Origin of the sequence: Streptomyces sp. NPDC048258, from assembly GCF_043201995.1 — a bacterium.
Lineage (GTDB): Bacteria > Actinomycetota > Actinomycetes > Streptomycetales > Streptomycetaceae > Streptomyces.
In genome coordinates, this window is the sequence record NZ_JBICZH010000005.1 from 202334 (window position 1) to 315041 (window position 112708).

Here is a 112708-nt window from a genome sequence, read left to right on the forward strand (position 1 = left end):
GGGGGGGGGGGGGCGGGGGGGGGGGGGGGGGGGGGGGGGCCGGGCCCCGCGGGGGGGGGGGGGGGCCCCCCCCCCCCGGGCGCCCGCCCCCCCCCCCGGCGGGGGGGGGGGGGGGGCCCCGGGCCCCCCCCCCGCCCCTCCGGGCACGGCGGCTACTGCTTGTGGGCCGCCCAGGCGTGCTGGATGACCAGGTCCGCCTTCAGCTCGGTCAGCTGGACGGCGACCGCCGACGGGGCGGTGCCGCCGCGGCCGTTGCGCGAGGCCAGGGCGCCCTTGACGTTCAGGACGGTCCGGACCTCGGGGGTCAGGTGCTCCGAGATCTTCGTGAACTGCTCGTCCGTCAGCTCGTCGAGCTCGATCCCGAGCACCTCGCAGACCTTGACGCACTCGCCGGCCACCTCGTGTGCCACCCGGAACGGCACGCCCTGCTTGACCAGCCACTCCGCGATGTCGGTGGCGAGCGAGAAGCCCGCCGGAGCCAGCTCCTCCATCCGCTCGCGGTTGACCGTGAGGGTGGCCATCATCCCGGTGAAGGCCGGCAGCAGGACCTCAAGGGTGTCGCAGGAGTCGAAGACCGGCTCCTTGTCCTCCTGGAGGTCCCGGTTGTACGCCAGCGGCAGCGCCTTGAGGGTGGCCAGCAGGCCGGTCAGGTTGCCGATGAGACGGCCCGACTTGCCGCGCGCCAGCTCCGCGATGTCCGGGTTCTTCTTCTGCGGCATGATCGACGACCCGGTCGAGAAGGCGTCGTGCAGCGTCACGAAGGAGAACTCCTTCGTGTTCCAGATGATGATCTCCTCCGCGATCCGGGAGAGGTTGATCCCGATCATCGCGGTGATGAAGGCGAACTCGGCGACGAAGTCGCGCGAGGCCGTGCCGTCGATCGAGTTGCCGACCGAGCCCCGCTCGAAGCCCAGGTCGGCGGCGACCGCCTCCGGGTCCAGGCCCAGCGAGGAGCCGGCCAGCGCGCCCGAGCCGTACGGGGACACCGCGGTCCGGGTGTCCCACTGCCGCAGCCGCTCCGCGTCCCGGGACAGGGACTGCACGTGGGCCAGTACGTGGTGCGCGAAGAGCACCGGCTGCGCGTGCTGGAGGTGGGTCCGGCCGGGCATCGCCACGTCCGCGTGGCTCTCGGCGAGGCCGACCAGCGCGTCCTGGAGGTCCGCGATCAGGCCGCCGACGATCCGGGCGTGGTCGCGCAGGTACATCCGGAAGAGCGTGGCCACCTGGTCGTTGCGGGACCGGCCGGCCCGCAGCTTGCCGCCGAGGTCGGCGCCGAGCCGCTCCAGCAGGCCGCGTTCCAGGGCGGTGTGCACGTCCTCGTCGGCGATGGTGCCGGTGAAGGAGCCGTCGGCCACATCGGCTTCGAGCTGGTCGAGGCCGGCAACCATGCGCTCCAGCTCTTCGGCGGTGAGCAGCCCGGCCTTGTGCAGCACGCGGGCGTGGGCGCGGGAGCCCGCGATGTCGTACGGCGCGAGGCGCCAGTCGAAGTGGACCGACGCGGACAGCTTCGCGAGGGCCTCGGCCGGGCCGTCGGCGAAGCGCCCGCCCCAGAGCCGGACGTCACCGTTGTTGCTGCTCACAGCTACTGCTCCTCAAGACTGCATGGCTTCGGGTGTGCAACGGCCTCCCCGCCGCGGAGGTAACGGGGAGGCCGTCCGTTCTACTGCGTGTCGTTACTGCGCGTTGGTACTGCGCTGTACGGCTCAGCCGAGGTCGCGGCGGGCCGCGATCTTCGAGGAGAGACCGAAGATCTCGATGAAGCCCTGGGCCTTGGACTGGTCGAAGGTGTCGCCCGAGTCGTAGGTCGCCAGGTTGAAGTCGTACAGCGACTCGGCCGACTTCCGGCCGGTGACGACGGCGCGGCCGCCGTGCAGGGTCATCCGGATGTCACCGGTGACGTGCTGGTTGGCCTCGTTGATGAAGCCGTCCAGCGCCCGCTTCAGCGGGGAGAACCACAGGCCGTCGTAGACCAGCTCGCCCCAGCGCTGCTCGACCTGCCGCTTGTAGCGGGCCAGCTCGCGCTCGACGGTGACGTTCTCCAGCTCCTGGTGGGCGGTGATCAGCGCGATCGCGCCCGGGGCCTCGTACACCTCACGGGACTTGATGCCGACGAGGCGGTCCTCGACGATGTCGATCCGGCCGATGCCCTGGGCTCCGGCGCGCTCGTTGAGCTGCTGGATGGCCTGGAGCACGGTGACGGGCCTGCCGTCGATGGCGACCGGGACGCCGGCCTCGAAGGAGATGACGACCTCGTCGGCCTCGCGCGGGACGGCCGGGTTCGAGGTGTACTCGTAGATGTCCTCGATCGGCGCGTTCCAGATGTCCTCCAGGAAGCCCGTCTCGACGGCGCGCCCGAAGACGTTCTGGTCGATGGAGTACGGGGACTTCTTGGTCGTCGCGATCGGCAGGTCGGCCTTCTCGGCGAAGGCGATCGCCTTGTCCCGGGTCATGGCGTAGTCGCGGACCGGGGCGATGCACGTGAGGTCGGGGCCGAGGGCGGCGATGCCGGCCTCGAAGCGGACCTGGTCGTTGCCCTTGCCGGTGCAGCCGTGGGCGACGATCGAGGCGTTGTGCTTCTTCGCGGCGGCGACCAGGTGCTTGACGATCGCCGGCCGGGAGAGCGCCGAGACCAGCGGGTAGCGGTCCATGTAGAGGGCGTTCGCCTTGATCGCCGGGAGGCAGTACTCGTCGGCGAACTCGTCCTTGGCGTCCGCGACCTCGGCCTCGACGGCACCGCAGGCGAGGGCGCGCTTGCGGATGACGTCCAGGTCCTCGCCGCCCTGACCGACGTCCACGGCGACCGCGATGACCTCGGCGCCCGTCTCCTCGGCGATCCAGCCGATGGCGACGGAGGTGTCCAGGCCGCCTGAATAGGCGAGTACGACGCGCTCGGCCACGGGCTTCTCCTTACGGTGCAATCAACGACAGGCATAACTATGCACTGCTCCGTATGTTTCGTCAATCAACCCTCGCCGTGCGGCCTGACCAGCGGAAATATCGGAGGCGTGACGGCCACGCGGTTGCCTACCCTCAGCGGTAAGGACAACAGGGGGTGGCCGCATGAGCGCGAGGCGGGAACGGGCGATATGGGCGGGGCGCGAGATCGCCGAGCGCCTGCTGGACGGCGGGGATCCCGGTCACACACCGGTGCCGCTCCCCGAGGGCGTGGCGGACACGTGGATCGCCTTCGACCAGGGGGTGCGCGATATCCATCGCTGGCGGTACGGAACCGCGTACGACGGCCGGCACGTGGAAGGCCTGCACGTGGTGGCGCTGTGCCACCCCGACGGCCATGTCCGCGAGGGCGCGCTCCGGGCGCCGGACCCGGTGCCCGAACTCGTCGCGATCCGCTGCACCGACTGGGTTCCGGCCGTACGGGAACAGGCCCGGCGCGTGCTGCACGCGGCACTGACCGCCGACCCCGCGGGCACCCTGCGCCGGCTGACGCCGCTCCTCCTGCGGCTGGGCCGCCGCGAGCACGGCGCCTGGGCCCTGGCGCTGCTCCCCGAGGCGATGCGCGGCCGGCCCGTGCAAGCCGAGCTGCGTGAGAGCGCGGACCTGCCGACCCGGCGGTTCGCCGCGCGGGTAGCACTGGAGAGCGGGCAGTTCGGCGTACGGGAACTCGCCCGGCAGGCCGCCGCCGAGCTGGATCCGCCGACCGCCCGGATGTGGGCGGACGCCGCGCTCGCCGCCATGGCCGTCGACGGGCCGGACGACCGGGCGGTCGACTCCCTGCTCGGCGCCCACATCCCGATGGTCCGCGCCAGCGGGGTCACCGCCCTGCGCGGGGCCGGCCGGGCCGCCGAGGCCGGGGAGTACCTCACCGACTGCTCCGGGCTGGTCCGGGCCTGTGCCCGCTGGCTGGTCCGCCAGGACGGCGGCGACCCATACGCCCGCTGCCGCGAGCTGGTCGCCGACCCGGGCCGGGTGACCCCGTACGCGGTCACCGGCTTCGCCGAGTGCGCCCGCCGCGAGGACGGGCCGCTGCTGCGCGCCCTGCTGGGGCACCCCGCCGGCGCGGTGCGGGCGGCCGCCGTCGCCGGGCTGCGGCTGTTGGACGCGGACGACGAGCAGCTGTTGCGATCGCTGCTCGACGACCCGTGGCCGGGAGTGGCCCGCGAGGTCTCCCGGAGCCTGCGCGCCACAGCGGGGCCGCTGCCCGCCGACTGGCTGACCGCGCGCGTCGCCCCCGACCGGCCGACCCACACCCGCCGGGCCGCGTTCCACCTGCTGAGGGCCCAGGGCGGCGTCGCCGCGCTGCGGGCCGCGCTCAGCCTGCTGGACGTACGGGATCCCGGTCTGCGCGAGCTCGCCGAGGGCACCGTACGGGCGTGGGAGTGGCAGCGCACTCTGCTGGCGAGGCAGGCGGAGGCGGCCGAGCTGGGCGCCCTGCTGGAGCGGTCCGCGTACCTCTTCGACGACTACCAACTGGCCCTGCGCTACGACCGGCTGGGTCTCGGGACATGAAAGGCGCGGCCCGGGCCGGCCGTCCGGGCCGATAATCGGCGCATGGGAAAGCAATTCGAACGCATAGACGGCCGGCTGCGCACGTTCATCGAGGAGCAGCCGGTCTTCTTCACCGCCACCGCCCCGCTCGCGGGTGACGGCCACGTCAACCTGTCCCCCAAGGGCCGCGCCGGGACCCTCGTCGTCATCGACGACCGGACGCTCGCGTACCTCGACTTCGGCGGCAGCGGCGCCGAGACCATCGCCCACGTCCGCGAGAACGGCCGGATCACCCTGATGTGGTGCGCGTTCTCCGGTCCGCCGAACATCGTGCGCATCCACGGCGAGGGCGAGGCGGTCTTCCGCGACGACCCCCGCTGGGGTGAGCTGATCGCGCTGTTCGGCGAGGCCGACGGGCCGTCCGCCCGGGCGGTCATCGTCGTGCGAGCCCGCCGGATCGCCGATGTGTGCGGGTACGCCGTCCCCTTGATGGAGTACCAGGGCGAGCGCACCCTCCACGCGGAGTACTTCGGCCGCAAGACGGACGAGGAGTTCGCGGAGTACTGCGAGAAGAAGGACTTCATCGGGTCGAGCCTCGACGGCCTGCCTGCGCTGCCGCTGCCCCTTCCGCCCCGTACCGTCTGACATGTGCTGCGTACCGCTCTCGTCACGGGCTCACTGATCGTCACCACCCTGCTTCCGCCCGGCCCGTACGGGTCCGCGCCGCTGCCTGCCCGTCTCACCGAGACGGGCGGCGGCAGCCAGCTGATCACCGCCGTCGCGCCCGCACCCGGATCCACGACGGGACGGGTGACCTGGTGGGACCGGCGGGCGGGGCGCTGGTTCGAGGCCGGCAGCGCCGAGGCGCGATTCGGCGCGAACGGCCTGACCGAGGGCGCGACCCGCACCCAGGGCACCAGCACGACGCCGGCGGGCCTGTACGAGCTCCCGTACGCCTTCGGGATCCGCCGCGCACCGGCCGGGACGGAGTACCGCTACCGGCGGGTGACGGACCGTTCGTGGTGGTGCCAGGACAACGCGTCCGCCAGCTACAACCGCTGGGTGGAGCCGCTGCCGGCGGACTGCGCGCCGGGCGAGGCGGAGCACCTGGTGACGTACGAGAAGCAGTACGCGCACGCGCTGCTCATCGGCTTCAACTACGAGCGGCCGGTACGCGGCCGGGGCGCGGGCATCTTCCTGCACGTCAACGGCAAGGGTGCCACGGCGGGTTGTGTGTCCGTGCCGGAGCGGGCCATGCGCGCGATCCTGCGCTGGGCCAACCCCCGCCGCAGGCCGCACATCGCGATCGGCACGGAGTCCGGGGCGCTGGCCGTCACCCGCTACTAGCCTCGGCTTGCAGTACGACGACCAGGAGGGTGAGGCATCCCAGCAACGGCCGGTCCTTCTCCTTCGGCATCCGGGTCACCGGGGGCAGCAGGGCGAACCGGTCGTACCAGAAGGCGAGGCTGCGCTCGCCGTACTCGGTGTCGTGGCGGTCGATCCAGCGGAACGACCCCGGCGTGTCCCGGTAGCGGCGCACCGCGTCGAGCAGGGCGGCGGGCAGCGGGTGCGCGGGCGTCCGGGCCCGGTCCGGGCCCTCTTCCGTCGGACGGACCAGGCCCTCGGCGTCCATGCGGACGTACCCGCCCAGAAGCAGTTCGGCGGCCGCCGCCTCGGTCCCCTCCCGCAGGATCATGGCCGCGAAGTACGGGTCGAGGTCGAGCCCGGCCACCCGGGCCGTGATCTCCCGGCCCAGCCGGGTCCGGCGCCGTCGGCGCAGGCCGATGCCCGCGTACACGGCGGCGGCCACGGTGCACGCCCAGACGGCGAGGACGAGTGGGAACACGCCCCGAGGCTACGTCCGCGGGCACCGGCTCCGACATCGGATTTCCGGCGCCCGCGTACCTGGGGGGGGAGGGCTGGAGCGGCTCAGCTCTCCTTCTGGGCCAGGCGCAGCAGATGGTCCGCCAGGGCCTGGCCGCCCGCCGGGTCGCGGCTGATCAGCATCAGGGTGTCGTCGCCCGCGATCGTGCCCAGGATCTCCCGGAGTTCGGCCTGGTCGATCGCGGAGGCGAGGAACTGGGCCGCCCCCGGCGGGGTGCGCAGGACGACGAGGTTCGCGGAAGCCTCCGCCGAGATCAGCAGCTCCCCGGAGAGGCGCCGCATGCGCTCCTCCTTCGCGGACTCGCCGAGCGGGGCCTGCGGGGTGCGGAAGCCGCCCTCGCTGGGCACCGCGTAGATCAGCTCGCCGCCGGTGTTGCGGATCTTCACCGCGCCCAGCTCGTCGAGGTCGCGGGAGAGCGTCGCCTGGGTGACGCTCAGCCCGTCGTCGGCGAGCAGCTTGGCCAGCTGGCTCTGGGAGCGGACCGGCTGCCGGTTGAGGATGTCCACGATCCGGCGGTGGCGGGCGGTGCGGGTCTGCGGGACGGCCTGGCCTCCCCCGTGCTCGTTCTCCTGCGCCTGACTCATCGTCGTCTCATTCTCCGGATCCGTCCCCGTTGGCTGCGTCGAGGATGCCGGGCAGGTCCCGGAGGAACGCGTCCGCCTCGGCCTCGGAGAGGACGTACGGGGGCATGAGCCGTACGACGTCGGGGGCGGGCGCGTTGACCAGGTAGCCGGCGTCCTGAGCCGCCTGCTGCACCTGGGGTGCGAGGGGCTCGGTCAGCACGATACCCAGCAGAAGGCCCGCACCACGGACGTGGGAGACCAGCGGATGCCCGGAAGACTCGATTCCGGAGCGCAGCCGCTCGCCGCGCGCCTTGACCTGGTCGAGCAGGCCCTCGGTGGCGATGGTGTCGATGACGGCGAGGCCCGCGGCGCAGGCGACCGGGTTCCCGCCGAAGGTGGTGCCGTGCTGGCCGGGCTGGAGCAGGTCCGCGGCCGGGCCGAAGGCGGCGACGGCGCCGATGGGCAGACCGCCGCCCAGCCCCTTGGCGAGGGTGACGAGGTCGGGTTCGACGCCCTCGTGGGCCTGGTGCTCGAACCACTGGCCGCACCGGCCGATGCCGGTCTGCACCTCGTCGAGGACGAGGAGGGTGCCGGTGGCGCGGGTGATCTCGCGGGCGGACGTCAGGTATCCGGCGGGCGGCACGACGACACCGTTCTCGCCCTGGATCGGCTCGATGACGACGAGCGCGGTCTCCTCGGTGACGGCGGCGCGCAGGGCCTCGACGTCGCCGTAGGGGACGTGCGTGACGTCACCGGGCAGCGGCCGGAAGGGGTCCTGCTTCTTCGGCTGGCCGGTGAGCGCGAGGGCGCCCATGGTCCGGCCGTGGAAGCCGCCCGTGGTGGCGACCATGTGGGTCCGGCCGGTCAGCCGGCCGATCTTGAAGGCGGCTTCCACCGCCTCGGCGCCGGAGTTGCAGAAGAAGACCTTGCCGGGGCGGCCGAAGAGCTGGAGCAGCCGCTCGCCGAGCGCGAGGACGGGCTCGGAGGCGTAGAGGTTGGAGACGTGGCCCAGGGTCGAGATCTGGCCGGTCACGGCCGCGACGATCGCCGGGTGGGCGTGGCCGAGGGCGTTGACCGCGATGCCGCCGACGAAGTCGGTGTACTGCTTGCCGTCCGCGTCCCAGACCTGGGCGCCCTCGCCGCGTACGAGGGCCAGCGACGGGGTGCCGTAGTTGTCGGTCAGCGCGGCCTGCCAGCGGGCGCCGTACCCCTGATTGCCGGTCTTCTGATCGCCGGTCACTGTGCTCCCCCTTGCTGCTCGTCGGGCACGACCATCGTGCCGATTCCCTCGTCGGTGAAGATTTCCAGCAGGATCGAGTGCTGGACCCGTCCGTCGATCACCCGGGCGGTACTGACGCCGCCGCGGACGGCGTGCAGGCAGCCCTGCATCTTGGGCACCATGCCGCTGGACAGCTCGGGCAGCAGCTTCTCCAGCTCGCTGACGGTGAGCCGGCTGATGACCTCGTCGCTGTTGGGCCAGTCCGCGTAGAGGCCCTCGACGTCGGTGAGGACCATCAGCGTCTCGGCGCCGAGCGCGGCGGCCAGCGCCGCGGCCGCCGTGTCGGCGTTCACGTTGTACACGTGGTGGTCGTCGGCGCTGCGCGCGATGGAGGAGATGACCGGGATCCGGCCGTCGGCCAGCAGCGCCTCGATCGCACCGGTGTCGATGGCGGTGATCTCGCCGACCCGCCCGATGTCGACGAGCTCGCCGTCGATCTCCGGGCTGTGCTTGGTGGCGGTGATGGTGTGGGCGTCCTCGCCGGTCAGGCCGACGGCGAGCGGTCCGTGCTGGTTGAGGAGCCCGACCAGCTCACGCTGGACCTGGCCCGCCAGGACCATCCGTACGACGTCCATGGCCTCCGGGGTCGTCACGCGCAGACCGGCCTTGAACTCGCTGACCAGGCCCTGCTTGTCGAGCTGGGCGTTGATCTGGGGGCCGCCGCCGTGCACCACGACGGGCTTGAGGCCCGCCTGGCGCAGGAAGACCACGTCCTGGGCGAAGGCGGCCTTGAGGTCTTCGTCGATCATGGCGTTGCCGCCGAACTTGATGACGACGACCTTGCCGTTGTGCCGGGTGAGCCAGGGCAGGGCTTCGATGAGGATCTCTGCCTTTGGGAGAGCCGTGTGCTTGCGGGTTGAGGGGGTTCCCTCATGTGAGTGATTGACGCTCATCCACGTATTCCTAGAGGCTTTGACCAGCCGCCGGGCGGGCGGTGTTGGCCTGCGGAGGCGATGTCAGACCGGCTCGGACACGTCCGATGCGGCAGTCGCCGATGAAACAGGAAGCCTCACCGGCGACGGTGAGACTCGCCGTGAGCGAGCACGTCAAGAGCTGTACGCGCTGTTCTCGTGGACGTACTCGGCCGTGAGGTCGTTGGCCCAAATGGTCGCTGCAGCACTTCCGGTCGCGAGGTCCGCAGTAATGCGGACCTCGCGGTCCTTCATCGAAACGAGGTCGCGGTCCTCGCCGACCGAGCCGTTCCTGCAGACCCAGACGTCGTTGATGGCGACGTTGAGCCGGTCCGGGTCGAAGGCGGCCCTGGTGGTGCCGATGGCGGAGAGCACCCGGCCCCAGTTCGGGTCCTCGCCGTGGATGGCGCACTTGAGCAGGTTGTTCCGGGCGATGGACCGGCCGACCTCGACCGCGTCGTCCTCGCTGGCCGCGCCGATCACCTCGATGCGGATGTCCTTGCTGGCGCCCTCGGCGTCGCCGATCAGCTGGCGGGCCAGGTCGTCGCAGACGGTGCGTACGGCCTCGGCGAACTCCTCGTACGCGGGCACCTCGCCGGAGGCGCCGGACGCCAGCAGCAGCACCGTGTCGTTGGTGGACATGCAGCCGTCGGAGTCGACCCGGTCGAAGGTGGTGCGGGTGGCGGAGCGCAGGGCCCGGTCGAGGGTGGCGCTGTCCAGGTCGGCGTCGGTGGTGAGGACGACGAGCATCGTGGCCAGGCCGGGGGCGAGCATGCCCGCGCCCTTGGCCATGCCGCCGACGGTCCAGCCTCCCTGGGAGAGGGTGGCCGTCTTGTGCACGGTGTCGGTGGTCTTGATGGCGACGGCCGCGTCTTCGCCGCCGTCCTCTGACAGGGCGGCCACGGCGGTCTCGATGCCGGGGAGCAGCTTGTCCATGGGGAGCAGGACGCCGATCAGGCCGGTGGACGCGACGGCGATCTCGCCGGCGTTGAAGTCCTGGCCGAGACCCTGCCGGTTCAAGGCGTCCGCCGCCTTCTCGGCGGTGGCGTGGGTGTCCTGGAAGCCCTTGGGGCCGGTGCAGGCGTTGGCGCCGCCGGAGTTCAGGACGACCGCGCTGACCGTGGCGCCGCGCAGGACCTGCTCGGACCAGTGCACGGGCGCGGCCTTGACGCGGTTGGAGGTGAAGACGCCCGCGGCGGCCAGCCGCGGCCCGTTGTTGACCACCAGGGCGAGGTCCGGGTTGCCGTTCGCCTTGATCCCGGCGGCGATGCCGGCCGCGGTGAATCCCTGTGCTGCCGTGACGCTCACGGTGCCACTCCGATCGTGGAAAGCCCCAGGCTCTCGTGGAGCCCGAGGGCGATGTTCATGCTCTGTACCGCGCCGCCGGCGGTGCCCTTGGTCAGGTTGTCGATGGCGCTGATGGCGATGATCCGCTGTGCGGACTCGTCATGGGCGACCTGGAGGTGAACGGCGTTGGATCCGTGGACGGACTTGGTGGACGGCCACCGGCCCTCGGGCAGCAGCTGCACGAAGGGCTCGTCGGCGTACGCCTTCTCGTAGGCGGCGCGCAGGGACTCGGCGGTGGTGCCGGGGAGGGCCTTGGCGGAGCAGGTGGCGAGGATGCCCCGGGCCATGGGTACGAGGGTCGGTGTGAACGACACGCTCACCTTGGTGCCCGCGAGCGGGGACAGGTTCTGCACCATCTCGGGCGTGTGCCGGTGGCCGCCGCCCACTCCGTACGGGGTGACGCTGCCCATGACCTCGGCGCCGAGCAGGTGCGTCTTGAGCGCCTTGCCCGCGCCCGAGGTGCCGGTGGCGGCGACGATCACGGCCTCGGGCTCGGCGAGCTGGGCCTGGTAGGCCGGGAAGAGCGCGAGGGAGACGGCGGTGGGGAAGCAGCCGGGGACGGCGATGCGCTTGGTCCCCTCCAGCGCGGCCCGCCCGCCGGGCAGCTCGGGGAGCCCGTACGGCCAGGTCCCGGCGTGCGGGGCGCCGTAGAACGCGTCCCAGTCGGCCGAATCCTTGAGCCGGTGGTCGGCGCCCATGTCGACGACGAGGACGTCGTCGCCGAGCTGGGCGGCGACGGCGGCGGACTGGCCGTGCGGGAGCGCGAGGAACACGACATCGTGGCCGGCGAGGACCGCGGGGCTGGTCTCCTCCAGGGTCCGCCCGGCGAGCGGCACGAGGTGCGGCTGCAGGGAGCCGAAGAGCTGCCCGGCGTTGGAGTTGCCGGTCAGCGCGCCGATCTCCACCTCGGGGTGCGCGAGCAGCAGGCGCAGGACTTCACCGCCCGCGTATCCACTCGCTCCGGCCACCGCTACACGTACCACCATCGGACCCTCCTCATCGATGGCATGACTATACGTACCGACGCACGTTTATGCAAAGCTCGGAGGCCGGGCCGATCGCTCCCGTGTGACTGTGCAGCCGATCTGGCGGCTGAGCATCTGACCTGGCGGGTCTGATCAGCTCGGATGGCGGGCAGGGTAGCGGCCCCCGTCGCTCCACTGCGCGGTCTTCACGTGCAGCCACGCCAGTGAGAGATGGCTCCGCTGTGCCGGAGCGCGCGAAAAGGTACCCAGCGCGACTGGGCTCACGGCCCCGGTACGGCACCGATCTGCTGCATCACCCCGAGGAGGTCGGGCTGCCCCCGTTCGCCGACGATCCGGCCGTCGGCCAGATAGTAGAAGTTCATGGCCTGCACCGAAATCTTGTTGCCGGTCGCCGGGATCCCGAAGAATTCACCGTCGTGGGTTCCCCGCATGGTGAACCGCGCGGCGACCGTGTCGCCTTCGGTGACCGTCTCCTCCAGCGTCCACTGGACGTCCGGGAAGGCGCTGCGCATCATCCCGAGGACTTCCATGTACCCCTCGGGCCCCCGCAGCGGTTCCGGGTGGCTGGGTGCGTGGAACACCGCGTCCGGAGAAATGACCTCGCGAGCGAGACCCTCGTCGCCCGTGTTGATGAACTCGACGAAGCGGTTCATCACTGACTCGCTGGACTGCGCCGGCATCTTGCTGTGCCTCTCCAAAGACGATGGGTGGACACCTGGGACCTTAACATCGAATCGATGTTTACATCGATTCGATGTAGGCGTGCGAGGATGGACCCATGCTCGAACTCGCGATACTCGGCTTCCTCGCCGAGGGACCCCTGCCCGGACACGAGCTGCGCCGCCGCGTCTCACAGCTGACCGGCTACACGCGGCCGGTCAGCGACGGCAGCCTGTATCCGGCGATCAATCGTCTGACCAAGGCGAGCTTGATCGAGCGGCGCGCCGACCCGGCCGCGGGGGCGGCCCGGTACGTGCTCAGCCTGACCCCGGCCGGACGGGCCGACATGCTTCAGCGCCTGCGCAAGCCCGCCGACCACGAGATCACCGACTTCACCCGGTTCTACATCGTCCTGACATTCCTCTCCCACCTGCCCGACGTGGCCGAACAGCACGCAGTGCTGCGCAGACGGCTGGAGTTCCTGGAAGAACCGGCGAGCTTCTTCTACGACAACGACCGGCCCCTGCGTGCCGAAGAGATCGCCGACCCCTACCGGCGCGGCATGCTGCTCACCGCCCGCGCCACCAGCCGCGCCGAACGGACCTGGCTGCGCGAGACCCTCGGGGAGGAACCGCCCGCATTCGACACCGGATGCAACGACAGCGATCCGCATGCGCCCGCCGCTCCCGCGAGCTGAATGTCCACGGAGGTTTCTCCATGCTTGCTTCCTGGTACGACGACCAGGGACCCGCCGCCGATGTCCTGCACGTCGGCGAACTCCCTGATCCCATCCCCGGCCCCCGCGAGGTCCGCGTCCGCGTCACCGTCTCGGGCGTCAACCCCGGCGACACCAAGAAGCGGCGCGGCTGGCTCGGCTCGTCCATGCCCTACCCGCGAGTGATCCCGCACAGCGACGCCGCCGGAGTCATCGACACCGTGGGCGCCGGAGTCGACGCCCGCCGCGTCGGGCAACGAGTCTGGGTGTACGGGGCCCAGTCCTACCGCCCCTTCGGCACGGCCGCCCAGTACACCGTCGTCCCTGCGGATCTGGCCGTCCCGCTACCCGACCACCTCAGCGACGAGCTGGGCGCGAGCCTCGGCATCCCCGGTATCACCGCCCACCGCACCGTCTTCGCCGACGGCCCGGTCGATGGCCAGCTGGTCCTGGTCCACGGAGTTCTCGGCGGCGTCGGCTCACTGGCCGCCCAGCTCGCCCACTGGGCTGGCGCCACCGTGATCGCCACCGTCCGCCGAACCACGGACCTCGACCACGTCGACCCGGCCGTCGTCGCCCACGCCGTCGCCCTGGACACCGGCGACGCCGCAGCGGCCATCCGCTCGTACGCGCCGCGGGGCGTCGACCGCATCGTCGAGGTCGCGCTGTCCGAGAACGCCGACCTCGACAACGCCGTCGCCGCCAACGAGGCCGTCATCGCCGCCTACGCCACCCGCGCGGACCGCACCGAGATCCCCTTCTGGCCCCTGCTGTTCAACAACGTCACCCTGCGGCTGCTCGGCAGCGACGACTTCCCTGCCGAGGCCAAGCGTCAGGCCGCCCGCGACCTCACCTCCGCAGCCGCCGTCGGCGCCCTCACCGTCGACGTCCGCGACCGCTACCCGCTGGACGACATCGCCAAGGCCCACGACCACGTCGACGCCGGCGGTGGCCACGGCCGCATCCTGCTCACCATCCCGTAGAAACGACCGGGTTCGCTGTCAACGCGGTTGCGCACTGGCATGGCGCCACAGACACCACCCTCATGTCCCACATCGCAATGGTCGTCGGCGACAACAGCGGTGACGGGACCACCGGTCAGCAGGCCATCGATGACTGTCTTCAACGAGAACGGACACACGGCCGGCTACAACGCCCTGACCGGCAAAATCTGCCTGCCCAGCTCCGCCAGGTCATGTGCTCAGTCCGCCAGATCGGCTGCTCAGTCTCACCCGGACATGACTGAGCGCTCCGGTCGGCCCGCTCGGCCAACTGGAGCGCTCGGTCGCATCGGAACTAGCCGAGCGGGTGGCGGACCCAGACGTTCGGCTCCACGTAGACCGCGTAGCCCTGTTCCGGGTCGCAGTGGACCGGGGCGAGGGCGCCCGGGACGTGGACCGGGCCGGGCGTGTCGAAGGGCAGGCCCGTCCACTCGCGCCACTGCGCGAGGGAGCCGGTGATCGTCATCGAGAGCGGGGCCACCGAGTCGACGGCGCCGCCCGCGCGGACGTGGACGCGCAGCCAGGGGTCGTGCGGGAGGCCGTCCGCGCGGGTGCGGTACGCGTACTCGTGGATCGAGGTGTCCGGCTCGGCCGGCTTTCCGCTGGGCCGGACCGGGGCGACCGCCTCGGCGAAGCCGCGGGCGCGGGCGTTGTCCCGCATCGCGGCCAGCATCAGGCCGGACAGGCCCTCGCCCTGCCGGTCGGTGGCGACGCTGATCTCGATCGCGCTCACCGTGTCGGGCTCGATCCCGCGCCGCAGGTCGGAGAAGGCCCACATCAGGATCCGGTCCCAGCCCTGCGCCGGCAGCACCCCGTCGCGGCCCGGCGCGTGCTGCGCGAAGGGCACACTGAAGCCCCGGGCGACCACCGCGTCGCCGTCCGTGGCGATCAGGACGTACTCCGGGAACTCCGCCACCATCCGCGGATACAGCAGCCAGGCCAGCGCGTCGTGCTGGGCGAACTCGGGCCACGAGTCCTTCATGTCCCAGAGCCGGGCCGCCAGTTCGGGCCGCTCCGCGAGCGTGGTGATCACTATTCCGGTCATCGTCGCAGGCTAAGAGGGGGCCGGGCGGGTCTCAACCGATTTACACCGGGGCCTGCAGGGAGAGGTGCCACCGCCCCGACCAGCCTGTCAGGGTGATCGTGGAGAGCGGCCGCACGTCCACGTTCCAGTAGGTCAGCGGCGGCGCCTGCAGCGCGTACACCAGGGCGGCCCGGACCACGGAGGGCTCCGCCACCGCCACGATCTCGCCCCCGTCGTCGGCGGGCCGGGTGTCCAGCCAGCCGCCGATCCGGGAGATGAAGGCGAGCAGTGACTCCCCGCCGTGCGGGGCGGCGCGCGGGTCGGTGAGCCAGAGGTCCACCGCCCCCGGTTCGTGGGCGGTCACCTCGGCGAGGGTCAGCCCCCGCCAGCGGCCCATGTCGCACTCGCGCAGCGCGGGCTGGGCGAGCGGCGCGTACCCGAGGGCCTCGCCGGTGGCCCGGCTGCGCGGGGTTGGCGAGCAGTAGCGCAGCTCGGCCGCGCCCAGCGGTACGAGGCCCCGGGCGGCGCACTCGACCGACCGCCAGCCGGGGCCGTCCAGCGGCCGGTCGTCGTCGAAGCGCTCGGCGAGCAGCGAGGAACTGCGGGCTGCGGCGACGAGCGAAACCCGAACATGCATGCGGCGATGGTGAGCCGCGCGCCGCACGGGGTCAAGCGTCTGGACGGAGGCCGCCCGCGGACCCGCCCGCCGTGCCGTTCGCGGACCCGCCCGCCGGCCCGCCCTTCAGCCGCCGGACCGCTTCCACCAGTTCACCGGGGCCCGAAACCCCGGCGAAGCTCAACCGTACGTACGGACCCGGCGGTTCGGCGCAGAAGTACGGGCGGCCGGGCGCGACCGCGACCCCGGCGCGCAGGGCCGCCGCCGTGAAGCCGGCGTCGTCCTCCCCGCCGGCCGGGCGTACCCACAGCTGGTAGCCGCCGGAGGGCAGGTGCGGGAGTTCCAGCCCGGGCAGCTCCCGCCGCAGGGCCCCCGCGAGCACGTCCCGCCGGTGGCGGAGTTCGGCGGCCACGGTCCGCAGGTGGCGCGGCCAGGCGGGTGCGCCGACCAGTTCCAGGGCGGCTTCCTGGAGCGGCCGGGGCACGAAGAAGCTGTCCACGACCTGGATGGCGCGCAGCCGGTCCACCACCGGCCCCCGGGCGGCGAGGGCGCCGACCCGCAGGCTGGGCGAGGTGGCCTTGGTCAGGGACCGGACGTGCACCACCACCCCGTCCGCGTCCTCGGCGGCCAGTGTCGCGGGCAGCGGCCCGGCGTCCTCGTGGGCCAGGGCGCGGGCGTAGTCGTCCTCGACCACGAAGGCCCCGGCGGCCCGGGCGATCCGCAGCACCTCGGCCCGCCGCCCGGGAGCCAGCACCGTCCCGGTCGGGTTCTGGAACAGCGGCTGGCATACGAAGACCCGTGCCCCGGTCGCTTCGAAGGCGGCGGCGAGCAGCTCCGGCCGGACCCCGTCGGCGTCCACCGGGACCGGCACGGGCCGGCAGCCGGAGGCGCGGGCGATGGCCAGCAGCCCGGGGTAGGTCGGGGACTCCACCAGGATCGGCGCGCCGGGAGGGGCGAGCGCCCGCAGGGCGGTGGACAGCGCGCTCTGCCCGCCCGCGGTGACCAGCACGTCGGCGGCCCCGACGGATCCGCCGATCTCCCGGGCGAACCAGTCGCGCAGCTCGGGCAGCCCCTCGACGGGCGGCCTCCCCCACGCCCCGGGCCGGCGCCCGGCCCGGGCCAGCGCGGCGGCCATGGCCCGCTCGGGCTGGAGGGAGGGGTGCAGGTAGCCGCTGTTGAGCTCGATCACCCCGGCCGGCTGCGCGGCCAGCGTCGTCAGCACCCCGGTGGCGTCCACGGAACGCGGAACGACCTCCCCGGCCCCTTCCGCGCTGAGGGCGACCTCCTGCCAGGAGGTGTCCCCGGGCGCGGGGGCCGACGTACGCGGCCGGGCGCGGAAGACCCCGGCGCCGGGCCGGGTGACGACCAGGCCCTCGGCGGCGAGCTGGGCGAGGGCCCGGGAGACGGTGACGGGGCTGACCCGGTAGCGCTCGACCAGGGCCCGGCTCGACGGGAGCTTTCCACCCACCGAGTAGCGGTTGAGTTCGGACCTCAGGGAGTCGGCCAATTCCGCCACACTGCTACGCTCGTACATGACAGCACAGAATAGCGCTACCGCGCCGGTGACGATAGCGGTCGAGAGTCCCGGGGGCTGCCACACGTCCGGGCACACGTCCGAGGGCCACACGCCCAAGGGCCACACGTCCAAGGGCTCCACGCCGGCGAGCAGCGCGTCCGGCCGCCGCGGTACCGCCCTCGCCCTGCTCGGCGTGATCGCCTTCTCCCTGACCTTCCCCTCCACCGCCTGGGGGCTGGAGAGCTTCGGACCCTGGTCGCTGGTGGCCCTGCGCAGCGCCCTCGCGGCCGTCATCGCCGGCGCCTTCCTGCTGGCGTGCCGGGTCCCGCTGCCCGCGCGCGAGCACTGGGCGGGGCTGGCCGTCGTCGCCGCCGGGGTGGTCGTCGGCTTCCCCCTGCTCACCACCCTCGCGCTGACGACCTCCACGACCTCCCACGCCGCCGTGGTCGTCGGACTGCTGCCGCTGACCACGGCCGCCCTGTCCGCGTTGCGCACCGGGGCCCGGCCCTCCCGCCGCTTCTGGGCCGCGGCCCTGGCCGGGGCCGCCGTGGTCCTCGGCTTCACCGTGGCGCAGAGCGGCGGTTCGCTCTCGGCCGGCGACGCCTACCTGTTCGGCGCCCTGCTGGTGTGCGCCGCCGGGTACACCGAGGGCGGCCGCCTCGCCCGTACGCTGCCCGGCTGGCAGGTGATCGGCTGGGCGCTGGTGCTGTGCCTGCCGCTCAGCCTCGCCGGCTCCGTGCTGGGGCTCGCGTACGAGCCGGTGCACCTCACCGGCCACGGGGTGGCCGGCCTGGTGTGGGCGGCGGCCGGATCCACCTTCCTCGGCCTGTACGTCTGGTACCGGGGCATGGCCGAGATCGGCGCGCCGCGGGCCAGCCAGCTCCAGCTCGCCCAGCCGCTGCTGACCCTGGTCTGGTCGGTGGCGCTGCTCGGCGAGCGGCTGTCGCCCGCCGCCCCGGTGGCCGCCTGCGCGGTCCTGGTCTGCATCGCCGTGACCCAACGGGTCAAATAGGGCGGGAACGACCTAAACTGCTAGCACCGGATCGGACCGCCACCGAGGAGGTCAGTTATGCGCGCGACCGAGGGCGACCAGCTGGTGCAGCACGGCAGGATCGTCGGACAGCACGACAAGGTGGGCGAGATCACCCAGGTCCTGGGCGAAAACGGGACTCCCCCGTACCGGGTCCGCTTCCAGGACGGCCACGAGGCCCTGATGGCTCCCGGACCCGACTGCACGGTCCGCCACCCCGCAGAGCCCGAGCACTGAACGAACAGGTGACGAGCACGAACGAGCACTGAGTCAGTGCGGGGGCGCCGCCCAGCCGTAGTGGTCGGCGACCACCCGGGCCATCGCTCCGTTGGGGTCCGCGGCCACCTGCTTCGCCGAGAAGTAGGCGTGGCCGCGGACCTCCGGGTACCCGCGGGCGAACCGCAGGTGCTTCGACAGCTCCGCCGGGTCGCGCCATGCCGCGGTGGGGCTGTCCGCGTCGCAGCGGTACAGCGCCTCCCCCACGTACAGCTGCACCTTCGTGCCCGCGACCGTCCGCGCCCACCAGGGGACGATGTCGGCGTAGTCGGCGGTCGGGTGCCCGATCTGCCAGTAGGCCTGCGGCACGATGTAGTCGATCCAGCCCTCGGTGACCCACTTGCGGGTGTCCGCGTACAGGTCGTCGTACGTCCCGAGGCCCGCCCGTGTGGCCGAACCGAGCGGGTCGCGGTTGGAGTTGCGCCAGACCGCGAAGGGGCTGACGCCGAAGCGGACCGCGGGCCGGAGCTTCCGCAGCCGCGCGGACATCTCGCTGACCAGGGTGTCGGTGTTGTGGCGGCGCCAGTCGGCGCGGGAGCGGAAGGCCCCGCCGTGTTCCTCGTAGGCCTCGTCGTCGTCGAACACCTCCCCCTCGACCGGGTACGGGTAGAAGTAGTCGTCCCAGTGCACCCCGTCCACGGGATAGCGGGTGACGGCGTCGAGCATGGCCTCCTGGACGAAGAGCCGCACCTCGGGCAGACCGGGGTTGTAGAAGAGCTTGCCGCCGTACTCGACGGTCCAGTCGGGATGGAGCCGGGCCGGGTGCTCGGGTGCCAGCAGGTCGAGGTCGGTGTGGTTGGCCACGCGGTACGGGTTGAACCAGGCGTGCAGTTCCAGCCCGCGGGCGTGCGCTTCGGTGACGGCCGTGCCCAGCGGGTCCCAGCCCGGATCCACCCCCTGCTCCCCCGTCAGCCACTGCGACCACGGCTCCAGCGGCGAGGGCCACAGCGCGTCGGCCGCCGGCCGGACCTGGAGGATCACGGCGTTGAGCCGGCGCTTCACGGCCGTGTCCAGGAGGCCGAGCAGCTCCGCCCGCTGTGTCCGGGCCGACAGCCCGCTCCGGGAGGGCCAGTCCACATTCGCTACGGAGGCGATCCACATCCCCCGGAACTCCGCGGCCGGCGCTTCGCGGGCCCGCGCGGGCGCCGCCGCCCACGCGAGCCCCGCCCGGTCCGATGCCGCCGAGGCCAGCGCCCCGGCGGCCCCTGCCAGCAGCCCCCGCCGCCCGATGTGCGCCATGTGACGACTCCATTCCGTTGCGTGACATTGCTCTGCGTCCGCCCAGCATGCCCGCCCCGGCCCGCCACCGGGGGCAAGGTCGGGGGTAACGTCGGGGGGCGTGGCGGGCGCCGGAACGCAGTTACCACTGTCAGGCCCGGGGGACCCGCGATGGATGAGCAGCGAAAGGCACGAAGTGACGGACCTCTCTACCCTCCCGACCGACATCACACGGGTCGGCGTAGTGGGCTGCGGCCAGATGGGCGCGGGCATCGCGGAGGTGTGCGCCCGCAGCGGTCTTGAGGTGAAGGTCGCCGAGACCACGGGCGAGGCCCTGGAGATCGGGCGCACCCGGCTGCACAACTCCCTGACGAAGGCCGCCGAACGCGGCAAGATCAGCGAGGAGGAGCGGGACGCCACCCTGGCCCGCCTCACCTTCACCACCGACCTCGGCGAGTTCGCCGACCGCGACCTCGTCATCGAGGCCGTCGTCGAGAACGAGCAGGTCAAGACGGAGATCTTCCAGGTCCTCGACCAGGTGATCACCCGCCCGGACGCGATCCTGGCCTCCAACACCTCCTCGATCCCGCTGGTCAAGCTGGCCGTCGCGACCTCGCGGCCCGACCAGGTCATCGGCATCCACTTCTTCAACCCGGCCCCGGTGCAGCAGCTCGTGGAGCTGATCCCGGCGCTGACCACGAGCGACGAGACCATCAAGCGGGCCGAGGCCCTGGTCGGGAAGGTGCTGGGCAAGCACGCGATCCGCGCCCAGGACCGGTCCGGCTTCGTGGTCAACGCGCTCCTCATCCCGTACCTGCTGTCCGCGATCCGGATGTTCGAGTCGGGCATCGCGAGCCGCGAGGACATCGACAACGGCATGGAGCTGGGCTGCGCCCACCCGATGGGGCCGCTGAAGCTGGCGGACCTGATCGGCCTGGACACGGTGGCCTCGGTGGCCGACTCGATGTACGCCGAGTTCAAGGAGCCGCTGTACGCCGCTCCCCCGCTGCTCCAGCGGATGGTCGACGCGGGCCGCCTGGGCCGCAAGACGGGCGCGGGCTTCTACCCGTACGGCTGAGTCCCAGGGCTGGGTCCCGCGCCTCGGCCCTACGGCCGGCCCAGCCTGAGGTGATGCAGGAGCAGCAGCCCGGCCGCCATGTTGGCGGCCGGGATCTCCCCGCGCGCGATCATGTCCGGCACGAGTGCGAGTGGGACCCATGCGCGGCGTGAGGACTCGAAATCGTCCTCGGGATGGCCGATGTACGTGGCCCCGTCCGCCCAGTAGAGGTGGTGGCGGGCGTCGGTCAGCCCGTTGGACGGCTCGACGGTCATCAGGTGGTGGAGCGGCCCGGGGCGCCAGCCCGACTCCTCCTCCATCTCCCTCGCGGCCGCGGTCAGGGCGGACTCACCGTCCTCGACCACCCCGGCGGGCAGCTCCCACCCCCAGCTGTCGGTGATGAAGCGGTGCCGCCACAGCAGCAGCACCTCATTGGCCTCGTTGACGGCCGTGGCGACGGCGACCGGGCGCAGCCGGATCACGAAGTGGTCCAGGTGCCGGCCGTCGGGGAGTTCCACATCGGCGAGATTCACGTCGAACCAGCGGTTCTTGTACACGGTCTGCTCACTCAGGTTCGTCCACTGCACGGTTGTGCCACCTTCCGTTCGGATTGGTGGCAACATGGCAGCAGTTGAAACCGTCACAGGGGAACGCGCAGCGCCCCGTCGATGAGCTGTGCGGTCTCCTCCGCGCCCGAACAACCGCTGGTCAGCAGCTGTTCGCGGACCGCCCGCAACCGGTCGCGCAGCCGCAGCGACTCCATCCCCTTGGCCCGCTCGGCCATTTCGGCCGCGGCCGCCACCGCCCGGTCCGCCTCTCCCTGGCGCAGCTGGATCTCGCACAGCATCGCCAGCCGGTGCACCCGGCCGCGGTCGTGCGCGGGGGTGCCCACGGCGGCGGTCGCCTGCTCGTGCGCGGCGGCGAGGTCCCCCAGACCGAGCAGCGCCTCGGCGACCTGGACGTTGACGAGCCCCGGCTGTACGTAGCCGGTCTCGTCCGGTTCGGTGCCCGGCCTGATCCGCTCGGCCGCCGCCTCGGCGTGCCGGATGCAGGCCAACGCGGCGCGGGTGTCACCGAGTTGGGCGTAGGCCTTGGCCTGCATGGCGTACAGGTCGGCGGCCAGCGCCGGGGTGGTGTGCCGGCCGGCGGCGCGCAGCGCGGCCTCGGCGAAGGCCACGGCCTGGCGGTACTCGCGCAGGTGCAGGGACTGGTTGACGATCAGCGCGATGACGTACGCCCCGAGGCCGCGGTCCCCGCTCGCCTTGGCCAGCCGCAGCGCCTGGTGGAAGTAGCGCTGGGCGAGCCCGTGGGCGTCCGAGTCGTACGCGCAGATCCCAGCCACCGCCACGAGGGACCCGGTGGCCCGGTGCAGCCGCCGGCCGAGGGCGTCGGGGTAGCTGCCGCGCAGCATGGGCGCGGTCTCGGTGCCGAGGAAGCGGACGATGCGGTCCCGGGTGGCCACCCCGCCGGCCCGGCGGTACATCAGCTCGTAGTGCGCGCGGGCGGCCCTCAGGATCTCGATGTGCTCGGGCCCGATCCGGTCCGGTCCCTCTCGGGAGACGTCGGCGTCCTCGGGCGGGTTCTCCCACTCCCAGACCGGAATGACCGCGGGGGTTCCGGTGACCGCCCCGGCGGTGAGCAGCTGGGGCCGGGCCTGCCCGTCGGAACGCCACAGGGCCGCGGCCCGGTCCACGAAGCCGCTGAGCGGAGAGGCGTGCGCGGAGGCGGTCCCGCCCGGCACGCCGAGCCCGATGTCGTCCAGCCCGACGGGCCGCCGCAGCCGGCCGCCGAGCACCTCGCAGATCAGGTCGGGGACCTGGCCGCGGGGCCGCTGGCCCTTCAACCACCGGGCGACGGCGGTGTGTTCGTAGCGCAGGGCGAGTCCGCGGGTGCGGCCTGCCTGGTTCACGTACGCGGCGAGTCCGGCGTGGGACATTCCCGCCTCGGCGAGGAGGGCGTCGAGCAGGACATTGGGCTGCATGGGCCGCTCCAAGGGCTCGTCGGTCTCAGGCTAGTGGGTGCGCGGTTCACACGGGGTGTGAACCAAGTACGCGCATAAATGCGATGCGCACTCTGCCGCGCGGGCCCTGGGGGGCGCTTCACTTAAGGGCCTCGCCAAGAGGCAGCCCGGGTCGTCGGCTCCCCCTCGTACAGTGCGACGACCCGTCACCGCGCCGCCCGTCCTGCTGTCTGCCCGACACTCCACGGCAGGCGGGCGGCGTCCCGGTTCCGCCGGCGCCCGGTTGGTCGCCGGACCCGGCGGAACCGGCCCCTACGCCCGTCGGCGTGCACGCCCGCAACCAGCCGCGCGGACGCGCCGCCCCGCTGCGCGGGACCGTTCCTGGGGCTCCGCCCCAGACCCTCCCCCAGACTCCGTCCGGGGGGACCCCCACGCCTCAAACGCCGGCGGGGCTGGTTCTGGCTGATGCCGTCCGCCCGTACAGCCCAGCTGGGCAATCTCGGCCTCGCCGGCGTTTGAGGCGCGGGGTCTGGGGCGGAGCCCCGGCTGCGCGGAGCGCAGTCACCCGAAGGGATGAGGGGCGCATCCGGTGGTCCGGATGCGCCCCTCAAACAGGCCTTGCAGGCGGGCGCTACGCGCCCCGGAGCACCGCCCCGGTCCGCTCGCCCGCCAGGGCCACGGCCGCGTCACGGGCCGCCGTGGACTCCTCCGCCGTCAGCGTGCGGTCCGCCGCGCGGAAGCGCAGCGCGTACGCCAGGGACTTCTTGCCCTCACCGACCTGCTCACCGGTGAACACGTCGAACAGCCGCAGCGATTCGAGGAGTTCACCCGCACCCTTGCGCAGCGCCGCCTCGACGGAAGCCGCCGGAACCGACGCGTCGACGATCAGCGCGACGTCCTGGGTCGCCACCGGGAAGGAGGAGATCCGGGGCGCCTGGAGGGCCTCGCCACCGGCCGCCGCGAGGCGGTCCAGGTCGAGCTCCATCGCGCTGGTGCGGGCCGGCAGGCCCATCGCCTTGACGACGCGCGGGTGCAGCTCACCGGCGTGGCCGATGACCGTCTCCACCCCGTCCAGGGTGACGACCAGCTCGGCGCAGCGGCCCGGGTGCCAGGGACCGTACTGGCCCTGACGGACGACGAGCTCGGCGCCGGCCTCGACGGCCAGCGAGCGCGCGGCCTGGACCGCGTCCGCCCAGTCGGCCGGGCGGCCCTTGCCCCACCAGCCGGCCTGCTCGCGCGCACCGGCCAGCACGACCGCGGCGTACCGCGGCTGCGCGGGCAGGGCCGCGTTCAGGGTGGCGATCTCCTCGTCCGTGGGACGCCGGTCGACGGGCAGCCGTACGGCCACACCCGGCTGCGCGGCGGCCCGGAAGACCGAACCGGTCTCGAAGAGCGCGAGGTCGTGGCTGCCCCGGCTGTCGTTGCGGCGCAGCGCGCCCAGCAGACCCGGCAGCAGCGTGGTGCGCAGCGCCGGCTCCTCGTCGGAGATCGGGTTGACCAGCTTGACGACCTGGCGGGTGGCGTCGTGCGCCGGCAGCTGGAGCTGGTCGAAGACGCCCTCACCGATGAACGGGTAGCTGAGCGCCTCGACGTAGCCCGCGCCGGCCAGCGCGCGGCCGACCCGGCGGTGCAGCTGCTGCCGCGCGGTCAGACCGCGGCCGGAGGGCACCTGCGGAAGGGTCGACGGGAGGTTCCCGTAGCCCTCCAGCCGGATGACCTCTTCGGCGAGGTCGTTGGGCTCGGCGAGGTCGGGCCGCCACGAGGGGACGGTGATGACGAGCTCGTCCTGGCCGTAGACGTCGCAGCCGATCTCCTGGAGGCGGCGTACGACGGTCTCGCGGCCGTAGTCCATGCCCGCGACCCGGTCCGGGTGGTCCGCGCTCATCGCGATGGTGCGCGGGGCGCCCGGCGCGAGGAACTCGGTGACGCCCGCCTCGGCGGTGCCGCCCGCGAGGAGCACGAGCAGGTCGACGGTCCGCTGCGCGGCCGCGGCGGCGGCCAGCGGGTCGACGCCCCGCTCGAAGCGCTTGGAGGCCTCCGAGGAGAGCTTCAGGCGGCGGGCGGTGCGCGAGATCGACACGGAGTCGAAGTGCGCGGCCTCGATGACGACATCCCTGGTCCCCGTGACCTGGCCGGTCTCGGGGTCCGTGACGGGGTCGGCGATCTCGGTGTCGGCGCCGCCCATGACACCGGCGAGCCCGATCGGCCCGCTGTTGTCGGTGATCACCAGGTCCTCGGCGTCGAGCGTGCGCTTGACCCCGTCGAGGGTGGTGAACTTCTCGCCCTGCTCGGCCCGGCGGACGCCGATGGCGCCTTCGATCCGCGAGCGGTCGTAGGCGTGCAGCGGCTGGCCGAGCTCCAGCATCACGTAGTTGGTGATGTCGACGGCGAGCGAGATCGGGCGCATGCCGGCCTTCTGGAGGCGGCGGGTGAGCCAGATCGGGGAGCGCGCGTCGGGGTCGAGTCCGGTCACCGTGCGGGCGGTGAAGCGGTCGCAGCCGGCCGGGTCGTCGACCTTGACCGGGTAGCCGTACGAGTTCGGCACCGGGACGTCGAGCAGCGCCGGGTCGCGCAGCGGCAGGCCGTACGCGGTGGCCGCCTCGCGGGCGACACCGCGCATGGACATGCAGTAGCCGCGGTCCGGGGTGATGTCGATGTCGAGGACCTCGTCGACGAGCTGGAGCAGCTCGATCGCGTCGGTGCCGACCTCGTACTCGGGCGGCAGCACGATGATGCCGTGCGTGCCGTCGTCGCCCATGCCCAGCTCGTCGCGGGAGCAGATCATGCCGTGCGAGGTACGGCCGTAGGTCTTGCGCGAGGCGATCGCGAAGTCGCCGGGCAGCACCGCGCCGGGCAGGACCACGACGACCTTGTCGCCGACGGAGAAGTTCCGGGCGCCGCAGACGATCTCCTGCGGCTCGCCGGTGCCGTTGGCCTGGCCGACGTCGACCGTGCAGAAACGGATCGGCTTGCGGAAGCCCTCGAGCTCCTCGATGGTCAGCACCTGGCCGACGACGAGCGGGCCCTTGAGCCCGCCGCCGAGCTGCTCGACGGTCTCGACCTCAAGGCCGGCGTCGACGAGCTTGTGGGCCACGTCACGACCGGTTTCGCCCGCGGGGAGGTCGACGTACTCCCGCAGCCAGGAAAGCGGGACGCGCATCAGATCTCACTCCCGAACGGCCGGGTGAAGCGAACGTCACCCTCGACCATGTCTCGCATGTCTTCAACGTTGTGACGGAACATCAGCATCCGCTCGATGCCGAACCCGAAGGCGAACCCGCTGTACTTCTCCGGGTCCACACCGCAGGCGACGAGCACCTTGGGGTTGACCATGCCGCAGCCGCCGAGCTCGATCCAGCCCTCGCTGGAGCAGGTACGGCACGGGCGGTCGGGGTTGCCCACCGACTCGCCGCGGCACACGTAGCACTGCATGTCCATCTCGGCGGACGGCTCGGTGAAGGGGAAGAAGTGCGGGCGCAGGCGCGTGGTCGTGCCCTCGCCGAAGAGCTCCTGGACCATGTGGTCCATGGTGCCCTTGAGGTCGGCCATGGTCAGGCCCTCGTCCACGGCGAGCAGCTCGACCTGGTGGAAGACCGGGGTGTGCGTCGCGTCGAGCTCGTCGGTGCGGTACACCCGGCCCGGGCAGACGATGTAGACGGGGGGCTTGCGCTCCAGCAGCGAGCGCGCCTGCACCGGGGAGGTGTGGGTGCGCAGCACGACACCGGACTCGTCGCCCTCGGTGCCTTCCGGCCCCCGGACGAAGAAGGTGTCCTGCATCTGGCGCGCCGGGTGGTCGGGCGTGAAGTTGAGGGCGTCGAAGTTGAACCACTCCGCCTCCACCTCGGGCCCCTCGGCGACCTCGTACCCCATGCCCACGAAGATGTCCGCGATGCGGTCCATCAGCGTGGTCAGGGGGTGCCGGGCGCCGGCGGGAACACGGTCGTAGGGCAGCGTGACGTCCACGGCCTCCTCGACCAGCACCCGCTCGTCCCGCTCGGCTTCGAGCTCGACCGTGCGGGCCCCGAAGGCCTTGTTCACGGCGCCGCGGGCCTGGCCCACGCGCTTGCCCGCCTCGGCCTTGGCCTGGGGGGGCAGCGCGCCGATCTCGCGGTTGGCGAGCGCCAGGGGCGAGCGGTCGCCCATGTGCGCGGTCTTCGCCTCACGCAGCGCGTCGAGGTCGCCGGCGGACGCGAAGGCGGCGAGCGCCTCGTCCCGCATGCGCTCGATCTCTTCCGGTTTCAGTGCCTCGACCTCGACAGGGTCGTACGACTTGTTCGGTGCCGACATCTCTTCCCGTACTTCCGATGGCTGGCTGGTGGATCCCCGCGCGGCGCGCTCGACCGACACGCTCGCCACGAGGACACAAAGGTGCCAAAGGACGAGTCTAAAGGTCGCTGGGGGTGAAGGAGGCCCGTGGGCCGCCTGGCGAGACGCTCCGCAGTGCTACTGCGTGAGGTACGCCGGGGCGCTCACGGGCAGGATAAATCGGAACTCGGCGCCGCCGCCGGGGCCGCGGCCGACCGTGATGGTGCCGCCGTGCGCCTCCACGATGCCCTTGACGATGTAAAGGCCCAGGCCGGTGCCGCCGCGCTTGCTCCCCCGCCAGAAGCGGGTGAAGACGCGGCCCATCGACTCCTCGGGGATCCCGGGGCCTTCGTCGGTCACGGTGACGGCGGTTCCCTTCTCGTGCGGCGATACGTCGATGGTGACCGTTCCCTCGCCGTGGCGCACCGCATTTTCGAGGAGGTTGCCGAGGATCTGGTCGATCTTGTCCGGATCGGCCCACAGGTCGGGGAGCGGGCGGCCGACCCGTACGAGGAACCGCTCGGGGGCCTGTCCGTTCGCGGTGAGCGCCTGGACGTGGCGGCCGACGGCGGTGGCGATGTCGACGGGCTGGCGCCGCACCTCCAGGCGGCCGGAGTCGATGCGGGAGATGTCGAGGAGCTCGGCGATGAGGCGGGTGACGCGGTTGGCGTCGGCGTCGACGGTCTCCAGCATCAGCCGCTTCTGGTCGTCGGTGAACCGCTCCCACTTGGCGAGCAGGGTCGCGGTGAACCCCTTGACGGAGGTCAGCGGGGAGCGCAGCTCGTGGGCGACGGTGGCGATCAGCTCGGCGTGGCTGCGCTCGGTGCGGCGGCGGGCCTCGGTGCCGCGCAGGGTGATGACGAGGCGCCGCAGCGGACCGGTGGGGTGGGTGCGGACGTACCGGGCGGAGACCAGCACCTCGCGCCCGCCGGGGAGCAGGAGGTTCCGCTCGGGCTGCCCGCGGCGGGTGGCGAGGCCGCCGTACGGGTCGGTCAGGGCCCACCAGCGGCGGCCTTCGAGGTCCTCCAGCGGCAGCGCGGCGTCGATGCGGACGCCGAGCGCCTGGTCCGGCGCCAGTGCGGTGATCCGTGCGGCGGCGGAGTTGAAGCAGATCACGCGCCCGGTGGCGTCGGCGACGACGAGCCCGTCGGGCAGGTCGTCGGGGTCGATCCCGAAGCCGGGCCCGTCGCCGGGGGTGTCTCCGCCCGGGACCGCGCCGCGGGCCGTCGGCAGGGCGCGGCCGGCCGGGGCCTGGGCCTGCGGCGGGACGCCGCTGAGGGCGTCGCTCACCGGCGGGGCCTCTCGGCCGCCGGTTCCGGCCGGGGCCGCCGTGACGGCCCCCGGTGAGCTGTTCGTACCGACGGTCATGTCCCCGTACCCCACATCTCCGAGTAGCGCAGTGGGCCCCCGGGCCGCCACATTACTAGCTGGGGGTCACGGAGCGGCACCCTCCGGGCGCCCGCTGTGCACGCGCGGAGGCGTACAGGCACACGGCGGCCGCCGTCGCGAGGTTCAGGCTCTCCGCCTTGCCGTGGATCGGGACCCGTACGACGGCGTCCGCCAGGGCCCGGGTCTCCTCCGGCAGACCCCAGGCCTCGTTGCCGAAGACCCAGGCCGAGGGGCCGCCCATGGTGCCCGCGTCCAGCTCGGCGTCGAGGTCGTCCTCGCCCGCCCCGTCGGCCGCGAGGATCCGTACGCCGGCCGCCCGCAGGCCCTCGACGGCCTGCTCGACGGGTACGCCGACCGCGACCGGGAGGTGAAAGAGGGAGCCCACGGAGGCCCGTACGGACTTGGGGTTGTAGAGGTCCACGGAGGCGTCGGTCAGTACCACCGCGTCCGCGCCGGCGGCGTCCGCGCAGCGCAGCACCGTACCGGCGTTGCCGGGGTCGCGGACGTGCGCGAGGACGGCGACGAGCTTCGGCCGGGCCGCCAGGATGTCCTCGAAGGGCGAGTCCAGGAAGTGGCAGACGCCGACGAGGCCCTGCGGCGTGACGGTCTGGGAGACCTCGGCGAGCACTTCGTCGGAGGCGTAGTGCACGCGGGCGCCCGCGTGCAGGGCGGCGTCGACGATCTCGGAGTAGCGCTCGGCGGCCTCGACGGTCGCGAACAGCTCGATCAGGGTCGACGCACCCCCGGTCCCGCGGTGCTCGACGGCCTCGCGGACCGCCTGCGGGCCCTCGGCGATGAACCGGCGCTCCTTGGTGCGGAAGTTCCGCCGCGCCAGTCGCCTGGCGGCGGCCACCCGCGGGGATCGGGGGGAGATCAGCTCGGCGGGGGTGCGCATGGTCTCAGGGTTCTCTCTCGGGTTCCGGCGCGCGGCTCCGGACGGCCGCGGGCGGGCGATCGCCGGGCGGGGCGGAGCGCGCGGGGCGCGGGGCGCGGGGGACGCGGGTTCGCGGGTGGGGCGTCGCGGGGTGCCCCTACGGTGCGGGGCGAACGCACACGGACCCGCAGGCAATCGCCTGCGGGTCCGTGGGTGCCGACTGCTTCAAGCCGCCGGCAAAGCCTTACGCAGCAGCCTTGGGGGCGTTGACGTCGGCCGGGAGGGCCTTCTGCGCGACCTCGACCAGCGCGGCGAACGCGTTGGCGTCGTTGACGGCCAGCTCGGCGAGGATCTTGCGGTCCACCTCGATGTTGGCGGCCTTCAGACCCTGGATGAGGCGGTTGTACGTCATGCCGTTCTGGCGGGCAGCGGCGTTGATGCGCTGGATCCACAGCTGACGGAAGTCGCCCTTGCGCTTCTTGCGGTCGTTGAAGTTGTAGACCAGCGAGTGGGTGACCTGCTCCTTGGCCTTGCGGTACAGGCGCGAACGCTGACCGCGGTAGCCGGAGGCCGCCTCGAGGATTGCCCGGCGCTTCTTGTGGGCGTTTACTGCCCGCTTGACGCGTGCCACTTTTTAACTCCTTGTAGCGGGGCCGTGGGTGTCTTCACACGACCCGAATTCGATGGGGTCCCGGTCTTGACGTCACCGCTCCCGGCAGGGGGAGCGGAGGACGTCACTTGCCGAGAAGCTTCTTGATCTTCGCGGCGTCGCCGGGGGCCATCTCCGCGGTGCCGGTCAGGCGGCGGGTGACACGGGACGACTTGTGCTCGAGCAGGTGGCGCTTGCCGGCGCGCTCACGGAGCACCTTGCCGGAGCCGGTGATCTTGAAGCGCTTCTTGGAACCGCTGTGCGTCTTGTTCTTCGGCATAGCGCCGTTATCTCCTCGTCGGTGGCGCTCCCACCGGTCCAGTACCGGACCGGCTCGTGGGAGCGTCATGTTGTTTCGGTGATCCGAGACGGGCTGCCCCGGAATCAGGCCTCGGTGTTCGGCTCCTGGGCGGGCGCCTCGTCGGCGACAGCCTCGGTGACCTCGTCCTCGGCGACCTCGGCGGCCTCCGCCTCGACGGTCTCCGCGGAAGGAGCCTCGTCGTCGGCGAGGGCGACACCCTGGCGCTCGGCCTTGCGGGCGGCCTGCGCCTCGCGGGCTTCGGCCATCGCCTCGGTCTTCTTCTTGTGCGGACCGAGAACCATGATCATGTTTCGGCCGTCCTGCTTCGGGTTCGACTCGATGAACCCGAGGTCCTCGACGTCCGAAGCGAGACGCTGCAGCAGTCGGTAGCCGAGTTCCGGCCGGGACTGCTCGCGACCACGGAACATGATCGTGATCTTGACCTTGTCGCCCTGCTTGAGGAACCGAACGACGTGACCCTTCTTGGTGTCATAGTCGTGCGGGTCGATCTTCGGCCGGAGCTTCATTTCCTTGATGACCGTGTGCGCCTGGTTCTTGCGCGCCTCACGGGCCTTCATGGCCGACTCGTACTTGAACTTGCCGTAGTCCATGAGCTTGCAGACCGGCGGGCGTGCGGACGCCGCGACCTCGACCAGGTCGAGGTCGTACTCCTGCGCGAGCTCAAGCGCCTTGGCAAGCGGCACGATGCCGACCTGCTCGCCGCTGGGACCGACGAGTCGTACCTCGGGAACGCGAATCCGGTCGTTGATGCGGGGCTCGGTGCTGATGGATCCTCCTCGGTAGCACCACACGGCTGCCTGGCAGACAGCCGCTGACGTGTATTTCCGTCAGACCGACCGCAGCGGGGAGAATGAAAAAGCCCCGCCGGGCACAGGCAGGGGCTCCATAACAACCGGAGCACCGCCGCATGCGAACCGCGGGGCGCAGACTCGGGCAGCTTTCCATCGTCCGTACGGAACGATGGATGCCGCCTGACCGGTGACCCGCCTCCCCGGAGGGTGGTCGGGTGGGAGAACGGAGCCTCCACTTGTGGGCCGGGGACATAAGTCTCCGGCCGGTCGTGACCCAATATAGCATTCCGCGCCGGAGCCGCTCACCCGGTACTCCGGTCGGGGGCGCCCCCCGACCGGCTTATCGTGTGGAGCATGACTGACGCGACCTCCCCCGCCGACCCCACTGCCGACGGCTCCCCCGACTACGACGCCATGACCCGCGACATCGCGGACGTCCCCGCCGTCGAGGTGATCACCACGGTCGCCGTGCACCTGCTGAGCGCTGCGGCGGTCAACCTGGGCCTGGACAAGCCGGATTCCGAGCACAAGGACCTCGACGAGGCCCGCAAGCTGATCACGGCCCTGGCCGGCCTGGTCACCGCGAGCGCCACCGAGATCAGCTCCTTCCACGCCGCCCCGCTGCGGGACGGCCTCAAGTCGCTCCAGCTGGCCTTCCGCGAGGCCTCGATCGTCCCGGACGAGCCGGGCCAGGGGCCGGGCGAGAAGTTCACGGGCCCGGTCTTCGGCTGAGCCACAGGGCACCGCGCACCGCGCACCGCGGAAAGGGTGGTACCGGGAGGGTTCCCGGTACCACCCTTCGTCGTTCCGTCCCGTTCAGCGGGTGAACAACGCCTCGCCGGGCGGGGCCTGGGCGTCCGACGGCAGCAGCGCCAGGTCCAGCCCCCGCACCAAGCGGGCCCGCAGGGTCTCGTCCGCCGCCAGGGCCGCGGCGACCCGCCGGGCCGCCGCGTGTGCCTGGCCGTCGTCGGCCGGCACGATCGCGAGGGTGCCGTCGGAGTCCGCGGAGCCCGGGCCCAGGTAGGCACGGAGCACGACCTCCTCCGCCGCCACGGCGGCCCGTACGGCCTCCCGTACGGCGGGGTCGGCCAGCGGGCCCGCGTCCGTGCGGCCCTCGGCCAGCGCGAGCAGCGCGGAGCCGGTCAGCTGGTAGGTGACCGGGCCGGCCAGGTCCAGGACCAGGGTGTCGGCCTTCTCGTGCGCGACCGCCGCCAGGGCCTGGTGCAGCGGGACCGCCACCGGCCGGGCGGCCGGGTCCCAGAGCGCGAGCGAGGCGGTCGAGGTGAAGGCGGGCAGCGCCCGCCGGTCGCCCGCCCGCAGCGTCGGGACGGCCATGTCGCTGGTCTTCTCGCGCTTGAGGCCCGTCTCGGGGTCGGTCTCCACCTCGCCGAGGACGGCGACGACAGGGACCAGCAGGCGGGCGTCCTTCAGGGCCGCCAGCACCTGCGGCTCGTTCGCCCGGTCCTCGGCCCACGCGGCCAGGGCCGCGCTCAGCCGGGGGTCGGCCGCGCCGTCGTCGTCGGAGAAGCCCGGGTCGGGAATGTTCTTGTTCGCCATGTTCGCCACAGTTACCCGACCCTACTGTGCCGCGCGGGGAGGCCGGCCCCGGGTGCCCCGCCGCGGGCGCCGGGACAGTACGGCGGCCAGCGCGAGCAGCGCCACCCCGGCGGCCGCGGCTTCCGGGGCGCCCAGCCGGGCGTCCCGCTCGGCCGGGCGGGCCGGGGCCGGGCCGGGGCCGAAGTACGGTCCCGGCGCCGCGGCGGGCGCGGGGACCGGCGCCTCCGGCCGCATCGCCTCCGCGACCTGGAGGGCGGCGACGGGGTCCACCATCCCGTGGCCGCGGGCGTCGTCGCGGCCGCCGGACGGGCTGTCGGAGGCGGTGTCCTCCAGCAGCTTCTTGATCTGGGCCGGGGAGAGGTCCGGGTGGGCGGCCTTGACGAGGGCCGCGGCGCCGGAGACGAAGGCGGCCGCGGCGCTGGTGCCCCAGCCCTCGTAGTACGAGCGGTCGGGGTCGGCGATGACGACGTCGACGCCGGGGGCGCTGACGGTGGCGTACCAGTTGCGGGTCGAGAACTTGGCCTTCCTGCCGCGGCGGTCGACGGCCGTGACGGCGATGACCCCGGGGTAGGCGGCCGGGTAGGAGACGCGGTCGCCGCTCTCGCCGCCGTTGCCCGCGGAGGCGACGACGATCACTCCCTTGGCGAGGGCGTACTGGACGGCCTCGTCCTCCCCCGCCTCGTGGTGGGCGGAGTCGCTGTCGTCGCCCAGGGACAGGTTGATCACGTCGGCGCCGTTGTCGGCGGCCCAGCGGATGCCTTCGGCGAGGGCGCCGCCCTTGCTGTCGCGGGCCTGGGCGCGGCCCGGGTCGCCCTCCTCCAGGATCACCCGGACCGGGAGGATCTTGGCCTGCGGGGCGATGCCGAGGACGCCCTGGCCGTGGCCGGCGCCGTGGCCGTGCCCGGCGATGATGCTCGCCATGGCGGTGCCGTGGCGGGCCCAGGAGCGGTCGCCGCGGCCGGCGCCCATGCCGATGAGGTCGGTGCCGCCGAGGACCTGGCCGGCGAGGTCGGGGTGGGAGTCGTCCACGCCGGTGTCGAGGACGGCGACGGTGACGCCGTCACCGCGGGTGGTGCCCCAGGCCTCTTCGGCGCGCAGGGCCAGGAGGCCCCACTGGCGGTCGCGGACGGCGTCGGCGGTGGCAGGGGAGGCGGTGGCCGCCGTGAAGGCGGCGGCGAGGGCCAGGGCGGCGGCGGCCCGGGAGGTGCCGCGGCGCCGGGCCCGTCGGGGCGTCATCGGGCCTCCGGGGCGGGGGTGGCGGGTGGCGCGGCGAGGGCGGCCACGCCGTCGCCGATGCGGTCGGCGACCGCCTTGGCCTCGTGGCCGAGGCCCGCCTGGGCCACGGCTCCCGTGGCGTCCTTCCGCATCACGTCCTCCGCGGGGCGGGGCGCGTCCAGGAGGCGGCCGTCGGCGAAGGCGGAGACGGTGTAGACGACGGCGGGGGCCTCGTCGAGCACGGACGCGGTCCAGGCGGCGCGCTGGGTGTCGGCGAATCCGTACGCGGGCGGGGCGGACAGCCGGCCGGTCAGGGCGTTCATCGCGGGGGCGTCGGCGGGCGTGAAGACCATGCCGACGGTGACCAGGGAGCTGCGGGTGGCGTCGGTGTAGGTGGCGCGCAGTACGCGGGTGCAGCCGGCGGCGGCCAGCAGGCGCTGCCAGTCGGGGGCGAGAGCGGCGGGGCAGTCGGCGTCCGGGGCGAGCGCGATGCGGGTCCAGGTGCGGTTCGACCCGCCGGGGCCGGCCGAGGGGCCGGCGAGGACGGGCGGGAAGAGGGCGTCCACGGGGGCGGACCGCCAGAGCGACTCGGCCTTGCGGTAGGCGGCGTCGGCGGGCAAGGGGCGGTGCGCGGCGCGGTGTTCGATCCAGGCGTCGGCTCCGGCGCCGCCGAGGAGGCCGATGCCGAGAAGGGCGCAGAGCGCGGTGGCGAGGACCCGTCCGGGGTGGCGGCGGGGCGGTGCGGGCGGGGGCGGCGGGGTGGGGGCCGGGGGCGGATCGGGCTCGCCCAGGACCGCGGTCCGCGGTGTCGACGTGGTCATCCGGCGGCTCCGCCCCCCGTTCCGTACGGCTGCCTGCCCGTACTCTACGGGGTCCCTGGGCGGGGGCTCGGCGGTGTCCGGGGCCGCGGCTCCGCGCGGGCGGGGGGCGGGGCTTCGCGGGGACCGGGGCCGGAACCCCTACCCATCGGTAGAAGGGTCTGGCAAGCTCCCGCCATGAACTCCGCCGCCGCCGAACGCGCCCGGTACGACCGGGCGACCGCGCACCTGGACGCGCCGCTGGCCATCGTGGATCTCGACGCGTTCGACGCCAACGCCGACGACCTCGTGCGCCGGGCCGGCGGGAAGCCGGTGCGTGTCGCCAGCAAGTCCGTCCGGTGCCGTGCGCTCCTCGAACGGGTCCTGGCCCGGCCCGGGTTCGCCGGGATCATGTCGTACACGCTGGCCGAGTCGCTGTGGCTGGCCCGGTCCGGGTTCGAGGACGTGCTGCTCGCCTATCCGTCCGCCGACCGGGCCGCGTTCGCCGAGCTGGCGGCCGATCCCAAGCTGGCCGCCGCGGTCACCGTCATGGTGGACGACCTCGCGCAGCTGGACCTCGTCGAGCGGTCGCGGGACGGAGGCGCGGAGGAGATCAGGGTCTGTCTGGAGCTGGACACCGCCCTGCACCTGCTGGGCGGGAGGGTACGGGTCGGGGCGCGGAGGTCGCCTCTGCGGGAGCCGGATCAGCTGGCCGAGCTGGCCCGTGCGGTCGGTGCCCGGCCCGGTTTCCGGGTGGTCGGGCTGATGGCGTACGAGGGGCACGTCGCCGGGGTCGGGGACGCGCTGGCGGGCCGGCCGCTGCGGTCCCGGGCCATCCGGCTCATGCAGAGCGCGGCCCGCAAGGAGCTGGCGGCACGGCGGGCCGCGGTGGTGCGGGCCGTGCGTGCGGTGGTGCCCGACCTGGAGTTCGTCAACGGGGGCGGGACCGGCAGCGTGCAGCAGACGGCCGCGGAGGACGCGGTGACGGAGATCGCGGCCGGGTCGGGTCTGTACGTGCCCCGGCTGTTCGACAACTACACCTCGTTCAGCGGACGTCCGGCCGCCCTCTTCGCGCAGCCGGTCGTGCGTCGGCCCGGGGTGGGTGTGGTGACCGTACTGGGCGGCGGTTATCCCGCCTCCGGCGCGGCGGGCGCGGACCGGCTGCCGGTCCCGTACCTGCCCGAGGGCCTGCGCTACGACCCGCAGGAGGGCGCCGGCGAGGTGCAGACCCCGCTGCTCGGCAGCCCGGCCGACGATCTGCTGATCGGCGACCGGGTGTGGTTCCGTCACGCGAAGGCGGGCGAACTGTGCGAGCGGTTCGACACCTTGCACCTCGTCGAGGGCGACCGGGTCACGGCCGGCGTCCCGACGTACCGGGGCGAGGGCCGCACGTTCCTCTAGCCGCACGTTCCTCTAGTACACCGAGTCCGTCTGGTCCGGGATGACGCTCGTGTCACCCCGGAGGACCGGGCCCTTGGTGCCGTCGTGGTCGACGTAGCCCGTCGTGGAACACGGGTAGGGGCCGGTCTTCTGCTGCTTCGGCTCGATGAACATCGGGTTCACGATCCACCGGCCGTCGCTGTTGTCGTACGCCCGGCACATCAGCTCGTTCTTGTTGCGGTTGACGACGAGGCGCAGGGCGGTCGCGTCGCGCAGGAACGAGATGTCCGTGTCGGAGTCGCCCGCGGCGAACACCTGGCGGCGGGCGGCCGGCTGGACCTTCTCGGCGGCCGCGCCGCGCACGCCGAAGATCTCCTTGTTGATCCAGCAGCGCTTGCCGTCGATGTACGTGATCATCGTGTCGGCGCCGTCCTCGACGGATCCGCAGCCCTGCAGGTGGGGAGTGAACTTCCCGCCGTACGTGGTGGTGTTGCGGATGCCGATGACGTGCCGCGCGTCGATGCCCGCGCCCTCGGCCCACACCTCGACGACCGGCTGCGGCGAGGCCGAGCTGATCCAGACGTCGAAGCCGGCCTTCCGGAGGGCGGCGATCAGGTCCTTCTGCTGGTCGTAGTAGCGGACCCAGCCGGTGGCGGCGGTGCTGCCGACCTGCTGCGTGGTGCCGATGGGCGCGGCGAGGTTCTCGGTGCGGGCAGCGGCGGCGAAGCCGCGGAGCTCGCGGGCGGTCCAGCCCTGCATGAGCTGGGGGAGCCAGGCGTAGGCGGGTTCGGTCGTACGGCGGTCCCAGCCGGCGAAGGCGGCGGCGCCGGCCGTGGTCGCGGCGGTGCCGTAGACGGCGTTGATCTCGTCGGCGCAGCCGGTGCCTTCCGGGGTCCCGGTCGGCAGGGGGGCGCCGGGTCGGGCGAGGCTGCCGCAGGCGTCGGCCAGCGTCGCGGCGGCGGCCGGGGTGAGGTGGCGGCTGGTGGTGGACCAGTCCCCGCGGGCGGGCTGGCGGATCTTGCCGTTGCGCAGCAGCCAGAACATCGTGGCGTCGCCGACGTCGTTCTTGACGACGGTGTTGTCCCAGTCGAAGACGGCGACGGGCTTGGTGCGGCTGGGCCGGTACGGGTTGCAGCTGCCGTACCGGTCGATGAGCTCCTGGAGGCGGGCCTGGTTGTCCCCGTACCAGCCGGCCCCGACGGCCGGCCGGGGGCAGGTGCTCTGGCCCGCGTGGGCCGGCGGCGCCGACAGGAGCCCGGAGCCGGTGACCGCTATGAGGGCGAGGGGGGCCGCCCACTTTCTCTGCATGCTGCTCCTCGGGGTGATCGGAAAAGGGACAGCCGGGCACCTTGCGGCGCCCGGCTGGCATGGCTGTGGACGGGGGAGGCGGAGGGCCTACAGGGGGGTGACGTAGGCGCCCGAGATGCCGCCGTCGACGAGGAAGTCGGTGGCGTTGATGAAGGAGGAGTCGTCGCTCGCGAGGAAGGCGACGGCCGCGGCGATCTCGGTGGGCTCGGCGAAGCGGCCCAGCGGGATGTGCACGAGGCGGCGGGCGGCGCGCTCCGGGTCCTTGGCGAAGAGCTCCTGGAGGAGCGGGGTGTTGACCGGTCCCGGGCACAGGGCGTTGACGCGGATGCCCTCGCGGGCGAACTGGACGCCGAGTTCGCGGGACATGGCCAGGACGCCGCCCTTGGAGGCGGTGTAGGAGATCTGCGAGGTGGCGGCGCCCATGATGGCCACGAACGAGGCGGTGTTGATGATCGAGCCGCGGCCCTGGCGCTGCATGTAGGGGAGGGCGGCCTTGCAGCACAGGTAGACGGAGGTGAGGTTGACGTCCTGGACGCGGCGCCAGGCGTCGAGCTCGGTGGTGAGGATCGAGTCGTCGTCCGGCGGCGAGATGCCGGCGTTGTTGAAGGCGATGTCGACGGAGCCGTAGGTGTCGAAGGCCGTCTTGAAGAGGGCGTCGACCTCTTCCTTGTCGGTGACGTCGACCTTCACGAAGGTGCCGCCGACCTCCTCGGCGGCGGCCTTGCCGGCCGTCTCGTCGATGTCGGCGCAGACGACGTTGGCGCCCTCGGAGGCGAGCCGGCGCGCGGCGGCGAGACCGATGCCGCTGCCGGCTCCGGTGATGACGGCGGTGCGGCCGACCAGTCGGCGGCAGATGATCTCTTCAATGGACATGTGCTTCAGGCCTCCGTGCTGATGAAGACGTTCTTGGTCTCGGTGAAAGCGGTGAGGGCGTCGGGTCCGAGCTCGCGGCCGAGGCCGGACTGCTTGTAGCCGCCGAAGGGGGTCCAGTAGCGGACGCTGCTGTGGGAGTTGACGGACAGGTTGCCGGCGGCGACGGCACGCGAGACGCGCAGCGCGCGGCCGATGTCGCGGGTCCAGAGGGAGCCGGAGAGGCCGTACTCGGTCGCGTTGGCCAGGCGTACGGCGTCCTCCTCGTCCTCGAAGGGCAGGACGACGGCGACCGGGCCGAAGACCTCCTCGGCCGCCACGGACGCGGTGGGGGCGACGTCCGTGACGAGGGTCGGCGGGTACCAGAAGCCGGGTCCTTCGGGGGCGGTGCCGCGGATCGCGGTGAGGTCGTCGGTGACGTAGGACCGTACGCGCTCCAGCTGCGGCCGGGAGATCAGCGGCCCCATCTGCGTCTTCTCGTCGGACGGGTCTCCGACCAGCACCGATTCGATGCCGGGGGCGACCAGCTCCAGGAAGCGGTCGTACACGGAGCGCTGTACGAGGATCCGGGTGCGGGCGCAGCAGTCCTGGCCGGTGTTGTCGAGGAAGGCCATGGGGGCGGCGGCCGCGGCGGCTTCGATGTCCGCGTCGGCGAAGACGATGTTGGGGCTCTTGCCGCCGAGTTCGAGGGTGACGCGCTTCACCCGGTCGGCGCACTTCGCCATGATCTGTTTGCCGACGCGGGTGGAGCCGGTGAAGACGATCTTCGCGACGCCGGGGTGCTCGACGAGCGCGTCGCCCGCGACCGCCCCGTGGCCGGGGAGCACCTGGAAGAGGTGCTCGGGGATCCCGGCTTCGAGGGCGAGTTCGGCGAGGCGCAGCGCGGTCAGCGGGGTGGTTTCGGCGGGCTTGAGGATGACGGCGTTGCCGGCGGCGAGGGCCGGGGCCAGTCCCCAGGCGGCGATCGGCATGGGGAAGTTCCACGGGGCGATCACGCCGATGACGCCGAGGGGTTCGAGGAAGGTGACGTCGATGCCGCCGGCGACGGGGATCTGGCGGCCGGAGAGCCGTTCCACTCCCCCGGCGGCGAATTCGAGCAGGTCGCGTACGTTGCCCGCCTCCCAGCGGGCGTTGCCGATGGTGTGTCCGGCTTCGCGGACCTCCAGCTGGGCCAGTTCCTCGACGTGCCCGTCGACGACCGCGGCGAAGCGGCGCAGCAGCCGGGCGCGGTCGGCGGGGGCGGCCGCCGCCCAGCCGCGCTGGGCAGCGGCGGCTCGGGCGACGGCGGCGTCGACATCGTCCCGTGTGGCGGCCGGGACGATGGCGACGGTTTCCTCGGTGGCCGGATTCAGCACTCTCAATTCGAGTGGGGCCAGCACATCGGACACGTGGTGCCTCTCAGACGTTCGGTAGGGGCTTACAGGCGTTCGAAGGAGCGGCGCAGCTCCCAGTCCGTTACGGCGGAGTCGTACGCGTCGAGTTCGACGCGGGCCATGTTCCGGTAGTGGGCGACCACTTCGGGGCCGAACGCGGCCTTGGCGATCTCGCTGTTCTCCCAGAGTTCCGCGGCCTCGCGCAGGGTCGCGGGGACGTGCGCGTAGTCGGCGGTGTACGCGTTCCCGGCGCACGCCTCCGGCAGTTCCAGGCGGTTCTCGATGCCGTAGAGCCCGGCCGCGACCAGGCCGGCGACGGCGAGGTACGGGTTGACGTCACCGCCGGGGAGGCGGTTCTCGAAGCGCATGGAGCGGCCGTGGCCGACGACTCGGAGTGCGCAGGTCCGGTTGTCCACGCCCCAGGCGACGGCGGTCGGTGCGAAGGATCCCGGCCGGAAACGCTTGTACGAATTGATGTTCGGGGCGTAGAGAAGGGAGAAGTCGCGCAGTGCGGCCAGCTGGCCGGCCAGGAAGTGTCGCATCACCGGTGACATTCCGCCTGGTCCGTCACCGGCCATCGCGTTGCGTCCGTCGGTGTCGTTGAGCGAGAGGTGGATGTGACAGGAGTTGCCCTCGCGCTCGTCGAACTTGGCCATGAAGGTGAGCGAGACGCCCTCCTGCGCGGCGATCTCCTTGGCCCCGGTCTTGTAGACGGAGTGCTGGTCGCAGGTGGTGAGCGCCTCGTCGTAGCGGAAGGCGATCTCGTGCTGGCCGAGGTTGCACTCGCCCTTCGCCGACTCGACGATCAGGCCCGCGGCCTGCATCTCGTTGCGGATGCGGCGCAGCAGGGGTTCGACGCGCCCGGTCCCGAGGACGGAGTAGTCGATGTTGTACTGGTTGGCGGGGATCAGGCCGCGGTAGTTGGCGTTCCAGGCCTGCTCGTAGGTGTCCTGGAAGACCATGAACTCCAGCTCGGTGCCGACCATCGCGGTGTAGCCGTGCTCGGCGAGGCGCTCCAGCTGGCGGCGCAGGATCTGCCGGGGCGCCGCGACGACGGGCGAGCCGTCGTTCCAGGCGAGGTCGGCGAGGAGGAAGGCGCTGCCGGGGTTCCAGGGGACGCGGCGCAGGGTGGCGAGGTCGGGGTGCATGGCGAAGTCGCCGTAGCCCCGGTCCCAGGAGGACATCTCGTATCCGTCGACGGTGTTCATGTCGGTGTCGACGGCGAGGAGGTAGTTGCAGCCCTCGGTGCCGTGCGCGAGGACCTCGTCGAGGAAGAACTGTGCGGCGAACCGCTTGCCCTGGAGGCGTCCCTGCATGTCGGGGAAGGCCAGGACGACTGTGTCGATCTCACCGCTTGCGACCAGGGAGCGGAGCTCCTCGGGCGCGAGCGGGGGCTTGCGGTCTACCACTGGAATCTCTCCTTCGGTGAGCCGAGTGGGCCTAAGGTATTGAATAGAACCATTGCTTGGGAAGGGGAGGAGCCGAGATGACCGACACGGCGAGCGAGGGCGGCGCGATCGCGCGGCTGAATCCCGTACTGCGGCAGGTGCGGGCGGGCAACGGTTTCGAGGAGGCGCTCGAACAGATCCTCCAGGTGGTCCGGCTGGGCCTGGTGCCGGGCGGCGAACGGCTTCCGCCCGAGCGCGAGTTGGCCGAGCGGATGGGGATCAGCCGGGTCACCCTGCGCGAGGTGCTGAAGGTACTGCAGGACCAGGGGCTGGTGGAGGCGCGGCGCGGTCGGTACGGCGGAACGTTTGTGCTGCCCCGGCCCGACACCCCGGCGGGCGTCGTCGAGGAGGAGCTGCGCCGGCGGGTCGCTGGCGTGGACATCGAGGACGCCCTGCGGTTCCGCGAGGTCCTGGAGGTGGGCGCGGCCGGCCTGTGCGCCTCCCAGGGGCTGACCGAGGAGGGCACCGAAAGGCTGCTCGCCGCCCTGACCGCCACCCACGACGCCCCGCTCGCCGACTACCGCCGCCAGGACACCCTCTTCCACCTGACCCTGTGCGAACTGGCCGGGTCCGCCACCCTGACGGCCCAGTACGCGGCGGTCCGGGCCACGGTCAACGACCTGCTGGACTGCATCCCGCTCCTGGTGCGCAACCTGGAGCACTCGCAGCAGCAGCACACCTCGCTGGTGGAGTCCGTGCTGGAGCGGGACGCGGCCGGGGCGCGGGAGACGATGCGCGAGCACTGCTGCGGCACGGCGGCGCTGCTGCGGGGCTTCCTGGCCTGAGGACCGGGAGGGATTCGTAACTTCTGTTTAACGCAGAGGTCTTGCGCACTCCACTGCAATCCGGCAAAGGTACGCCCCACAACCATTGCCCTGAGGCAGGAGCGCACGATGGCCGACGACATCGAGGCACGGCTGACAGCCGTGCCCGCACCCCCCACGTCCCCCGAGGGCGGCGACACGTCCGCCGACTACCTGGAGCGCCGCACCCTGCGCCGCGGCAGCGCCGGCTGGCTGCTCCTCACCGGCCTCGGCGTCGCGTACGTCGTCTCCGGGGACTTCTCCGGCTGGAACGTCGGCCTCGACAAGGGCGGTTTCGGTGGCCTCGCCATCGCCACCGTCCTCATGGGCGCGATGTACGCCTGCCTGGTCTTCTCCCTGGCGGAGCTGTCCACCATCCTGCCCACCGCGGGCGGCGGATACGGCTTCGCCCGCCGCGCGCTGGGCCCTTGGGGCGGCTTCCTCACCGGCACCGCGATCCTCATCGAATACATCCTGGCCCCCGCCGCGATCGTCATCTTCATCGGCGACTACGTCGAGTCCCTCGGCCTCTTCGGCCTCACCTCCAGCTGGCCCGTCTACCTCGGCTGCTTCGTCGTCTTCATCGGAGTCCACCTGTGGGGCGTCGGCGAGGCCCTGCGCTTCAGCCTCATCGTGACCGCCATCGCCGTCGCCGCGCTGCTGATCTTCGCGGTGGGCGCCTTCACCGAGTTCAGCGCCGACGGCCTGAACGACATCCCGGTCGACGCGAGCGCTTTCGGCTCGAACTCCTGGCTGCCGCTGGGCGTGCTGGGCATCTGGGCCGCGTTCCCCTTCGGCATGTGGTTCTTCCTGGGCGTGGAAGGCGTACCGCTGGCGGCCGAGGAGGCCAAGGACCCGGTCCGCTCCATGCCGAAGGCGCTGTCCATCTCCATGGGCATCCTCGCCCTGCTGGCGCTGATCACCTTCTTCGCGGCGACCGGCGCGCAGGGCGCGGACGCCGTCAAGTCGGCGGGCAACCCGCTGGTCGTGGCGCTGGAGGGGGACGGCGGCCCGACCGCGCTCAGCCGCTTCGTCAACTACGCGGGCCTCGCCGGGCTGGTGGCCTCCTTCTTCTCCCTCATCTACGCGGGCTCGCGCCAGCTCTTCGCCCTCTCCCGGGCCGGCTACCTGCCCCGCTTCCTCTCCCTGACCTCGAAGCGCAAGGCCCCGTACCTGGGTCTGGTCATCCCCGGCGCGATCGGCTTCGCGCTCGCCGCCGCCACCGGGGACGGCGCGCGGATGCTGAACATCGCGGTGTTCGGCGCGACCATCTCCTACGCCCTGATGGCCCTCTCGCACATGGTGCTGCGCCGCCGGGAGCCGGAGCTGGAGCGCCCGTACCGCACCCCCGGCGGAATCCTGACCTCCTCGGTGGCCTTCGTACTCGCCCTGTCGGCCCTGGTCGCCACCTTCCTGGTGGACAAGGACGCGGCTTTCATCGCCCTGGCCGTGTACGCCGTCGCTCTCGCCTACTTCGCGATCTACAGTCGGCACCACCTCGTGGCCTCGGCTCCCGAGGAGGAGTTCGCGGCGCTGGCGGAAGCCGAGGCGGAGCTGGCCCGCGACTGAAATCCTGACCCTGGCCCACATCCCGATCCTCGGAGGTAACGACCGTGCCACGGCCGCTCATCGGCATCACCACCTACGTTGAGGAATCCACCCACTACCGGGTGTGGGACCTCGCGACGGCCCTCGTACCCACCGGGTACTACGAACTCGTCCAGGCGGCGGGCGGTGCGGCCGTACTGCTCCCCCCGGACGGACCGGGGACGGCGGCGGAGGTGCTGAGCCGGGTGGACGGCCTGATCGTCGCGGGCGGCCCGGACATGGACCCGGTCCACTACGGCGCCGCCCGCGACGCCCGTACGGGTCCCCCCGCGACGGTCCGCGACGAGTGGGAACTGGCCCTGATCACGGCCGCGCTGGAGGCGAACATGCCGGTGCTCGGCATCTGCCGGGGCATGCAGGCGCTGAACGTGGCCCTGGGCGGCAGCCTGGTCCAGCACATCGACGGCCACCTCGATACGCCGGGCACCTTCTCCTGGCACCCCGTCAGCCCGGTCCCGGGCACCCGGTACGCGGCCCTGGTCCCGGAGGAGGCGGAGGTCCCGACCTACCACCACCAGGCCGTCGACCGCCTGGGCGACGGCCTGGTCGTCTCGGCGCACGCGGTCGACGGCACGGTGGAGGCGATCGAACTCCCCGACCCGGAGCGGTGGGTCGTGGGCCTCCAGTGGCACCCGGAACGCGACAAGGACACCCGCGTGATGGCGTCCCTGATCGCAGCCGCCGTCGCCCACGCGGCGGTCCCGGTGCCGTAACCGCTGCGCGGGGCTTCCCGGGCCCTGCCGCGCCTCGATCGCCGGCGGGGCTGGATCGTGCGCCTCAAACGCCGGCGGGGCTGGATTGGGCCGATCCCGTCCGCCCGGCGCGGCATTTCCAGCCCCGCGGGGGCACAGGGCGCGGCATTCCAACCCCGCCGGGGCACAGGGCGCGGCATTTCCAGCCCCGCCGGCGTTTGAGGCGCGGGGGTCCGGGGGCGGAGCCCCCGGCAGCGGCGCCGCACCATCCAGCCCCGCCGGCGATTGAGGCGCGGGGTCCGGGGCCGAGCCCCGGCAAGGGTGCCGCGGCCGGTACGCCGCGGCTAGGACGGGCCCCGGGTCAGCGACAGCAGGTCACGGGCCGGGCCCGCCGGCCGCGCCCCCGCCGGCCAGACCGCCCGCAGGGCCCGCCCGAGGACGGCGCCGGCCACCGGCACCTCCACCAGCCGCCGCGCCGCCAGCTCATCCACCACCGCCAGCTCGGACAGCACGCACGGCCCCGCACCGCTCAGCGCCGCCGCCTTCACCGCGGTGGTCGACGCCAGCTCCAGCAGCGGCACCGCCAGCCCCCCGCTCCCGGCCAGCGCCGCGTCCAGCACCTGCCGCGTCCCCGACCCCCGCTCCCGCAGGATCAGCGGCGCGGCCGCCAGCTCCGCCACCTCCACCCCCCGCGAGCGCCGCGCCCACGCGTGGCCCGGTGCCACCGCCACCACCAGCCGGTCCTGCGCGATCACCGCCGAGTCCAGCCCGTCCGGCACCGTCAGCCCCTCCACGAAGCCCAGGTCCGCCTCGTGTGCGAGGACCCGCTGCGCGACCACCGCCGAGTTCCCGGCGTGCAGCGACACCGCCGTGTCCGGCCGCTGCCCGCGCAGCGCGATCAGCCACCCCGGCAGCAGGTACTCCGCGATGGTCATGCTGGCGGCCACCCGCAGCCGCGAGTCCCGCCGCCCGCGCAGCGCCTGCGCACCCGCGTCGAAGGCCTCGGCCGCCTCCACGACCCGCCGGGCCCAGTCGGTGACCAGCGCGCCTTCCGCCGTCAGCGTCGACCCCCGCGGCGAGCGGTCCACCAGGGCCACTCCCAGCCGCGTCTCCATCGCCCGGATCCGGCTGCTCGCCGCGGGCTGGGTGATTCCCAGCCGCCGGGCCGCGCCGCTCAGGCTGCCGACGCGCGCGACCGCGAGCAACAGCTCCAGCGCGCCGAGGTCCGGCACCCGGTGTGCCAGCGGCACCCACTCCTCATCACCCATAACATCAGTTTATGGCCTCATAGGAAGATGCCCTCTGCCGCCCGTTACACCGAGACGCGAGTGTGGGCCCATGGCCACCACCCTCGTGCGACCCCGCACCACCGCCTCCACCCCCGAGACCGCCCCCCGGGCCCACAAGGCCCTGCGGCACCTCGGCCCCAACTGGTACGCCTCCGTCATGGGCACGGCGATCGTCGCCAACGCCGGCGCCACGCTCCCGTACCAGGTCCCCGGCCAGCGCGTGGTCTGCCAGATCGTCTGGGCGCTGTCCGCCGCCGCCCTCGCCGTGCTGCTGACCGCGCGCGCCGGCCACTGGATCCACCACCGCGACCAGGCCCGCGCCCACCTCCTCGACCCCGCCGTCGCCCCGTTCTACGGCTGCCTCTCGATGGCGCTGCTGGCCGTCGGCGGCGGCACCCTCTTCGTCGGCAAGGACCTCATCGGGACCGGCGCCGCCGTCGCCTTGGACGCGGTGCTGTTCACCGTCGGCACCGTGATCGGCCTGGTCATGGCGGTGGCGGTGCCGTACCTGATGGTCGTCCGCCACAAGGTCGAGGCGAAGCAGGCCACCCCGGTCTGGCTGCTTCCCCTGGTCGCCCCCATGGTCTCCGCCGCGCTCGGCCCGCTGCTGATACCCCACCTGCCCGCCGGACAGCCCCGCGAGGCCCTGCTGCTCGCCTGCTACGCCATGTTCGGCATCAGCCTGTTCGCCACCCTGCTGATGCTGCCCCTGGTCTTCGGCCGGCTGATCGTGAACGGCCCCCTCCCCCTGGCCCTCACCCCGACCCTCTTCCTGGTCCTCGGCCCCCTCGGCCAGTCCACCACCGCCGTGAACCAGCTCGCCGACATGGCCCCCCAGTCGATCGGCGCCCCCTACGCCGGTGCGCTCGGCGCGTTCGCCGTCGTCTACGGGGTCCCCGTGATGGGCTTCGCCCTGCTGTGGCTGGCCCTGGCCGCGGCCATGCTGGTCCGGGCCGCCCGCAACGGCATGGGCTTCGCGATGACCTGGTGGGCGCTGACCTTCCCCGTCGGCACCTGTGTCACCGGCGCCGCCGGCCTGGCCCGCCACACCGGCCTGACCGCCTTCGCCTGGCTCGCCTCGGCCCTCTTCCTGGCCCTCCTGACCGCCTGGCTCCTCGCCGCCGCCCACACCCTGCGCGGCCTGGCCGCCGGCCGCCTCCTCGCCGCCTGACCGGACTGACCGGGCTGACCGGGCTGACCGGGCTGACCGGGCTGACCGGCTAGCCGACCTGGAGCTCGTAGCCGACCGAGACGGCGAACGAGCCCGAGGAGCCCTCGATCTGCAGGGTGTGCGCACCGGGCGGCAGCGGATCGAGCTGGACCCACAGGCCGCAGGCCCGGACGGACAGCGCGCTGCCGTCCTGCGTCACCGGGTTCCCCTCGACCCCCTTGAGCTGGATGCCGGTGGCCTCGTACCGCTGTGCCTCCAGCTGCTTGCCGTCGAGCGTGGCTCCGCCTTTGGCGCCTTCCATGAAGCGCGTGCAGTCGCTCCTGTCACCGAACAGGTTGACCAAGGGGAAGGCCACCGGGCGCCCGGCCGGGACCCTGCAGGTGCGCCGCACCGTCTCGCCGAAGCTGCCCGCGAGGAACCAGACGTCGTCCGGCTGCTTCTCGGCACAGAACGCGCCGTCGCGGTCCGCCACCGGATTCGAGCGGGCCGGGCTGGCCGCCGCCCAGTTCCACCAACGGCCCTGGATCTCGGCGGCGCCCAGCCGCCCGGCCACCGCGGTGGCGGACGGCGAGGACGGGCGGCCCGCCTCCGGGGCATGGCCGGAGGACGACGACGTGGGCGCCGAACAGGCGGCGGCCAGCAGCGCCGCTCCCGCGACAAGGGCAGAGGATCTTGGGATACGCATGCCCGCAGGGTACGAACAGCCCTTCAGACCGCCGCGCGCAGGGCCTCGGCCAGTACGGCCGGGGCCTCGGCCAGTGAGGGTCCGTACCAGGTGAGGTGACGGCCGCTGACCAGGGCGGCGGGCAGCCCCGGGAAGGCCTCCGGGCCGTCGTCGGCGGTGAAGCGGTACGGCTCGTCCGGGAGCACCACCACATCGCAGCCGGCGGCGGCGAGCTCCTCCACCGGGATCCGCGGATACCGGTCCCCGTGCCCGGCGTAGACGTTGCGGACGCCCAGCCGGGCCAGCAGGTCACCCGCGAAGGTGTCCCGGCCCAGCACCATCCACGGCCGCCGCCACACCGGTACGAAGGCTCGGAGCGACCCGACGGGTTCCACCCGCGCCCACGCGGCCTCCGCGTCCGCCAGCCACCCCGGCCTCGCCAGCCCCAGTGCCCCCACCAGCACCCGGTCCAGCTCCCGCAGCGCCTGCGGCAGGTCCCGGATCTCGGTGACCAGCACCTCCGTCCCGGCCGCCCGCAGTGCCGCCAGGTCCGCGGCCCGGTTCTCCTCCTCGTTGGCGATCACCAGGTCGGGGCGCAGCTCGACGATCCGCCGTACGTCGGGGTTCTTCGTCCCGCCGATCCGCACCGCGTCCCCGAGGTCCGCCGGGTGGGTGCACCAGTCCGTGACCCCGGCCAGCAGCCCGGGCGCGCTCACGGCCACCGCCTCGGTCAGCGACGGCACCAGCGAGACGACCCGCCGCACGCCGCTCAATGCCCGGGGGACGGCGGCTCGGACGTCGCGTGGATGTGCTCGCCCACCGCGACGACCAGGAGCCGGGTGTCCTCGCTGACGGCCCGCCAGCGGTGGCGTACGCCGCCCGACAGGAACAGCGCGTCGCCGCTCTCCAGCCGGTACGCCCGCCCCTCCGCCTCCACCTGGCAGGCGCCGGCGACCACGTACATCAGCTCGTCGTTGCGGTGCTGGTACTCGCGCCCGGCGTCCTGGTCCCCGGTGAACTCCAGCGCGTGCAGCTGGTGGTGCCCGCGTACGAGGGGCCGCACGCCCGGGACCGGGGTGAGCCCGGATTCGTCTCCGGCCCGTACGAGGTCCACCGTGCGCGCGGTGTCGGACGCGGCCAGCAGTTCGACGGCCGTGGTCTCCAGCGCGTCCGCGACCCGCTCCAGGGACCGCATGCTGGGCCGGGCCCGCTCGTTCTCTATCTGACTCAGGAAGGGGACCGACAGGCCGCTGCGCGCCGACACGGCGGCAAGGGTCAGGTGGAGCGCGCGACGCCGCTTGCGCACGGCCACGCCCACACGGAGCGGCTCCTTGCCGTCCTTGTCCTTGCCCTTGTCGTCCTTGTCGTTCATTTCGGGGCTGCCCTCCCCTGGTCCGTCGCACATCGGTGTGCTGTAAGCACCTTACGCAGCAACCGCCTCCGGTTTCGCGTGCACGGGTCTTCCCGTACCGGTCCGCTCACTGTCCGTGGCGGGCTCCGCCGACCGTGTCGGCGCGTTGCGGCATCATCGTCTGCGTGACGACACGACGCCTGATGCTCCTGGACACCGCCTCCCTCTACTACCGCGCCTACTTCGGTGTGCCGGACTCCGTGAAGGCCCCGGACGGCACTCCGGTCAACGCCGTGCGCGGCCTGCTCGACTTCATCGGGCGACTGGTCCAGGACCACCGCCCGGACGACCTGGTGGCCTGCATGGACGCCGACTGGCGGCCGCACTGGCGGGTGGACCTGATCCCCTCGTACAAGGCCCACCGGGTCGCGGTGGAGACCGAGAGCGGCCCGGACGTGGAGGAGACCCCCGACACGCTCGCCCCGCAGGTGCCGATCATCGAGACGGCGCTGGACGCCTTCGGCATCGCGCGCGTGGGCGTCGCCGGCTACGAGGCGGACGACGTGATCGGTACGCTCACCGCCCGCGCGACGGGCCCGGTGGACATCGTCACGGGCGACCGGGACCTGTACCAGCTGGTCGACGACGCCAGGCAGCGGCGCGTGCTCTACCCCCTCAAGGGCGTGGGCTCGCTCCAGGTGACGGACGAGGCGTGGCTGCGCGAGAAGTACGGGGTGGACGGACCCGGATACGCGGACCTGGCGCTGCTGCGCGGTGACCCGAGCGACGGCCTGCCGGGCGTCCCCGGGATCGGCGAGAAGACGGCGGCGAAGCTCCTCGACGCCTACGGAAGCCTCGCCGGGATCATCGCGGCGATCGACGACCCGAAGTCGAAGCTGACCCTCACCCAGCGCAAGCGCCTGGACGAGTCGCGGGCCTATCTGGCCGTGGCCCCGAAGGTGGTCCAGGTGGCCTCCGACGTCCCGCTCCCGCAGTTCGATCCGGCCCTTCCGTCGGCCCCGGCACAACCGGAGCTGGTCGACGCGCTAGCCCATCGGTGGGGTCTGGGCGGGGCAGTGTCCCGGCTGAGCAGTGCGCTGCGCCCTTGAGATGCTAACTTAGGTAAGGCTAAGTTTCTGGGGAGTCAGGGGAGACACCGTGGCAGAAGGACGCGCCCGCACCGTCGGCACCGCCGTCGTCGTACGCACCGAGCGGCTGACACCGCACATGGTGCGCGTCGTGCTGGGCGGGGACGGCCTGGCCGGATTCGACGCGGGCGAATTCACCGACCACTACGTCAAACTCCTCTTCCCGCCGGAGGGTGTCACCTACCCGGTGTGGGACCTCGACCGGATCCGCGCCGACTTCCCCCGGGCGCAGTGGCCGCGCCAGCGCGCGTACACCGTACGGAGCTGGGACGCGGCGCACCTGGAGCTGACCCTCGACTTCGTCGTCCACGGCGACGAGGGCCTGGCCGGCCCCTGGGCGGCGCGGGTCGAGCCGGGTGAGGTCGTACGTTTCCTCGGCCCGGGCGGCGCCTACGCCCCGGACCCGACGGCCGACTGGCACCTGCTGGTCGGCGACGAGAGCGCGCTGCCGGCGATCGCCGCGGCGATGAAGCGGATGCCGATGGGTGCGCGGGTCCACGCCTTCGTGGAGGTCGAGGGCCCGCAGGGCGAGCAGAAGATCGCCACCCCGGACGGGGTCGTCCCGGTCTGGCTGCACCGCGGCGACCGTCCGATCGGCGAGGCCCTGGTGGAGGCGGTCACCTCCCTGGAGTTCCCGTCCACGGACGTGCACGCCTTCGTCCACGGCGAGGCGGGCTTCGTGAAGGACCTCCGCCGCCACCTCCGCCTGGAACGCGGCATCCCGCGCGAACGCCTGTCGATCTCGGGCTACTGGCGGCTGGGCGAGACGGACGAGGGCTGGCGCGCGATCAAGCGCGACTGGAACGCCGCGGTCGAAGCCGAACAGGACCACGCCGCGGCCGCGTAGCCTCCGGCGCCGACTCGCCTCAAAGACCGGGGCTCCGCCCCGTACCCCGCGCCTCAAGCGCCGGCGGGGCTGGATTCAGCTGATGCCCCCGCGCCTTCTTGCTGCCCATGGGGCAATTTCAGCCCCGCCGGCGTTTGAGGCGCGGGGTCTGGGGCGGAGCCCCGATCTTTCAGCCCCGCCGGCGTTCGAGGCGCGGGGCGCGGGGCGGAGCCCCGGACTTCCAGCCCCGCCGGCGTTTGAGGCGTGGGGGTCCCCCCGGACGGAGCCTGGGGGAGGGTCTGGGGCGGAGCCCCAGCAGCCGGGCCGCACGCCCCCGCGCGCTCCCGCCCGTCCGGCAGGACAATGGCGGCATGCGTACGCTCCGCGCAGCCGTGGCCGCCGGGGCCGCGGTCCTGCTGGCCACCGCGGCGGCGAACGCCGCACCCAGCCCCCCGCCCGAGCCACGGCCCTCGATCAGCGACGACGCCGTCGACAAGGCCGTCGCCCGCCTCGACCGGACCGTCCAGGACATGATGCGCCGCACCGGCGTCCCCGGCGTGTCCGTGGCCGTCGTCCACGACGACAAGGTCGTCCACCTCACGGGCTTCGGGCTCCGCAGGACCGGCGACACCGCGAAGGTCGGCCCCGACACGGTCTTCCAGATCGCCTCCCTCTCCAAGCCCGTCTCCTCCACCGTCGTGGCCGGCACCCTCACCGACCCCGACGAGTGGGACCGCCACACCACCCTCCCCGGGTTCTCCCTCAAGGACCCCTGGGTCACCGACCACCTCTCGACCGCCGACCTGTTCTCCCACCGCAGCGGCCTCCCCGACCACGCCGGCGACCTCCTCGAAGACCTCGGCTACGACCAGTCGTACATCCTCGACCACCTGCGCCTGGAGCCCCTCACCCCCTTCCGGGCGAGCTACGCGTACACCAACTTCGGCTTCACGGCCGCCGCCGAGGCCGTCGCTCGTGCCAAGGGCACCAGCTGGCAGAAGCTCAGCGCGGACACCCTCTTCAAGCCCGCCGGCATGACCCACACCAGCACCGAGTTCTCCGCCTACGTCAACGCCCCCGACCACGCCTCCACCCACGTCAAGAACCCGGACGGCACCTGGAGCCCCCGCTACGTCCGCGACCCGGACGCCCAGGCCCCCGCCGGCGGCGTCAGTTCCACCGCCCGCGACATGTCCCGCTGGCTGCGGCTCCAGCTGGCCGACGGCACCCTCGACGGCAAGCGGATCATCCCCGCCGCCACGCTCGCCCGCACGCACGTTCCCGAGGTCGTCTCGCAGCCGCCCACCTCCCCCACCGGCCGCGCCGGCTTCTACGGCCTCGGCTGGAACGTGTCCTACGACGACTCCGGCCGGCTGCGCCTGAGCCACTCCGGCGCCTTCGAACTCGGCACCAACGCCAACGTCACGATGCTCCCCCTCGAAAAGCTCGGCATCGTCGTCCTCACCAACGGCGCCCCCGTCGGCCTGGCCGACGCCGTCGCCCTCGATTTCTTCGACGTCGCCCAGCACGGCAAGGCCACGACCGACTGGCTGCCCCTGCTCGCGTCCGTCTACGCGAAGGAGGTCGACGAGGCCCGGTCCCCCACCGACTACGCCCACCCGCCCGCCTCCGCCAAGCCCGCCAAGGACAGCGCCGCCTACACCGGCACCTACGACAACCCGTACTACGGCAAGGCGACCGTGACGGCCGACGACAAGGGCGCGCTGACCCTCGCCCTCGGCCCCAAGCCGATGCTCTTCCCGCTCACCCACTACGACGGCGACACCTTCAGCTTCGAGACCACCGGCGAGATGGCGGCCGGCCGCACCGGGGTGACCTTCGCCGACGGCACGGTCCGCGTCGAGTACCTCGATGCGAACCACCTGGGCACCTTCACCCAGCAGTAGCCGCATAGCCTGTCCCCCGATGAGACGCAGAACCCAGCCACCCCCCTCTCCCCTCCCCCAGCGCGCCGGCATCGACCCTGTCCGGCTGCGGCTGCCTCCCGACCCCGACGGGAGGTGGCCGGACCTCGGCGGCTACCTCGCCGCGCACTACGCGGGCGGCCCTGGCGCCGAGGTCATCGCCCGTCTGCTGCGCGCCGGGCGGGTGCTCGGCCCCGGCGGGCGCGTCCTGCGCGCGCAGGACCCGTACGAGCCGGGCGCGTACCTGTGGTTCCACCGGGACCTGGTGGCGGAGCCGGCCGTGCCCTTCCCGGTCCCCGTCCTGTACCGCGACCCGCACCTGCTGGTCGTGGACAAGCCGCACTTCCTGGCGACCACCCCGCGCGGCAGCCACGTCACCCAGACCGCCCTGGCCCGGCTCCGCGAGGAGCTGGACCTGCCCGCCCTCAGCCCGGCGCACCGGCTGGACCGGCTGACCGCGGGACTGGTGATGTTCAGCATCCGGCCCGAGGACCGCGGGGCGTACCAGCTCCTCTTCCAGCGGCGCCTGGTGCACAAGGAGTACGAGGCGCTCGCGGCCCACGACCCGTCGCTCACCTTCCCGCGCACCGTCCGCAGCCGGATCGAGAAGACCCGCGGGGTCATCGCGGCGGCCGAGGTCCCCGGCGAGCCCAACGCGGAGAGCCTCGTCGAACTCACCGGCGCCCGGGGCGGACTGGGCCGCTACCGGCTGACCCCGCACACCGGCCGCACCCACCAGCTGCGGGTGCACATGAACGGCCTGGGCCTGCCCATCCTCGGCGATCCGGTGTATCCGCGGGTCACCGACCCCGCTCCGGACGACTACCGGCGGCCGCTGCAACTCCTGGCCCGGGTACTGGAATTCATCGACCCGGTCACCGGAGCCGCCCACCGCTTCGAGAGCGCCCGCACCCTCCAGGCCTGGCACGACCGCGCCGGCTGGGAGGCCGGGACCGGCGGCCAGGACGGTTGAAGCGGGCTGGTCGGCCTAAGCCGGCCAGGGCTTGCCCCCGGCGGCGCCGACCCCCGCGATCCGCAGCGCCGCGTCGGCGGTGGCTTCCGCGAATGCCGTCACCTGCCGGGCCGGATCGGCGCGGTGGATCAGCATGACGCCCTCGATCAGCCCGAAGACCAGGTCGTTGCGGAGCGCCAGGGCGGCCCTGTCCCCGGCCAGTTCGGCGCCCACGCCGGTCCCGTACAGCAACACCCGGTAGGCGTCCTTGAGTTCACCGCGCATCCGGCGGAACTGCGCGAAGCGCGCGCTCCCCACCTCGGGCAGCAGGTAGAGCGCCCCCAGGTTGTACGGGCCCCCGCACAGCAGCAGTACGTCGGAGCGGCACAGCTCCCACAGCCGCCGCGCGGCGGACCGCCCGGTGTCGGCGAGCAGCTGCCGGGCCAGCACCAGCGAGGGCGCGACCGTGGACTCCAGCAGCTCGGCGAGGAGTTCCTCCTTGCCGCCGAAATAGTGGTACATCGTGGCCTGGCGCATTCCGGCCCGTTCGGCCACCGCCCGGGTGGTGGTGGCCGCGTACCCCTGGACCGTGAACAATTCGGCCGCCGCGCAGAGGAGTTCCTCGCGCGGCGGCCGACCGCTCACCGGCCTCAGCCGGTCGGCGCGTGGCCGACCGACCCGTCTCGGCCCTTCGTCTGCTCCCCCGCTCATGGCCCGATCGTCGCACACAGCACGCCGATTCGATCATGGCAAGAGATCAGATCAGGCCAGCCCCGCTCTCGGAGGAAGCCCCAAAAGCGGCTAGCCGACCGAGCTATAGGCCACTACACCCCGCAACAGTGCGTCGACGGCCTTCCGGGCATTCCGGGCCACCGTGCTCCCGCTCTCCCCGGAGGACGAGGGAGCCGCCGCCGCGATCTGCCCCAGCACGTCGATGACCTGCTTGCACCAGCGCACGAAGTCACCGGCCGGCATCTCCGCCTCGCGCAGCACCTCGTCCAGGCTCTTGTCGGAGGCCCACTGGTACGCCGCCCACGCGAAGCCCAGGTCCGGCTCGCGCTGGCCCACGCCTTCCGCCTGGTTGATGCGGTGCTCCTCCTCCAGCGCGTCGAGCCGGCCCCAGATGTGGACCATCTCGCCCAGCGCCGCCTTCGCCGCGCCACCCGGCACCTTCGGCGCGACCGCGTCGTCGGACTGCCGCGCCTCGAAGACCAGCGCCGAGACGCAGGCGGCCAGTTCGGCCGGGCTCAGGCCCTCCCAGACGCCCGCGCGCAGGCACTCGGAGGCCAGCAGGTCCAGCTCCCCGTACAGGCGGGCGAGCCGCCTGCCGTGCACGGTGACCTCGTCCTCGCGCAGGTAGTCCAGCTCGGTGAGGAGCGCGTGGATCCGGTCGAAGGTGCGGGCGATGGTGTTCGTCCGCCCCTCGATCCGCCGCTCCAGCTGCACCGTGTCCCGCTTGAGCCGGTGGTAGCGCTCCGCCCAACGGGCATGGTCCTCGCGCTCGTCGCAGCCGTGGCACGGGTGCGCCCGCAGCGCGGCCCGCAGCCGGGCGATCTCGCGGTCGTCGGCCGCCGCGGCACGCCCGCGCTCCCGCCGCTCCGGCGTGATGTGCCCGGCCTTGGTCCGCAGCTGGGACGCCAGGTCCCGGCGGGACTGCGGGGAACGCGCGTTGAAGGTCTTGGGGATCCGCATCCGGTCGAGGGCCTCCACCGGGACCGGGAAGTCGATCGCGGCGAGCCGCTTGACCTGCCGCTCGGCGGTGAGCACCAGCGGGCGCGGGCCCTCCGCGTACTCGTATCCGCGGTGCCCGTGGACCCGCCCGGCCGGCACGCCCGGGTCCAGGACCAGCGCGAGCCCGGCGAACTTGCCCGTCGGCACGTGGATGATGTCGCCCGGCTTGAGCTTCTCCAGCGAACTGGCCGCCTGCACCCGCCGCTGGGCAGCGCCCTGCTTGGCCAGCTCCGTCTCGCGGTCCTTGAGGTCACGGCGCAGCTGCGCGTACTCCTCGAAGTCGCCCAGGTGGCAGGTCATGCCCTCCCGGTAGCCCTCCAGGCCCTCCTCGTTGCGCTGGACCTGCCGGGAGATCCCGACGACCGAGCGGTCGGCCTGGAACTGCGCGAAGGAGGTCTCCAGCAGCTCGCGCGAGCGGTGCCGCCCGAACTGGCTGACCAGGTTCACGGCCATGTTGTAAGAGGGCTTGAAGCTGGAGCGCAGCGGATACGTACGGGTACCGGCTAGCCCGGCGAGCGCCGCCGGGTCCATGGCCCGCTGCCACAGCACCACCGCGTGGCCCTCGACGTCGATGCCGCGCCGCCCGGCCCGGCCGGTCAGCTGCGTGTACTCGCCGGGGGTGATGTCGGCGTGCTGCTCGCCGTTCCACTTGACCAGCTTCTCCAGGATCACCGTGCGCGCGGGCATGTTGATGCCCAGCGCCAGGGTCTCGGTGGCGAAGACGGCCTTCACCAGGCCGCGTACGAAGAGCTCCTCGACGACCTCCTTGAAGGTGGGCAGCATGCCCGCGTGGTGCGCGGCGATGCCCCGCTCCAGGCCTTCGAGCCACTCGTAGTACCCGAGGACGTGGAGGTCCTCGGTGGGGATGGAGGCGGTCCGCTCCTCCACGATCTCGCGGACCTTGAGGCGCGCGGAGTCGTCGTTGAGCCGCAGGCCCGCGTACAGGCACTGCTGGACGGCGGCCTCGCAACCGGCCCGGCTGAAGATGAAGTTGATGGCGGGCAGCAGCCCGTCACCGTCGAGGCGGGCGATGACCTCGGGCCGGGAGGGGGTCCAGATCCGGCCGCGGGAGCGCCGCTCGCGCTCGCGGTCCGCCTCGCGGACCATCTTGCCGCGCCGCCGGTCCTTCGGACTGTACGTGCGGCTGTTCTCCTCGCGCGCCATGCGCAGCAGGTCGGGATTGACCTCCCGGCGGGCGGAGCCGCGGCCGCCGTGGTCGGACTCCTCCTCGAAGAGGTCGTAGATCCGGCGGCCGGCCATGACGTGCTGCCACAGCGGGACGGGCCGCTCCTCGGAGACGATCACCTCGGTGTCGCCCCGTACGGTGTCCAGCCAGTCGCCGAACTCCTCGGCGTTGGACACGGTGGCCGACAGGGAGACCAGGGTGACCGACTCGGGGAGGTGGATGATCACTTCCTCCCAGACGGCTCCGCGGAACCGGTCGGAGAGGTAGTGCACCTCGTCCATCACGACGTAGCCGAGGCCGCGCAGCGACTGCGAGCCCGCATACAGCATGTTGCGGAGCACCTCGGTGGTCATCACGACCACCGGCGCCTCGCCGTTGACGCTGTTGTCGCCGGTCAGCAGGCCCACCTTGTCGGCGCCGTAGCGCTTGACGAGGTCGGCGTACTTCTGGTTCGACAGGGCCTTGATCGGCGTCGTGTAGAAGCACTTGCGGCCCTGCTGGAGGGCCAGGTGCACGGCGAACTCGCCGACGATCGTCTTGCCCGAGCCGGTCGGGGCGGCCACGAGGACGCCCTTGCCCGCCTCCAGTGCCTTGCAGGCCTCGACCTGGTACGGATCCAGGTCGAATTCGTACATCTCGCGGAAGGGGGCCAGGGCGGTGGCCTCTTCGGCGGCGCGGATCCGGGCAGCGGCGTACCGCTCGGCGGGTGAGAGTTCTTCGGTCATCTTGAGATCGAGCCTACCCGCCACCTCTGACAACAGTCGCGATCATTTACGTGAGGACCCGGGCCGCCCCGGGTACGCACTCGGCGGTCACCGGCAGCGGTCCGAGCGGCTCCCCGTCGGCGTACGCGGTGATCCCGGCCGCCTCCAGGGTGACCTTCCGCGCCCGGTGGACGGTCACCTTCGGGTGGCCGAGGTGCGTCCCCTTGTAGACCTGCGGGAAGACCTTGAGCAGGGTGCCCCGGCCGCAGTCGCCGACCACCGTGATGTCGAAGAGCCCGTCGTCGGGGACGGCGTCCGCGCAGATGCGCATGCCCCCGCCGTACGAGGATCCGTTGCCGACGGCCACCAGCGTGGCCTCGGTCTCGATGGCCGGACCGTCGTCCAGGGTGATCCGGTACGGGAAGGGCCGGAAGGCGGCCAGCTCCGCGATCATCGCCAGGTCGTACTTGAACCGGCCCGCCGGCAGCCGCATCCGGTTGCCGCGGTCGTTGACCTTCGAATCGAAGCCGGAGCACAGCACGGTCCCGTACCAGGTGTCCCGCACGCGGCCGAGGTCGATCTCCCGGATCCGCCCTTCCTTGAGGGCCTCCGCGGCCAGCCGTCCGGCCCGCGCGGGCTCCCGTACGGGCAGCCCCAGCGCCCGCGCGAAGTCGTTCCCGGTGCCCACCGCGACCACCCCGAGCGGTACGAGCGTCCCCGCCAGGGCCTGGAGCGCCAGGGAGACCATGCCGTCGCCGCCCACCGCGATCACCGCGCCGGTGCCCTCGCGGACGGCGGTGCGCAGCCGGGCCAGCGCGTCCGGCCCGTCGGCGCCGAGGACGGTCCGGACCGAGAAGCCCGCCGCCCGCAAAGCGGAAGCGGCCGGCTGCGCGGCGTGCGCGCCCCGGCCGCGCCCCGCGGTGGGATTGACGAAGAGGGTGATCTCAGAGCTCACGCTCCGGAATGTACCTGTCAGGTCGCGTCGTCGTAACCGTTGATCCGCTGACGTCCGCCGTCCGCCTGGCCGGGCAGCTCGGCGGGAGCCGGGACCGGCTCCATCGCGCCGATCGGCGCCGGGGTGAGGTCCAGGTCGGCGGCCTCGTCGTCGTCGAGGCCCGCGTCGGGGTCGTTGCGCTTGCGCCTGCGATCGTTGACCAGGCAGATGCCGAGCGCGATGAAGTACAGGGCCACGATCGGGGCGGCCAGCGACAGCATGGTGAGCGGGTCGCCGGTGGGCGTCGCGAACGCGGAGAAGACCGTGATGCCCAGCACCATGGCGCGCCACCAGCTCGCCAGCCGCTTCGCGGTGAGCACCCCGGTGAAGTTGAGGAGGATCAGCAGCAGCGGCAGCTCGAACGCCAGGCCGAAGACGACGACCATGCGCGTGACCAGGTCGAGGTAGTCGTCGACCGGGAGCAGGTTGCGCGCGTGCTCGGGGGTGAAGTCGAGAAGGATCGTCGCGGTCTGCGGGAGGACCTTGTACGCGAGTACCGCGCCGGCGCCGAACAGCGGAGCGCCGACCGCGACGAAGCTCGTCGCGTACTTCTTCTCGTGGCTGTGCAGGCCGGGGGCGGTGAACGCCCACAGCTGGTAGAGCCACACCGGCGCCGAGAGCACCACACCGGCGGTGAGCGAGACCTTCAGGGCGATCGAGAACGGCGCGATCAGGCCGTTCACGGTCATGTCGGCGCAGGGCCGGCCGTTGCGCTGCGAGACCACGCCGCCGGTGCAGCCGACGGAGTCCAGCATCGGCTTCAGCATGAAGTCGATGAGGTCCTTGTAGAAGAAGGCCGCCACGACGGTGATCACGATGATCGCCAGGACCGACTTCAGCAGACGGTTTCTCAGCTCACGCAGGTGCTCGACAAGAGGCATCCGCCCTTCGGCGTCCTTGTCCGCTTTCTCCTGCTTGCGGGCAGACTTGAGCAACCCACGTCCCTTGGCTCGATGCAGATGACTGGCGTGTCCGGCTTGTCTCAGCCCTGGGTGGTGCGGTTCGGCTCGCTGACGGGCCGGGAGCTGGTCACGTCACCGGGCGCGGCCTGGATGGTGCGCGGGGCGACGGGCTGCTGCGGGGCCTGGTCGGCGACGGTGGCCGCGGTGGCCGCGTCCTCCGATTCGCCGTCCTTCTTCATGGCCTTGGCCTCACTCTTGAGGATGCGGGCCGACTTGCCGAGCGAACGGGCCATCTCGGGGAGCTTCTTGGCGCCGAACAGCAGCACGATCACAGCGATGATCAGAAGGATCTCAAGGGGCTTCAGATTGCCGATCATGTGTGTCTTCCTTCTCACCGAAACGGCTGGTTGTGGTGGCTCTGGACGGACTCGGACAGAAATCCGGTGACCGCTCAGGCAAGGATCGTAACCCCCGGGGGTTAACGCCCGGCAATCCCCCGGGGTACCCCCGCTTATGCGCGGGCCGGTTGTTCACGCCCCGGTCACCCGCATTCGTCCCGCTTTACGGTCGCACGCCGCGGCCGGCCCGGGCCAGGTCGGCCGCGGCCCGCTCAAGGTCCTCCGAGACGGCCGTGATCCGGCGGCTGGCCAGCGCGACCTGCCCGGAGAGCCTGCGGACCTCCACGTAGACGCGTACCGCCGCCGCGGCGAGGACGGCGATCCCGAGGAAACCCAGGGCAATTGCGAGCATCGGCCACAGCATGGGAAGAGCCTAGGCCACTCCCGGGCTCACACGCTGCGCAGGGTGCTCACGCCTCCGCCGGTCAGCAGTTCCACGATGCGCTCGCCCGCCGGTTTGCGGACGGCCGCGCCGCACTGCGGGCAGGTGAAGGAGTAGAAGGTGGTCCGCCGGCTGCCGCCGATGACCAGCCGCAGGGCGCCCGCGTCCAGCTCGAAGCGGGCGTGGCAGTCGGGACAGGCCGCCTTGAAGGCGACGGACCCTGGCGTAGGCGACATCGACCGCTGCTCCCCTCAGACCTGTTCCCCGTACCCCGCGAGTGCTTCCCGGGCCGCGCTGCGCGCACTGTCCGCCAGCTCCACGGGAGCGACGATCCGCCCCTCGCGGCCCAGCCGCAGCGCGAGCCGGCGCAGCGAGGCCGGGTCCGGGCTGCGCAGCGTGATCCGCAGCCCGCCCCCGTCCAGTTCCTCGGCTCTGTCGTGCGGGTAGTACTCGGCGACCCAGCGCCCGCCGGGCCCTACCTCGACCACGACCTCCGGGTCCTCGGCGGCCGGCTGGACCAGGCCCTCGGACAGGTCGCGCGGCTCGATGGCGGGCGGCTCGGCCCGCTCGTCGAGCAGCCGGATCTCCGCCACCCGGTCCAGGCGGAAGGTGCGCCGGGCCTCGGAGAGGTGGCACCACCCCTCCATGTACGTGTGCCCCACCGCGAAGAGCCGGATCGGGTCGACCTTGCGCTCGGTGAGCTCGTCGCGCGCGGGCGAGTAGTAGCGCAGCCACAGCCGGCGGCGCTCCGCGATGGCCCGGTCGACGTCCGCGAAGACCCCGCCCTCGGACTCGAAGGTCACCGACAGCCGCGAGCTGGCCCCGGCGGCCTCGCCCGCCGCGGCCTCCAGCTTGGCGGTCGCCCGCAGCAGCGCGTCCCGGTCGCTCTCGCGCAGCCCGGGCAGGGTCGCCACCGCGCGGGCGGCGACCAGCAGCGCGGTCGCCTCGTCGGCGGCGAGCCGCAACGGCTCGGCGGTGGACTCGCCCGAGGCGTCGGGGTTGCGCCACCAGATGCGCTCCCCGTCGGTGTCGATGTCGAGAAGGTCCCCGCCCCGGAAGCTGGTCCCGCACATGGGCAGCACGTCGAGGTCCGAGATCAGCTCGTCCTCGGTGATCCCGAAGGCGCGCGCGACGTCGGCGACGTGTGCGCCCGGGCGCTCGCGCAGGTACGTGACCAGGGACAGCATCCGGCGGGTCTGGTCGATGGCGTTGGCAGCCATGCTGGTACGTCTCCCCCTCAGGGCGTTGCTACTGATGTTCCGGGCTGCTGGTGTTCCGGGCTGCCGGTGTTCGGGCGCTGACGGTCCGGGTGCTGATGTTCCGGTCAGCCCTTGGCGACGGCGCGCAGCCGGTCCACCACGTCCGCCCGCAGGTCGTCGGGCTCCAGCACCACGACGTCCGGGCCGAACTCCACCAGCCAGGCGTCCAGCCCGTGCCCGTACGGGATCTCCAGCTCGTCCCAGCCGTCGCCGCCCTCGCGCACGGCGGTGGCCTTGGCCCGCAGCGGGTAGCCCGCCCCGGCGCGCAGCCGGATGCGCGCGGAGCGGTCCGCGCTCTCCCCGGCCCAGCTCGCCACGGTCTCCCGTACGGTCACCACGTCCGGCACCTCGGCGGTGTACTTGGCGGCGCGGGAGCGAACCTTGCCGGTGATCCGGGAGAGCCGGAACACCCGCTCCGCCCCCCGGTCGCGGTCGAAGCCGGCCAGGTACCAGTGGCCGCGCCAGCACTCCAGCGCCCACGGCTCCACCTGGCGGGTCTCGGGCCGGGCGGCGGTGGACTTGCGGTAGTCGAAGACCACCGGCCGGCGGTCCCGGCAGGCCAGCATCAGCGGCTCGAAGGCCGCCTCGTGGACCGGGATGCGCGGCTCGATGGCACTGTGCTGGCCCTCGTACGGGTCGCCCGCCTCCGGCATCCCGCCGGCGCGCAGCTTCTGCAGGGCGCCGCTGGCCGCGCCCGCGAGACGGGCCTGCTGCCAGACCTTGGCCGCGAGGCCCAGGGCCGCGGCCTCCTCGGCGTCCAGGGAGACGGGCGGCAGCCGATTGCTGTCCCGGCGGGCCAGGTAGCCGGTTTCGCCCTCCAGGTTCTCCACCGTCTCGATGACCAGGCCGAGTTCACGCAGATCGTCCTTGTCCCGCTCGAACATGCGGTTGAAGGACTCGTCGTTGCCGGCTTCCAGGTAGGCCTCGATGGAACCGCGCAACTCGCGCTTGCTCAGCGGCCGGCGGGTCCCCAGCAGACACAGCGCCAGATTCATCAGCCGCTCGGCCTTGGCAATCGCCATCGACGCCGTTCCCCCGCTCTCGACACACACACTCGTGACCGTTGACCGTACCGCCCCGGCACGCCCGGACAAAAGCGAGGGGCCCCCGCCGGACGGCGGGGGCCCCTCGACCGATCGCGGAAGTCCGGATCAGCCGACCTTCACCAGGTCGCAGACGAAGATCAGCGTCTCGCCCGGGGCGATCGCGCCGCCCGCGCCGCGGTCGCCGTAGGCGAGGTGCGCGGGGATCACGAGCTTGCGGCGGCCGCCGACCTTCATGCCCTGGACACCCTGGTCCCAGCCGGCGATGACCTGGCCGACACCGAGCTGGAACTGGAGCGCGGAGCCACGGTTCCAGGAGGCGTCGAACTCCTCGCCGGTGGAGAAGGCCACGCCCACGTAGTGGACGGAGACCCGGTCGCCGGCCTTGGCCTCGGCGCCGTCGCCCACCCAGATGTCCTCCTTGACGAGGTCCTTGGGGGCCTCGCCCTCGGGGAAGTCGATCTCGGGCTTGCTGAGCTCGTTGCTCACGGAACTGCTCCTCATACGTACGAACTGGTCAACCGGAACAGTGTTACATCACCGCGAGGATGTCGAGGCTGAACACCAGCGTCGACTTCGCCGGAATCGTCCCCTGCTCCTTGTCGCCGAAGGCCATGTCCGGCGGGATGACCAGCAGGATGCGGCTGCCGACCTTCTTGCCGAGCAGGCCTTCCTTCAGACCCTTGACCGAGAGCTGCTCCATCGGCCACGTGACGGTCGTGTCGGTGGTGTACGTGCTCTCGAAGGTCTTGTCGTCCTTCCACGTCTTGCCGTTGAACTTGACCACGACGCTGTCGGTGTCCTTCACCGCGGCGCCGTCGCCCTCGAGGACGTAGTTCGAGACCAGCTTGGCGGGCTCGGCGGTGTCCTTCGGGACGGTCACGGAGACTTCCTTGCCGTCCGTGTTCGTACCGACCTTGGGCAGGTCCTTGTTGTCCTGCGCGACCTCCTTGCCCGTGGCCGAGACCGGGACGGAGGTGCCCTTGACGATGTCCACGACGAAGACCAGCGTCGCGTTCGGCTTGATCTTGTCGCCCGAGCCCTGCTCGCCGTAGCCCAGGGCCGGCGGGATCACGAGCTCGACGCGGCTGCCGACCTTCTGGCCCTCCAGGCCCTGGTCCCAGCCCTTGATGACCATGCCCGCGCCGATGGTGACGTCGAACGGCTTGCCCTTGCCGAAGCTGGCGTCGAACGGCTCCTTGCCGTCCCACACCTGGCCGAGGTAGTTGACCTGGGCGATGTCGCCCTTCTTCAGCGCCGGGCCGGAGCCCTCGCTGATGGTCTCCACCTTCAGTTCCTTCGGCGGTCCGCCCGTCCCCTGGGACAGGGTGGGCGTCTCCCCGAACTTGGCGCCCTTGGTGATCGCGGGCACCCCGTTCTTCATCTGGGCGGAGTCGGAGCCGCTGTCGTCGCCACAGGCTGCTGTCGACAGCAGCAGAAGGGGTACGACAAGCAGGCCGGCAAGTCGGCGCACGTGTTCCTCAGATCTCAGACGGCAAGGCGGTCGCCCGCCACTCTAAGCCGTGAGCAGGGCCCCGTACGAGATCCGTACGAGGCCCTGGCCGGGATCGGTGCGATGTCACACTGCCCACTTGCGTACCGGCTCACATCCCGGCGATCAGCTTCTCCACCCGGTCGTCGACCGACCGGAACGGGTCCTTGCACAGCACGGTCCGCTGCGCCTGGTCGTTCAGCTTCAGGTGCACCCAGTCCACCGTGAAGTCCCGGCGCTGCTCCTGCGCCCGCCGGATGAAGTCGCCGCGCAGCCGCGCCCTCGTCGTCTGCGGGGGCACCGACTTGCCCTCGAAGATCTTGAGGTCGTTGCAGATCCGCGCCGCCTGCCCCTTGCGCTCCAGCAGGTAGTACAGCCCGCGCCGACGGTGGATGTCGTGGTAGGCGAGGTCTATCTGAGCCACTCGCGGATTCGACATGGTCATGTTGTGCTTGCCCCGGTACCGCTCGATCAGCTGGTACTTCATGACCCAGTCGATCTCGGTCCCGATCCGGTCCAGGTCCTCCGCCTCGATCGCGTCGAGGGTGCGGCCCCACAGCTCCAGCACCTGGTCCACCACACCGGTACGGATGCCCCGGCGCTCGGCGAAGTCCACCGCCTTGTCGTAGTACTCCCGCTGGATCTCCAGCGCCGAGGCCTCCCGGCCGCTCGCCAGGCGCACCTTGCGCTGCCCCGTGATGTCGTGGCTGACCTCGCGGATCGCCCGGATCGGGTTCTCCAGGGTCAGGTCCCGCATCACCGTGCCCGCCTCGATCATGCGCAGCACCAGGTCGGTGGCCCCGACCTTGAGCAGCATGGTCGTCTCGGACATGTTCGAGTCGCCGACGATCACGTGCAGCCGGCGGTAGCGCTCGGCGTCCGCGTGCGGCTCGTCCCGCGTGTTGATGATCGGCCGCGAACGGGTCGTCGCGGAGCTGACGCCCTCCCAGATGTGCTCGGCCCGCTGGCTCACGCAGTAGACCGCGCCCCGGGGGGTCTGGAGCACCTTGCCCGCGCCGCAGATGAGCTGCCGCGTGACGAGGAAGGGAATGAGAATGTCCGCCAGGCGGGAGAATTCCCCGTGCCGGGCCACCAGGTAGTTCTCGTGGCAGCCGTACGAGTTGCCCGCCGAGTCGGTGTTGTTCTTGAAGAGGTAGACGTCGCCCGCGATTCCCTCCTCGTGCAGGCGGCGTTCGGCGTCGACGAGCAGTCCTTCGAGAATGCGCTCGCCTGCCTTGTCGTGCGTGACCAGCTCGGTCACGTTGTCGCATTCGGGAGTTGCATATTCCGGATGCGAACCCACGTCGAGGTACAGGCGGGCGCCGTTCCGCAGGAAGACATTGCTGCTGCGGCCCCATGACACAACACGGCGGAAGAGGTAGCGCGCCACTTCGTCAGGTGACAGTCGGCGCTGTCCCCTGAACGTGCACGTGACGCCGTACTCGTTCTCCAGCCCGAAAATGCGGCGGTCCATGACTGAACATTACGCCTTCTGCCCTCTTCTGAAACCGGGTTCGAGAGCGCCGTTTCGATCAGTTTCCGATCACCGGTCCGACAGCCGCTCCGCGAACTCACCGATCAGCCCGCCGCCCGGACCGCCGATCGGCCGCCGACCGCACGCGATCAGCCCTCCGACCGGACCCCGTACGGCACCTCGTGAGCCCCGTCCGACGGCCCCTCAGCCGAACCCGCCACCGCGCGACTGTGGCCCGCAGTTGCCAGCACCCGCTGAGTGACCGTCAGCACCAGCAGCGCCGCGCCCCCGGCCACACTCGCCACGCCGAAGCTCGCCGCCGTACCGCCCAGCTCCACCGCCGGCCCCGCCACCGCCGTGCCGATCGCCGCACCCACCCCGAAGAACGTCACCAGCCAGGAGAAGGCCTCCGTCACCGTGCCCGCCGGAGCGTGCCGGTCCACGACGATGAACGCACACGCGAGCGCGGGCGCCAGGAACACACCCGAGAGCGCCGCGAGCGCCGTCATGGCCACCGGCCCCGGCGTCAGCATCAGCGGCAGGTAGCAGACCGCCAGCAGCGCCACGAGCATCCGCAGCCGCCGCTCGGGCGCACCCGCCCACTGCCGGGCCCCGTAGAACACCCCGCCGATCAGCGCGCCCAGCCCCAGCGCCGCCATCAGCCAGCCGTACACCGCCTGGTTCCCGTGATCGTCCGCGTAGGCCACGCCCGCCACCGTGATCGAACCCAGCGCTGTCCCCACGAAGAAGAACGCACCGAGCAGCGCCAGCAGACCCGGCGAACGCAAGGCGCCCAGCCAGTGCGCCTCACGCGGCGCCGACCGCCACCGCCGGGAGGGCTCACTGACCACGACGGACAGCGCGCCCAGCACACCGATGGCGTTGAGGGCCAGGAGCGCCCCGGCCGGCGACCACAGCGCCACGAACAGCGTCACCAGCAGCGGACCTACCGTGAACATGACCTCCTGGGCCACCGCGTCCATCGCGTACGCGGCGTGCACCCGCTCCTCCTTGCCGCCCAGCACGCCCGGCCACAGGGCCCGCAGCCCGCCCTCCAGCGGCGGCGTGAAGAGCCCCGCGACCACCACCGCGGCGTACGCGGCCACCGCCGACCCGGTGCCGGACACGGCCAGCCACACCATGCCCAGCGCGGAGAGCAGGGCGGCCGGCAGCTGGACCCGGGGCTGCCCGTACAGGTCCACCGCCCGGCCGAGCAGCGGCTGGCCCACCGCGTTCGCCAGCCCGTACGCGGCGGCGAGCGCGCCCGCGAGGCTGTAGCTGCCGCCCTCGGCCCGCGTGAACAGCACGATCGCGATCGGCGCCGTGGCGTTGGGCAGCCGGCCTATGAGCGTGCCCACCAGCAGCCTCGCGGCGTGCCGGGTCCTGAGCAGCTCCGCGTATCCCGCGGCCATGTCGGCCCCCTTCTGCCCGGATCCAGCCGGGGTAATACGTATAACGTGACCCGTCATACGTACCATGGCGACAGTTCACGGGTCCACCCACCGGACCGCACCGACCCCGCCGACCTCGCACTTCAGGAGCCCCGTGTGACGAGACCCACCAGCCGCGACGTGGCCACCGCCGCAGGGGTCTCCCAGGCCACCGTCTCCCTCGTCCTCGGCGACAAATGGCGCGGCCGCGTCTCCGAACGCACCGCCGCCCACGTCCGCGAAACCGCCACCCGCCTCGGCTACCGCCCCAACCTCGCCGCCCGCAGCCTGCGCCTCGGCTCCACCCGCACCGCCCTGCTCGTCGTCCCCGCCCTCACCAACGAGTTCTTCGCGCGCGTCTACACCGGCGCCGCCCGCGTCGCCGCCGAACACGGCTTCGGCGTCGTCCTCTACCCCTCCCCCGACGGCACCGGCCCCGCCCGCGACCCCTTCGCCTCCGCCCGCGCCGCCCTCGACGGGGTCATCGCCTCCTCCATGGCCGCCGGCGCCCTCGACGCCCTCGGCGGCGACGGCCTCCCCCTCGTCATGCTCGACAGCGACCCCACCGCCGGCAGCGCCGCCGCCCACGTCAACCTCGCCATGGCCGACGGCATGCGCCAGGTCACCGAGCACCTCCTCGCCCTCGGCCACCGCCGCTTCCTGCACCTCGCCTCCGCCGTCGACACCTGGACCTTCGAGGTCCGCGCCGAAGCCCTGGCCGCCCTCCTGGGGCCCGGCACCGAGCTGCGCACCGTACGGGCCCCCCTCAGCGTGGACGGCGCCCGTACGGCCATGGAGACCACCCTGGCGGCACCCGGAACCCGGCCCACAGCCGTCATCTGCGACGACGACATCCTCGCCGCCGGCGCCTGCAAGGCCGCCCGCCGCCTCGGCCTGCGCGTCCCCGACGACCTCTCCGTCACCGGCTTCGACGACCTCGCCCTGGCCACCGCCGTCGAACCCGAGCTCACCACCGTCCGCCTCCCCGCCGAACGTGTCGGCGAACAGGGCATGACCGCCCTCCTCGCCGTCCTCGACGGCACCCCCTGGACCACCGCCGACATCCCCGTCGAACTCGTCGTCCGCGACTCCACCGGCCCCGCCCCCGGCCCCTGAACACGACGGAGCCCCGGCCCGCCCTCACGGGCGGACCGGGGCTCGCACCACTCCCGGCCCTACTCGGCGTCGTCCTCCGGCGCCTCGTCGTTCGACACGGCGTCCGCCTGCGCGGCCGCCGGCACATCCGCTTCCAGCAGCCGCGCCAGCTGCCGGCCCCGGATCCGCTTGAACTTCCGCTGCTGGGCCCGCGTCCGGTCCAGCACCGCGACCTCCAGCCGCTCGGCCGGAATCGTCTTGTCGGCGCTGTTCGCCTGGCTGGACAGCGCCTGCACCGCAAGCTTCAGCGCCTCCGACAGGGTCATCCCGTCCTGGTGCCGCTGGTCCAGGAACGTGCTGATCTGCTCCGCGTTGCCGCCGACCGCGACCGAACCGTGCTCGTCCACGATCGACCCGTCGTGCGGAAGCCGGTAGATCTGGTCCCCGGCGGCCGTCGCACCGACCTCGGCGACGACCAGCTCCACCTCGTACGGCTTCTCACCGGCACTGGAGAAGATCGTGCCGAGCGTCTGCGCGTACACGTTCGCCAGCCCGCGGGCCGTCACGTCGTCGCGGTCATAGGTGTACCCGCGCAGATCCGCGTAGCGCACACCGCCGATCCGCAGGTTCTCGTACTCGTTGTACTTGCCGGCGGCCGCGAAACCGATCCGGTCGTAGATCTCGCTGAACTTGTGCAGCGCGCGGGACGGGTTCTCGCCGACGAACACGATGCCGTCGGCGTACTGCAGCACGACAAGGCTGCGACCGCGGGCGATGCCCTTCCGGGCGTATTCCGCCCGGTCGGCCATGGCCTGCTGGGGTGACACATAGAACGGAGTCGACACCGGCTGTCCGTCCCTTTCTTCTGGGCTCCTGAGGGGCGACGGATGGTCAGAGCAGGGCGGCGCGCGGGCCGTCGGGCTGCTCCAGCCGACGATTGGTGACCGTACGGGCGAGTTCCTGCGACTCTGCGTCCGTCAGCCTGCGGAATCCCTCGTCCGTAATGACGGTGACGATCGGATAGATGTGGCGGTACAGGTCCGGTCCACCGGTCGCCGAGTCGTCGTCGGCGGCGTCGTAGAGCGCCTGCACGACCAGCGTGGTGGCCTGCTCCTCCGTCAGATCGGGCCGGAAGAGCTTCTTCATCGATCCCCTGGCGAAGATCGAGCCCGACCCGGTGGCGGCGAAGCCGTGCTCCTCGGAGCGGCCGCCGGTCACGTCGTAGGAGAAGATCCGGCCCTTCTCCTTGGCCTCGTCGTACCCCGCGAAGAGCGGCACGACGGCCAGCCCCTGCATCGCCATGCCGAGGTTGCTGCGGATCATCGTCGAAAGCCGGTTGGCCTTGCCTTCGAGCGAAAGGGTCGTCCCCTCCACCTTCTCGAAGTGCTCCAGCTCCAGCTGGAACAGCTTGACCATCTCCACGGCCAGGCCGGCCGTACCCGCGATGCCGACGGCGGAGTACTCGTCGGCGGGGAACACCTTCTCGATGTCCCGCTGCGCGATCATGTTCCCCATGGTCGCCCGCCGGTCACCGGCGAGCACGACCCCGCCGGGGAAGGTGGCGGCGACGATGGTCGTCCCGTGCGGCGCCTCGACGACCCCCTCCGGCAGCTTGCGGTTGCCGGGCAGCATCTCGGGCGAGTGCGCGCCCAGGAAGTCCATGAAGGACGACGACCCCGGCGTCAGGAAGGCTGCCGGTAGACGCCCTGTGCTACGAGTGTTGGGTTCCACAGGTTTCCTTCCACGTATGCGGCTGCACGCCGTATGACGTCCGGCCGATCCTTGAACTGCCCCAAGGCTGCGTTACAGCTGAAGCACAGTACGCCTCGGACCTTACCCGTCTGATGATCGTGATCAACGTGCTCGGCCGGAGCCTGACGGCAGATCACACAGACACCGCCCTGAGCGGCGATCATCTCCTCGCGCTCAGCCTCAGTGATGCCGTACTTCCGCTTGAAGTAACTCGCCCTGTTGCGCTGAGCTCGACACGAACGGCAATAGCTGGACCATCCGTCCGAGGTGGTCTTGTTCGGTTCCCATTCCGAGTGCGGCTTGATCTCCTCGCACTGGGGGCACCGCTTGTGGTCGGACGGTACAGCCACCTTCACCCGTACCGTCCGCCCCTTCGCCTCTTGGCGCTGCTTGTAGTACTCCGCCGAGCACGTGCGGCAATAGGCCTGTAAGCCATCGGGCGACGAACGGTTGCTCGCATATTCCGCCTGCGCCCTGTCCTGCTTACATCGCGAACACCGCTTCATGCCCTCGGACACCCACCCCGCCCCCACCTTCGATTCGAAGGCCAAATGCCCTTATTGGCCACCCTTTTGCACGAACGACCTCACGAAATCCTCAGCATTCTCTTCGAGTACATCGTCAATCTCGTCAAGTACGGAGTCGACGTCGTCGGAGAGCTTTTCCTGCCGCTCCTTGAGGTCGGTCGATTCCTCGACCGCCGCCTCCTCGACCTCCTCGGTCGAGCGCGTCGCCTTCTGCTGTCCGCCGCCGGTGTCCTTGGTCGCCATGTCTACCTCACCCCGCTCGGTTCGCACGCTCACGTCGAGGGACCCCGGGATTCGGGATCCCTCAAGATCAGACCCTACGTCGGACCCTACTAGGAGGGTCCGACATTCGTCCCCGCACTTTCATAACGTCCGGTCTTTCCCATGATTCCCGGACCGGGGCCATTTCAGGCCCCGGAAGCCCCGCTCACCGCCCCGAAAGCACCCGCACCAGGTCCTCCGCCGTGCGGCAGCGGTCCAGGAGCTCCTTCACATGGGCCCGCGTGCCCCGCAGCGGCTCCAGCGTCGGAACCCGCTGGAGCGAGTCGTGGCCCGGGAGGTCGAAGATCACCGAGTCCCAGGAGGCCGCGGCCACGTCGTCCGCGTACTGCTCCAGGCACCGGCCGCGGAAGTACGCCCGGGTGTCCTCCGGCGGCTTGCTCGCCGCCCGGTCCACCGCCGACTCCTCCACCAGCCGCTGCATCTTGCCGCGGGCCGCCAGGCGGTTGTACAGGCCCTTCTCCGGCCGTACGTCCGAGTACTGGAGGTCCACCAGGTGCAGCCGCGCCGCGTCCCAGCCCAGCCCGTCCCGGCGCCGGTAGCCCTCCAGGATCTCCCGCTTGGCGATCCAGTCCAGCTCCCCCGACAGGCTCATCGGGTCGGTCTCCAGCCGGCCCAGCACGTCCTCCCAGCGGGCCAGTACGTCCTTGGTCTGGTCGTCCGCGTCGGAGCCGAAACGCTCGTCCACGTACTTCCTGGCCAGCTCGAAGTACTCCATCTGGAGTTGTACGGCGGTCAGTGTCCGGCCGCTGCGCAGCGTGATCAGGTGCCGCAGGTCCGGGTCGTGGGAGACCTGGTGCAGGGTGCGCACCGGCTGGTCTACGGCCAGGTCGACGCTGATGAACCCGTCCTCGATCATGGACAGGACCAGCGCGGTCGTGCCGAGCTTGAGGTACGTGGAGATCTCGGACAGGTTCGCGTCGCCGATGATCACGTGCAGGCGGCGGTACTTCTCGGCGTCCGAGTGGGGTTCGTCCCGGGTGTTGATGATGGGCCGCTTCAGGGTGGTCTCCAGGCCGACCTCGACCTCGAAGTAGTCGGCCCGCTGACTGATCTGGAAGCCGTGCTCGCGGCCGTCCTGGCCGATGCCCACGCGGCCCGCGCCGGTGACGACCTGGCGCGAGACGAAGAAGGGGGTCAGGTGGCGCACGATCTCCGAGAAGGGGGTCTCCCGCTTCATCAGGTAGTTCTCGTGCGTGCCGTAGGAGGCGCCCTTGTTGTCGGTGTTGTTCTTGTAGAGGTGGATCGGCTGGGCGCCGGGCAGCTGGGCCGCCCGGACGGCCGCCTCGGCCATGATCCGCTCGCCGGCCTTGTCCCAGAGCACGGCGTCGAGCGGATTGGTGATCTCCGGCGAGCTGTACTCGGGGTGCGCGTGGTCGACGTAGAGCCGTGCGCCGTTCGTGAGGATGACGTTGGCGAGGCCGATGTCCTCGTCGGTCAGCTGGCTGCTGTCGGCGGCCTCGCGGGCGAGGTCGAAGCCGCGGGCGTCCCGCAGCGGATTCTCCTCCTCGAAGTCCCAGCGGGCGCGTCGCGCCCGGTGCATCGCCGCCGCGTAGGCGTTGACGATCTGGGACGAGGTGAGCATGGCATTGGCGTTCGGGTGCCCCGGGACGGAGATCCCGTACTCCGTCTCGATCCCCATTACTCGCCGTACGGTCATGCGGCCCTCCTTGCCCGGCGGCGCTCCCCTTCGGGAGCGGCGCTCAAGTACCGCTGGTGCTCCGGTGCGTGTGCCTGTGCGGTGCCCGTCCCCGCACTGCGCGTCCGGCGGTACGGAAGAGCCTAGAACCACTGCGCGCTCGTGGGGAGATCATTTCCGTCATTGAATCCGCCCCGTCACCGGCTGAAAAGCAGTCGGTGACGGAGTCCGGGAGTCCGGGAGTCCGGTAAAGCAGTCGGCTGCGGATGCCCGGGGAGGGCATCCGCAGCCGCTCCGCTTCGTCAGAGGTACTGACCGGTGTTTGCCACCGTGTCGATGGAGCGTCCGGTGTCGGCGCCCTGCTTTCCGGTGACGAGGGTACGGATGAATACGATCCGCTCGCCCTTCTTTCCGGAGATCCGGGCCCAGTCGTCCGGGTTGGTGGTGTTGGGCAGGTCCTCGTTCTCCTTGAACTCGTCCACACATGCCTGGAGGAGGTGGGAGACGCGCAGACCCTTCTGGTTGTGCTCGAGGAAGTCCTTGATGGCCATCTTCTTCGCACGGTCCACGATGTTCTGGATCATCGCGCCCGAGTTGAAGTCCTTGAAGTAGAGGACTTCCTTGTCGCCGTTGGCGTACGTGACCTCGAGGAAGCGGTTCTCCTCGGTTTCGGCGTACATCTGCTCGACGACGGTCTGGATCATGCTGTGGACGGTGCCGGGCCGCGATTCCTGGTGTTCGGACAGGTCGTCCGTGTGCAGGGGCAGCGAGGCCTTGAGGTACTTCGCGAAGATGTCCTTCGCGGCCTCGGCGTCCGGGCGCTCGATCTTGATCTTCACGTCGAGCCGGCCGGGGCGCAGGATGGCCGGGTCGATCATGTCCTCGCGGTTGGAGGCGCCGATGACGATGACGTTCTCCAGGCCTTCCACACCGTCGATCTCGGCGAGCAGCTGCGGGACGATGGTGTTCTCCACGTCCGAGCTGACGCCGGATCCGCGGGTGCGGAAGAGGGACTCCATCTCGTCGAAGAAGACGATGACGGGGGTGCCCTCGCTGGCCTTCTCGCGGGCACGCTGGAAGACGAGGCGGATGTGCCGCTCGGTCTCGCCGACGTACTTGTTGAGGAGTTCGGGGCCCTTGATGTTCAGGAAGTAGGACTTTCCGGCGGGCTGGCCGGTGACCTCGGCGACCTTCTTGGCAAGGGAGTTGGCGACGGCCTTGGCGATGAGCGTCTTGCCGCAGCCGGGGGGGCCGTAGAGCAGGATGCCCTTCGGCGGGCGCAGTTCGTGCTCCTTGAACAGGTCCGGGTAGAGGTAGGGGAGCTCGACCGCGTCGCGGATCAGCTCGATCTGGTCGCCCAGGCCGCCGATCTTGTCGTAGTCGATGTCCGGGACCTCTTCGAGGACGAGTTCCTCGACCTCGCTCTTGGGGACGACCTCGTAGACGTAGCCGGAGCGGGGTTCGAGCAGGAGGGCGTCGCCGGGGCGGATGGTGATGTCCAGGAGCGGCTCGGCGAGCCTCACCACCCTCTCCTCGTCGGTGTGCCCGACCACCAGGGCGCGCTCGCCGTCCTCGAGGATCTCCTTGAGGGTGACGATGTCCCCGGCCCGCTCGAATTCCATGGCCTCGACCACGTTGAGGGCCTCGTTGAGCATGACCTCCTGGCCGCGCCGGAGGTCTTCCGGCTCGACGCTGGGGCTGACGTTCACGCGGAGCTTTCGGCCTCCGGTGAAGATGTCGACGGTGCCGTCCTCATTGGACTGCAGGAAGACACCGAATCCGGCCGGCGGCTGTGCGAGCCGGTCGACTTCTTCCTTGAGGGCGACGATCTGGTCGCGGGCCTCACGGAGGGTATTCGCGAGTCGTTCGTTCTGTGCGGAGACGCCGGCAAGATTTGTCTGCAGCTCGACGATCCGCTCTTCGAGAATCCTCGTGTGTCGCGGAGAGTCGGCGAGCTTACGTCGCAGGACGGCGATTTCCTGCTCGAGATAGGCAACCTGGCCGGCGGGGTCCTCAGACCCTCGCCCGGGCCGGATGCCGCGGTTGATGTCGTCGTCGTGGGCTGCCACGGTCCTCACCTCCTCCAAGGGGAGCTGGACGCTTCCTGACCCTACCTGGGCTGGTGGTGATTGAAACCCCTAGATCACAAAGACGGTAGAGGTGTGTCCGATCTTCACCCTTGCGTACTCCCTCACGCCAAGGAAATACCCACCCATCAACATCTGAAAGCGGCCGGTTGTAAGGTCGAAGTGTTCAACACCCGTCAGAGCTCGCGCGACTTGCTGCGAGAAGTGGCCGGGATGGATCACTCAGCGCAGGGAACGGCAGGAGATATGAGCGTGCAGCAGGAGGCTCCCACGGGCGGCGTCGGCGGGGCCGGCGAGCCGCTTGAGGTCTGGATCGACCAGGACCTCTGCACCGGGGACGGGATCTGCGCGCAGTACGCGCCGGAGGTGTTCGAGCTGGACATCGACGGTCTGGCGTATGTGAAGAGCGCCGACGACGAGCTGCTGCAGGCGGCGGGGGCGACCACTCCGGTTCCGCTGACGCTGCTCCAGGACGTGGTGGACTCGGCGAAGGAATGCCCGGGTGACTGCATCCACGTAAGGCGCGTTTCGGACAGGGTGGAAGTCTTCGGTCCCGACGCCGAGTGACGCTTCAAACACTCCTGGCGGTCGAGTCCGTCAGCTCCTGGCGGAATTTTCCGCCGCTCCAGCGCCACTTGGCGAGCTTCTTCACGTCGGGGCTGTAGCGCGGGATCTCCGGTGAGGAGTAGCCGAGGAGCGTGGCGGTGACGACTCCGTCGCGCACGGTGAGATCGGTGGCGGTCTGTCGCTGCGGGGTGTCGAGGAGGGTGGCGACGACGCGGGGGCGGGCGCCCTCGGCCCGGTCCTGGGTGAGTACGTAGACCGCGTGGGGCGGCGTGCCGGAGCCGGCGTCGCAGCGGACGGCGGCCACGGTCTCGGGGCGGCCGTCGCCGTCGAGGTCTCCCCGGGCGGTGGCGGTGACGGTCTGCGGGGCGCCCTTGCAGTCGAGCGGGTAGGTGACCGCCGCCGCGTCGGGTGCGGCGGCCCGCGGGCCGTTCGCGGGGTCGGAGGTGGCCGCGGGGGTGCCGGTGGCCGGCTGGACGAGTCCCGCGGTGGCTATGACGGCGGCCATGGCGGTGGCCGTGGCGAGCCAGTGGAGGGGCCTGGCGTGGCTGTGCGCCAGGGGTTCCAGGGTCGGCGCGAGCTCGGCGGGGCTGTGCGGCACGCGGGGTGTCTCCTGTGCGAAGGGTGACGGGGAGCCAGCATCGTGCCACACCTCACACCGAGGTGGAACGACCGGGTCCGGGGCGGCCGGATCGGCGGGGGCCGACACCCGGGCCGGGCCGGCCCCCGGCAGCCGGGCCGGCAGCCGGGGGCCGGGCTGATACCCCGACAACGAAAAGGCGCTGTGGCGCAGTTCCCGGTTCGTCCGGGGAACTGCGCCACAGCGCCTTCGTGTTGGGTGGTCCGGCGGGCGGCTACGCGGAGCGGTCGCTGCCGGGGCCGTCGTAGTCCTCGCCGTAGGCGCCCTTGGAGGGGCGGCGGCGGCGCAGCGGGGGCTCGACGCCGTCCGCGAGGCGGCGGGCGGTGACGAGGAAGCCGGTGTGGCCGATCATCCGGTGGTCCGGGCGGACGGCCAGGCCCTCGACGTGCCAGTTGCGGATCATCGATTCCCAGGGCTGCGGCTCGGCGTAGCAGCCGAACTCGCGGATGGATTCGACGGTCCGGGCGAGCTGGGTGGTGGTGGCCACGTAGCAGCAGAGGATGCCGCCGGGGACCAGGGCCTTGGAGACGGCCTCCAGGCATTCCCAGGGGGCGAGCATGTCGAGGATCACGCGGTCGACGTCGGTGTCGGACAGGTTGTCCTGGAGGTCGCCGACGGTCAGCTGCCACGCGGGGTGCGGGCCGCCGAAGTAGCGCTCGACGTTGGCGGTGGCGATCTCGGCGAAGTCCGCGCGGCGCTCGTAGCTGTGGAGCATGCCCTGGTCGCCGATGGCGCGCAGCAGGAAGCTGCTCAGGGAGCCGGATCCGACGCCTGCCTCGACGACGCGGGCGCCGGGGAAGATGTCGGCGAAGGCCAGGATCTGGCCCGCGTCCTTGGGGTAGACCACGGCGGCACCGCGGGGCATGGACAGGACATAGTCGGGGAGCAGGGGGCGCAGCGCGAGGTACGCGACGTTGCCCGTGGTGCGGACAACACTGCCCTCGGGAGCACCGATCAGCTCGTCGTGCGGGAAGGAACCCTTGTGGGTGTGGAAATTCTTCCCGGCTTCGAGCGTGAACGTGTAGTGGCGGCCCTTGGGGTCGGTGAGCTGAACCTGGTCCCCGACCTCGAAGGGCCCGCGTCGGCGGGCGGCACCGGTCGGTTCGGACATGTGACCAGTGTATTGGCTTCAGGACTGGGGCCGCGCCATGGCCTTCACGAAGGCCTTTTCGACGTCGAGGGTGGAGAGGACGCCGTAGATCTCGCCGGTGGGTTCGAGGACGAGGTATTCGGTGGCGGGGGTGGCGCGGAGGTGGTCGAGGAGTTCTTCGCCGGTGAGGTCCGCTGAAACCTTCATGCCGTCGGTGAGGTCCTGGGCGAGGGTGCTGACGGCGATCCAGGGGCGGCGGTGTTCGGGGACGGAGGCGATGGCGCTCTCGCGGACGATGGCGATGGGGTCTCCGTGGCCGTCGACGACGACGAGGGCGCGGGCGCCGGCTTCGTTGGCGCGGCGCAGGGCTTCGGAGAGGGGGGTGGCGTTCTCGACGGGGATGGCGCGCCGGGTGAGGGTGCGGGCCCGGAGTTCGGGGAGGTGTTCGCGCAGGCGGGCCATGCGCAGGCTGTTGCCGGCGCCGGTCCAGATGATGGCGGCGAGGATGGCGGCGAGCAGGGCGTCCATGACGGTGTCCATGCCGCCGATCTCGGCGCTGCGGTTGCCGACGGCCCCGGTGTGGGTGAGGAGCGGCAGGCCGAGGAGGACGGCGACGGCAAGGCCGCGGCCGATCCAGGCGGCGGCGACGGTGCCGGTCATGGGCTTGCCGGTGATGCCCCAGATGACGGCGCGGAGCATGCGGCCGCCGTCGAGGGGGAGGCCGGGGAGCAGGTTGAAGGCGGCGACGAGCAGGTTGGAGATCATCAGGCCGGCGAGGAGGACGCCGGGGACGGTCGCGGGGTCGACGGCCTTCATGCCGAGGTAGAAGGCTCCGGCGAGGATGAGCGAGAGGAGGGGACCGACGAAGGCGAGGACGAACTCGCGGCCGGGGGTCTCGGATTCCTTCTCGATCTCGGAGACTCCGCCGAAGAACTGGAGCTGGATGCGGCGCACGGGGAGTTTGAAGCGGAGGGCGGCGACGGTGTGCGCGAGTTCGTGGACCAGTACGGAGGCGTAGAAGGCGACGGCGAAGAAGAGGGAGACGAGGTAGCGGGCGGGGCCGAGGTCCGGCAGGACGCGGTCGAGCTGGTCGCCGAAGACCCAGGTGATGAGGGCGGCGACCAGGAACCAGCTGGGCGAGACGTAGACGGGTACGCCGAAGGGGCGGCCCATGAGGAGTCCGCCGCCCGGTCCGGAGCGCCGGCCTCCGCGCTCGCCGGTTTCGTCGGTGTCTGCCACGGCTTTCCTTCGTTCTGGGGGTTCCCCCGGAGGGTGTCTGGGGGGTTGTGGTGCGTGCGTCGCGTTGATGGTGCAGCGGGGTGTGATGTACCGATCATGCAGTGCAAGGTGCCTTTGCGTCGATGGTATGCGCGTGCTGTCGGTTGCGGGTCGTAGGGTTTTACGCATGACGACGAGCCCCGGCAACGGTCCGGCAGACGTGGCGCCCAGCGCCGTGGCGCCTTCTTCGCTTTCCCCTTCGCGGGCGAGCGATTTCATGCAGTGCCCGTTGCTGTACCGGTTCCGGGTGATCGACAAGCTGCCGGAGAAGCCCAGTGCCGCTGCTACCCGCGGGACGCTGGTGCATGCGGTGCTGGAGCGGCTCTTCGACCATCCGGCCGAGGAGCGGACGGCGCCGCGGGCGAAGGCGCTGATCCCGGGGCAGTGGGACCGGCTGCTGGAGTCGAAGCCGGAGCTGACGGAGCTGTTCCCGGAGGGTGACGAGGGGGCGGAGCTGGCGCGGTGGCTGACGGAGGCCGAGGCGCTGGTGGAGCGCTGGTTCACGTTGGAGGACCCGACGCGGCTGGAGCCGGTGGAGCGGGAGTTCTTCGTGGAGACGGAGCTGGAGTCGGGGCTGCGGCTGCGCGGGATCATCGACCGGGTGGATGTCGCGCCGACGGGTGAGGTGCGGATCGTCGACTACAAGACGGGCAAGGCGCCGCGGCCGGAGTATGCCGAGGGTGCGCTGTTCCAGATGAAGTTCTACGCGCTGGTGGTGTGGCGGCTGAAGCAGGTGGTGCCGCGGCGGCTGCAGCTGGTGTACCTGGGCAGCGGGGACGTGCTGACGTACGACCCGGTGATCGCGGATCTGGAGCGGGTGGAGCGCAAGCTGCTCGCGCTGTGGGAGGCGATCCGGGAAGCGACGGAGACGGGCGAGTGGCGGCCGCGGCCGACGAAGCTGTGCGGCTGGTGCGATCACCGGGCGGTGTGTCCGGAGTTCGGCGGGACTCCCCCGGTGTATCCGCTGGCGGTCCCGCCGCGGGGCGGGGCGGTCGGCCCGGCGGATTCCTGATCGCCGGGTCAGGGCAGAATGGGCGGGCCCGCCGAAGCCGTCCGATGAATACGAGGTAGACCCCGTGGCGATCCGCGTCCTACTGGTCGACGACCAGCCGCTGCTGCGCACCGGTTTCCGGATGATCCTGGAGGCGGAGCAGGATCTGGCGGTGGTCGGCGAGGCCGGGGACGGCCTGCAGGCGCTGGACCAGGTGCGCGCGCTGCAGCCGGATGTGGTGCTGATGGACATCCGGATGCCGCGGATGGACGGGGTGGAGGCCACCCGGCAGATCACCGGTCCGGGCCGGGACGGGCCGGCGAAGGTGCTCGTACTGACCACGTTCGATCTGGACGAGTACGTGGTGGAGGCGCTGCGGGCGGGCGCGAGCGGGTTCCTGCTGAAGGACGCGCCGGCCAATGAGCTGGTGCAGGCGATCCGGGTGGTGGCGGCGGGTGAGGCGATGCTCGCGCCGAGCATCACGCGGCGGCTGCTGGACAAGTACGCGGGGCACCTGCCGTCGGGCGAGGACAGTGCGCCGAACACGCTGGGGACACTGACGGAGCGTGAGGTCGAGGTGCTGAAGCTGGTGGCCCGCGGTCTGTCGAACGCGGAGATCGCGGCGGACCTGTTCGTGAGCGAGACGACGGTCAAGACGCATGTGGGTCACGTGCTGACGAAGCTGGGCCTGCGTGACCGGGTGCAGGCGGCGGTGTACGCGTACGAGAGCGGGCTGGTGCGGCCCGGCGCCCAGTAGGGGGCGCACCAGGGGTACGGGAACGGGCCGGCGACCGCGTGACGCGGTTGCCGGCCCGTTGCCGTACGGGGCGGGTCAGCCCTTGCTGATCTCCCAGAAGCGGAAGACGGTCGAGGCGTCGAGGGACCACTGCAGGCCGGTCACGTTCTGGCGGGTGACGGCGTACTGCTTGCCCTGCCAGAGCGGGAGGATCGGGATCTCGTCGGCGACGATGTCCTGGAGGCGGTTGTAGTCCGTGTTGGCCGCGGTGCGGTCGGACTTCGCGGAGGTCGACGGGATGATCGTCCCGGTGATCTCCTTGTTGTCGTAGTTGTTGCGCAGGACGTTGTCCGGGCCGAAGAACGGCTGGGTGAAGTTGTCGGCGTCCGGGTAGTCCGGCACCCAGCCCTTCACGTAGACGCCGTACTTGCCGTCCTGGATGTCCTTCTCGTACTGGTCGAACTCGACGGACTTCATGTCGGCCTCGAAGAGGCCGCTGTCGTTGAGCTGCTTGGCGATGACCTGGAACTGCTGGTCGGTGGAGGGGCCGTAGCGGGACGGCGTGGAGTACAGGGTGATCTTGATCTTGCCGTTGATGCCGGCGGCCTTGAGGACGGCCTTGGCCTTCTCCACCTGCGGGCTGCCGCCGTAGCGGTCGAAGAAGGGCGTGGTGTGTCCGGCGATACCGGCGGGGACGATCGAGTAGAGCGGGGCGGCGGTGCCCGCGTACACGTCCTTGACGAGCGCTTCGCGGTCCACGAGGTAGGCGATGGCCTTGCGGACGGGGAGCTTGCCTGCGACCGGGTCGTTCATGTTGAAGACCATGTGCTCGACCTCGGCGCCGGTGCCCTGGACGACGTCGACCTTGTTGTCGCCGGTCTTGACGGCGGCGAGGGCGGCGATGTCCTTGGCGGCCAGGCCGCGGAAGGCGAAGTCGACGTCGCCGCTTTCGAGGACGGTCTTGAGGGCGGCCTGGTCGCCGTTGAAGAACTTCAGCGTCACGCCGGTGTTCTTGGCCTTGGCCTTGCCGGTGTAGGAGTCGTTGACCGAGAAGCTGGCGCTCTTGTCGTTGAAGGCGTCCAGCTTGTAGACGCCGGAGCCGACGGCCTTGTTGTCCGTGCGGAGCTTGTCCGCCGGGTACTCGGCGTGGTCGACGATGGCGCCCGCACCCGAGGCGATCTTGCTCGGGAAGGTGGCGTCGGAGGTCTTGAGGCGGAAGACCACGGTCTTCTCGTCGGGCGCGTCGATACCGGCGATCGACGCGAGCATCACGGCCGGGCCGTTCTCGTCGTTGATCTTCAGCGTGCGCTCGAAGGAGTACTTGACGTCCTTCGAGGTCAGGCTGTGGCCGTTGCTGAACTTCAGGCCGGGGCGCAGGGTGCACTTGTACACCTTGCTGTCGCCGCCCTCGAAGTTGCAGGCCTGCGCGGCGTCGGGCTCCGGCGTCGTGCCGCCCTTGGGGAAGCTCAGCAGCGACTGGAAGACGTTGTTGAAGAGCAGCCAGGAGCCGGGGTCGTAGCCCGACGCGGGGTCGGTGGACTTCACCTTGTCGGATATGCCCATGACCACGCCCTTGCCGTCGCCGGCATTGGATCCATCGGTCGAGCCGCAACCGCTGAGCAGCGCGGCGGCGGTGGCTGCGCCGAGCGGGGCCGCCAGCCACTGGTTACGTCGATTCACGGATACGTCCTTCACAGTCGAACTGTTTCGTTGCCCGGCCCGCGACACCCGCTGCCGGTCGTTGCCTTGCTCAGCCGCTTACGCCGCGGCCGAGCTCCCACAGCTGGAGGTCGGAGATGGCGTTGACCGACCACTCCACTCCGGTGATCCCGTCGCGTGCGGCGACGTACTGCTTGCCCTGCCACAGGGGCAGGACGGGCACGTCCTCGGCGACGATGTCCTGCATCTCCGTGATCGCGGGGACGGCGACGTTGCGGTCGACGGCGCGCCGGGATTCGGGGAGGAGCCTGGTGCGCACCGCGCTGTTGGCGTACGGCGTGCCCAGGAAGTTGTCCTGCTCCAGGAACGGGGCGAGGAAGTTGTCGGCGTCCTGGTAGTCGGGGAACCAGCCGAGCCCGTAGGCGGCGTGGTCGCCCTGCTTCTGGGCGGGGCGGAAGTCGGCCCAGTCGGTGCCCTGGACGGTGATGTCGAACAGCTGGGTGGAGTTGAGCTGGGCCTTGAGGGCCTCGAACTCGGCTGCCGTGCCGTCGCCGTAGTGGTCGTTGGTGTAGTGCAGCGTCAGCTTGACCGGGGTCTTGATCCCGGCGTCCTTCAGCAGGGTGGCGGCCTTGGCGGTGTTGGCCTCGCCGTACTTGCTGTAGAAGGAGTTGACGTGGCCGGTAACGGCGGTGGGGACCAGCGAGTAGAGCGGCTGCGCGGACTTGCCGTAGACCTTGGAGATGAGGGCGTTGCGGTCGACGGCCGCGGCGAGGGCCTGGCGTACGGCCTTGTCCTTGACGACCGGGGCCTCGGTGTTGAAGCCGAGGTAGCGGATCTCCAGGCCGGGCATCGGGACGAGCTTGACGCCCTTGGGGGGCTTGGCCGCGAACTCGGTGATCTGGGCGGGCGACAGGGTGCGGGAGACCATGTGGATCCTCCCGTCGGTGAGCGCCTTGCCCATGGCCGCGGAGTCCCGGAAGCTACGCAGCTCGACCTTGTCGTTCTGGAGCTTGAGGTCGCCCTTGTAGTTCGGGTTCTTGCTGAAGACGGCCCGGACGAGCTGGTTGTCCTTGACCTCGGCCTTCATCGTGTACGGGCCGGAGCCGTCGACGTCGAAGCCGTCGCGGAGCTTCCTGGCGTCGTAGTTCTTCTCGCTGACGATGCCGGTGGCGGGGGTGGAGAGCTTGTACGGGAAGGTCGCGTCCGGGGTCTTCAGGTGGAAGACGACGGTGTCGGCGCCCTTGGCCTCGACGTTGTCGAGGTTGGAGAGCAGCGCGGACGGGCCGTTCTCGTCCTTGATGGCGCGGACGCGGTCGATGGAGAACTTGACGTCCTTGGCGGTGAGCGGGTCGCCGCTCGCGAACTTGAGCCCGGGGCGCAGGGTGCAGCGGTAGCTCTCGTTGCCGGTGTCGGTGAAGCGGCAGTCGGAGGCCGCTTCGGGGACGGGCTGGCCGCCGCCGCGCGGGGTGTGCATCAGGGTCTGGACGGTCTGGCGCAGGACGTTCCAGGCTCCGGCGTCGTACGCGTAGGCCGGGTCGAACGGGGCGGGGGCGTACTCGGCGGCCTCGAACCGGTCGGTGGTCCCGACGACGATCGCTCCGGATCCCGCTCGTCCGCCGCTGACGCTGCCGCATGCGGCGAGCGTGGGCGTGAGCAGTCCGGCCGCGGCCGTCAGCACCATGGTCTTGCGGTTCATGCTGGAAGTACTCCCTGTAACCGGCACTTGCTCTAAGCGGCGTAAAGGGCACTTCGCGACGATCGCCCGTTCAGGGCGGAACGATCGGGCCGGTGTAGTGACGATCGGTCCACGCGGTCCCGCGCACAGGGGTGTGTGCCCGGACGGCTGAGGTATGACGCGGTGCCCGGATCGACACTAGTGGGCCGGGACGGGATGGCTGGAACTGGCCTGACTTGGGGCGTATTCGCACCGTGATGGGAGCGGACTGGCTGTCCATGCGGAGGTCGCTCCGGATTCGGTCAGGAGCTGATCAATCCGGACACAAGGGAAGGCTCAGGAGGCCTGGGACAGGTGTCTCGGGGGCTTGACGGGTGACAAAGGTCACCCGGGACAACTGCCCCGGAGGGGATGGAATTTCAGCCTCCGGGGCATCCGACGGAAGATCCTCTCGCAGGACCTTGATCCTGCCGTCGTTCCGTTCGGTACAGAGCGTGTGCGGGGCGTACCGGTGCGTGGTGTTCGGTGGGAAATGCACGATGTGCGCCGCTCAGCTCAGCGGGCCCGGTTCAGGGCGCTCAGCCCAGGGCGCTTCAGCCCAGGGGCTCAGTTCAGGGGGCTGATGAGGGACCGCAGGAACGGCAGGTCGACGTCCTCCAGCGAGCGCACGATCGTCCGGCCGGGGGCGGGCTCGATGTGCCCGACGGAGGGGACGGCCACGACCCGGCAGCCGGCGGCCTCCGCGGCGGCGACGCCGGTGGCGGTGTCCTCGATGACGGCGCACCGGGCGGGGTGCGCGCCGAGGGTGTTCGCGGCGAGCAGGTACGGATCGGGGTGCGGCTTGGTACGGGCGACCTCGTCCCCGGCGACCGTCATCGTGAAGCGGTCGCGGCCGAGGGTGAGCAGGACCTGGTCGATGACGCGGCGGTGCGAGGCGGAGACGAGGGCGGTGGGCACGTTGTGCCGGGCCAGCTCGCTCAGCAGCCGCTCGGCGCCGGGCATCAGCGGGACCTGGTCGGCGATGCGTGCCTCGAAGCGCTCGTTGAGGAGCACGCTGAGCTCGGCGAGGCCGATGGCGGCGCCGGTCGCCTCGATCAGGAAGGCGGCGCTGCGGCTCATGGGACCGCCGACGACCACGTCCCGCCAGGACTCGTCGAGCCGGTGCCCGAGCTCCTGGAAGATGTCCGCCTCGATCTCCCACCAGAATCCCTCGGTGTCGACGAGGGTGCCGTCCATGTCCAGCAGCACCGCCTGCAGGGCGTGCCCGTCGGCCGTACGGACCACGGGGACGGGAACGGTGCTGGTCATGGCACGCCTTTCTCAGGGGACGAGAAGGCCGGTCACCTCCACCCGCGGGAACATGCCCTCGGGAACAGGTGACCGGCCTGTATGGGACCGACCAGTGTACGCCGGTCCGCCTCAGCGCGCGTTGAAATACTTCGCTTCGGGGTGGTGAATCACGATCGCGTCGGTGGACTGCTCGGGGTGGAGCTGGAACTCCTCCGAGAGGTGGACCCCGATCCGCTCCGGCTGGAGGAGGTCGGCGATCTTGGCGCGGTCCTCCAGGTCGGGGCAGGCCCCGTAGCCGAGGGAGAAGCGGGCACCGCGGTACTTGAGGTCGAACATGTCCTCGACCTTGTCCGGGTCCTCGCCGCCGAAGCCGAGCTCGGCGCGGACGCGGGCGTGCCAGTACTCGGCCATGGCCTCGGCCAGCTGGACGGACAGGCCGTGCAGCTCCAGGTACTCGCGGTAGGAGTCGGACTCGAACAGCTTGGCCGTCGCCTCGCCGATCTTCGACCCCACGGTGACCACCTGGAGGCCGACGACGTCGGTCTCGCCGGACTCCTCCGGGCGGAAGAAGTCCGCGAGGCACAGACGGCGGCCGCGGCGCTGGCGCGGGAAGGTGAAACGGGTCCGCTCGTTGCCGGCCTCGTCCAGGATGATCAGGTCCTCGCCCTTGGACACGCAGGGGAAGTACCCGTAGACGACGGCCGCCTCCAGCAGGTTCTCCGTGTGCAGCTTGTCCAGGAGGCCGCGCAGCCGCGGACGGCCCTCGCTCTCGACGAGCTCCTCGTACGTGGCTCCGCCGGCGCGGGCCTGCTTGAGGCCCCACTGCCCCTTGAACAGGGCGCCCTCGTCCAGCCAGGAGGCGTAGTCCTTGAGCGGGATGCCCTTGACCACGCGGGTGCCCCAGAACGGCGGGGTGGGGACGGGGTTGTCGACGGAGACGTCCGAGCGGCCGCCCGGCTCCTCCGCCTCCTCCACCTGCAGGACGGGAGTGTCCCTCTTGGCGACGCGGCGCTGCTTGAGTTCGGGCAGCGCCGCGCCGGGGACGCCGCGCTTCACGGCGATGAGGGCGTCCATCAGGCGCAGGCCCTCGAAGGCGTCGCGGGCGTAGCGGACTTCGCCCTCGTAGATCTCGTGGAGGTCCTGCTCGACGTAGGCGCGGGTCAGCGCGGCGCCGCCCAGGATGACCGGGTAGTCGGCGGCCAGCTTGCGCTGGTTCAACTCTTCCAGGTTCTCCTTCATGATGACCGTCGACTTCACCAGCAGACCGGACATGCCGATCACGTCGGCCTTGTGCTCCTGCGCCGCTTCGAGGATCGCGGAGACGGGCTGCTTGATGCCGATGTTGACGACGTTGTAGCCGTTGTTGGTGAGGATGATGTCGACGAGGTTCTTGCCGATGTCGTGGACGTCGCCGCGGACGGTGGCCAGCACGATCGTGCCCTTGCCCTCGTCGTCCGTCTTCTCCATGTGGGGTTCGAGATGGGCGACGGCCGTCTTCATCACCTCGGCGGACTGGAGCACGAAGGGCAGCTGCATCTGACCGGAGCCGAAGAGCTCGCCGACGACCTTCATGCCCTCCAGGAGCGTGTCGTTGACGATGTCCAGCGCCGGACGGGTCTGCAGGGCCTCGTCGAGGTCGGCCTCCAGGCCGTTCTTCTCGCCGTCGATGATGCGGCGCTGCAGACGCTCGTCCAGCGGCAGCGCGAGGAGCTCCTCGGCGCGGCCGTCCTTCAGGGACTTGGTGTTGACGCCCTCGAAGAGCGCCATCAGCTTCTGCAGGGGGTCGTAGCCCTCCGAGCGACGGTCGTAGATGAGGTCCAGGGCGGTGTTGACCTGCTCCTCGTCGAACCGCGCGATGGGCAGGATCTTGCTCGCGTGCACGATGGCCGAGTCCAGGCCGGCCTTGACGCACTCGTCGAGGAAGACCGAGTTGAGCAGGACACGGGCGGCCGGGTTGAGGCCGAAGGAGATGTTGGACAGACCGAGGGTGGTCTGGACGTCCGGGTGGCGCCGCTTGAGCTCGCGGATCGCCTCGATCGTGGCGATGCCGTCCTTGCGGGACTCCTCCTGGCCGGTGCAGATGGTGAAGGTCAGGGTGTCGATGAGGATGTCCGACTCACGGATGCCCCAGTTCCCCGTCAGGTCCGCGATGAGCCGCTGCGCGATGGCGACCTTGTGCTCGACGGTGCGGGCCTGGCCCTCCTCGTCGATGGTCAGCGCGATCAGCGCGGCGCCGTGCTCCTGCGCCAGCCGGGTGACCTTCGCGAAGCGGGACTCGGGACCGTCGCCGTCCTCGTAGTTGACGGAGTTGATGACGGCCCGGCCGCCCAGCTTCTCCAGACCCGCCCGGATGACGGGAACCTCCGTCGAGTCCAGGACGATCGGCAGCGTCGAGGCCGTCGCGAAACGCCCGGCCAGCTCCTCCATGTCCGCGACACCGTCACGGCCCACATAGTCCACACACAGGTCGAGCATGTGCGCGCCCTCACGGATCTGGTCGCGCACCATCTCCACACAGTCGTCCCAGCGCGCCTCCAGCATCGCCTCCCGGAACTTCTTCGACCCGTTGGCGTTCGTCCGCTCACCGATCGCCATGTACGAGGTGTCCTGGCGGAACGGCACCGTCTGGTACAGGGACGCGGCGCCCGGCTCCGGCTGCGGCTTGCGCTCGGTGACGGCAGCGCCGCGCACCCGCTCCACGACCTGGCGCAGGTGCTCCGGCGTCGTACCGCAGCACCCGCCGACGAGGGAGAGTCCGTACTCGCGGACGAAGGTCTCCTGCGCGTCGGCGAGCTCGGGGGCGGTCAGCGGGTAGTGCGCGCCGTCCTTGGTCAGGACGGGCAGGCCGGCGTTGGGCATGCAGGAGAGCGGGATGCGGGCGTTGCGGGCGAGGTAGCGCAGGTGCTCGCTCATCTCCGCCGGACCGGTCGCGCAGTTCAGCCCGATCATGTCGATGCCCAGCGGCTCCAGCGCCGTCAGGGCGGCGCCGATCTCCGAACCCAGCAGCATCGTGCCGGTGGTCTCGACGGTGACGGAGCAGATCAGCGGGACGGAGACGCCGAGCGCCTCCATGGCGCGGCGGGCGCCGATGATGGACGACTTGGTCTGCAGGAGGTCCTGGGTGGTCTCGACGAGCAGCGCGTCCGCGCCGCCGGAGAGCAGCCCCTCGGCGTTGATCTGGTAGGCGTCGCGGATCTTCGGGTACGTGATGTGGCCGAGGGTGGGCAGCTTGGTGCCCGGGCCCATCGAACCCAGGACCCAGCGCTGCTGCCCCGTGGAAGCGGTGAACTCGTCCGCGACCTCACGCGCGATGCGGGCACCGGACTCCGACAGCTCGAAGTTGCGCTCCGCGATGTCGTACTCGGCCAGTGCCGCGAAGTTCGTACCGAAGGTGTTCGTCTCGACGCAGTCCACGCCCACCGAGAAGTACGCCTCGTGCACGGTCCGCACGATGTCGGGGCGGGTGACGTTGAGGACCTCGTTGCAGCCCTCCAGCTGCTGGAAGTCTTCCATCGTGGGGTCCTGCGCCTGGAGCATCGTTCCCATGGCTCCGTCGGCGACGACCACCCGGGTGGCGAGCGCCTCTCGGAGGGCATCGGCCCGGGTCTGGGTGTCTGCGGGCGGGTTCGGCAACGAGGCCATGGTTGAGCTCCCTGGGATGCGACGGCTGTCGGCTTTGCACCCCCTCTGTGTCAAGGGTGCACGCGGCCAGGGTAACCGCGTGGCCCCGGCCCCGGTGAGGCCGTCCCACGTGGCGGACTGCATTCTGTGCGCGGGGGGTCCGCACGGGTTACACCGGTCCGCGCCGCCCCGGGAATCGCCCACGCATGCACAAGGTCGGCATCGACCGATAGTGTTCAGCATTGTCGAACTACGTCAGCAGGAGGCTGCGCGATGGCACGGAACATCCAGTCGCTCGAACGAGCCGCTGCGATGCTGCGGCTCCTGGCGGGCGGGGAGCGCCGGCTGGGCCTTTCGGACGTGGCCTCCTCCCTCGGCCTGGCCAAGGGCACGGCGCACGGGATCCTGCGCACCCTGCAGGCCGAGGGCTTCGTGGAGCAGGACCCCGCGTCCGGCCGCTACCAGCTGGGCGCGGAGCTGCTGCGCCTGGGCAACAGCTACCTGGACGTGCACGAGCTGCGGGCCCGCGCCCTGGTCTGGACGGACGACCTGGCCCGGGCGAGCGGCGAGAGCGTGTACGTGGGGGTGCTGCACAAGAGCGGGGTGCTGATCATGCACCACGTGTTCCGGCCCGACGACAGCCGCCAGGTGCTGGAGGTGGGGGCCATGCAGCCGCTGCACTCCACGGCCCTGGGCAAGGTGCTGTCGGCCTACGACCCGGTCGCGCACACCCAGGTCATGGAAGTGGACCGGGAGTCGTTCACCCCCCGTACGGTCACGGACGCCGCGGGGTTCGAGGAGATCCTCGACCTGACCCGGGCCCGCGGCTGGGCAGCCGACGTCGAGGAGACGTGGGACGGCATCGCCTCCGTGGCGGCGCCCATCCACGACCGGCGCCGGATGCCCGTGGGCGCGGTGGCCGTCGCGGGGGCCGTGGAGCGCGTCTGCGGCGAGTCCGGGGAGCCCCGGGCGTCCCTGGTGGCCTCCGTACGGGACTGCGCAAGGTCGGTTTCACGCGACCTCGGAGCGGGCCGGTTCTGAGCTTGACCTGAGCCAATCGATCCACCCGAAGGCCACCCAGTGCGCCGTTCGGGTGGATTTTGTCATCTTCCGATCGCCCATTGGCTTGATTTGGACGATCGGACCGGGTGGTAACGATCCGGTTCTTTGACTTGGTCGACCCTTGACGCCTTCTTCGCCAAGGCGGAAAACTGCCGTTCATCGGTCGGCATTGTCGAACACCTACCGGCAATACGCGTTAGGGTGTGACGAGGCCAAGGACCGGTGCAGCACTCACCGAGTGCGTGGACCACCGGAGGGACCCGGTGTCCGCCCACCCCTGGACGTAAGACAAAGGAGTCGCGGGTGTCCAGCTCCGACATCTTCATCGGCGAGACCATCGGTACCGCCCTGCTCACACTGCTCGGCGGTGGCGTCTGCGCCGCCGTCACGCTCAAGAGCTCCAAGGCCCGCAACGCGGGCTGGCTCGCGATCACCTTCGGCTGGGGTTTCGCCGTACTGATCGCCGCGTACGTCTCCGCTCCGCTCTCCGGCGCGCACCTCAACCCCGCGGTCACGGTCGGCCTCGCCGTCAAGACCGGCGAGTGGGGCGACGTGCCCGTCTACTTCGCCGGCCAGCTCCTGGGCGCGATGCTCGGCGCCGTCCTGATGTGGGTCACGTACTACGGCCAGTTCCGCGTGCACCTGGCCGACCCGGAGCACATCCGCGACGCCAAGCTCGGTCCTGAGGACCCGCACCCGCACGACACGGCCGGCCCGGTGCTCGGCATCTTCTCGACCGGCCCCGAGATCCGTAATGTCGTGCAGAACCTCGCGACCGAGATCATCGGAACCGCTGTCCTGGTCCTGGCCATCCTGACCCAGGGCCTCCAGGACGGTGGCAAGGGGCTCGGTGTCATAGGCGTCCTGATCACCTCGTTCGTGGTCGTCGGCATCGGCCTCTCGCTGGGCGGTCCGACCGGCTACGCCATCAACCCGGTGCGCGACCTCGGTCCGCGCATCGTGCACGCCCTGCTCCCGCTGCCCAACAAGGGCGGCTCGGACTGGGGGTACTCCTGGATCCCGGTCGTCGGCCCGCTCGTCGGTGCCGCCGTCGCCGGTGGTCTGTACAACATCGCGTTCGCCTGATCAGCATCGGCAAGATCGCAAGATCCGCACCGCCCTCCTGATTCCGCCTACTCAGAGACCTGCCAGGAGCAGCCACCATGACCAGCAGCACCGGCCCCTTCATCGCCGCGATCGACCAGGGCACCACCTCCTCCCGCTGCATCGTCTTCGACCGTGACGGCCGCATCGTCGCCGTCGACCAGAAGGAGCACGAGCAGATCTTCCCGAAGCCGGGCTGGGTCGAGCACGACGCCTCCGAGATCTGGACCAACGTCCAGGAGGTCGTCGCCGGCGCCATCGCCAAGGCCGAGATCACCTCCGCCGACGTCAAGGCCGTCGGCATCACCAACCAGCGCGAGACCACCGTCCTGTGGGACAAGAACACCGGCGAGCCGGTCCACAACGCGCTGGTCTGGCAGGACACCCGCACCGACGCCCTGTGCAAGGAGCTCGGCCGCAACGTCGGCCAGGACCGCTTCCGCCGCGAGACCGGCCTGCCGCTGGCGAGCTACTTCGCGGGCCCGAAGGTCCGCTGGCTGCTCGACAACGTCGAGGGCCTGCGGGCGCGCGCCGAGGCCGGCGACATCCTCTTCGGCACCATGGACTCGTGGGTCATCTGGAACCTCACGGGCGGCGCCCAGGGCGGCGTGCACGTCACCGACGTCACCAACGCCTCGCGCACCATGCTGATGAACCTGCACACCCGCGAGTGGGACGAGCGCATCGCGGAGTCCATGGGCGTCCCGCTGAACGTCCTCCCGGAGATCAAGTCCTCCGCCGAGGTCTACGGCCACGTCAAGGACGGTGTCCTCGCCGGCGTCCCGGTCGCCTCGGCGCTCGGTGACCAGCAGGCCGCGCTGTTCGGCCAGACCTGTTTCGCCGAGGGCGAGGCGAAGTCCACGTACGGCACCGGAACGTTCATGCTGATGAACACCGGCGACAAGATCATCAACTCCTACAGCGGCCTGCTGACCACGGTCGGCTACCAGATCGGCGACGAGAAGCCGGTCTACGCGCTGGAGGGCTCCATCGCCGTCACCGGCTCGCTCGTCCAGTGGATGCGCGACCAGATGGGCCTGATCAAGTCCGCGGCCGAGATCGAGACGCTGGCCTCCTCGGTCGAGGACAACGGCGGCGCCTACTTCGTGCCCGCCTTCTCCGGCCTGTTCGCCCCGTACTGGCGCTCCGACGCCCGCGGTGTGATCGCCGGCCTCACCCGGTACGTCACCAAGGCGCACATCGCCCGTGCCGTCCTGGAGGCCACCGCCTGGCAGACCCGTGAGATCACCGACGCCATGACCAAGGACTCGGGCGTCGAGCTCGCGGCCCTCAAGGTCGACGGCGGCATGACCTCCAACAACCTGCTGATGCAGACGCTCTCGGACTTCCTGGACGCCCCCGTGGTGCGCCCGATGGTCGCCGAGACCACCTGCCTCGGCGCCGCCTACGCCGCCGGCCTGGCCGTCGGCTTCTGGCCCGACACCGACGCCCTGCGCGCCAACTGGCGCCGCGCGGCGGAGTGGACCCCGCGGATGCCCGCCGAGCAGCGGGACCGCGAGTACAAGAGCTGGCTCAAGGCCGTGGAGCGGTCCATGGGCTGGGTCGACGACGAAGACGCCAGCTGACCGCACTCAGCTGAGTCAATCGACGAGGAGCTAAGAGAGATATGAGCATCCCGCAGAGCGTGACCGCACTGGGCACGCACCCGACCGCCGGTTCGAACCCGAGCCGCGCCGAGACCCGTGAGCAGCTGGCCAAGGCCACGTACGACCTGCTGGTCATCGGCGGTGGAATCCTGGGCACCTCGGTGGCCTGGCACGCCGCGCAGTCGGGTCTGCGGGTCGCCATGGTGGACGCCGGCGACTTCGCCGGCGCCACCTCCTCCGCCTCCTCCAAGCTCGTCCACGGCGGTCTGCGCTACCTGCAGACCGGCGCGGTCAAGCTGGTCGCCGAGAACCACCACGAGCGCCGGGTGCTGGCCAAGGACGTGGCCCCGCACCTGGTCAACCCGCTCACCTTCTACCTGCCCGTGTACAAGGGCGGTCCGGTCGGTGCGGCGAAGCTGGGCGCGGGCGTGTTCGCGTACTCGGCGCTCTCGGCCTTCGGCGACGGCATGGGCAAGGTCATCTCCCCGGCCCGCGCCGCCGCCGACAACCCGGGCCTGAAGACGGACAACCTCAAGGCCGTCGCGGTCTACTACGACCACCAGATGAACGACTCCCGCGTCGCCGTCATGACGGTCCGCGCGGCCGTCGAGTCGGGCGCGGTCGTCCTCAACCACGCCGAGGTCACCGGGCTGCGCATGACGCGCGGCCGGGTCTCCGGCGCCGAGCTCAAGGACCGTCTGGACGGCACGGAGTTCGGTGTGGACGCGCGTGTCGTGCTCAACGCCACCGGCCCGTGGGTGGACCACCTGCGGCGCATGGAGGACAAGCACTCGATGCCGTCGATCCGCCTCTCCAAGGGCGCGCACATCGTCATGAAGCGCAAGTCGCCGTGGAAGGCCGCCATGGCCACCCCGATCGACAAGTACCGCATCACCTTCGCCCTCCCGTGGGAGGACCAGCTGCTGCTCGGCACCACCGACGAGGTGTACGAGGGCGACCCGGCGGACGTGCGCGCCACCGAGTCCGACATCCAGCAGATCCTGGACGAGGCGGCCTTCTCGGTGAAGGACGCGGACCTGGACCGCTCGCTGATGACGTACGCCTTCGCGGGCCTGCGGGTGCTGCCCGGCGGCCCCGGCGGCGTCGAGAAGGCCAAGCGCGAGACGGTGGTCTCCGAGGGCGCGGGCGGCATGCTGTCGGTGGCCGGCGGCAAGTGGACCACGTACCGCCACATCGGCCGCGTGGTCATGGACAAGCTGGCGAAGCTCCCGGGCAGCCCGCTGACCGAGGACATGGAGCCGGTGAAGTCCCTCGTCCGCCGGATCGCGCTGCCGGGTGTCGCCAACCCGAACGCGGTCGCGCACCGGCTGCTCGTGGACCGCGAGCCCGGCACGCGGATGGACCCGCTGACCGCGCGCCACCTGGCCTCGCACTACGGCTCGCTCGCCTTCGACATCGCGCGGATCGCGAACGAGGACCCGGCGCTGGCCGAGCGCATCCACCCGGACGGTCCGGAGATCTGGGCGCAGGTCGCCTACGCCCGTGACAACGAGTGGGCCGAGACGGTCGACGACGTGCTGCGCCGCCGCACGACGGTGACGGTCCGCGGTCTGGACGACGAGGCCGTACGGGCCCGGGTCGAGGAGATGCTGGGCCGCAAGGCATAGCGCTCACTCAGGTGGGGAAGAGGGGCGGTTCCGAGGGGAACCGCCCCTCTGTCGTGGGCTGTGGCCGACGTCCCTCCAAGGCTTAGGCTGACCCACGTACGCAAGGGAACTTCGGAAGGAGACCTGGGTGATCGAGCTTGAGGGCGTGCCCGAGCTGATCGACCCGGTCATGGTGGCCGCGTTCGAGGGCTGGAACGACGCGGGTGACGCGGCCTCCGGTGCGGTCGCACACCTGGACCGGGAGTGGAAGGGCGAGGTGTTCGCGGCGCTGGACGCCGAGGACTACTACGACTTCCAGGTCAACCGGCCGACGGTGTGGCTGGACAACGGGGTACGGAAGATCACCTGGCCTACGACACGGCTGTCCGTGGTCCGGATCGGCGGCGCCAAGCCGCGCGACCTGGTGCTGGTGCGCGGGATCGAACCGTCCATGCGGTGGCGGTCGTTCTGCAACGAGATCCTCGCCTTCGCGCACGAGCTCGGCGTCGAGATGGTGGTCATCCTGGGGGCGCTGCTGGGGGACACGCCGCACACCCGGCCGGTGCCGGTGAGCGGGGTCACCTCGGACGCGGACCTGGCGCGGACGATGGACCTGGAGGAGACCAAGTACGAGGGCCCGACCGGGATCGTGGGCGTCCTCCAGGAGGCCTGTACGCACGCGGGCGTCCCGGCGGTGTCGCTGTGGGCGGCGGTGCCGCACTACGTGTCGCAGCCGCCGAACCCGAAGGCGACGCTGGCGCTGCTGAACCGGCTGGAGGATCTGATCGACATCCGGATCCCGCTGGGCGAACTCCCGGAGGACGCACGGGCGTGGCAGCTCGGCGTGGACCAACTGGCCGCCGAGGACAGCGAGGTGGCGGAGTACGTCCAGACGCTGGAGGAGGCGCGGGACACCGCCGACCTGCCGGAGGCGTCGGGCGACGCCATCGCCCGGGAGTTCGAGCGGTACCTGCGCCGCCGGGACCCGGCGGCGGGCCCGGCGGCGGAACCGGGCGACGGTTCGTACCTGCGGGACCCGTCCAGCGGCCTCCCGCGCCCCCCGAAGCGCAAACCGGACATCTCCGGGGAGGACCCGCAGCCCCCGGCCGCGCCCCCGCCGGACGAGGACACCCCGCCGGAGGCCTAGCCGGCCCGGGCGGGTCCGGGGTGCGGGTGCGGCGACGCCGCGCAAGCGCCCCCGGGCTTCGTGGGGCTCCGCCCCACACCCCGCTCCTCAAACGCCGGAGGGGCTGAATCTGCCGCTGCGCGGCAATCCGCACCTCACCGCGGGAACGAGAACGCCGGACCGGCCGCATGTGCGGCCGGTCCGGCGTTCTCGTGTGGCCTGGGCGGAGCCAAACTCAGCCCCGCCGGCGTTTGAGGCGCGGGGTCTGGGGGCGGAGCCCCCAGTGCACGGCCCGCGGACGGCTACAGGGCCACGCCCAGGAGGGCGTCCACCGTTCGCGAGACCAGGCCCGGGGCCGACTCGTCGTCGCCGTCCGAGGCGTTCTGGGCGTCCACCCAGCGGTCGACGGCCGCGAGCGCCGCTGGGGCGTCCAGGTCGTTCGACAGGGCCTCGCGGACCTCCTCGACCAGGGCGTCCGCCGGGATGCCGTCCGGCCGCGACACGGCCGCGCGCCAGCGCTCCAGGCGGGCCACCGCGTCCGCCAGCACCGAGTCCGTCCACTCCCAGTCGGCGCGGTAGTGGTGCGACAGCAGCGCCAGGCGGATCGCCGCCGGGTCGACCCCGGCCCGCCGCAGCGCCGACACGAAGACGAGGTTGCCCTTCGACTTCGACATCTTCTCGCCGTGCAGGGCGACCATGCCGGCGTGTACGTACGCCTTGGCCATCGGGAACTCGCCCGTCAGTGCCTGCGCGTGCGAGGCGCCCATCTCGTGGTGCGGGAACGCCAGGTCGGAGCCGCCGCCCTGGATGTCGAAGCCCATGCCCAGGTGGTCCAGGGCGATCGCCACGCACTCGATGTGCCAGCCCGGCCGGCCGCGGCCCAGCGAGCCGCCGTCCCAGCTCGGCTCGCCCGGACGCGCGGCCATCCACAGCATCGGGTCCAGCGGGTTCTTCTTCCCGGGCCGGTCGGGGTCGCCGCCCCGCTCCGCGGAGAGCAGCCGCATCGCCTCGGCGTCGAGGTTCGAGACCTCGCCGAAGTGGGGGTCGGCCTCGACCGAGAAGTAGGTGTCGCCCTCCAGCTCGTAGGCCGCGCCCGCGTCCCGCAGCCGCTCGACCAGCGGCACGATGCCGGGTATGGCCTCGACGGCGCCGATGTAGTGCTGCGGCGGCAGCATGCGCAGGGCGGTCATGTCCTCGCGGAAGAGGGCCGTCTCGCGCTCGGCGAGCTCGGTCCAGTCGTGTCCGTCGCGCAGCGCCCGCTCCAGGAGCGGGTCGTCCACGTCCGTGACGTTCTGGACGTAGTGGACCTGCCGCTTGGTGTCGAGCCACACGCGCTGTACGAGGTCGAACGCGTTGTAGGTCGCCGCGTGACCGATGTGGGTCGCGTCGTACGGGGTGATGCCGCAGACGTAGATACGGGCGACGGGACCGGGGGCGAGGGTGATCGTCCCCTGGGTCGCGGTGTCGTGGATCTTGAGGTCGCGGCCCTTGCCAGGAAGGGCGGGGACCTCAGAAGCGGGCCAGGCATGCATGTGTCGAGCCTAACCGGACGGATGTTCCGGAAACGAACCGGACCTGCACTGTTGTCTTGATCGGCACTCTTGCGGTCTGGCCGAATCTGTGCCTCTGCCGTTTGGCCGGTTCACACCGGCGGCCACGGGATCGCGGGCCACTGCCCGGACGGCTGCGGATGGATCCCGGTGCGCAGCAAATGCGCCACCCGGTCCCGTACGGCGGCCAGCTCGACCGCGGTGATCAGTTCGGCCAGCCGGGTGGCGAGCGGGGCTCCCTCGGCCAGCCCGGCCGCCAGGGAGGCCAGTACCTCGCGCGCCTCGTCCGTCAGCGGCTCCCCGGCCCACCCCCACAGGAGGGTCCGCAGTTTGTCCTCGGCGTGGAAGGTCACGCCGTGGTCGATGGCGTAGAGGCGGCCGTCGGGCGCGGGCAGCAGGTGGCCGCCCTTGCGGTCGCCGTTGTTGATCACGGCGTCGAGGACGGCGAGCCGGCGCAGCCGCGGGTCGTCGGCGTGTACGAGCAGGGCGGTGCGGCCCTCGCCGACGTCCGCGAGGGCGACGGGCTTCCATCCCTCCCCCGCCTCCTCGCCCTCGACGAGCGCGAGCAGCTCGGCGCCCGTCGCCTCGTCCCCGGGGGTCTCGATCCACCGCTGGACCATGCCTTCGCCGTACGGTCCGTCGCGCAGCACCGTGGCGGGCACCAGGCCCCAGCCGGTGGCCTCGGAGACCAGGTAGGCGGCGACCTCGCGCTGGGCGAGGTTCCCGTCGGGGAAGTCCCACAGCGGGCGCTCGCCCTTGACCGGCTTGTACACGCAGTCGGCGCTCACGCCCCCGTGCGTGACGGTGCACAGCAGGACGGCGTTGGACGCCTCCCGGATCCGGCCGACGACGGTCAGCTCGCCCTTGGCGAGCAGCTCCTCGATCTCCCCCATGGCGATCACGCCTGGCGCCGGTAGCCGTTCTGGCGCGGGCAGACGTGCCCCTCCGGGTCCAGCGGCAGACTGCACAGCGGGCACGGCGGCCGGCCCGCGTTGACCACGTCCAGGGCCCGCTTGGCGAACGCCCGGGCCTGGGCGCCGGTGAGGCGGACCCGCAGCATCGGCGGGCCGTTCTCCTCGTCCTGGAGCAGCCGCTCCTCCGCCTCGGCGAGATCCTCGTCCGACTCGGCGTCGAGTTCCACGAGGGCCTGCGCCTCGACGATCATGCGCTGTTCCTCGCCGTCCCAGGCCAGTGCCATGGTGCCGACGCGGAACTCCTCGTCGACCGGGACGTCCAGCGGGGCGGTGTCGGCGGCCTCGGCGGGGGCGACGGCCGGGACCGGGGCGTTGCCGCCGGTGCGCCGTACGACCTCGTCCAGCAGCTCGTCCATCCGCTCGGCCAGCGCCGCGACCTGGGTCTTCTCCAGGGAGACGCTGGTGACGCGGGGGCCGGAGGAGGCCTGCAGGAAGAACGTACGGCGTCCCGGCAGACCGACCGTGCCGGCCACGAAGCGGTCCGGGGGGTCGTAGAGGAACACCTGACGGGGCACGTCCGTCTCCAAGTCTCGGCGGCAGGGCAGGGCTGCTCGTGTGTGGGCCCATCCACCCTACTGCGCCGTTCGATCACGCCGCGCCCGCGCCGCCTCCCACGACCGCGTTCCCGCCGTCTTCCACTGCTTTGTCCGGCGTCTCGGAGCGCGGCACGAGCGAGCCGAAGTCCCCGGTGTCGCCCAGCCGGAACACGAACGGCCGGGTGGGCGTGTAGCGGACGGCGGTCACCGAGCAGGGGTCGACGTGGATGCGCTGGAAGAGGTCCAGGTGCATGCCCAGGGCGTCGGCGACAAGGGACTTGATGATGTCGCCGTGGGAGCACATCAGGAAGACGGCGTCGGCGCCGTGCTCCTCCTCGATCCGCGCGTTCCAGTCCCGGACGGCCTCCACGGCGCGCGCCTGCATGGCGCGCATGGACTCGCCGCCGGGGAAGGCGGCCGCCGACGGGTGCTGCTGGACGACCTTCATCAGGGGTTCTTCGGCGAGCTCGGAGAGTTTGCGGCCCGACCAGTCGCCGTAGTGGCACTCGCCGATCCGCTCGTCGGTGTGCACCTCCAGGTCCGGCCGGGCGGCCAGCAGCGGTGCGAGGGTCTCCCGGCAGCGTTGCAGCGGGCTGGTGACGGCGGCGGCGAGCGGCACCCCCACCAGCCTTCCGGGCAGGGCGGCGGCCTGCTCGGCGCCGCGCTCGTCGAGGGCCACTCCCGGGGTCCATCCGGCGAGCAGCCCAGCGGTGTTGGCGGTGGACCGCCCGTGTCGTACGAGGATCAGCGTGGCCATGGCGCCCAGCGTAGGACCTGTCCGGCCGGTCACGCCGGAAAAGTGAGCGGGGTCTGGTGCGTGCGATCGCAAGGCGGAGGAGGGAATCGACGCGGTGGGGGCACCTCCCAGCGGTAGCTGGGGGACGTCGGTGACCGACGACAACGCGGCTGGGGGTCCCCCCGGACGGAGTCTGGGGGAGTGCGTGCCAGACCCCACCAGCCCGGCGTGACCGGCCGGACAGGTCCTGAGCGGTGCCGCCGGTGTGCGGGCGGGGCCCGGGCAGGGAAGAATGCCCCGCGTGATTGTGGACTGCGCGATTTACCGGGACGGCCGCCGCACCGAGGGACCCGAGGACTTCTCGGACGCCCTGGACGAGGCGCGGGCGGCCGGTGACGCCTTCCTCTGGGTCGGCATGCACGAGCCGTCGGAGAAGGAGTTCGAGTACGTCCGCAGCGAGTTCGGGCTGCACGCGCTGGCGGTGGAGGACGCGCTGACCGCGCACCAGCGCCCGAAGCTGGAGGTGTACGACGATTCGCTGTTCGTCGTCCTCAAGCCGGTGATGTACGACGACGACACCGACACGGTGACCGCCGGCGAGCTGATGGTCTTCATCGGCGACTCCTTCGTGGTCACCGTCCGGCACGGCGAGGGGGCTCCGCTGGCCGCCGTACGCCGCCGCCTGGAGCAGGAGCCCGACGTGCTGCGGCACGGCCCCACGGCGGTGCTGTACGCGGTCTCCGACGCGGTGGTGGACCACTACATCGAGGTGGCGTCCGAGCTGCAGGCGGACCTGGAGGAGCTGGAGGCCGAGGTCTTCGCCCCGAACGCCTCCGACACCAAGAACACCGCCTCCCGGATCTACGGCTTCAAGCGGCAGGTGCTGGAGTTCCGCCGGTCGACGAGCCCGCTGCTGCAGCCGATGAACCGGCTCGCCTTCGGGAGCGTGCCCTTCGTGCACGAGCACTCCCAGCCGTTCTTCCGCGATGTCGCCGACCACCTGACCAAGGCGAACGAGTACATAGAGGGCCTGGACCGGCTGCTGTCGGACGCGCTCGCCGCGCACCTGGCGCAGATGGGCGTCCGGCAGAACGACGACATGCGCAAGATCTCGGCCTGGGCGGCGATGGCGGCCGTCCCCACGATGGTGGCGGGGATCTACGGGATGAACTTCGACGTGATGCCGGAGCTGCGGCAGACCTGGGGCTATCCGGCGGTGGTCGTGGTCATGGTGGTCGCGTGTCTGGGCCTGCACCGCATGTTCAAGCGCCGCGGCTGGCTGTAGCCCGCGGCGCCCGGACGGGGGTTGCGGGGTTACACGAACTCGGGAGAGGTGAGCGCCGCGCCGCCCAGCGCGTCGCGCCGCTCGGGCATGGTCAGGCCGACCATCCGGTGCCAGCCGCTGAACCGCTCGTACGCGTACATCCCGCGGATCCCGGCGGCGAGCACGGCCGCCTTCGGCGCGGGCCAGCGCAGCAGCCGCCCCATGTGGTCCATGACGGCGAGGCTCACGTCCCGGTAGACGGCGATCTCGACGAGCGCGCTCTCCCGCAGCACCCGCTGGATGGTGCGACCGTGCCCCTCGCGGGCCAGGCGCAGCAACTCCTCGTGGCAGTAGGCGAGGTGGTTGTCCTCGTCATGACTGATCATGCGGATGGCCTTGCCGACCTCGGGGTGGTCGCCGAAGTTCCTGACCAGCATGTCCATCTGGTCGGCGGCGCGCTGTTCGGTGACCCGGCTGTGCGAGAGGTAGACCACGATGTCGCGCTCGGTCAGCGGCTCGTCGCGGCGCAGCTTCTCGTGCGCGAGACCGATGCCGCGCCGCTCCAGCAGCATGGTGTAGTCGGTCTCGGGCGGTACGGGCACGGGCGGCAGGCCGCGCTTGCGGAGCAGGGCGTTGAAGATCCGGCCGTGCTTGTCCTCGTCGGCGCCGTGCCGGGTGATCTTGGGCGCGAGGTCGCGCATCGACTCCGGCACGAGGGCCGCGATGCGCGCGTTCTCCCAGCCGCCCTGGGACTCCCCGCTGGCGGCGATGGAGCAGAACAGCTGGAAGGCGTCGTCGCTGTCGACGATCTCCTGGAACAGGCTGCGGGCAGAGAGCATGCAACGAGTCAAACGCCGGTTGCCGGGGCGGGCAACCGAGGGGTCGCGCTACTCGTCCGAATGAACGAAGCCGGGGATGGCCCTCCGGCGCGTAACCCGGGGGCCGCCCGGCGCGTTGTTGGCTGTGTCGGCCGTGGCGGGGAAGACCCCCCGAGCCCCCACCACGGCCGCAGGACCAGATGTTCGAACGGCGCGGGTCAGGCGAGACCGGCCAGCTCCATGGCCTCGGTGCCGGCCCGCAGGGCGGCGATCCGCTCGTCCAGGGTGAATCCGGCCGGGGCCAGCGTGAGAGTGGTGACGCCGGCCTCCGCGTAGGCCCGCATCCCGTCGGCGATCCGCTCCACGGGGCCCAGCAGGGTGGTGGAGTCGATCAGCGAATGCGGGACGGCCGCGGCCGCGCCGGTCTTGTCGCCCGCCAGGTACTTGTCCTGGATCTCGGCCGCTTCCTTCTCGTAGCCCATGCGCTGGGCCAGCTGGTTGTAGAAGTTCTGCTTCCGGCTGCCCATGCCGCCCACGTACAGGGCGGTGTACGGGCGGAACATGTCCGCCAGCGCGGGCACGTCCTCGCCGAGGGCCAGCGGCACGGTCGGGCACACGTCGAAGCCGTCCATGGTCAGCCCGGCCTTCTCGCGGCCCGCCCGAATGTGGGTGAGCGCGGTCGCCTCCAGGTGCTCGGCGGCCGGGAAGATCAGCAGCGCGCCGTCGGCGATCTCGCCGGTCTGCTCCAGGTTCTTGGGCCCGATGGCGGCGATGTAGAGCGGGATGTGCTCGCGCTCGGGGTGCACGGTCAGCTTCAGCGGCTTGCCCGGGCCGTCGGGCAGCGGCAGGGTCCAGTGCTCGCCCTCGTACGAGAGGCGCTCGCGGCTCATCGCCTTGCGGACGATCTCCACGTACTCCCGGGTCCGCGCGAGCGGCTTGTCGAACTTGACGCCGTACCAGCCCTCGGAGACCTGCGGGCCGGAGACGCCGAGGCCGAGCCGGAAGCGGCCCTTGGTGAGAGAGTCGAGGGTGGCCGCGGTCATGGCCGTCATGGCGGGCTGACGGGCCGGGATCTGGAGGATCGCGGAGCCGACGTCGATCCGCTCGGTCTGGGCGGCGACCCAGGCGAGGACGGTCGGGGCGTCGGAGCCGTAGGCCTCGGCGGCCCAGCAGACGTCGTAGCCGAGGCGGTCGGCCTCCTGTGCGACGGCGAGGTTGTCGGCGTCCATGCCCGCACCCCAGTAGCCGAGATTGATGCCGAGCCGCATTGTCGTCCCCTTACCGATTTACCGATCAGTAACGTGCATGTCCGGGGACTGTAGCGCGCCCGGAGCCCATCCGTCAGCGCCCCAGTAGTCTCAGCGCTCATGGAGCAGAGGCATCTCGGCCGCACCGGACTGCGCGTCTCCCGGATCGGCCTCGGCACCCTGACCTGGGGCCGCGACACCGGCGAGGAAGCCGCCGCCGAACAGGTGAAGACGTTCTGGGAGGCGGGCGGCACGCTCGTCGACACGGCCGACGCGTACGGCGGCGGGGAGGCGGAGTACCTCCTCGGCCGGCTGGTGGGCGGGCTGGTCCCGCGCCGGGACCTGGTGATCGCGACCAAGGCGGGCAGCGTGTCGGATCCGGACCGGCGCTTCGACGGCTCGCGCGGGCACCTGCTGGCCGCGCTCGACGCCTCGCTGGACCGGCTGGGCACCGACTACGTCGACCTCTGGCAGGTGCACGCCTTCGACCCGGCGACCCCGCTGGAAGAGACCCTGCAAGCACTGGACCTGGCCGTGAGCAGCGGCCGCGCCCGGTACGCCGGGGTGGCGGGCTTCTGCGGCTGGCAGCTGGCGAAGGCGGCCACCTGGCAGCTCGCGGCCCCGGGGGTACGGACCCGCCTGGCCTCGACGCAGATGGAGTACTCGCTGCTCCAGCGGGGCGTGGAGCGGGAGGTGCTCCCCGCCGCGCTGGACCTGGGCATCGGGCTCCTCCCCTCCTCCCCGCTGGGGCGCGGGGTCCTGACGGGCAAGTACCGGGGCGGCACCCCGGCGGACTCGCGCGGCGCCTCGGAGACCCTGGCCGCCCTGGTGGACCCGTACCTGGACGAGGCCGCGGGCCGCATCGTGGACGCGGTGGTGACGGCGGCCCAGGGGCTGGCCGTGACCCCGCTCCAGGTGGCCCTGGCGTGGATCCGCGACCGGCCGGGGGTGGTCGCGCCGATCGTCGGCGCGCGGACGTCGGCGCAGCTCGCGGCGGCTCTGTCGGTGGAGGCCCTTAGTCTTCCGGAGGAGATCTGCCGGGCGCTGGACGATGTTTCGGCGCCCGTGCACCGCTACCCCGATCAGGACTGGAGCACGCTGTGAGTACGGACCGCCAATCCGAAGCCGCCGCCGCGGAGGAAGCCGGCCCCGACTCGGCCCAGGCCGGACCGAACAGCACGGAGGACACCCCCATGACCCGAGCCGCCGCCCCGGAACCCCTGGCCGACGCCGAAACCGGTGCAGGCGGTCCGGGCGCGGAACCCCCGGCCCCCGAGCCGTCGGCGCAGGCCGTACCGACCACGGACCCGGCGGAGGGAGCCGAAGGCGCTGCCCGCAGCGAAGCCCCCGGGGTTCCGGAGGCACAGCCCCGGAACCCCGAGCCGCAGGCGCCCGCCGCAGGCCGGGACGAGGTTCCGGCGGCGGAGCCGCTGGAGGGGGCCGAAGGCCCTGCCCGCGACGAAGCCGAAGAGCGGGGTCCAGGGGCGGAGCCCATGGTTTCGGGAAGGGGCGGGGTGGGGGAAAGCCCCGCAGGGCCCACCCACGAGACCGACGAACAGGCCACGACAGACGGCCCTGAGGGCGCCGACGGATCCGGGGAGCACGCCCCCGTTGCCGGGGCGGAGGCATCCGAGGAGGCCGACGGCGAAGCCGGGACCGAGACACCGGCACAGCCCGAGCTCAGCGAGGCGCAGGCCGAGCTGGCCGCGCAGAAGGTCGAGCGGGAGCGGATCGCCCGCCGCAAGGCCGAGCGGGAAGGGCCCGTCGAGGCCGGGGCGAAGCTCAGCGGGAAGGCCGCGGACCTGCTGGCCGCCGTACGGGCCGTGGAGAGCGGGGCGAAGCCCCCCGCCGTGTACTTCGACGAGGCCCCGGCCGCGCCGCGCAAGGCTGCCCCCGCTCCGCCGCCGCCGCCCCGCAGGACGGCACAGGCGCCGGCCGCCGCCCCCTCCGCCGACACCGTCGACGGCGTACGGGCCGTCCTGGCCCGCGGTGGCGCCCCCGAGGCACTGGCCGCCCCGGCCGCGGCGGCGCTCGGCGACGACGCCGCCGGCCGGCTCACCGAGAACCCCTGGCTGCTGCTGTCGGTGCCCGCCGTCCGCCCGGCCCAGGCGGACGGGTTCGCGCGGGCCCTGCTGGGCCCCGAGGCCGGTCCGGGCGACGAGCGCCGCACGGCCGCCCTGGTGGGCTGGCTGCTGGTCCAGGCCGGGCTCAAGGGGCACACCGCGCTGGAGGCCCCGGTCCTGGAGAAGGCCCTCGCCCAGTACGGCGTACCGGAGCCCGCCGAGGCCCTGGAACAGGCCGTCGCCGAGGGGTCGGTGCTGGTGTTCCACGAGCCCGTCGGCCCGCCGGTGGGTGAAACCACCGAGGACACGGAGCAGCCCGTCCGGATCCTGGTGGGCCTGGAGGGCTCGGCGATGGCCGAGGAGAGCCTGGCCGACGGCCTGGCCCGGATCGCCAGCACCTTCGACGCCCCGGCCGACTGGGAGAAGGCCGCCACCGGACCGGGCGCCGAGCTGATCCGCGCGGTCGCGGGCCACGGCCTGGTCGCGCACACCGGCGGCGAGGCCGCCCGCGCCGAACCGCTCGCCCTGCTGGCCGCCGCCCGCGAACTCGGCCTGCGCGCCTGCCTGGCCGCGCACGTCCCCTCGGCCGAGGGCGTCACGGTCACCGGGCTGCTCGCCGGGGCGGAGGGGCCCGGCCGGGACGCCGACGGACAGTTCGCGCTGGACCTGCTGATCGTGCTGGACGCGCCGCAGCTGGACGTGGAGACCGCCGCCGCCCTGGTGGAGTCCGTCCCGGACGGGGCCCGCCTGGTGCTCTCCGGGGATCCCGGGGTGCTCGGTTCCGCGGGGGCCGGGCGGGTGTTCGCCGATCTGCTGGCGGCCCGTACCTGCCCCCAGGTGGTCTCCCGCGTCCCGGACCCGGGCCCCCTGGGCGAGCTGGTCTCGGGGGTCGGCATCGGGGAGCTGAACCAGGTCGAGGCCCCCGGCAAGGAGGTCGTCATCGTCCCGGTGCGCGACGCCGGGGAGGCCGTGCACCGTGCCGTGCAGCTGGTGGCCGAGTCGGTGCCCCGTGCCTTCGGGATCCCGGCGGACAGCGTGCAGGTGATCACCCCGGGCCACGGCGGTTCGGCGGGTACCCGGGCGCTGAACGCCGCCCTCAAGGAGCGGCTGAACCCCGGTCCCGGCCGGTTCGGCGGCTTCGACCCCGGCGACCGGGTGGTCCACGTGCCCTCCCCCGGGCGGGCCCTGCCGGCCCGGGTGGTATCGGCCGACGCGCAGGGCCTGCACCTGGACCGGGCGGGCGAGCGGGTCGTCGTAGCGAAGGAGCTGGTCGAGTCCCAGGTGCGGCACGGCTGGGCGGTCACCGCGCACCAGGCCGTGGGCGCGCGCTGGCCGGCGGTGGTCGTCGTACTGCCCGGTGACGCGGCGCAGGCGCTGTCCCGGGACTGGGTGTACACCGCGTTCGGGCGGGCCGAGCGGCACCTGTCCGTGGTGCACGGCGTGGACCAGGCGCTGCCGCGTGCGGTGGCGGAGGTGCTGCCGAAGCCGCGCACGACCCGGCTGACGGGCCTGCTGGCGGCCCTCGCCGCGGCGGGCGGGCAGCCGGAGTAACCGGCGGACGGTCCCCGCCCCGAGGGGCGGGGACCGCGTCGGATCAGGCCGTGGTCAACCCCGGCTCCGCGGTCTCGTCCTCGTCCTCACCCTCGTCCTCGTCGAACTCGTCGGCCTCTTCGTCGAATACGGCGCTGACGTCGAACCGGTGCAGCACGTCCTCCGGATCGGTGTTGCCGAAGGGCGAGTTGAGCCACTCACCCGGTTCGGCGACCTCCTCCGAGGCCGCGATCCACAGGGTGGAGTCGCCCTCCTCCAGCCCGAACTCCTTGTAGCGGGAGGCGATCTCGTCGGGCTCGTACTCACCGAAGAGCACGCCCAGCGCGCCGGCCGTGCCGCCGTCGTGGACCAGCTCGGCCTCCCGGTCGTGCGCGGCGACGCGCTCGGCCTGGGCGATCAGCCGCGGCGGCTCGACCACGGCGTAGTCGCGGCGGATGAGCACGCTGAAGGCGGCGGGCTCGGCGGGACCGGTGTACGGGACGCCGTCCTCGGGGGTGGGGATCTCGAAGGGGGTGACCTCGTCGTAGCGGTCGTAGAGGAGTTCGTCGTACTCCTCGGCGGCGGCGGCGAGTTCGTTGAACGCGGCGTAGACGTCCGGGTCCTCGTCCCCGGTCCTGCGCTCGACCGCGGCGAGGTGGCGGTCGAGCGCGGCCTTGACCGCCTCGGCGGCGGCGCGTACCTCGGCAACAGTGGGCAGAGCGGCATCAGACATAGAGCAGACGCTATCCGTAGCAGGGCTCTGCCCGCACAATAGATGCGATGCCGGAATACGAATTTGTCGACGTGTACGTGCCCCGCGGCGTCCCTCGCAAGGAGGCGACGCGCCTGCTGACCGATCATGCCGAGTACGGGAACTGGGAGCTCGACCGCCTGACCCTGCACCGGGACGGCAGCCGCCGTGTGCGACTGCGCCGCCGGATCATCCGCCAGGTCCGCGCCACCTGGTGACGCGGGTCCTGGGGGCAGGACCCGCGTCGTGAAGAGCCGTCAGGCGGCGTTGCGGGCGCGCCGGTAGAGCACGGCGCCGCCCAGCAGCAGGCCGCCGGCGAGCGGGAGGCCTGAGGTCAGGACGTCACCGGCGCCGGTGGCGGCGAGACCGGCCGGCTCCGACGGGCCGGGGGTCCCGACGCTCGCGCCGAGCCCCTGGGCCGGGTGCGTGACGGGGGTGGCGGGCGTGACGGGGCCCGTGGCGGGACCGGTCTCCGTACCCGGCGTGCTCGGCTTGTCCGGGGTGCTCGGCGTGTGACCGCCGGGCGTGCCCGGGTGCTCCGGGTGGTCGTCGCACGGTACGTCGTCGCCGCCTCCCGGGTTACCGGGATGGCCCGGGGTGCCCGGGTGATCCGGGGTGCCCGGGTGACCGGGGTGACCGGGGTGACCGGGGTGACCGGGGTGACCGGGGTGACCCGGGGTGTCCGGGTTGTGACCTCCGGGAGTGCCCGGGTTTCCGGGGTGGCCCGGGGTGCCCGGGTTGCCGGGGTGGTCGGGCTTCCCCGGCTCGGCGCCGTGGTCCGGACCGTTGGAACAGTGGTTCCCGAAGGCCGGGTTCAGCAGCCCGATGACGTCGATGGTGTTGCCGCAGACGTTCACCGGTGCGTCCACGGGCGCCTGGACGTTGTTCCCGGACAGGAGGCCCGGGGAATTGGCGGCATGGCCGGAGGCTCCGGCGTCCGCCTGTGCGTACCCTCCGCCCAGCGCCAGAACACCCCCCGCGGCCGCCATGGTGATCAGGCTCTTCCTGGTGACCTGTACCGGTCGTCGCATGTGTCTCGTCCCCTGCTGTGTGTACGTCGGCGCTTCGGTTCCCCTGCCTGATGCGCCGAAGATGATCGATCGGGCCGGAAAGCCCAGCGGCCCCGGAGCGCTGGAATGCGCTCCGGGGCCCAAGACTTCAGACGCGTCAGGCGTTGACGCAGGTGTTGCCGAAGGCCGGGTTCAGCAGGCCGATGATGTTCACCGTGTTACCGCACACGTTGACCGGCACGTGGACCGGGACCTGGAGCACGTTGCCGGACAGGACACCGGGGGAGCCGATGGCCGCACCCTGGGCAGTGGCGTCGGCGTGAGCCAGACCCGCGCCCGCGAGAACCAGGCCACCGGTGGCAGCCGCAGCGGCGACAACCTTCTTGATCATTGTTCCTCCTAGTAGGCAATTGCGGTCCCAGCCGCGGACCGCACCACCTGTAACGAGGAAGGATCACCAGGGCTACGAGCGTATGAGTGCATTCACTCTTCTCAGTGGTTTGCGCACACCTCTGCGATTCTCAGGCGTTGTCGATGAATCGGTCGAGGACGCGCACGCCGAACTTCAGCCCGTCGACCGGCACCCGCTCGTCCACGCCGTGGAACATCCCGGCGAAGTCCAGCTCGGGCGGCAGCTGCAGCGGCGCGAAGCCGAAGCAGCGGATGCCCAGGTCGTCGAAGGACTTGGCGTCCGTACCGCCCGAGAGCATGTACGGGACGGCCCGCGCGATCGGGTCCTCCGCCTTCAGGGCGCCCTGCATCGCGTCGACCAGACGGCCGTCGAAGTCCGTCTCCAGCGCCTTGTCCCCGTGCACGTCCTCGCGCTTGACCCGGGGGCCGAGGATGCGGTCGAGGTCGGCGAAGAACTCGTCCTCGTAGCCCGGCAGGAAGCGGCCGTCGACGTGGGCCGTCGCCTGGCCGGGGATGACGTTGACCTTGTAGCCGGCGCCGAGCATGGTCGGAGCGGCGGAGTTGCGCAGCGTCGCGCCGACCATCTTGGCGATGCCGCCGAGCTTGGCGAGCGTGGCGTCCATGTTGTCCGGGTCCAGCGGGGTGCCGAGCGCGTCCGAGAGCTCGTCCAGGAAGCTCCGTACGGTCTTGGTCACGCGCACCGGCCACTGGTGGCGTCCGAGCCGCCCCACGGCCTCGCAGAGCTCCGTGATGGCGTTGTCGTTGTTGGTCATGGAGCCGTGGCCCGCGGTGCCCTCCACCGTGAGCCGCATCCAGTGCATGCCCTTCTGCGCGGTCTCCACGAGGTAGAGCCGCAGGTTCTCGTTCACCGTGAAGGAGAAGCCGCCGACCTCGCCGATGGCCTCGGTGACGCCCTCGAAGAGCCCCGGGTGCTTGTCGACGAGGTGCCGGGCCCCGTAGATGCCGCCCGCCTCCTCGTCGGCGAGGAAGGCCAGCACGATGTCGCGCGGGGGCTTGCGCCCGCTGCGCATGCGGTCGCGTACGACGGCCAGCGTCATCGCGTCCATGTCCTTCATGTCGACGGCGCCGCGGCCCCACAGGCAGCCGTCGGCGATCTCGCCCGCGAACGGGTCGTACGTCCAATCGGCGGCGTTGGCCGGAACCACGTCGGTGTGCCCGTGGATGAGCAGCGCGGGCCGGGAGGGGTCCTCGCCCTCGATCCGCGCCACCGTCGAGGCGCGCCCCTTGTGCGACTCGAAGATCCGCGGCTCCAGCCCGACCTCGGCGAGCTTCTCCGCGACCCACTCGGCCGCCTTGCGTTCGCCGGGGCCCGAGTGGTCCCCGTAGTTGCTGGTGTCGATCCGGATGAGGTCCCGGCAGAGGTCGACGACCTCGTCCTCGCCGGAGACGGTCCTGCCCGCGCTCGACTCGCTCACGCTGCTTCCTCCCACTGATCAGTACCGAACTGACTCCATCCTCCCGCTCCCGGCCGTTCTCCCCAAGGGCGATCCCCGGCCGCCCGGGGGGTGATCGAGGACCCCGGAATGTTTGGTAATGTTTTCCACGTCGGAACGGCCCGCGAGGGACGCGAGACAGACACCTTGTCCGGGTGGCGGAATGGCAGACGCGCTAGCTTGAGGTGCTAGTGCCCTTTATCGGGCGTGGGGGTTCAAGTCCCCCCTCGGACACAAGAGAAGGACCCCGCTTCGGCGGGGTCCTTTTTCGTTGCCCGCGACCCGTGCGGAAACGACCACGGGGCCCCGCGCGTAGCGGGACCCCGTGGACGGGCAGGACGGCCGGGACGGTCAGTCGCGGGCGGCGGCGAGGGCGGCCACGCGGCGGCGGACCAGGAACCAGCCGCCGACCAGGGCGGCGCCGATGGCCGGGACGAACATGACCGTGGTGCGGCCCACACCGCCGTCGCACCACATCAGGACCAGGACCGCGACGAGGAAGACCAGCGTGACGATCTGGGTGTACGGGGCCCAGGGCAGGCGGTAGGCGGGGCGTTCCACCCGGCCCTGCTTCGCGCGGCTCCAGAAGAACAGCGAACAGATCATGACCATCGCCCAGGTGCCGAGGATGCCGAGCGAGGCGAAGTTGAGGACGAGCTCGAAGGCCTCCTCCTCCATGAAGTAGTTCAGGACGACACCGGCGACGCCGAAGGCGGCGGTGAACAGGACTCCGCCGTAGGGGACCTTGCCCTTGTTCATGCGGGCGGTGAACTTCGGCGCGGAACCGGAGATGGCCATCGAGCGCAGGATCCGGCCGGTGGAGTAGAGGCCGGAGTTCAGGCTGGAGAGGGCGGCCGTCAGGACGACGAGGTTCATGACGCCGGCGGCGCCGGGGACGCCGAGCTTGTCGAAGACGGTGACGAAGGGGCTCTGGTCGGAGCTGTACTCCGTGTACGGGAGCAGCAGCGCGAGCAGGACCACGGAGCCGACGTAGAAGAGGCCCACGCGCCACATGATCGAGTTGATCGCCTTCGGCATGATCTTCTCGGGGTTCTCGGTCTCGCCGGCGGCGACGCCGCAGAGCTCGACGGAGGCGTACGCGAAGACCACGCCCTGGATCACCAGGAGCATCGGGAGGACGCCGGAGGGGAAGAGGCCGCCGTTGTCGGTGATCGAGTCCAGGCCCGGGGTGTGGCCGCCGATCTCGTGGCTGGTGGCCACGAGCCAGATGCCGACGATCAGGAAGACGACCAGGGCGGCGACCTTGACCAGGGAGAACCAGAACTCCATCTCGCCGAAGTACTTCACCGAGATCAGGTTCGCGGTGAGGACGACGGCGAGGGCGATGAAGGCGAGGACCCACTGGGGGACGTCGGTGAACAGCGACCAGAAGTGGGCGTAGGTCGCGGCGGCCGTGATGTCGGCCACGGTGGTCGTGGACCAGTTCAGGAAGTACAGCCAGCCGGCCGTGTAGGCGCCCTTCTCGCCCATGAACTCGCGGGCGTAGGAGACGAAGGCTCCGGAGGAGGGGCGGTAGAGCACGAGCTCGCCGAGGGCCCGGACGACGAAGAAGGCGAAGACCCCGCACACCGCGTAGGCGATCGCGAGGGAGGGGCCGGCTCCGGCGAGGCGGCCGCCGGCGCCGAGGAACAGGCCGGTGCCTATCGCCCCGCCGATCGCGATCATGTTGATGTGGCGGGACTTGAGGTCCTTGCTGTAGCCCTCGTCACCGGCGTCGACATGGCGGGAAGACGCCGGGGCCGGAGCCTCGGTCAAGGTGCGGTCACTCATGTATGACTTCGCCTTCGTGGGGGTCGGACAGGCAGGCCCGGACCGCCGCGCAGGGGAGCTGGGTGGTGTCCCCTGTGCAGCGGTTCGGTCGTTTTGATCGCCCCAGGAGACCATGGGGGTCCGCCAGCCGCCAAAATCGGCCCACACGCACCGAAGCCCCCGACGACCTTGGAAAGGGGTGTCGGGGGCTTCATGGGCGCTGGAAAGCCAGGCCCTGGGCTCAGTCGGCGGTGGTCGCCTCTGCCGCCTGGTCGAGGCGGAAGGCCTCGTTGCCCAGGCCGATGCGGGCGTGCACCTCGGGGCGCCGGCTGCGCAGCACCGCCCCGTGGACCAGGCCGGTCACGACGGCGGCGCCGATGATGCCCGGCAGCGCCCAGCTGAGCGCGGAGCCCTCCTCGGCACCGACCAGGACACCGAAGTCCTTCACGGTGTAGACGGCGATGGCGAGCAGCGCGATACCGGCGGCGCCGGCCGCGACGAGCCGCCAGACCTGGGCGCCGGCGGTGCCGCGGCGGACGAAGAAGGCGATGACGGCGAAGGAGGCGGCGGCCATGAGGAGGGTCACACCGAGGGCGCCGACGCTGCCCATCCAGGTGAACAGGTGCAGCACGGGGGCCGTGGGGTCGCCCGCGGGCAGGTCGTCGGTGACGGCGAAGGCGATCACGACGAGGGCGGCGATGGCGGTCTGCAGGAGGGAGCCGGTGCCGGGGGCGCCGGTACCGGCGTTGGTCCGGCCGAAGGCGGCCGGGAGCAGGCCCTCGCGGCCCATCGCGAAGGCGTAGCGGGCGACCACGTTGTGGAAGCTGAGCATGGCCGCGAACATGCCGGTCACGAAGAGGACGTGCAGGACGTCGGTGAACGTGGCGCCCAGCCGCTCCTCGGTGAGCTGGAAGAGCAGCCCCGGGCCGGCCTCGGCGGAGGTCTTGACGACCTCGGCGGGGCCGGTGGCGACGGTCAGGGCCCAGGCGCTCAGGGCGAAGAAGAGGGCGACGAAGCCGACGGCGAGGAACATCACCCGGGAGACGACGATGTGCGGCTTGCTGGTCTCCTCGGCGTACACCGGGGACTGCTCGAAGCCGACGAACGCGGCGATGCAGAAGCAGAGGGCGGTGCCGAGGCCGGGGCCGCTCAGGGTCTCGGGGTTGAAGGCGTGCAGCGAGAGGCCTTCGGCGCCGGGCTTGCCGAGGGCGGCGAGGTCGAAGACGACGACGAGGGCGCACTCGATGAGGAGGAGGACGCCGAGCACCTTGGCGTTGAGGTCGATCTTGAGCCAGCCGAGGGCGCCGGTGGCGGCCACGGCGAGCAGGGCCGGTATCCACCAGGCGAGTTCGATCTTCAGGTAGGTGGCGAAGAGGCCGGATATCTCGAAGCCGAGGATGCCGTAGACGCCGACCTGCATGGCGCTGTACGCGACGAGGGCGACGAGGGAGGCCCCGGCGCCCGCCGTGGGACCGAGGCCGCGGGCGATGTAGGCGTAGAAGGCGCCGGCGTTGTGGACGTGGCGGCTCATCTCGGCGTAGCCGATGCTGAACAGCGCGAGGACGGCACCGAGGATGACGAAGAGCAGCGGCTGGCCCACGATGCCCATGACGCCGAAGGTGGTGGGCATCACGCCCGCGACCACCATCAGGGGCGCGCTGGCGGCGAGTACGGAGAGCAGCAGGCCGGCGGTGCCGAGGCGGTCGGCGCGCAGGGCGCGGTCCTGGCCCTTGTACGTGCGGATCTCGGCCGGGTCCTGGAGCGTGGTCGATCTGCCCGTGGGCATGGCGGCGTCCTTTCGGGGGTGTGGGCGGTGCGGGGGCTTTCGGGGGTGCGGTGTCAGGCGGTGCCGAGCGCGGCGCTGCGCGCGGCGAGGAAGGCCTTGTGCGGGTCGAGGTCCGGGTAGGACCAGGGGGCGCGGGTGGCGTGGCTGCCGATGCGGTGGAACAGGGCGGCGGCCTCGGCGGGGCGGCCCTCGCAGAGCTTGGCGTGGGCGAGGAAGTTGAGGTCGACGCGGTTGCGGGGGTGGTCCTCGCGCTCCCACTCCAGCCACCAGTCGAAGGCGGAGCGCAGCACCTGGCGGGCGCGGCGGCCGGACCAGTGGGCGGCGGCGCTCTGGGGGCTGTGGCCGTGCGTGGCGGCGAGCACCCGGTAGCGCTCGGCGTGGGCGATGACGGGGAGCACGGCGAGCGGGGAGTCGGCCGGGGACTCCTCGGCGGCCCAGGCGGCGAAGTCGTAGACCTCGTGGAGGGGGTCCTGGCCGGCGGCGGGGGTGTGCTCGGCGAGTTTGGCGACCATCAGGTGGTGGGCGTGGTGGTGCTCGCGGTGGCGTGCCCGGACCTGGTCGAAGTGGCGGCTGAACTCCTCCTCGCTGCCGAAGGTCTTGGACAGGAGCAGGAGGCCGAGCCAGGGGGTGGGGTCGGCGGGGAGCAGGGTGGCGGCCCGGCGGCAGGCTTCCTCGGCGGCGGCCGGTGTGCCCTTGCGGCGCAGGGCGGTGAAGACGGCGGCGCAGGCGAGGAGGGTGGCGGCGTCGGCGCTCTCGGGTTCGGCGAGCAGCCATTCGCGGGCCCAGGCGGTGGCCGCCGGGGTCTCGGCGAGGACGACGACGCGGTGGCCGCGGCGGTCCCAGTCGTCGCCGGTGCCGACGAGCAGGGACCGGGCCCGGGACCAGCGGCCCTGGGTGAACTGGGAGCGTACGTCGACGAGTTCGGCGTCGCAGAGGGCCGGGTCGAAGAGCTGGGCGTCGCGCTTGCGGGCGCGGCCGAGGGGCGGCGGAGGCGGGGACATCCGCGGGTTTCCCTCCAGGACGCGGGCGGGCACGGTGCGAACGATGGCCGGAACAGGTGTATGGCGCACGGGAGTTGTCCGGCCGGGTGGTACGAGATCAAGCCGTTTCGCTGACGATCCGGATGATCACGCACAGCAAACCGGTACGCACAGCTCCACGTCAAGGTCCAGTCCACTGGGTGGCGG

103 protein-coding genes and 1 tRNA gene are annotated in these 112708 nt (G+C 71.8%); 32 read left to right on the forward strand and 72 right to left on the reverse strand.

The features are described from left to right. Positions 1–152 precede the first annotated feature (152 nt). Both argH and ACGFYQ_RS14660 read right to left on the reverse strand, forming a co-directional pair. Entirely contained in the window at positions 153–1580 is a 1428-nt protein-coding gene (argH, locus tag ACGFYQ_RS14655; protein ID WP_393743663.1) for an argininosuccinate lyase, read from the reverse strand. A 123-nt stretch (positions 1581–1703) separates the two neighbouring features. Next, the gene (locus ACGFYQ_RS14660) at positions 1704–2897 is read right to left on the reverse strand and encodes an argininosuccinate synthase (protein ID WP_393743665.1); all 1194 of its coding nucleotides are present in this window, start codon (positions 2895–2897) and stop codon (positions 1704–1706) included. Between the two features lie 163 nt (positions 2898–3060). On the opposite strand from ACGFYQ_RS14660, the gene ACGFYQ_RS14665 reads away from it, so the two are divergent. From ACGFYQ_RS14665 to ACGFYQ_RS14675, 3 genes are read left to right on the forward strand one after another with little or no spacing between them, the layout of a single operon-like run. After that, entirely contained in the window at positions 3061–4467 is a 1407-nt protein-coding gene (locus tag ACGFYQ_RS14665; protein ID WP_393743667.1) for a hypothetical protein, read from the forward strand. A gap of 42 nt (positions 4468–4509) precedes the next feature. Further along, positions 4510–5091 carry a pyridoxamine 5'-phosphate oxidase family protein gene (locus ACGFYQ_RS14670; protein WP_393743669.1) on the forward strand — a complete coding sequence of 194 codons (582 nt, stop codon included), beginning with the start codon at positions 4510–4512 and terminating at the stop codon, positions 5089–5091. A gap of 6 nt (positions 5092–5097) precedes the next feature. Then, positions 5098–5793, forward strand: a complete 696-nt coding sequence (locus ACGFYQ_RS14675; protein ID WP_393744041.1) for a L,D-transpeptidase — start codon at positions 5098–5100, stop codon at positions 5791–5793. Here ACGFYQ_RS14675 and ACGFYQ_RS14680 read toward each other — a convergent pair. From ACGFYQ_RS14680 to ACGFYQ_RS14710, 7 genes are all read right to left on the reverse strand, one after another. Further along, the gene (locus ACGFYQ_RS14680) at positions 5780–6292 is read right to left on the reverse strand and encodes a hypothetical protein (protein ID WP_393743671.1); all 513 of its coding nucleotides are present in this window, start codon (positions 6290–6292) and stop codon (positions 5780–5782) included. The two genes, ACGFYQ_RS14675 and ACGFYQ_RS14680, sit on opposite strands and share 14 nt — an antisense overlap. 83 nt (positions 6293–6375) lie before the next feature. Continuing rightward, complete coding sequence (locus tag ACGFYQ_RS14685) at positions 6376–6915, reverse strand: arginine repressor (protein ID WP_393743673.1); 540 nt, start codon at positions 6913–6915, stop codon at positions 6376–6378. 7 nt (positions 6916–6922) lie between these two features. Further along, positions 6923–8134, reverse strand: a complete 1212-nt coding sequence (locus ACGFYQ_RS14690) for an acetylornithine transaminase (protein ID WP_393743675.1) — start codon at positions 8132–8134, stop codon at positions 6923–6925. After that, positions 8131–9066: an acetylglutamate kinase gene (gene argB, locus ACGFYQ_RS14695; RefSeq protein WP_393743677.1), complete on the reverse strand. Its 936-nt coding sequence runs from the start codon at positions 9064–9066 to the stop codon at positions 8131–8133. Before argB ends, ACGFYQ_RS14690 begins: the two co-directional genes overlap by 4 nt. Positions 9067–9219: 153 nt before the next feature. Then, positions 9220–10392 (reverse strand): bifunctional glutamate N-acetyltransferase/amino-acid acetyltransferase ArgJ, encoded by a 1173-nt coding sequence (gene argJ, locus ACGFYQ_RS14700; protein WP_393743679.1) that lies wholly within the window; start codon positions 10390–10392, stop codon positions 9220–9222. Next, positions 10389–11417 (reverse strand): N-acetyl-gamma-glutamyl-phosphate reductase, encoded by a 1029-nt coding sequence (argC, locus tag ACGFYQ_RS14705; RefSeq protein ID WP_393743681.1) that lies wholly within the window; start codon positions 11415–11417, stop codon positions 10389–10391. The genes argJ and argC overlap by 4 nt, the downstream gene beginning before the upstream one ends. Positions 11418–11677: 260 nt before the next feature. After that, complete coding sequence (locus ACGFYQ_RS14710; RefSeq protein ID WP_393743683.1) at positions 11678–12070, reverse strand: ester cyclase; 393 nt, start codon at positions 12068–12070, stop codon at positions 11678–11680. Positions 12071–12195: 125 nt separating this feature from the next. Between ACGFYQ_RS14710 and ACGFYQ_RS14715 the strand changes: the two genes are divergently transcribed. Beyond that, positions 12196–12774, forward strand: coding sequence for a PadR family transcriptional regulator (locus tag ACGFYQ_RS14715; RefSeq protein ID WP_393743685.1), 579 nt, complete (start codon positions 12196–12198; stop codon positions 12772–12774). 20 nt (positions 12775–12794) lie between these two features. After that, the gene (locus ACGFYQ_RS14720; protein WP_393743687.1) at positions 12795–13775 is read left to right on the forward strand and encodes an NADPH:quinone reductase; all 981 of its coding nucleotides are present in this window, start codon (positions 12795–12797) and stop codon (positions 13773–13775) included. Positions 13776–14088: 313 nt separating this feature from the next. Here the strand turns inward: ACGFYQ_RS14720 and ACGFYQ_RS14725 are convergent, their stop codons facing one another. The 3 genes from ACGFYQ_RS14725 to ACGFYQ_RS14735 are packed head-to-tail and all read right to left on the reverse strand — an operon-like array spanning position 14089 to position 16967. Then, positions 14089–14838, reverse strand: coding sequence for an N-acetyltransferase (locus ACGFYQ_RS14725; protein WP_393743689.1), 750 nt, complete (start codon positions 14836–14838; stop codon positions 14089–14091). A gap of 40 nt (positions 14839–14878) precedes the next feature. Continuing rightward, complete coding sequence (locus tag ACGFYQ_RS14730; protein WP_393743691.1) at positions 14879–15454, reverse strand: histidine phosphatase family protein; 576 nt, start codon at positions 15452–15454, stop codon at positions 14879–14881. Positions 15455–15485: 31 nt separating this feature from the next. Further along, entirely contained in the window at positions 15486–16967 is a 1482-nt protein-coding gene (locus ACGFYQ_RS14735; RefSeq protein ID WP_393743693.1) for a PLP-dependent aminotransferase family protein, read from the reverse strand. Between ACGFYQ_RS14735 and ACGFYQ_RS14740 the strand changes: the two genes are divergently transcribed. Both ACGFYQ_RS14740 and ACGFYQ_RS14745 read left to right on the forward strand, forming a co-directional pair. Further along, on the forward strand, positions 16966–17961 hold the full coding sequence (locus ACGFYQ_RS14740; RefSeq protein WP_393743695.1) for a DMT family transporter: 996 nt from the start codon (positions 16966–16968) through the stop codon (positions 17959–17961). The genes ACGFYQ_RS14735 and ACGFYQ_RS14740 overlap by 2 nt on opposite strands. A 57-nt stretch (positions 17962–18018) precedes the next feature. Further along, positions 18019–18216, forward strand: a complete 198-nt coding sequence (locus ACGFYQ_RS14745) for a DUF1918 domain-containing protein (RefSeq protein ID WP_388564280.1) — start codon at positions 18019–18021, stop codon at positions 18214–18216. 33 nt (positions 18217–18249) lie between these two features. Here the strand turns inward: ACGFYQ_RS14745 and ACGFYQ_RS14750 are convergent, their stop codons facing one another. Further along, positions 18250–19494, reverse strand: coding sequence for a glycoside hydrolase family 10 protein (locus ACGFYQ_RS14750; RefSeq protein WP_393743698.1), 1245 nt, complete (start codon positions 19492–19494; stop codon positions 18250–18252). A gap of 154 nt (positions 19495–19648) precedes the next feature. Here ACGFYQ_RS14750 and ACGFYQ_RS14755 point away from each other — a divergent pair, with 154 nt between their 5' ends. Then, the gene (locus ACGFYQ_RS14755) at positions 19649–20551 is read left to right on the forward strand and encodes a 3-hydroxybutyryl-CoA dehydrogenase (protein ID WP_362397293.1); all 903 of its coding nucleotides are present in this window, start codon (positions 19649–19651) and stop codon (positions 20549–20551) included. Positions 20552–20580: 29 nt separating this feature from the next. On the opposite strand, the gene ACGFYQ_RS14760 is transcribed toward ACGFYQ_RS14755, so the two are convergent. The 9 genes from ACGFYQ_RS14760 to infC all read right to left on the reverse strand — a co-directional run bounded on the left by ACGFYQ_RS14760 (position 20581) and on the right by infC (position 30820). After that, complete coding sequence (locus ACGFYQ_RS14760) at positions 20581–21117, reverse strand: NUDIX hydrolase (protein WP_393743700.1); 537 nt, start codon at positions 21115–21117, stop codon at positions 20581–20583. 53 nt (positions 21118–21170) lie between these two features. Beyond that, positions 21171–22511 (reverse strand): transcriptional regulator, encoded by a 1341-nt coding sequence (locus ACGFYQ_RS14765; RefSeq protein ID WP_393743702.1) that lies wholly within the window; start codon positions 22509–22511, stop codon positions 21171–21173. 610 nt (positions 22512–23121) lie between these two features. Next, the gene (gene pheT / locus ACGFYQ_RS14770; protein WP_393743704.1) at positions 23122–25650 is read right to left on the reverse strand and encodes a phenylalanine--tRNA ligase subunit beta; all 2529 of its coding nucleotides are present in this window, start codon (positions 25648–25650) and stop codon (positions 23122–23124) included. After that, positions 25650–26777: a phenylalanine--tRNA ligase subunit alpha gene (gene pheS, locus ACGFYQ_RS14775; protein WP_393743706.1), complete on the reverse strand. Its 1128-nt coding sequence runs from the start codon at positions 26775–26777 to the stop codon at positions 25650–25652. Before pheS ends, pheT begins: the two co-directional genes overlap by 1 nt. Positions 26778–26933: 156 nt before the next feature. Then, complete coding sequence (locus tag ACGFYQ_RS14780; protein WP_393743708.1) at positions 26934–28163, reverse strand: ATP-binding protein; 1230 nt, start codon at positions 28161–28163, stop codon at positions 26934–26936. A gap of 55 nt (positions 28164–28218) precedes the next feature. Further along, positions 28219–29079, reverse strand: a complete 861-nt coding sequence (locus ACGFYQ_RS14785) for a TrmH family RNA methyltransferase (RefSeq protein ID WP_393743710.1) — start codon at positions 29077–29079, stop codon at positions 28219–28221. A gap of 223 nt (positions 29080–29302) precedes the next feature. Continuing rightward, positions 29303–29689 (reverse strand): 50S ribosomal protein L20, encoded by a 387-nt coding sequence (gene rplT / locus ACGFYQ_RS14790; RefSeq protein ID WP_007263143.1) that lies wholly within the window; start codon positions 29687–29689, stop codon positions 29303–29305. A gap of 103 nt (positions 29690–29792) precedes the next feature. Further along, positions 29793–29987 carry a 50S ribosomal protein L35 gene (gene rpmI / locus ACGFYQ_RS14795; RefSeq protein WP_030387121.1) on the reverse strand — a complete coding sequence of 65 codons (195 nt, stop codon included), beginning with the start codon at positions 29985–29987 and terminating at the stop codon, positions 29793–29795. A gap of 104 nt (positions 29988–30091) precedes the next feature. Beyond that, complete coding sequence (infC, locus tag ACGFYQ_RS14800; RefSeq protein ID WP_393743712.1) at positions 30092–30820, reverse strand: translation initiation factor IF-3; 729 nt, start codon at positions 30818–30820, stop codon at positions 30092–30094. Positions 30821–31174: 354 nt separating this feature from the next. Here infC and ACGFYQ_RS14805 point away from each other — a divergent pair, with 354 nt between their 5' ends. Continuing rightward, positions 31175–31552 carry a DUF1844 domain-containing protein gene (locus ACGFYQ_RS14805; protein ID WP_393743714.1) on the forward strand — a complete coding sequence of 126 codons (378 nt, stop codon included), beginning with the start codon at positions 31175–31177 and terminating at the stop codon, positions 31550–31552. A gap of 84 nt (positions 31553–31636) precedes the next feature. Here the strand turns inward: ACGFYQ_RS14805 and ACGFYQ_RS14810 are convergent, their stop codons facing one another. From ACGFYQ_RS14810 to ACGFYQ_RS14820, 3 genes are read right to left on the reverse strand one after another with little or no spacing between them, the layout of a single operon-like run. After that, complete coding sequence (locus ACGFYQ_RS14810) at positions 31637–32377, reverse strand: SseB family protein (protein ID WP_393743716.1); 741 nt, start codon at positions 32375–32377, stop codon at positions 31637–31639. A 21-nt stretch (positions 32378–32398) separates the two neighbouring features. Further along, entirely contained in the window at positions 32399–33613 is a 1215-nt protein-coding gene (mycP, locus tag ACGFYQ_RS14815; protein WP_393743717.1) for a type VII secretion-associated serine protease mycosin, read from the reverse strand. Beyond that, positions 33610–34413 (reverse strand): hypothetical protein, encoded by an 804-nt coding sequence (locus ACGFYQ_RS14820; RefSeq protein WP_393743719.1) that lies wholly within the window; start codon positions 34411–34413, stop codon positions 33610–33612. Before ACGFYQ_RS14820 ends, mycP begins: the two co-directional genes overlap by 4 nt. Positions 34414–34587: 174 nt before the next feature. On the opposite strand from ACGFYQ_RS14820, the gene ACGFYQ_RS14825 reads away from it, so the two are divergent. Next, positions 34588–35790: an amino acid deaminase/aldolase gene (locus ACGFYQ_RS14825; protein WP_393743721.1), complete on the forward strand. Its 1203-nt coding sequence runs from the start codon at positions 34588–34590 to the stop codon at positions 35788–35790. A 12-nt stretch (positions 35791–35802) separates the two neighbouring features. On the opposite strand, the gene ACGFYQ_RS14830 is transcribed toward ACGFYQ_RS14825, so the two are convergent. From ACGFYQ_RS14830 to ACGFYQ_RS14845, 4 genes are all read right to left on the reverse strand, one after another. Next, complete coding sequence (locus tag ACGFYQ_RS14830) at positions 35803–37077, reverse strand: haloacid dehalogenase-like hydrolase (protein WP_393743723.1); 1275 nt, start codon at positions 37075–37077, stop codon at positions 35803–35805. An 87-nt stretch (positions 37078–37164) separates the two neighbouring features. Beyond that, positions 37165–37950 (reverse strand): 3-oxoacyl-ACP reductase, encoded by a 786-nt coding sequence (locus tag ACGFYQ_RS14835; protein ID WP_393743725.1) that lies wholly within the window; start codon positions 37948–37950, stop codon positions 37165–37167. Between the two features lie 5 nt (positions 37951–37955). Next, positions 37956–39335: an aldehyde dehydrogenase family protein gene (locus tag ACGFYQ_RS14840; protein ID WP_393743727.1), complete on the reverse strand. Its 1380-nt coding sequence runs from the start codon at positions 39333–39335 to the stop codon at positions 37956–37958. A gap of 29 nt (positions 39336–39364) precedes the next feature. Continuing rightward, entirely contained in the window at positions 39365–40729 is a 1365-nt protein-coding gene (locus tag ACGFYQ_RS14845; protein WP_393743729.1) for a glutamine synthetase family protein, read from the reverse strand. A 77-nt stretch (positions 40730–40806) separates the two neighbouring features. Between ACGFYQ_RS14845 and ACGFYQ_RS14850 the strand changes: the two genes are divergently transcribed. From ACGFYQ_RS14850 to ACGFYQ_RS14860, 3 genes are all read left to right on the forward strand, one after another. Beyond that, a complete protein-coding gene (locus ACGFYQ_RS14850) occupies positions 40807–41553 on the forward strand; it encodes a FadR/GntR family transcriptional regulator (RefSeq protein WP_393743731.1) in 747 nt (248 codons plus the stop codon). A 108-nt stretch (positions 41554–41661) separates the two neighbouring features. Further along, entirely contained in the window at positions 41662–43140 is a 1479-nt protein-coding gene (gene eat, locus ACGFYQ_RS14855) for an ethanolamine permease (protein WP_393743733.1), read from the forward strand. Between the two features lie 44 nt (positions 43141–43184). After that, the gene (locus tag ACGFYQ_RS14860) at positions 43185–43892 is read left to right on the forward strand and encodes a gamma-glutamyl-gamma-aminobutyrate hydrolase family protein (protein WP_393743735.1); all 708 of its coding nucleotides are present in this window, start codon (positions 43185–43187) and stop codon (positions 43890–43892) included. A gap of 323 nt (positions 43893–44215) precedes the next feature. On the opposite strand, the gene ACGFYQ_RS14865 is transcribed toward ACGFYQ_RS14860, so the two are convergent. Continuing rightward, complete coding sequence (locus ACGFYQ_RS14865) at positions 44216–45139, reverse strand: LysR family transcriptional regulator (protein ID WP_393743737.1); 924 nt, start codon at positions 45137–45139, stop codon at positions 44216–44218. A 70-nt stretch (positions 45140–45209) separates the two neighbouring features. On the opposite strand from ACGFYQ_RS14865, the gene ACGFYQ_RS14870 reads away from it, so the two are divergent. Further along, the gene (locus tag ACGFYQ_RS14870; protein WP_393743739.1) at positions 45210–46331 is read left to right on the forward strand and encodes a TDT family transporter; all 1122 of its coding nucleotides are present in this window, start codon (positions 45210–45212) and stop codon (positions 46329–46331) included. Positions 46332–46380: 49 nt separating this feature from the next. Here the strand turns inward: ACGFYQ_RS14870 and ACGFYQ_RS14875 are convergent, their stop codons facing one another. From ACGFYQ_RS14875 to ACGFYQ_RS14885, 3 genes are read right to left on the reverse strand one after another with little or no spacing between them, the layout of a single operon-like run. Continuing rightward, entirely contained in the window at positions 46381–47016 is a 636-nt protein-coding gene (locus ACGFYQ_RS14875; RefSeq protein WP_393743741.1) for a signal protein, read from the reverse strand. Between the two features lie 23 nt (positions 47017–47039). Continuing rightward, entirely contained in the window at positions 47040–47759 is a 720-nt protein-coding gene (locus tag ACGFYQ_RS14880) for a helical backbone metal receptor (protein ID WP_393743743.1), read from the reverse strand. 5 nt (positions 47760–47764) lie between these two features. Then, a complete protein-coding gene (locus ACGFYQ_RS14885; RefSeq protein WP_393743745.1) occupies positions 47765–48367 on the reverse strand; it encodes a helix-turn-helix domain-containing protein in 603 nt (200 codons plus the stop codon). A 182-nt stretch (positions 48368–48549) separates the two neighbouring features. Between ACGFYQ_RS14885 and ACGFYQ_RS14890 the strand changes: the two genes are divergently transcribed. From ACGFYQ_RS14890 to ACGFYQ_RS14905, 4 genes are all read left to right on the forward strand, one after another. After that, positions 48550–49455 (forward strand): 5'-3' exonuclease H3TH domain-containing protein, encoded by a 906-nt coding sequence (locus tag ACGFYQ_RS14890; RefSeq protein ID WP_393744043.1) that lies wholly within the window; start codon positions 48550–48552, stop codon positions 49453–49455. A 49-nt stretch (positions 49456–49504) separates the two neighbouring features. Then, positions 49505–50341 carry a siderophore-interacting protein gene (locus ACGFYQ_RS14895; protein WP_393743747.1) on the forward strand — a complete coding sequence of 279 codons (837 nt, stop codon included), beginning with the start codon at positions 49505–49507 and terminating at the stop codon, positions 50339–50341. A gap of 350 nt (positions 50342–50691) precedes the next feature. Continuing rightward, entirely contained in the window at positions 50692–52227 is a 1536-nt protein-coding gene (locus tag ACGFYQ_RS14900; protein ID WP_393743749.1) for a serine hydrolase, read from the forward strand. 19 nt (positions 52228–52246) lie between these two features. After that, complete coding sequence (locus ACGFYQ_RS14905; protein WP_393743751.1) at positions 52247–53218, forward strand: pseudouridine synthase; 972 nt, start codon at positions 52247–52249, stop codon at positions 53216–53218. Between the two features lie 15 nt (positions 53219–53233). Here ACGFYQ_RS14905 and ACGFYQ_RS14910 read toward each other — a convergent pair whose 3' ends face one another. The 13 genes from ACGFYQ_RS14910 to ACGFYQ_RS14970 all read right to left on the reverse strand — a co-directional run bounded on the left by ACGFYQ_RS14910 (position 53234) and on the right by ACGFYQ_RS14970 (position 66174). Next, positions 53234–53908 (reverse strand): TetR/AcrR family transcriptional regulator, encoded by a 675-nt coding sequence (locus ACGFYQ_RS14910; protein WP_393743753.1) that lies wholly within the window; start codon positions 53906–53908, stop codon positions 53234–53236. Between the two features lie 90 nt (positions 53909–53998). Further along, positions 53999–56839: a DEAD/DEAH box helicase gene (locus ACGFYQ_RS14915; protein ID WP_393743755.1), complete on the reverse strand. Its 2841-nt coding sequence runs from the start codon at positions 56837–56839 to the stop codon at positions 53999–54001. Positions 56840–56885: 46 nt separating this feature from the next. Next, positions 56886–57773 carry a diacylglycerol kinase gene (locus tag ACGFYQ_RS14920; protein ID WP_393743757.1) on the reverse strand — a complete coding sequence of 296 codons (888 nt, stop codon included), beginning with the start codon at positions 57771–57773 and terminating at the stop codon, positions 56886–56888. A 17-nt stretch (positions 57774–57790) separates the two neighbouring features. Continuing rightward, complete coding sequence (gene tatC, locus ACGFYQ_RS14925) at positions 57791–58747, reverse strand: twin-arginine translocase subunit TatC (protein ID WP_393743759.1); 957 nt, start codon at positions 58745–58747, stop codon at positions 57791–57793. A 47-nt stretch (positions 58748–58794) separates the two neighbouring features. Then, on the reverse strand, positions 58795–59091 hold the full coding sequence (gene tatA / locus ACGFYQ_RS14930) for a Sec-independent protein translocase subunit TatA (protein WP_393743761.1): 297 nt from the start codon (positions 59089–59091) through the stop codon (positions 58795–58797). Positions 59092–59275: 184 nt separating this feature from the next. Then, positions 59276–59476, reverse strand: a complete 201-nt coding sequence (locus ACGFYQ_RS14935) for a hypothetical protein (protein WP_393743763.1) — start codon at positions 59474–59476, stop codon at positions 59276–59278. A 26-nt stretch (positions 59477–59502) separates the two neighbouring features. Continuing rightward, positions 59503–59730, reverse strand: coding sequence for a hypothetical protein (locus ACGFYQ_RS14940; RefSeq protein WP_393743765.1), 228 nt, complete (start codon positions 59728–59730; stop codon positions 59503–59505). A gap of 15 nt (positions 59731–59745) precedes the next feature. Further along, positions 59746–60714, reverse strand: a complete 969-nt coding sequence (locus tag ACGFYQ_RS14945; RefSeq protein WP_362397387.1) for a WYL domain-containing protein — start codon at positions 60712–60714, stop codon at positions 59746–59748. A 104-nt stretch (positions 60715–60818) separates the two neighbouring features. Further along, positions 60819–61775, reverse strand: coding sequence for a helix-turn-helix transcriptional regulator (locus tag ACGFYQ_RS14950; RefSeq protein ID WP_393743767.1), 957 nt, complete (start codon positions 61773–61775; stop codon positions 60819–60821). Positions 61776–61904: 129 nt separating this feature from the next. Further along, the gene (locus tag ACGFYQ_RS14955) at positions 61905–62300 is read right to left on the reverse strand and encodes an FKBP-type peptidyl-prolyl cis-trans isomerase (RefSeq protein WP_362397391.1); all 396 of its coding nucleotides are present in this window, start codon (positions 62298–62300) and stop codon (positions 61905–61907) included. 28 nt (positions 62301–62328) lie between these two features. Beyond that, the gene (locus ACGFYQ_RS14960; protein WP_393743769.1) at positions 62329–63270 is read right to left on the reverse strand and encodes an FKBP-type peptidyl-prolyl cis-trans isomerase; all 942 of its coding nucleotides are present in this window, start codon (positions 63268–63270) and stop codon (positions 62329–62331) included. Between the two features lie 130 nt (positions 63271–63400). Next, positions 63401–64762, reverse strand: coding sequence for a Pup--protein ligase (pafA, locus tag ACGFYQ_RS14965; protein WP_030655944.1), 1362 nt, complete (start codon positions 64760–64762; stop codon positions 63401–63403). 149 nt (positions 64763–64911) lie between these two features. Further along, positions 64912–66174 carry an MFS transporter gene (locus ACGFYQ_RS14970; RefSeq protein WP_393743771.1) on the reverse strand — a complete coding sequence of 421 codons (1263 nt, stop codon included), beginning with the start codon at positions 66172–66174 and terminating at the stop codon, positions 64912–64914. A 135-nt stretch (positions 66175–66309) separates the two neighbouring features. Between ACGFYQ_RS14970 and ACGFYQ_RS14975 the strand changes: the two genes are divergently transcribed. Continuing rightward, positions 66310–67308 (forward strand): LacI family DNA-binding transcriptional regulator, encoded by a 999-nt coding sequence (locus tag ACGFYQ_RS14975; RefSeq protein ID WP_393743773.1) that lies wholly within the window; start codon positions 66310–66312, stop codon positions 67306–67308. 59 nt (positions 67309–67367) lie between these two features. On the opposite strand, the gene prcA is transcribed toward ACGFYQ_RS14975, so the two are convergent. From prcA to arc, 6 genes are all read right to left on the reverse strand, one after another. Beyond that, the gene (gene prcA / locus ACGFYQ_RS14980) at positions 67368–68132 is read right to left on the reverse strand and encodes a proteasome subunit alpha (RefSeq protein WP_328924846.1); all 765 of its coding nucleotides are present in this window, start codon (positions 68130–68132) and stop codon (positions 67368–67370) included. Positions 68133–68178: 46 nt separating this feature from the next. After that, a complete protein-coding gene (prcB, locus tag ACGFYQ_RS14985) occupies positions 68179–69018 on the reverse strand; it encodes a proteasome subunit beta (RefSeq protein WP_362397406.1) in 840 nt (279 codons plus the stop codon). Beyond that, on the reverse strand, positions 68970–69545 hold the full coding sequence (locus tag ACGFYQ_RS14990) for an endonuclease VII domain-containing protein (protein ID WP_393744045.1): 576 nt from the start codon (positions 69543–69545) through the stop codon (positions 68970–68972). Before ACGFYQ_RS14990 ends, prcB begins: the two co-directional genes overlap by 49 nt. A 51-nt stretch (positions 69546–69596) precedes the next feature. Beyond that, complete coding sequence (locus tag ACGFYQ_RS14995; protein WP_030016348.1) at positions 69597–69809, reverse strand: ubiquitin-like protein Pup; 213 nt, start codon at positions 69807–69809, stop codon at positions 69597–69599. 184 nt (positions 69810–69993) lie between these two features. Beyond that, complete coding sequence (gene dop / locus ACGFYQ_RS15000; protein ID WP_393743776.1) at positions 69994–71505, reverse strand: depupylase/deamidase Dop; 1512 nt, start codon at positions 71503–71505, stop codon at positions 69994–69996. Positions 71506–71786: 281 nt separating this feature from the next. After that, entirely contained in the window at positions 71787–73553 is a 1767-nt protein-coding gene (arc, locus tag ACGFYQ_RS15005; RefSeq protein WP_362397416.1) for a proteasome ATPase, read from the reverse strand. Between the two features lie 264 nt (positions 73554–73817). On the opposite strand from arc, the gene ACGFYQ_RS15010 reads away from it, so the two are divergent. Beyond that, positions 73818–74138, forward strand: a complete 321-nt coding sequence (locus ACGFYQ_RS15010) for a ferredoxin (protein ID WP_393743779.1) — start codon at positions 73818–73820, stop codon at positions 74136–74138. Between the two features lie 4 nt (positions 74139–74142). On the opposite strand, the gene ACGFYQ_RS15015 is transcribed toward ACGFYQ_RS15010, so the two are convergent. From ACGFYQ_RS15015 to ACGFYQ_RS15025, 3 genes are all read right to left on the reverse strand, one after another. Further along, entirely contained in the window at positions 74143–74736 is a 594-nt protein-coding gene (locus ACGFYQ_RS15015) for a hypothetical protein (RefSeq protein ID WP_393743781.1), read from the reverse strand. 253 nt (positions 74737–74989) lie between these two features. Continuing rightward, positions 74990–75886 carry a tRNA (adenine-N1)-methyltransferase gene (locus tag ACGFYQ_RS15020; protein ID WP_150520350.1) on the reverse strand — a complete coding sequence of 299 codons (897 nt, stop codon included), beginning with the start codon at positions 75884–75886 and terminating at the stop codon, positions 74990–74992. 18 nt (positions 75887–75904) lie between these two features. After that, positions 75905–77362, reverse strand: a complete 1458-nt coding sequence (locus ACGFYQ_RS15025) for a site-2 protease family protein (RefSeq protein WP_393743784.1) — start codon at positions 77360–77362, stop codon at positions 75905–75907. Here ACGFYQ_RS15025 and ACGFYQ_RS15030 point away from each other — a divergent pair. Continuing rightward, positions 77271–78155, forward strand: a complete 885-nt coding sequence (locus tag ACGFYQ_RS15030) for a RecB family exonuclease (protein WP_393743786.1) — start codon at positions 77271–77273, stop codon at positions 78153–78155. The genes ACGFYQ_RS15025 and ACGFYQ_RS15030 overlap by 92 nt on opposite strands. A 64-nt stretch (positions 78156–78219) precedes the next feature. Beyond that, complete coding sequence (locus tag ACGFYQ_RS15035) at positions 78220–78891, forward strand: response regulator (protein ID WP_393743788.1); 672 nt, start codon at positions 78220–78222, stop codon at positions 78889–78891. 75 nt (positions 78892–78966) lie between these two features. Here ACGFYQ_RS15035 and ACGFYQ_RS15040 read toward each other — a convergent pair whose 3' ends face one another. The 4 genes from ACGFYQ_RS15040 to metH form a co-directional block, all read right to left on the reverse strand. After that, entirely contained in the window at positions 78967–80550 is a 1584-nt protein-coding gene (locus ACGFYQ_RS15040; protein WP_393743790.1) for an ABC transporter substrate-binding protein, read from the reverse strand. A gap of 70 nt (positions 80551–80620) precedes the next feature. Further along, on the reverse strand, positions 80621–82225 hold the full coding sequence (locus ACGFYQ_RS15045) for an ABC transporter substrate-binding protein (protein WP_393743792.1): 1605 nt from the start codon (positions 82223–82225) through the stop codon (positions 80621–80623). 585 nt (positions 82226–82810) lie between these two features. Then, positions 82811–83512 (reverse strand): HAD family hydrolase, encoded by a 702-nt coding sequence (locus tag ACGFYQ_RS15050; protein WP_393743794.1) that lies wholly within the window; start codon positions 83510–83512, stop codon positions 82811–82813. Between the two features lie 111 nt (positions 83513–83623). After that, entirely contained in the window at positions 83624–87136 is a 3513-nt protein-coding gene (metH, locus tag ACGFYQ_RS15055; protein WP_393743796.1) for a methionine synthase, read from the reverse strand. A 252-nt stretch (positions 87137–87388) separates the two neighbouring features. Here metH and ACGFYQ_RS15060 point away from each other — a divergent pair, with 252 nt between their 5' ends. From ACGFYQ_RS15060 to ACGFYQ_RS15080, 5 genes are all read left to right on the forward strand, one after another. Beyond that, the gene (locus tag ACGFYQ_RS15060; RefSeq protein ID WP_393743798.1) at positions 87389–88156 is read left to right on the forward strand and encodes an IclR family transcriptional regulator; all 768 of its coding nucleotides are present in this window, start codon (positions 87389–87391) and stop codon (positions 88154–88156) included. A gap of 324 nt (positions 88157–88480) precedes the next feature. Beyond that, a complete protein-coding gene (locus ACGFYQ_RS15065) occupies positions 88481–89263 on the forward strand; it encodes an MIP/aquaporin family protein (protein WP_393743800.1) in 783 nt (260 codons plus the stop codon). A 77-nt stretch (positions 89264–89340) separates the two neighbouring features. Beyond that, positions 89341–90867, forward strand: a complete 1527-nt coding sequence (glpK, locus tag ACGFYQ_RS15070; RefSeq protein ID WP_393743802.1) for a glycerol kinase GlpK — start codon at positions 89341–89343, stop codon at positions 90865–90867. Between the two features lie 41 nt (positions 90868–90908). Beyond that, positions 90909–92516 carry an FAD-dependent oxidoreductase gene (locus ACGFYQ_RS15075; protein WP_393743804.1) on the forward strand — a complete coding sequence of 536 codons (1608 nt, stop codon included), beginning with the start codon at positions 90909–90911 and terminating at the stop codon, positions 92514–92516. Positions 92517–92643: 127 nt separating this feature from the next. Beyond that, positions 92644–93642 carry a PAC2 family protein gene (locus ACGFYQ_RS15080; RefSeq protein WP_393743806.1) on the forward strand — a complete coding sequence of 333 codons (999 nt, stop codon included), beginning with the start codon at positions 92644–92646 and terminating at the stop codon, positions 93640–93642. Positions 93643–93923: 281 nt separating this feature from the next. Here ACGFYQ_RS15080 and mshC read toward each other — a convergent pair whose 3' ends face one another. From mshC to ACGFYQ_RS15100, 4 genes are all read right to left on the reverse strand, one after another. Next, positions 93924–95153: a cysteine--1-D-myo-inosityl 2-amino-2-deoxy-alpha-D-glucopyranoside ligase gene (gene mshC, locus ACGFYQ_RS15085; protein WP_393743808.1), complete on the reverse strand. Its 1230-nt coding sequence runs from the start codon at positions 95151–95153 to the stop codon at positions 93924–93926. A 110-nt stretch (positions 95154–95263) separates the two neighbouring features. Further along, positions 95264–96106: an SCO1664 family protein gene (locus tag ACGFYQ_RS15090; RefSeq protein ID WP_393744047.1), complete on the reverse strand. Its 843-nt coding sequence runs from the start codon at positions 96104–96106 to the stop codon at positions 95264–95266. Further along, complete coding sequence (locus ACGFYQ_RS15095) at positions 96070–96660, reverse strand: DUF3090 domain-containing protein (protein WP_393743810.1); 591 nt, start codon at positions 96658–96660, stop codon at positions 96070–96072. The genes ACGFYQ_RS15090 and ACGFYQ_RS15095 overlap by 37 nt, the downstream gene beginning before the upstream one ends. Before the next feature lie 73 nt (positions 96661–96733). Next, complete coding sequence (locus ACGFYQ_RS15100) at positions 96734–97438, reverse strand: histidine phosphatase family protein (RefSeq protein ID WP_393743812.1); 705 nt, start codon at positions 97436–97438, stop codon at positions 96734–96736. Between the two features lie 271 nt (positions 97439–97709). Here ACGFYQ_RS15100 and corA point away from each other — a divergent pair, with 271 nt between their 5' ends. After that, positions 97710–98702: a magnesium/cobalt transporter CorA gene (gene corA / locus ACGFYQ_RS15105; protein ID WP_393743814.1), complete on the forward strand. Its 993-nt coding sequence runs from the start codon at positions 97710–97712 to the stop codon at positions 98700–98702. Between the two features lie 29 nt (positions 98703–98731). Here the strand turns inward: corA and ACGFYQ_RS15110 are convergent, their stop codons facing one another. Then, positions 98732–99520 (reverse strand): ferritin-like domain-containing protein, encoded by a 789-nt coding sequence (locus tag ACGFYQ_RS15110; protein ID WP_393743816.1) that lies wholly within the window; start codon positions 99518–99520, stop codon positions 98732–98734. Between the two features lie 197 nt (positions 99521–99717). Continuing rightward, complete coding sequence (locus ACGFYQ_RS15115) at positions 99718–100767, reverse strand: LLM class F420-dependent oxidoreductase (protein ID WP_393743818.1); 1050 nt, start codon at positions 100765–100767, stop codon at positions 99718–99720. Between the two features lie 99 nt (positions 100768–100866). Between ACGFYQ_RS15115 and ACGFYQ_RS15120 the strand changes: the two genes are divergently transcribed. Together ACGFYQ_RS15120 and ACGFYQ_RS15125 are read left to right on the forward strand one after the other, a co-directional pair. After that, positions 100867–101850 (forward strand): aldo/keto reductase, encoded by a 984-nt coding sequence (locus tag ACGFYQ_RS15120; protein WP_393743820.1) that lies wholly within the window; start codon positions 100867–100869, stop codon positions 101848–101850. Positions 101851–101939: 89 nt separating this feature from the next. Further along, positions 101940–104360: an ATP-binding domain-containing protein gene (locus ACGFYQ_RS15125; protein ID WP_393744049.1), complete on the forward strand. Its 2421-nt coding sequence runs from the start codon at positions 101940–101942 to the stop codon at positions 104358–104360. Positions 104361–104403: 43 nt separating this feature from the next. Here the strand turns inward: ACGFYQ_RS15125 and ACGFYQ_RS15130 are convergent, their stop codons facing one another. Next, positions 104404–105072 (reverse strand): hypothetical protein, encoded by a 669-nt coding sequence (locus ACGFYQ_RS15130; RefSeq protein WP_393743822.1) that lies wholly within the window; start codon positions 105070–105072, stop codon positions 104404–104406. Positions 105073–105119: 47 nt separating this feature from the next. On the opposite strand from ACGFYQ_RS15130, the gene ACGFYQ_RS15135 reads away from it, so the two are divergent. Beyond that, entirely contained in the window at positions 105120–105308 is a 189-nt protein-coding gene (locus ACGFYQ_RS15135; protein ID WP_031146791.1) for a DUF5703 family protein, read from the forward strand. Positions 105309–105347: 39 nt separating this feature from the next. Here ACGFYQ_RS15135 and ACGFYQ_RS15140 read toward each other — a convergent pair whose 3' ends face one another. The 3 genes from ACGFYQ_RS15140 to ACGFYQ_RS15150 form a co-directional block, all read right to left on the reverse strand. After that, entirely contained in the window at positions 105348–106121 is a 774-nt protein-coding gene (locus ACGFYQ_RS15140; protein ID WP_393743824.1) for a chaplin, read from the reverse strand. A gap of 136 nt (positions 106122–106257) precedes the next feature. Next, on the reverse strand, positions 106258–106491 hold the full coding sequence (locus tag ACGFYQ_RS15145; RefSeq protein ID WP_393743826.1) for a chaplin: 234 nt from the start codon (positions 106489–106491) through the stop codon (positions 106258–106260). A gap of 130 nt (positions 106492–106621) precedes the next feature. Beyond that, positions 106622–107947: a M20/M25/M40 family metallo-hydrolase gene (locus ACGFYQ_RS15150; protein WP_393743828.1), complete on the reverse strand. Its 1326-nt coding sequence runs from the start codon at positions 107945–107947 to the stop codon at positions 106622–106624. 167 nt (positions 107948–108114) lie between these two features. On the opposite strand from ACGFYQ_RS15150, the gene ACGFYQ_RS15155 reads away from it, so the two are divergent. Beyond that, positions 108115–108199 (forward strand) — tRNA-Leu (locus ACGFYQ_RS15155). A 117-nt stretch (positions 108200–108316) separates the two neighbouring features. On the opposite strand, the gene ACGFYQ_RS15160 is transcribed toward ACGFYQ_RS15155, so the two are convergent. The 3 genes from ACGFYQ_RS15160 to ACGFYQ_RS15170 all read right to left on the reverse strand — a co-directional run bounded on the left by ACGFYQ_RS15160 (position 108317) and on the right by ACGFYQ_RS15170 (position 112522). Beyond that, positions 108317–109756, reverse strand: a complete 1440-nt coding sequence (locus ACGFYQ_RS15160; RefSeq protein WP_393743830.1) for an amino acid permease — start codon at positions 109754–109756, stop codon at positions 108317–108319. Between the two features lie 220 nt (positions 109757–109976). Next, positions 109977–111521: an APC family permease gene (locus ACGFYQ_RS15165; RefSeq protein WP_393743832.1), complete on the reverse strand. Its 1545-nt coding sequence runs from the start codon at positions 111519–111521 to the stop codon at positions 109977–109979. Positions 111522–111574: 53 nt separating this feature from the next. Further along, positions 111575–112522, reverse strand: a complete 948-nt coding sequence (locus ACGFYQ_RS15170) for a hypothetical protein (RefSeq protein WP_393744051.1) — start codon at positions 112520–112522, stop codon at positions 111575–111577. Between the last annotated feature and the right edge of the window lie 186 nt (positions 112523–112708).

Coding starts and splice junctions, on each gene's coding strand:
- ACGFYQ_RS14740 (WP_393743695.1), top strand. CDS start 16,966: ATGACAGCACAGAATAGCGCTACCGCGCCGGTGACGATAGCGGTCGAG.
- pafA (WP_030655944.1), bottom strand. CDS start 64,762: ATGGACCGCCGCATTTTCGGGCTGGAGAACGAGTACGGCGTCACGTGC.
- ACGFYQ_RS14745 (WP_388564280.1), top strand. CDS start 18,019: ATGCGCGCGACCGAGGGCGACCAGCTGGTGCAGCACGGCAGGATCGTC.
- ACGFYQ_RS15165 (WP_393743832.1), bottom strand. CDS start 111,521: ATGCCCACGGGCAGATCGACCACGCTCCAGGACCCGGCCGAGATCCGC.
- ACGFYQ_RS14665 (WP_393743667.1), top strand. CDS start 3,061: ATGAGCGCGAGGCGGGAACGGGCGATATGGGCGGGGCGCGAGATCGCC.
- ACGFYQ_RS14940 (WP_393743765.1), bottom strand. CDS start 59,730: ATGTCGCCTACGCCAGGGTCCGTCGCCTTCAAGGCGGCCTGTCCCGAC.
- ACGFYQ_RS14670 (WP_393743669.1), top strand. CDS start 4,510: ATGGGAAAGCAATTCGAACGCATAGACGGCCGGCTGCGCACGTTCATC.
- argC (WP_393743681.1), bottom strand. CDS start 11,417: ATGGTGGTACGTGTAGCGGTGGCCGGAGCGAGTGGATACGCGGGCGGT.
- ACGFYQ_RS15010 (WP_393743779.1), top strand. CDS start 73,818: ATGAGCGTGCAGCAGGAGGCTCCCACGGGCGGCGTCGGCGGGGCCGGC.
- ACGFYQ_RS14750 (WP_393743698.1), bottom strand. CDS start 19,494: ATGGCGCACATCGGGCGGCGGGGGCTGCTGGCAGGGGCCGCCGGGGCG.
- ACGFYQ_RS14710 (WP_393743683.1), bottom strand. CDS start 12,070: ATGAACCGCTTCGTCGAGTTCATCAACACGGGCGACGAGGGTCTCGCT.
- ACGFYQ_RS14735 (WP_393743693.1), bottom strand. CDS start 16,967: ATGTACGAGCGTAGCAGTGTGGCGGAATTGGCCGACTCCCTGAGGTCC.
- eat (WP_393743733.1), top strand. CDS start 41,662: ATGGCCGACGACATCGAGGCACGGCTGACAGCCGTGCCCGCACCCCCC.
- ACGFYQ_RS14950 (WP_393743767.1), bottom strand. CDS start 61,775: ATGGCGATTGCCAAGGCCGAGCGGCTGATGAATCTGGCGCTGTGTCTG.
- ACGFYQ_RS15135 (WP_031146791.1), top strand. CDS start 105,120: ATGCCGGAATACGAATTTGTCGACGTGTACGTGCCCCGCGGCGTCCCT.
- tatA (WP_393743761.1), bottom strand. CDS start 59,091: ATGATCGGCAATCTGAAGCCCCTTGAGATCCTTCTGATCATCGCTGTG.
- argB (WP_393743677.1), bottom strand. CDS start 9,066: ATGAGCGTCAATCACTCACATGAGGGAACCCCCTCAACCCGCAAGCAC.
- ACGFYQ_RS15060 (WP_393743798.1), top strand. CDS start 87,389: ATGGCACGGAACATCCAGTCGCTCGAACGAGCCGCTGCGATGCTGCGG.
- ACGFYQ_RS14785 (WP_393743710.1), bottom strand. CDS start 29,079: ATGCGCACCCCCGCCGAGCTGATCTCCCCCCGATCCCCGCGGGTGGCC.
- ACGFYQ_RS14870 (WP_393743739.1), top strand. CDS start 45,210: ATGGCCACCACCCTCGTGCGACCCCGCACCACCGCCTCCACCCCCGAG.
- ACGFYQ_RS14990 (WP_393744045.1), bottom strand. CDS start 69,545: ATGAAGCGGTGTTCGCGATGTAAGCAGGACAGGGCGCAGGCGGAATAT.
- ACGFYQ_RS14865 (WP_393743737.1), bottom strand. CDS start 45,139: ATGGGTGATGAGGAGTGGGTGCCGCTGGCACACCGGGTGCCGGACCTC.
- ACGFYQ_RS15045 (WP_393743792.1), bottom strand. CDS start 82,225: ATGAACCGCAAGACCATGGTGCTGACGGCCGCGGCCGGACTGCTCACG.
- ACGFYQ_RS14755 (WP_362397293.1), top strand. CDS start 19,649: ATGAGCAGCGAAAGGCACGAAGTGACGGACCTCTCTACCCTCCCGACC.
- ACGFYQ_RS15110 (WP_393743816.1), bottom strand. CDS start 99,520: ATGCTCTCTGCCCGCAGCCTGTTCCAGGAGATCGTCGACAGCGACGAC.
- ACGFYQ_RS14720 (WP_393743687.1), top strand. CDS start 12,795: ATGCTTGCTTCCTGGTACGACGACCAGGGACCCGCCGCCGATGTCCTG.
- ACGFYQ_RS14955 (WP_362397391.1), bottom strand. CDS start 62,300: ATGAGGAGCAGTTCCGTGAGCAACGAGCTCAGCAAGCCCGAGATCGAC.
- metH (WP_393743796.1), bottom strand. CDS start 87,136: ATGGCCTCGTTGCCGAACCCGCCCGCAGACACCCAGACCCGGGCCGAT.
- ACGFYQ_RS14995 (WP_030016348.1), bottom strand. CDS start 69,809: ATGGCGACCAAGGACACCGGCGGCGGACAGCAGAAGGCGACGCGCTCG.
- ACGFYQ_RS14820 (WP_393743719.1), bottom strand. CDS start 34,413: ATGACCACGTCGACACCGCGGACCGCGGTCCTGGGCGAGCCCGATCCG.
- ACGFYQ_RS15075 (WP_393743804.1), top strand. CDS start 90,909: ATGAGCATCCCGCAGAGCGTGACCGCACTGGGCACGCACCCGACCGCC.
- ACGFYQ_RS14910 (WP_393743753.1), bottom strand. CDS start 53,908: ATGAGCGGGGGAGCAGACGAAGGGCCGAGACGGGTCGGTCGGCCACGC.
- ACGFYQ_RS14715 (WP_393743685.1), top strand. CDS start 12,196: ATGCTCGAACTCGCGATACTCGGCTTCCTCGCCGAGGGACCCCTGCCC.
- ACGFYQ_RS14805 (WP_393743714.1), top strand. CDS start 31,175: ATGACTGACGCGACCTCCCCCGCCGACCCCACTGCCGACGGCTCCCCC.
- ACGFYQ_RS14810 (WP_393743716.1), bottom strand. CDS start 32,377: ATGGCGAACAAGAACATTCCCGACCCGGGCTTCTCCGACGACGACGGC.
- ACGFYQ_RS14900 (WP_393743749.1), top strand. CDS start 50,692: ATGCGTACGCTCCGCGCAGCCGTGGCCGCCGGGGCCGCGGTCCTGCTG.
- ACGFYQ_RS14885 (WP_393743745.1), bottom strand. CDS start 48,367: ATGAACGACAAGGACGACAAGGGCAAGGACAAGGACGGCAAGGAGCCG.
- ACGFYQ_RS14780 (WP_393743708.1), bottom strand. CDS start 28,163: ATGACCGTCGGTACGAACAGCTCACCGGGGGCCGTCACGGCGGCCCCG.
- ACGFYQ_RS15050 (WP_393743794.1), bottom strand. CDS start 83,512: ATGACCAGCACCGTTCCCGTCCCCGTGGTCCGTACGGCCGACGGGCAC.
- ACGFYQ_RS15170 (WP_393744051.1), bottom strand. CDS start 112,522: ATGTCCCCGCCTCCGCCGCCCCTCGGCCGCGCCCGCAAGCGCGACGCC.
- ACGFYQ_RS14730 (WP_393743691.1), bottom strand. CDS start 15,454: ATGCATGTTCGGGTTTCGCTCGTCGCCGCAGCCCGCAGTTCCTCGCTG.
- ACGFYQ_RS15160 (WP_393743830.1), bottom strand. CDS start 109,756: ATGAGTGACCGCACCTTGACCGAGGCTCCGGCCCCGGCGTCTTCCCGC.
- ACGFYQ_RS14915 (WP_393743755.1), bottom strand. CDS start 56,839: ATGACCGAAGAACTCTCACCCGCCGAGCGGTACGCCGCTGCCCGGATC.
- ACGFYQ_RS14825 (WP_393743721.1), top strand. CDS start 34,588: ATGAACTCCGCCGCCGCCGAACGCGCCCGGTACGACCGGGCGACCGCG.
- ACGFYQ_RS14765 (WP_393743702.1), bottom strand. CDS start 22,511: ATGCAGCCCAATGTCCTGCTCGACGCCCTCCTCGCCGAGGCGGGAATG.
- ACGFYQ_RS15025 (WP_393743784.1), bottom strand. CDS start 77,362: ATGAAATCGCTCGCCCGCGAAGGGGAAAGCGAAGAAGGCGCCACGGCG.
- ACGFYQ_RS15140 (WP_393743824.1), bottom strand. CDS start 106,121: ATGCGACGACCGGTACAGGTCACCAGGAAGAGCCTGATCACCATGGCG.
- pheT (WP_393743704.1), bottom strand. CDS start 25,650: ATGCGCGTCCCGCTTTCCTGGCTGCGGGAGTACGTCGACCTCCCCGCG.
- ACGFYQ_RS14935 (WP_393743763.1), bottom strand. CDS start 59,476: ATGCTGTGGCCGATGCTCGCAATTGCCCTGGGTTTCCTCGGGATCGCC.
- corA (WP_393743814.1), top strand. CDS start 97,710: ATGCCCCGCGTGATTGTGGACTGCGCGATTTACCGGGACGGCCGCCGC.
- ACGFYQ_RS15115 (WP_393743818.1), bottom strand. CDS start 100,767: ATGCGGCTCGGCATCAATCTCGGCTACTGGGGTGCGGGCATGGACGCC.
- glpK (WP_393743802.1), top strand. CDS start 89,341: ATGACCAGCAGCACCGGCCCCTTCATCGCCGCGATCGACCAGGGCACC.
- ACGFYQ_RS14725 (WP_393743689.1), bottom strand. CDS start 14,838: ATGACCGGAATAGTGATCACCACGCTCGCGGAGCGGCCCGAACTGGCG.
- rpmI (WP_030387121.1), bottom strand. CDS start 29,987: ATGCCGAAGAACAAGACGCACAGCGGTTCCAAGAAGCGCTTCAAGATC.
- ACGFYQ_RS15145 (WP_393743826.1), bottom strand. CDS start 106,491: ATGATCAAGAAGGTTGTCGCCGCTGCGGCTGCCACCGGTGGCCTGGTT.
- ACGFYQ_RS14685 (WP_393743673.1), bottom strand. CDS start 6,915: ATGAGTCAGGCGCAGGAGAACGAGCACGGGGGAGGCCAGGCCGTCCCG.
- dop (WP_393743776.1), bottom strand. CDS start 71,505: ATGACCGTACGGCGAGTAATGGGGATCGAGACGGAGTACGGGATCTCC.
- ACGFYQ_RS15130 (WP_393743822.1), bottom strand. CDS start 105,072: ATGTCTGATGCCGCTCTGCCCACTGTTGCCGAGGTACGCGCCGCCGCC.
- ACGFYQ_RS14905 (WP_393743751.1), top strand. CDS start 52,247: ATGAGACGCAGAACCCAGCCACCCCCCTCTCCCCTCCCCCAGCGCGCC.
- mshC (WP_393743808.1), bottom strand. CDS start 95,153: ATGCATGCCTGGCCCGCTTCTGAGGTCCCCGCCCTTCCTGGCAAGGGC.
- ACGFYQ_RS14945 (WP_362397387.1), bottom strand. CDS start 60,714: ATGGCTGCCAACGCCATCGACCAGACCCGCCGGATGCTGTCCCTGGTC.
- pheS (WP_393743706.1), bottom strand. CDS start 26,777: ATGTCGGCACCGAACAAGTCGTACGACCCTGTCGAGGTCGAGGCACTG.
- ACGFYQ_RS15020 (WP_150520350.1), bottom strand. CDS start 75,886: ATGTCCGAACCGACCGGTGCCGCCCGCCGACGCGGGCCCTTCGAGGTC.
- ACGFYQ_RS14850 (WP_393743731.1), top strand. CDS start 40,807: ATGACCGACACGGCGAGCGAGGGCGGCGCGATCGCGCGGCTGAATCCC.
- ACGFYQ_RS14830 (WP_393743723.1), bottom strand. CDS start 37,077: ATGCAGAGAAAGTGGGCGGCCCCCCTCGCCCTCATAGCGGTCACCGGC.
- ACGFYQ_RS15120 (WP_393743820.1), top strand. CDS start 100,867: ATGGAGCAGAGGCATCTCGGCCGCACCGGACTGCGCGTCTCCCGGATC.
- ACGFYQ_RS14890 (WP_393744043.1), top strand. CDS start 48,550: ATGCTCCTGGACACCGCCTCCCTCTACTACCGCGCCTACTTCGGTGTG.
- ACGFYQ_RS15125 (WP_393744049.1), top strand. CDS start 101,940: ATGACCCGAGCCGCCGCCCCGGAACCCCTGGCCGACGCCGAAACCGGT.
- ACGFYQ_RS14875 (WP_393743741.1), bottom strand. CDS start 47,016: ATGCGTATCCCAAGATCCTCTGCCCTTGTCGCGGGAGCGGCGCTGCTG.
- ACGFYQ_RS14970 (WP_393743771.1), bottom strand. CDS start 66,174: ATGGCCGCGGGATACGCGGAGCTGCTCAGGACCCGGCACGCCGCGAGG.
- ACGFYQ_RS14835 (WP_393743725.1), bottom strand. CDS start 37,950: ATGTCCATTGAAGAGATCATCTGCCGCCGACTGGTCGGCCGCACCGCC.
- ACGFYQ_RS15100 (WP_393743812.1), bottom strand. CDS start 97,438: ATGGCCACGCTGATCCTCGTACGACACGGGCGGTCCACCGCCAACACC.
- ACGFYQ_RS15030 (WP_393743786.1), top strand. CDS start 77,271: ATGACGACGAGCCCCGGCAACGGTCCGGCAGACGTGGCGCCCAGCGCC.
- mycP (WP_393743717.1), bottom strand. CDS start 33,613: ATGACGCCCCGACGGGCCCGGCGCCGCGGCACCTCCCGGGCCGCCGCC.